At 69.2% G+C, this 112,198-nt stretch carries 94 protein-coding genes and 1 riboswitch (2 of these 95 only partly in view); of the genes, 73 read left to right on the top strand and 21 right to left on the bottom strand.

Annotated features, from left to right (window positions below; genetic code table 11):
* Positions 1-146: 146 nt before the first annotated feature.
* The 4 genes from AC1RLW_RS25665 to AC1RLW_RS25650 all read right to left on the bottom strand — a co-directional run bounded on the left by AC1RLW_RS25665 (position 147) and on the right by AC1RLW_RS25650 (position 4,022).
* A complete protein-coding gene (locus AC1RLW_RS25665; RefSeq protein ID WP_493195584.1) occupies positions 147-347 on the bottom strand; it encodes a hypothetical protein in 201 nt (66 codons plus the stop codon).
* Positions 348-543: 196 nt separating this feature from the next.
* Positions 544-2,397: a phosphoenolpyruvate carboxykinase (GTP) gene (locus AC1RLW_RS25660; RefSeq protein WP_159273427.1), complete on the bottom strand. Its 1,854-nt coding sequence runs from the start codon at positions 2,395-2,397 to the stop codon at positions 544-546.
* 151 nt (positions 2,398-2,548) lie between these two features.
* Entirely contained in the window at positions 2,549-2,701 is a 153-nt protein-coding gene (locus tag AC1RLW_RS25655) for a hypothetical protein (protein WP_169805104.1), read from the bottom strand.
* A 121-nt stretch (positions 2,702-2,822) separates the two neighbouring features.
* Positions 2,823-4,022, bottom strand: a complete 1,200-nt coding sequence (locus tag AC1RLW_RS25650) for a threonine ammonia-lyase (RefSeq protein WP_493195583.1) — start codon at positions 4,020-4,022, stop codon at positions 2,823-2,825.
* 116 nt (positions 4,023-4,138) lie between these two features.
* Between AC1RLW_RS25650 and AC1RLW_RS25645 the strand changes: the two genes are divergently transcribed.
* The 4 genes from AC1RLW_RS25645 (at position 4,139) to xylB (ending at position 11,094) form a co-directional block, all read left to right on the top strand.
* Positions 4,139-6,463, top strand: coding sequence for an ATP-binding protein (locus AC1RLW_RS25645; protein WP_493195582.1), 2,325 nt, complete (start codon positions 4,139-4,141; stop codon positions 6,461-6,463).
* A gap of 79 nt (positions 6,464-6,542) precedes the next feature.
* The gene (locus AC1RLW_RS25640; RefSeq protein ID WP_493195581.1) at positions 6,543-8,180 is read left to right on the top strand and encodes a S41 family peptidase; all 1,638 of its coding nucleotides are present in this window, start codon (positions 6,543-6,545) and stop codon (positions 8,178-8,180) included.
* A gap of 189 nt (positions 8,181-8,369) precedes the next feature.
* Complete coding sequence (locus AC1RLW_RS25635; protein WP_493195580.1) at positions 8,370-9,551, top strand: nucleoside hydrolase; 1,182 nt, start codon at positions 8,370-8,372, stop codon at positions 9,549-9,551.
* Positions 9,552-9,621: 70 nt separating this feature from the next.
* Positions 9,622-11,094, top strand: coding sequence for a xylulokinase (xylB, locus tag AC1RLW_RS25630; RefSeq protein WP_493195579.1), 1,473 nt, complete (start codon positions 9,622-9,624; stop codon positions 11,092-11,094).
* Between the two features lie 16 nt (positions 11,095-11,110).
* On the opposite strand, the gene AC1RLW_RS25625 is transcribed toward xylB, so the two are convergent.
* Positions 11,111-12,061 carry a tripartite tricarboxylate transporter substrate binding protein BugE gene (locus tag AC1RLW_RS25625; protein WP_493195595.1) on the bottom strand — a complete coding sequence of 317 codons (951 nt, stop codon included), beginning with the start codon at positions 12,059-12,061 and terminating at the stop codon, positions 11,111-11,113.
* Between the two features lie 71 nt (positions 12,062-12,132).
* Positions 12,133-13,365 (bottom strand): alpha-hydroxy acid oxidase, encoded by a 1,233-nt coding sequence (locus AC1RLW_RS25620; protein ID WP_493195578.1) that lies wholly within the window; start codon positions 13,363-13,365, stop codon positions 12,133-12,135.
* A gap of 120 nt (positions 13,366-13,485) precedes the next feature.
* On the opposite strand from AC1RLW_RS25620, the gene AC1RLW_RS25615 reads away from it, so the two are divergent.
* Entirely contained in the window at positions 13,486-14,388 is a 903-nt protein-coding gene (locus AC1RLW_RS25615; RefSeq protein ID WP_062481283.1) for a LysR family transcriptional regulator, read from the top strand.
* Between the two features lie 10 nt (positions 14,389-14,398).
* Here the strand turns inward: AC1RLW_RS25615 and recQ are convergent, their stop codons facing one another.
* Complete coding sequence (gene recQ / locus AC1RLW_RS25610; protein WP_493195577.1) at positions 14,399-16,309, bottom strand: DNA helicase RecQ; 1,911 nt, start codon at positions 16,307-16,309, stop codon at positions 14,399-14,401.
* Positions 16,310-16,615: 306 nt separating this feature from the next.
* Here recQ and AC1RLW_RS25605 point away from each other — a divergent pair, with 306 nt between their 5' ends.
* From AC1RLW_RS25605 to AC1RLW_RS25525, 17 genes are all read left to right on the top strand, one after another.
* Positions 16,616-17,584 carry an ABC transporter substrate-binding protein gene (locus AC1RLW_RS25605; RefSeq protein WP_062481284.1) on the top strand — a complete coding sequence of 323 codons (969 nt, stop codon included), beginning with the start codon at positions 16,616-16,618 and terminating at the stop codon, positions 17,582-17,584.
* Positions 17,585-17,597: 13 nt separating this feature from the next.
* Positions 17,598-18,443, top strand: a complete 846-nt coding sequence (locus AC1RLW_RS25600) for an ABC transporter permease (protein ID WP_370681937.1) — start codon at positions 17,598-17,600, stop codon at positions 18,441-18,443.
* Entirely contained in the window at positions 18,428-19,222 is a 795-nt protein-coding gene (locus AC1RLW_RS25595; RefSeq protein ID WP_062481286.1) for an ABC transporter ATP-binding protein, read from the top strand. The genes AC1RLW_RS25600 and AC1RLW_RS25595 overlap by 16 nt, the downstream gene beginning before the upstream one ends.
* A gap of 7 nt (positions 19,223-19,229) precedes the next feature.
* Positions 19,230-19,967 (top strand): histidine utilization transcriptional repressor HutC, encoded by a 738-nt coding sequence (gene hutC, locus AC1RLW_RS25590; protein WP_062481289.1) that lies wholly within the window; start codon positions 19,230-19,232, stop codon positions 19,965-19,967.
* 70 nt (positions 19,968-20,037) lie between these two features.
* Complete coding sequence (hutH, locus tag AC1RLW_RS25585; protein ID WP_307638574.1) at positions 20,038-21,600, top strand: histidine ammonia-lyase; 1,563 nt, start codon at positions 20,038-20,040, stop codon at positions 21,598-21,600.
* Positions 21,601-21,637: 37 nt separating this feature from the next.
* Positions 21,638-23,365, top strand: a complete 1,728-nt coding sequence (gene hutU, locus AC1RLW_RS25580) for a urocanate hydratase (protein WP_493195576.1) — start codon at positions 21,638-21,640, stop codon at positions 23,363-23,365.
* A 71-nt stretch (positions 23,366-23,436) separates the two neighbouring features.
* On the top strand, positions 23,437-24,276 hold the full coding sequence (locus tag AC1RLW_RS25575) for a phytanoyl-CoA dioxygenase family protein (RefSeq protein WP_493195575.1): 840 nt from the start codon (positions 23,437-23,439) through the stop codon (positions 24,274-24,276).
* 133 nt (positions 24,277-24,409) lie between these two features.
* On the top strand, positions 24,410-25,144 hold the full coding sequence (locus AC1RLW_RS25570; protein ID WP_095951039.1) for an IclR family transcriptional regulator: 735 nt from the start codon (positions 24,410-24,412) through the stop codon (positions 25,142-25,144).
* Positions 25,145-25,196: 52 nt separating this feature from the next.
* A complete protein-coding gene (locus tag AC1RLW_RS25565; protein ID WP_062482279.1) occupies positions 25,197-25,949 on the top strand; it encodes a transporter substrate-binding domain-containing protein in 753 nt (250 codons plus the stop codon).
* Positions 25,950-25,956: 7 nt separating this feature from the next.
* The gene (locus tag AC1RLW_RS25560) at positions 25,957-26,625 is read left to right on the top strand and encodes an amino acid ABC transporter permease (protein ID WP_062482282.1); all 669 of its coding nucleotides are present in this window, start codon (positions 25,957-25,959) and stop codon (positions 26,623-26,625) included.
* Complete coding sequence (locus tag AC1RLW_RS25555; protein WP_493195574.1) at positions 26,622-27,194, top strand: HutD/Ves family protein; 573 nt, start codon at positions 26,622-26,624, stop codon at positions 27,192-27,194. Before AC1RLW_RS25560 ends, AC1RLW_RS25555 begins: the two co-directional genes overlap by 4 nt.
* Positions 27,195-27,223: 29 nt before the next feature.
* Entirely contained in the window at positions 27,224-28,474 is a 1,251-nt protein-coding gene (gene hutI, locus AC1RLW_RS25550; RefSeq protein WP_493195573.1) for an imidazolonepropionase, read from the top strand.
* Positions 28,471-29,853 carry a formimidoylglutamate deiminase gene (locus tag AC1RLW_RS25545; protein ID WP_493195572.1) on the top strand — a complete coding sequence of 461 codons (1,383 nt, stop codon included), beginning with the start codon at positions 28,471-28,473 and terminating at the stop codon, positions 29,851-29,853. Before hutI ends, AC1RLW_RS25545 begins: the two co-directional genes overlap by 4 nt.
* Before the next feature lie 6 nt (positions 29,854-29,859).
* Positions 29,860-30,681, top strand: a complete 822-nt coding sequence (gene hutG / locus AC1RLW_RS25540) for an N-formylglutamate deformylase (RefSeq protein WP_493195571.1) — start codon at positions 29,860-29,862, stop codon at positions 30,679-30,681.
* On the top strand, positions 30,678-31,835 hold the full coding sequence (locus AC1RLW_RS25535; protein ID WP_493195570.1) for a histidinol-phosphate transaminase: 1,158 nt from the start codon (positions 30,678-30,680) through the stop codon (positions 31,833-31,835). The genes hutG and AC1RLW_RS25535 overlap by 4 nt, the downstream gene beginning before the upstream one ends.
* A gap of 67 nt (positions 31,836-31,902) precedes the next feature.
* Complete coding sequence (locus tag AC1RLW_RS25530; RefSeq protein WP_062482298.1) at positions 31,903-32,952, top strand: homocysteine S-methyltransferase family protein; 1,050 nt, start codon at positions 31,903-31,905, stop codon at positions 32,950-32,952.
* Between the two features lie 78 nt (positions 32,953-33,030).
* Entirely contained in the window at positions 33,031-33,795 is a 765-nt protein-coding gene (locus AC1RLW_RS25525; protein ID WP_159278916.1) for an SH3 domain-containing protein, read from the top strand.
* A gap of 6 nt (positions 33,796-33,801) precedes the next feature.
* On the opposite strand, the gene AC1RLW_RS25520 is transcribed toward AC1RLW_RS25525, so the two are convergent.
* Positions 33,802-34,722 carry a LysR family transcriptional regulator gene (locus AC1RLW_RS25520; RefSeq protein WP_062474000.1) on the bottom strand — a complete coding sequence of 307 codons (921 nt, stop codon included), beginning with the start codon at positions 34,720-34,722 and terminating at the stop codon, positions 33,802-33,804.
* A 102-nt stretch (positions 34,723-34,824) separates the two neighbouring features.
* Between AC1RLW_RS25520 and AC1RLW_RS25515 the strand changes: the two genes are divergently transcribed.
* A complete protein-coding gene (locus tag AC1RLW_RS25515; RefSeq protein WP_062473998.1) occupies positions 34,825-35,262 on the top strand; it encodes a PACE efflux transporter in 438 nt (145 codons plus the stop codon).
* A 12-nt stretch (positions 35,263-35,274) separates the two neighbouring features.
* Here AC1RLW_RS25515 and AC1RLW_RS25510 read toward each other — a convergent pair whose 3' ends face one another.
* Together AC1RLW_RS25510 and AC1RLW_RS25505 are read right to left on the bottom strand one after the other, a co-directional pair.
* The gene (locus AC1RLW_RS25510; protein ID WP_493195569.1) at positions 35,275-36,195 is read right to left on the bottom strand and encodes a lipase secretion chaperone; all 921 of its coding nucleotides are present in this window, start codon (positions 36,193-36,195) and stop codon (positions 35,275-35,277) included.
* 11 nt (positions 36,196-36,206) lie between these two features.
* Positions 36,207-37,217, bottom strand: coding sequence for an esterase/lipase family protein (locus tag AC1RLW_RS25505; RefSeq protein WP_082818091.1), 1,011 nt, complete (start codon positions 37,215-37,217; stop codon positions 36,207-36,209).
* 177 nt (positions 37,218-37,394) lie between these two features.
* Positions 37,395-37,470: riboswitch (S-adenosyl-L-homocysteine riboswitch) on the top strand.
* A gap of 22 nt (positions 37,471-37,492) precedes the next feature.
* On the opposite strand from AC1RLW_RS25505, the gene metH reads away from it, so the two are divergent.
* The 4 genes from metH (at position 37,493) to AC1RLW_RS25485 (ending at position 43,520) form a co-directional block, all read left to right on the top strand.
* Positions 37,493-40,255: a methionine synthase gene (gene metH, locus AC1RLW_RS25500; protein WP_493195568.1), complete on the top strand. Its 2,763-nt coding sequence runs from the start codon at positions 37,493-37,495 to the stop codon at positions 40,253-40,255.
* A gap of 100 nt (positions 40,256-40,355) precedes the next feature.
* Positions 40,356-42,113, top strand: a complete 1,758-nt coding sequence (locus AC1RLW_RS25495; RefSeq protein ID WP_493195567.1) for an ArnT family glycosyltransferase — start codon at positions 40,356-40,358, stop codon at positions 42,111-42,113.
* Positions 42,110-43,096: a glycosyltransferase family 2 protein gene (locus tag AC1RLW_RS25490; RefSeq protein WP_493195566.1), complete on the top strand. Its 987-nt coding sequence runs from the start codon at positions 42,110-42,112 to the stop codon at positions 43,094-43,096. The genes AC1RLW_RS25495 and AC1RLW_RS25490 overlap by 4 nt, the downstream gene beginning before the upstream one ends.
* Before the next feature lie 10 nt (positions 43,097-43,106).
* Positions 43,107-43,520: a GtrA family protein gene (locus AC1RLW_RS25485; protein WP_159273447.1), complete on the top strand. Its 414-nt coding sequence runs from the start codon at positions 43,107-43,109 to the stop codon at positions 43,518-43,520.
* Positions 43,521-43,545: 25 nt separating this feature from the next.
* Here AC1RLW_RS25485 and AC1RLW_RS25480 read toward each other — a convergent pair whose 3' ends face one another.
* Genes AC1RLW_RS25480 through AC1RLW_RS25470 form a run of 3 tightly spaced genes read right to left on the bottom strand, consistent with a single transcriptional unit; the run spans position 43,546 to position 46,269 of the window.
* A complete protein-coding gene (locus AC1RLW_RS25480) occupies positions 43,546-44,745 on the bottom strand; it encodes an amidohydrolase family protein (protein ID WP_159278913.1) in 1,200 nt (399 codons plus the stop codon).
* Complete coding sequence (locus tag AC1RLW_RS25475; RefSeq protein ID WP_095743155.1) at positions 44,700-45,467, bottom strand: TetR/AcrR family transcriptional regulator; 768 nt, start codon at positions 45,465-45,467, stop codon at positions 44,700-44,702. Before AC1RLW_RS25475 ends, AC1RLW_RS25480 begins: the two co-directional genes overlap by 46 nt.
* Positions 45,468-45,495: 28 nt before the next feature.
* On the bottom strand, positions 45,496-46,269 hold the full coding sequence (locus AC1RLW_RS25470) for a ferredoxin--NADP reductase (RefSeq protein ID WP_062473986.1): 774 nt from the start codon (positions 46,267-46,269) through the stop codon (positions 45,496-45,498).
* A 319-nt stretch (positions 46,270-46,588) separates the two neighbouring features.
* Here AC1RLW_RS25470 and AC1RLW_RS25465 point away from each other — a divergent pair, with 319 nt between their 5' ends.
* From AC1RLW_RS25465 to AC1RLW_RS25330, 28 genes are all read left to right on the top strand, one after another.
* Positions 46,589-48,208, top strand: a complete 1,620-nt coding sequence (locus AC1RLW_RS25465) for a 6-hydroxynicotinate reductase (protein WP_493195565.1) — start codon at positions 46,589-46,591, stop codon at positions 48,206-48,208.
* 4 nt (positions 48,209-48,212) lie between these two features.
* Positions 48,213-49,115 carry a UPF0280 family protein gene (locus tag AC1RLW_RS25460; RefSeq protein WP_493195564.1) on the top strand — a complete coding sequence of 301 codons (903 nt, stop codon included), beginning with the start codon at positions 48,213-48,215 and terminating at the stop codon, positions 49,113-49,115.
* Between the two features lie 21 nt (positions 49,116-49,136).
* Positions 49,137-49,778 (top strand): amino acid synthesis family protein, encoded by a 642-nt coding sequence (locus AC1RLW_RS25455; protein WP_095743158.1) that lies wholly within the window; start codon positions 49,137-49,139, stop codon positions 49,776-49,778.
* A 38-nt stretch (positions 49,779-49,816) separates the two neighbouring features.
* Positions 49,817-50,401, top strand: a complete 585-nt coding sequence (locus tag AC1RLW_RS25450) for an amino acid synthesis family protein (protein ID WP_159273450.1) — start codon at positions 49,817-49,819, stop codon at positions 50,399-50,401.
* A 59-nt stretch (positions 50,402-50,460) separates the two neighbouring features.
* Entirely contained in the window at positions 50,461-51,666 is a 1,206-nt protein-coding gene (locus AC1RLW_RS25445; protein WP_062473975.1) for an ABC transporter substrate-binding protein, read from the top strand.
* Between the two features lie 81 nt (positions 51,667-51,747).
* Positions 51,748-53,673, top strand: a complete 1,926-nt coding sequence (locus tag AC1RLW_RS25440) for an ABC transporter permease (RefSeq protein ID WP_493195563.1) — start codon at positions 51,748-51,750, stop codon at positions 53,671-53,673.
* Positions 53,670-54,461 (top strand): ABC transporter ATP-binding protein, encoded by a 792-nt coding sequence (locus tag AC1RLW_RS25435; RefSeq protein ID WP_095949850.1) that lies wholly within the window; start codon positions 53,670-53,672, stop codon positions 54,459-54,461. Before AC1RLW_RS25440 ends, AC1RLW_RS25435 begins: the two co-directional genes overlap by 4 nt.
* On the top strand, positions 54,458-55,192 hold the full coding sequence (locus AC1RLW_RS25430) for an ABC transporter ATP-binding protein (RefSeq protein WP_139703387.1): 735 nt from the start codon (positions 54,458-54,460) through the stop codon (positions 55,190-55,192). Before AC1RLW_RS25435 ends, AC1RLW_RS25430 begins: the two co-directional genes overlap by 4 nt.
* A gap of 34 nt (positions 55,193-55,226) precedes the next feature.
* A complete protein-coding gene (gene pncA / locus AC1RLW_RS25425) occupies positions 55,227-55,952 on the top strand; it encodes a bifunctional nicotinamidase/pyrazinamidase (protein ID WP_139703389.1) in 726 nt (241 codons plus the stop codon).
* A 70-nt stretch (positions 55,953-56,022) separates the two neighbouring features.
* Positions 56,023-57,183, top strand: a complete 1,161-nt coding sequence (locus AC1RLW_RS25420) for an ABC transporter substrate-binding protein (protein ID WP_493195562.1) — start codon at positions 56,023-56,025, stop codon at positions 57,181-57,183.
* Positions 57,161-57,673: a (2Fe-2S)-binding protein gene (locus tag AC1RLW_RS25415; protein WP_493195561.1), complete on the top strand. Its 513-nt coding sequence runs from the start codon at positions 57,161-57,163 to the stop codon at positions 57,671-57,673. The genes AC1RLW_RS25420 and AC1RLW_RS25415 overlap by 23 nt, the downstream gene beginning before the upstream one ends.
* Positions 57,670-61,407: a molybdopterin cofactor-binding domain-containing protein gene (locus AC1RLW_RS25410; protein ID WP_493195560.1), complete on the top strand. Its 3,738-nt coding sequence runs from the start codon at positions 57,670-57,672 to the stop codon at positions 61,405-61,407. Before AC1RLW_RS25415 ends, AC1RLW_RS25410 begins: the two co-directional genes overlap by 4 nt.
* A 71-nt stretch (positions 61,408-61,478) precedes the next feature.
* Positions 61,479-62,666, top strand: coding sequence for a fumarylacetoacetate hydrolase family protein (locus tag AC1RLW_RS25405; RefSeq protein WP_493195559.1), 1,188 nt, complete (start codon positions 61,479-61,481; stop codon positions 62,664-62,666).
* A gap of 140 nt (positions 62,667-62,806) precedes the next feature.
* Positions 62,807-63,892 carry a type VI secretion system protein TssA gene (gene tssA, locus AC1RLW_RS25400; protein ID WP_493195558.1) on the top strand — a complete coding sequence of 362 codons (1,086 nt, stop codon included), beginning with the start codon at positions 62,807-62,809 and terminating at the stop codon, positions 63,890-63,892.
* A gap of 85 nt (positions 63,893-63,977) precedes the next feature.
* Positions 63,978-64,547, top strand: a complete 570-nt coding sequence (tssB, locus tag AC1RLW_RS25395) for a type VI secretion system contractile sheath small subunit (RefSeq protein ID WP_062473966.1) — start codon at positions 63,978-63,980, stop codon at positions 64,545-64,547.
* Positions 64,544-66,052 carry a type VI secretion system contractile sheath large subunit gene (gene tssC / locus AC1RLW_RS25390; protein ID WP_056583649.1) on the top strand — a complete coding sequence of 503 codons (1,509 nt, stop codon included), beginning with the start codon at positions 64,544-64,546 and terminating at the stop codon, positions 66,050-66,052. Before tssB ends, tssC begins: the two co-directional genes overlap by 4 nt.
* 51 nt (positions 66,053-66,103) lie before the next feature.
* Complete coding sequence (locus tag AC1RLW_RS25385; protein ID WP_062473964.1) at positions 66,104-66,586, top strand: Hcp family type VI secretion system effector; 483 nt, start codon at positions 66,104-66,106, stop codon at positions 66,584-66,586.
* A gap of 140 nt (positions 66,587-66,726) precedes the next feature.
* Positions 66,727-67,599, top strand: a complete 873-nt coding sequence (locus AC1RLW_RS25380) for a type VI secretion system accessory protein TagJ (RefSeq protein ID WP_493195557.1) — start codon at positions 66,727-66,729, stop codon at positions 67,597-67,599.
* Complete coding sequence (gene tssE, locus AC1RLW_RS25375; protein ID WP_062473960.1) at positions 67,596-68,141, top strand: type VI secretion system baseplate subunit TssE; 546 nt, start codon at positions 67,596-67,598, stop codon at positions 68,139-68,141. The genes AC1RLW_RS25380 and tssE overlap by 4 nt, the downstream gene beginning before the upstream one ends.
* Positions 68,141-70,012, top strand: coding sequence for a type VI secretion system baseplate subunit TssF (gene tssF / locus AC1RLW_RS25370; RefSeq protein WP_493195556.1), 1,872 nt, complete (start codon positions 68,141-68,143; stop codon positions 70,010-70,012). The genes tssE and tssF overlap by 1 nt, the downstream gene beginning before the upstream one ends.
* Complete coding sequence (gene tssG / locus AC1RLW_RS25365) at positions 70,009-71,169, top strand: type VI secretion system baseplate subunit TssG (RefSeq protein ID WP_493195555.1); 1,161 nt, start codon at positions 70,009-70,011, stop codon at positions 71,167-71,169. The genes tssF and tssG overlap by 4 nt, the downstream gene beginning before the upstream one ends.
* Positions 71,166-73,871, top strand: a complete 2,706-nt coding sequence (gene tssH, locus AC1RLW_RS25360; RefSeq protein ID WP_493195554.1) for a type VI secretion system ATPase TssH — start codon at positions 71,166-71,168, stop codon at positions 73,869-73,871. The genes tssG and tssH overlap by 4 nt, the downstream gene beginning before the upstream one ends.
* Before the next feature lie 17 nt (positions 73,872-73,888).
* On the top strand, positions 73,889-76,282 hold the full coding sequence (locus AC1RLW_RS25355) for a type VI secretion system Vgr family protein (protein WP_493195553.1): 2,394 nt from the start codon (positions 73,889-73,891) through the stop codon (positions 76,280-76,282).
* Positions 76,282-76,749, top strand: a complete 468-nt coding sequence (locus AC1RLW_RS25350; protein ID WP_095743171.1) for a hypothetical protein — start codon at positions 76,282-76,284, stop codon at positions 76,747-76,749. Before AC1RLW_RS25355 ends, AC1RLW_RS25350 begins: the two co-directional genes overlap by 1 nt.
* 5 nt (positions 76,750-76,754) lie before the next feature.
* Positions 76,755-79,292, top strand: a complete 2,538-nt coding sequence (locus AC1RLW_RS25345) for a DUF2169 family type VI secretion system accessory protein (protein WP_493195594.1) — start codon at positions 76,755-76,757, stop codon at positions 79,290-79,292.
* Positions 79,289-80,338, top strand: a complete 1,050-nt coding sequence (locus AC1RLW_RS25340) for a pentapeptide repeat-containing protein (protein WP_493195552.1) — start codon at positions 79,289-79,291, stop codon at positions 80,336-80,338. The genes AC1RLW_RS25345 and AC1RLW_RS25340 overlap by 4 nt, the downstream gene beginning before the upstream one ends.
* Before the next feature lie 62 nt (positions 80,339-80,400).
* Positions 80,401-81,063, top strand: coding sequence for a DUF3540 domain-containing protein (locus tag AC1RLW_RS25335; protein ID WP_493195551.1), 663 nt, complete (start codon positions 80,401-80,403; stop codon positions 81,061-81,063).
* A gap of 44 nt (positions 81,064-81,107) precedes the next feature.
* On the top strand, positions 81,108-81,491 hold the full coding sequence (locus AC1RLW_RS25330; RefSeq protein WP_354345219.1) for a DUF4150 domain-containing protein: 384 nt from the start codon (positions 81,108-81,110) through the stop codon (positions 81,489-81,491).
* Positions 81,492-81,519: 28 nt separating this feature from the next.
* Here AC1RLW_RS25330 and AC1RLW_RS25325 read toward each other — a convergent pair whose 3' ends face one another.
* The 3 genes from AC1RLW_RS25325 to AC1RLW_RS25315 form a co-directional block, all read right to left on the bottom strand.
* Positions 81,520-82,317: a PP2C family protein-serine/threonine phosphatase gene (locus AC1RLW_RS25325; protein ID WP_095949836.1), complete on the bottom strand. Its 798-nt coding sequence runs from the start codon at positions 82,315-82,317 to the stop codon at positions 81,520-81,522.
* Positions 82,310-84,196, bottom strand: coding sequence for a type VI secretion system-associated FHA domain protein TagH (gene tagH / locus AC1RLW_RS25320; RefSeq protein ID WP_493195550.1), 1,887 nt, complete (start codon positions 84,194-84,196; stop codon positions 82,310-82,312). The genes AC1RLW_RS25325 and tagH overlap by 8 nt, the downstream gene beginning before the upstream one ends.
* Positions 84,197-84,260: 64 nt before the next feature.
* Positions 84,261-84,635, bottom strand: a complete 375-nt coding sequence (locus tag AC1RLW_RS25315; protein ID WP_223301458.1) for a TssQ family T6SS-associated lipoprotein — start codon at positions 84,633-84,635, stop codon at positions 84,261-84,263.
* A 171-nt stretch (positions 84,636-84,806) separates the two neighbouring features.
* Between AC1RLW_RS25315 and tssJ the strand changes: the two genes are divergently transcribed.
* The 6 genes from tssJ (at position 84,807) to AC1RLW_RS25285 (ending at position 94,627) form a co-directional block, all read left to right on the top strand.
* A complete protein-coding gene (gene tssJ, locus AC1RLW_RS25310; RefSeq protein WP_493195549.1) occupies positions 84,807-85,331 on the top strand; it encodes a type VI secretion system lipoprotein TssJ in 525 nt (174 codons plus the stop codon).
* Positions 85,332-85,574: 243 nt separating this feature from the next.
* A complete protein-coding gene (gene tssK, locus AC1RLW_RS25305) occupies positions 85,575-86,870 on the top strand; it encodes a type VI secretion system baseplate subunit TssK (protein WP_235926916.1) in 1,296 nt (431 codons plus the stop codon).
* An 8-nt stretch (positions 86,871-86,878) separates the two neighbouring features.
* On the top strand, positions 86,879-88,261 hold the full coding sequence (locus AC1RLW_RS25300; RefSeq protein ID WP_493195548.1) for a DotU family type VI secretion system protein: 1,383 nt from the start codon (positions 86,879-86,881) through the stop codon (positions 88,259-88,261).
* Positions 88,261-91,896, top strand: coding sequence for a type VI secretion system membrane subunit TssM (gene tssM, locus AC1RLW_RS25295; protein ID WP_159273468.1), 3,636 nt, complete (start codon positions 88,261-88,263; stop codon positions 91,894-91,896). Before AC1RLW_RS25300 ends, tssM begins: the two co-directional genes overlap by 1 nt.
* A 1-nt stretch (position 91,897) precedes the next feature.
* Positions 91,898-92,623, top strand: coding sequence for a type VI secretion system-associated protein TagF (gene tagF / locus AC1RLW_RS25290; protein WP_062473933.1), 726 nt, complete (start codon positions 91,898-91,900; stop codon positions 92,621-92,623).
* 36 nt (positions 92,624-92,659) lie between these two features.
* The gene (locus AC1RLW_RS25285; RefSeq protein ID WP_493195547.1) at positions 92,660-94,627 is read left to right on the top strand and encodes a serine/threonine-protein kinase; all 1,968 of its coding nucleotides are present in this window, start codon (positions 92,660-92,662) and stop codon (positions 94,625-94,627) included.
* A 12-nt stretch (positions 94,628-94,639) separates the two neighbouring features.
* Here the strand turns inward: AC1RLW_RS25285 and AC1RLW_RS25280 are convergent, their stop codons facing one another.
* Positions 94,640-96,178: a YifB family Mg chelatase-like AAA ATPase gene (locus AC1RLW_RS25280; protein WP_493195546.1), complete on the bottom strand. Its 1,539-nt coding sequence runs from the start codon at positions 96,176-96,178 to the stop codon at positions 94,640-94,642.
* 217 nt (positions 96,179-96,395) lie between these two features.
* Here AC1RLW_RS25280 and AC1RLW_RS25275 point away from each other — a divergent pair, with 217 nt between their 5' ends.
* The 10 genes from AC1RLW_RS25275 (at position 96,396) to AC1RLW_RS25230 (ending at position 107,387) form a co-directional block, all read left to right on the top strand.
* The gene (locus tag AC1RLW_RS25275) at positions 96,396-97,262 is read left to right on the top strand and encodes a TorF family putative porin (RefSeq protein WP_062482029.1); all 867 of its coding nucleotides are present in this window, start codon (positions 96,396-96,398) and stop codon (positions 97,260-97,262) included.
* A gap of 70 nt (positions 97,263-97,332) precedes the next feature.
* Complete coding sequence (gene glnK, locus AC1RLW_RS25270) at positions 97,333-97,671, top strand: P-II family nitrogen regulator (RefSeq protein WP_056583732.1); 339 nt, start codon at positions 97,333-97,335, stop codon at positions 97,669-97,671.
* 29 nt (positions 97,672-97,700) lie between these two features.
* Positions 97,701-99,125 carry an ammonium transporter gene (locus tag AC1RLW_RS25265; protein ID WP_095743182.1) on the top strand — a complete coding sequence of 475 codons (1,425 nt, stop codon included), beginning with the start codon at positions 97,701-97,703 and terminating at the stop codon, positions 99,123-99,125.
* Between the two features lie 205 nt (positions 99,126-99,330).
* The gene (locus AC1RLW_RS25260) at positions 99,331-100,260 is read left to right on the top strand and encodes an SMP-30/gluconolactonase/LRE family protein (RefSeq protein WP_307589546.1); all 930 of its coding nucleotides are present in this window, start codon (positions 99,331-99,333) and stop codon (positions 100,258-100,260) included.
* 18 nt (positions 100,261-100,278) lie between these two features.
* Entirely contained in the window at positions 100,279-101,166 is an 888-nt protein-coding gene (locus AC1RLW_RS25255; RefSeq protein WP_062482020.1) for a LysR substrate-binding domain-containing protein, read from the top strand.
* A 115-nt stretch (positions 101,167-101,281) separates the two neighbouring features.
* The gene (locus tag AC1RLW_RS25250; RefSeq protein ID WP_493195545.1) at positions 101,282-102,943 is read left to right on the top strand and encodes an L-lactate permease; all 1,662 of its coding nucleotides are present in this window, start codon (positions 101,282-101,284) and stop codon (positions 102,941-102,943) included.
* 14 nt (positions 102,944-102,957) lie between these two features.
* The gene (locus AC1RLW_RS25245; RefSeq protein ID WP_070063526.1) at positions 102,958-104,460 is read left to right on the top strand and encodes an FAD-linked oxidase C-terminal domain-containing protein; all 1,503 of its coding nucleotides are present in this window, start codon (positions 102,958-102,960) and stop codon (positions 104,458-104,460) included.
* 13 nt (positions 104,461-104,473) lie between these two features.
* Complete coding sequence (gene glcE / locus AC1RLW_RS25240) at positions 104,474-105,592, top strand: glycolate oxidase subunit GlcE (RefSeq protein ID WP_493195593.1); 1,119 nt, start codon at positions 104,474-104,476, stop codon at positions 105,590-105,592.
* Positions 105,593-105,616: 24 nt separating this feature from the next.
* Entirely contained in the window at positions 105,617-106,855 is a 1,239-nt protein-coding gene (gene glcF, locus AC1RLW_RS25235; RefSeq protein WP_493195544.1) for a glycolate oxidase subunit GlcF, read from the top strand.
* Between the two features lie 97 nt (positions 106,856-106,952).
* Positions 106,953-107,387: a carboxypeptidase regulatory-like domain-containing protein gene (locus AC1RLW_RS25230; protein WP_493195543.1), complete on the top strand. Its 435-nt coding sequence runs from the start codon at positions 106,953-106,955 to the stop codon at positions 107,385-107,387.
* A gap of 2 nt (positions 107,388-107,389) precedes the next feature.
* Here the strand turns inward: AC1RLW_RS25230 and AC1RLW_RS25225 are convergent, their stop codons facing one another.
* From AC1RLW_RS25225 to lplT, 3 genes are all read right to left on the bottom strand, one after another.
* The gene (locus AC1RLW_RS25225) at positions 107,390-107,878 is read right to left on the bottom strand and encodes a glutathione peroxidase (protein ID WP_070063522.1); all 489 of its coding nucleotides are present in this window, start codon (positions 107,876-107,878) and stop codon (positions 107,390-107,392) included.
* Positions 107,879-107,890: 12 nt separating this feature from the next.
* Entirely contained in the window at positions 107,891-108,781 is an 891-nt protein-coding gene (locus AC1RLW_RS25220) for a DMT family transporter (RefSeq protein ID WP_062476897.1), read from the bottom strand.
* A gap of 113 nt (positions 108,782-108,894) precedes the next feature.
* Entirely contained in the window at positions 108,895-110,199 is a 1,305-nt protein-coding gene (gene lplT, locus AC1RLW_RS25215) for a lysophospholipid transporter LplT (RefSeq protein ID WP_062476894.1), read from the bottom strand.
* A 171-nt stretch (positions 110,200-110,370) separates the two neighbouring features.
* Between lplT and alr the strand changes: the two genes are divergently transcribed.
* Positions 110,371-111,468, top strand: a complete 1,098-nt coding sequence (gene alr, locus AC1RLW_RS25210) for an alanine racemase (RefSeq protein WP_070063521.1) — start codon at positions 110,371-110,373, stop codon at positions 111,466-111,468.
* A gap of 1 nt (position 111,469) precedes the next feature.
* Positions 111,470-112,198, top strand: the 5' portion of a protein-coding gene (locus AC1RLW_RS25205; RefSeq protein WP_493195542.1) for a hypothetical protein. 9 nt of this gene lie beyond the right edge of the window; the window shows 729 of its 738 coding nt (coding positions 1-729); the start codon lies at positions 111,470-111,472; its stop codon lies off the right edge, out of view.
* On the bottom strand, positions 112,185-112,198 hold the 3' end of the coding sequence (locus tag AC1RLW_RS25200) for a LysR family transcriptional regulator (RefSeq protein ID WP_493195592.1). 868 nt of this gene lie beyond the right edge of the window; 14 of the gene's 882 nt are visible here — the last part of the coding sequence; its start codon lies beyond the right edge, outside the window; it ends in the stop codon at positions 112,185-112,187. The two genes, AC1RLW_RS25205 and AC1RLW_RS25200, sit on opposite strands and share 23 nt — an antisense overlap.

Genomic DNA, 112,198 nt, shown 5'->3' with positions numbered 1-112,198 from the left:
AAACCCCAGTCAGCAATGACTGGGGTTTTTTGCTTTGCGCACAGCAAACGCCAAACGCATAAAAAGCGCTGACTCGAAAGAATCAGCGCTTTTTTATTGCAGCAGACAACCACCAATCAGGCGTTGCGGACTCCCAAAGCATCGGATCAGGCGTTGCGGACTCCCAAAGCATCGGATTGCGCTGCGCCAACTGCAATCAGCTCTGCAAGCAGCTCTCCCGTCAGAGCCGCCAGCGTCTCATCGGCAAAGAATCGAGCCCGGATCCGCTCGAAATAGGGCGTTCCAGCAAGCCATCTATCCCACTCAGCGCGCGACACCGCATGCAGCTCCAGAAGCTTGAACTTCATCAACACCTTCATCGCATGGCGCGCGTGCTTCACAGGATCGCGCTCCAAGCCAGACCGCCACCGGCGCGCCGTATGTAAGGCTTGGACGACACCCTCGCAAACAAAAAAAGCCCGATGAGATGAACTCATCGGGCTTTCTATTGGGCCTTCAAAACCCGCACTTCGCAGGCTCCATGAGCCCGCGAGAAGAGCTTACTTAAGCCGCCAGCCGCTGCTCAATCGCAGCCTTCGTCTCCGGCAGTTCCTTCGGCAGATGGTGCGCCAACTGCTGGAACAGCTCCGTGTGCAGCTTCAGCTCAGCCTGCCAAGCCGCCTTGTCGATGCTCGTGACCGTCGCGAACTGCTCGGCGCTGAAATCCAGCCCAGTCCAGTTCAGGTCTTCATAACGCGGGCTCACGCCGGTGATGTGCTCGACGCCTTCCGTCGCCTTGCCTTCCACGCGGTCGATCATCCACTTCAGCACGCGCATGTTCTCGCCGTAGCCTGGCCAGACGAACTTGCCGTCCGCGCCCTTGCGGAACCAGTTGGTCGTGTAGATCTTCGGCAGCTGAGCGCCGGAGGCTTGCAGCTTCTTGCCCAGGTCGAGCCAGTGCTGGAAGTAGTCGCTCATGTTGTAGCCCATGAACGGCAGCATGGCGAACGGATCGCGGCGCACCACGCCTTGCTGGCCGGCGGCCGCAGCGGTGGTTTCCGAGCCCATCGTGGCGGCCATGTAGACGCCTTCGACCCAGTTGCGGGCTTCGGTGACCAGCGGCACGGTCGTCGAACGGCGGCCGCCGAAGATGAAGGCGTCGATCTTCACGCCCTTCGGGTCGTCCCAAGCTTCGTCGAGTGCCGGGTTGTTGGTGGCGGCGACGGTGAAGCGCGCGTTCGGGTGGGCGGCCTTGGCGCCGGTTTCCTTGGCGATCTGCGGCGTCCACTCCTTGCCTTGCCAGTCGATGCAATGCGCGGGCGCGTCGCCCATGCCTTCCCACCAGACGTCGCCGTCGTCGGTCAGCGCCACGTTCGTGAAGATCACGTCACGGTGCAGGCTGGCCATGCAGTTCGGGTTGGTCAGGTCGTTGGTGCCCGGGGCCACGCCGAAGTAGCCTGCTTCCGGATTGATGGCGCGCAGCGTGCCGTCGGCTTGCGGCTTGATCCAGGCGATGTCGTCGCCGATCGTCGTGACCTTCCAGCCGTCGAAGCCCGCCGGCGGGATCAGCATGGCGAAGTTGGTCTTGCCGCAGGCGCTCGGGAAGGCGGCGGCCACGTGGTGCTTCTTGCCCTCGGGGCTGGTCACGCCGAGGATCAGCATGTGCTCGGCCAGCCAGCCTTCGTCGCGGCCCATGTTCGAGGCGATGCGCAGCGCGAAGCACTTCTTGCCCAGCAGCGCGTTGCCGCCGTAGCCCGAACCGTAGCTCCAGATCTCGCGCGTCTCGGGGTAGTGAACGATGTACTTGGTCTTGTTGCAGGGCCAGGTCACGTCCTTCTGGCCGGCCTCGAGCGGTGCGCCCACGGTGTGGACGCACGGCACGAACTCGCCATCGGTGCCCAGCACTTCGTACACGGCCTTGCCCATGCGGGTCATGATGCGCATGTTGACGGCGACGTAGGGGCTGTCGGACAGCTCGATGCCGATGTGCGCAATGGGCGAGCCCAGCGGACCCATGCTGAAGGGCACCACGTACATGGTGCGGCCCTTCATGCAGCCGTCGAACAGGGGCTGCAGCGTCGCGCGCATTTCGGCCGGGGCCATCCAGTTGTTGGTGGGGCCGGCGTTTTCCTTCTGCGCGGAGCAGATGAAGGTGCGGTCTTCGACGCGTGCCACGTCGCTCGGATCGGACATCGCGAGAAACGAGCCCGGGCGCTTGGCGGGGTTCAGCTTCTTGAAGGTACCGGCGTCGACCAGTTGCTGGCAGAGGCGGTCGTATTCTTCCTTGCTGCCGTCGCACCAGTGGATGGCGTCGGGTTTGCACAGCGCGGCCATCTCGGCCACCCAGGCGATCAGCTTGGCGTTCTTGACGTATGAGGGCGCCTGAATGGGAAGGCCCTTCATCGTGGGTGCGTTCATCGGAAATCTCCTAAGTTGAAAAATCGTCTTTCCGAACGGGGCGCCGCGCCTGACCAGGCACGGAGGTCCGTTTGAGAAAACGTTTCGCTTCGGGAGATTGCGTCAACGCGGGCCGCACAGCCCGCGGACAAAGGCGCGAAAGCCTGTCAGTTCAGGCGAGAAAAACGGCGATCGACGCCAGCAGCAGCATCAGCACGCCGCCAGCCAGCGGGAGCACGAGCGGCATCAGGTGAACGACCGATTCGACGGCGTCATGTTCGGCGGCGGCAGCGTGGCCGTGCTCGGCGGGGGTGGGATGGGACATCGGGAAATACCTCGAATACGCAAATGACAACGCATCAAATGCAGTCAACCGCAAATGACAAAACTCCCGCCATTTTACCGGCGAGGCGCCGTCGGCGGGTCTAGGGGGTTGCGAGGAGCCCTCAGTGCTGCTCCACCGCTTCGAAACCGGCGTCTTTCAGGGCGCTCAACACGCTCGCCAGGTGGGCCCGACCGCGCGTTTGCAGCACCAGCTCGACGTCGACATTCTGCGCCGCCAGCATGGTAAAGGCGCGCTGGTGGTGCACCTCGTCGACGTTAGCGCCCGCTTCGGCCACAGTGGCCGTGATCTGGGCCAGCGAACCCGGCACGTCGCGCGCGCTGACGCGCACCCGGGCGAGCCGCCCGGCGCGCACCATGCCGCGTTCGATGATGGCCGCGAGCAGCAGCGGATCGATGTTGCCGCCCGACAGCACCAGGCCCACGCGCTTGCCGCGAAAGCGTTCCGGGTGCCGGATCAGTGCCGCCAGGCCGGCCGCGCCTGCGCCTTCGACCAGGGTCTTTTCGATCTCGAGCAGCATCAGCACGCCCTGTTCGATGTCGCCTTCGTCCACCAGCAGCAGGTCGTCGACCTTGGCGGCGATGATCTCCCGCGTCAGCACGCCGGGCGTGCCGACCGCGATGCCTTCGGCGATCGTGCTCGTGCCCTGCGCGTGGTGCGTGCCCTTGACGGCATTCACCATCGCCGGAAAGCGCTGCGTCTGCACGCCGACGACCTCCATGCCGGGCTTGATCTCGCGCGCCGCGACGGCCATGCCGGCGATGAGCCCGCCGCCGCCGACCGCCACCACCAGCGTGTCGAGGTCGGGCACGGCGTCGAGCATCTCCAGCGCGATCGTGCCCTGGCCGGCAATGATGGCTTCGTCGTCGTAGGGGTGCACGAAGGTCAGACCTTCGCGCTCGGCCAGCGCCAGCGCGTGGGCGCGCGCTGCGTCGAGCGTGTCGCCGTGCAGCACCACTTCGGCGCCGAAGCCGCGCGTGCGCTCGATCTTCACGCCGGGCGTGAAGCGCGGCATCACGATGAGCGCGCGCAGGCCCAGCCGCTGCGCGTGATAAGCCACACCCTGCGCATGGTTGCCGGCCGACATGGCGATCACGCCGCGCGTGCCGCCTTCAGAAAGATCGACCAGCTTGTTGCACGCCCCGCGTTCCTTGAACGAGGACGTGAACTGCAGGTTCTCGAACTTGAGGAACACCTGCGCACCCACGATTTCAGAGAGCGTGCGCGACTCCACGCAGGGTGTGTTGAGCACCTGTCCCTGCAGGCGCGCCGCGGCGCGACGGATAGCTTCGATTCCGACCATGGCGCGCATTGTGGCTGGAATCCAGCGGATCAGGGTTTTTACTCTTTCGGCGTCTTCCCGAAGCCAAAAGTCTGCGTTATGGTCGCTCCAAGTATTTCCTCGCAGGAGGTTGCCTGATGGTCAAGCGTGCGGGTGTCGATGTGGTGGCTGCTGCGGTGCGCGGGCAGGCCTTGCCTTCGCCCGGCCTCAAGGAAGCACCGGTGCTCGAGCTCATGTGCTCGCACTTCGTGCTCACGCTCGCCGCCAAGCAGGGGCCGCGCTTCAATGTGCGGCGCGATATCAACGGATTGCTCTCGCTCACCGGCCGCCACCTCGTGTGGCCCGCCGCGGTGTTGCAGCGATTGCGCGAGTTCCTAGGCCGCCGCTGTGCGGGCAACGAAGCGTGGAAGGGCGTCGAAGATTTCGACGGCCGCACGCTGCTCGAACGCCACGGCGTGTGGCGCGGCCCGTATGAAGAAGGCACGCTGTTCTTCTACCTCGACGAGTACGCGAAAGACCAGCCGAAAGACCTGCTCTCGGTGCTGGCCGTCACGCGCGACTGGCTCACGCACGCGCTGCGCAAGCAGTCCACGCTGGTCGAGAAGAACATCGATGCGCTCGCTGGCCTTTTGCAGCTCAACAAGGCCGAGCGCGCGCTGCTTCTGTACGGCACGCTCGCGCGCTATCAGCGCGACCTGCGCTCGCTGTTGGTCGAGTTCAAGGTCAACAACGCGCCCGAGGCCTATGCTGCCATCGCCGACATCGCAGGCGTCAACGCGAGCGAAGTGGGCGAAGCGCTGCGCGCGGGCTCGCGGCTGGAGCGCATCGGCCTCGTCGAGAACCTCATCTCCGAGCACAACATCACCGACCTCGCCGACCTCATGAAGGTCAGCGAGAAGCTGCCGCCCGTGCTGATGCGCGAGTACCGCGACCACAACGAGCTGATGGCCGTGTTCACGCGGCCCTCGGCCAAGAGCGCGCTCACGCCGCACGATTTTTCCTTCGTTCAGGAAGACGCGCAGATGCTCGTCACGCTGCTGCGCGCTGCGGTTGCGCGCAAAGAGCCCGGCGTCAACGTGCTGCTCTACGGCCCGCCCGGCACCGGCAAGACGGAGCTGGCCAAGGTGGTCGCGCAGGCGGCGGGCCTCGAACTCTTCGAGGTCGAGTACGCCGACCGCGACGGCAACTCGCTCAGCGGCCGCGACCGCTACCGCTCGCTGCAGATCGCGCAGGTCTTCCTCAAGGGCAGCGCGCAGGCCGCGCTGCTGTTCGACGAGGTCGAGGACGTGTTCCCGCCCATCAGCACCGAGGCCGCGCAGTTCATGGCGCGCGCCGAGCAGATCCCCGCGCCCGCCAGCGGCAGCGTGAGCGGCAAGGCCTGGGTCAACCAGATCCTCGAGGCCAACCCCGTGCCCACCCTGTGGGTCACCAACCGCATCGAGCAGATCGACCCGGCCTTCCGCCGCCGCTTCGCTTACCACCTGGAGCTCAAGTCGCCGCCGCCCGGCGCGCGCGAGCAGCTCGTCAAGAAGACGCTCGAAGGCGTGATCGTGTCCGAGGCCTTCACCGCCAAGCTGGCCGAGCGCAAGGGCCTCACGCCCGCGCAGATCCGCACCGCCGTGCGCTTTGCCGGTCTTGCGAAGACCGACGAAGCCTCGGTCGAGGCCCTCATCGAGCGCCAGCTGCGCAACGCCGACCTCGCACTGGGCACGCTCGACAAGAGCCCTGCCGAGCGCCGCAGCGTCACCACCTACGACCTGGACATGCTCCACGTCGAAACGCGCTTCGAGATCCCGCGCATCGTCGAGGCGCTGAAGGCACGCGGCCACGGCACGCTGTGCTTCTACGGCGCGCCCGGCACCGGCAAGACCGCGCTGGCCGAGCACATCGCCAAGGCCGTGGGGCGCCCGCTCATCGTCAAGCAGGCCAGCGACCTCATGAGCAAGTACGTCGGCGAGACCGAGCAGAACATGGCCGCCATGTTCAAGGAGGCCGAGTCCGAGAAGGCCGTGCTGCTGCTCGACGAGGCCGATTCGTTCCTGCAGGACCGGCGCGGCGCGCAGCGCACCTACGAGGTCACCGAGGTCAACGAAATGCTGCAGGGCATGGAGCGCTTTCGCGGCGTGTTCGTGTGCACCACCAACCTGCTCGACCGGCTCGACCAGGCGGCGTTGCGGCGCTTCACCTTCAAGATCAAGTTCATGCCGCTCACCGCGGCCCAGCGTGAGCGCATGTTCGTCACCGAGGCGCTCGCGGGCGACGCGGCCCTGCTCACCGGCGAGGTGCGCGCGCGCCTGGCGCTGCTGTCGCAGCTGTGCCCGGGCGACTTCGCGGCCGTGAAGCGGCAGACCGACATCCTCGCTGCCGAGTTCTCGGCGGCGGAGTTTCTCGAACAGCTCGAAGCCGAGCATCGCATCAAGCCCGAAGTGCGCGAATCGCGCGGCATGGGCTTCATCCAGTAGCGGGCGCGCGTCCCGCCCCCGCGCCCCGAACAAAAACCAGTCAGCACTGTCCGCCGCCGCGGACGCCAGGAGGACCCCGATGGCCTTTCGCAATGCACACGCGTCGCGGCGCTCGCGGGCCCTGGCCGCCACCACCGGCGCGATGGCGCTCGCCCTGGCCGGCCTGCTGGCGGGGTGCGGTGGAGGCGGCGGGGGAGGAGGTGGGGGAGGAGGTGGCGGCGGTGGCTTCCCGATCGGCGTGCTGCCGACGCCCGCGCCGGGAGGCGGGGGCAACGGTGGCGAGGGCGGCATCGTCGCGTCCGCGACCGTCGCCGGCCAGTGCGTCGCGCCGCGCCGGGGCACCAATCCGGCAACGGGCCGCGCCTATCCCGACACCGCCGGCACCGTCGACAACGAGAAGAGCTGGGTGCGCGGCTGGATCGACGAAACCTACCTTTGGTACAACGAGGTGCCCACCACGCTCAAGGCCTCGGACTACGCCACGCCGTTGACCTGGTTCAGCGTGCTCAAGACGCAGGCCACCACGCCCTCGGGCCAGCTCAAGGACCGTTTCCACTTCTACCTCGACACCGAGGCGTACCGCCTGGAGTCGGAGGGCGGCGTGTCGGTCGGCTACGGCATGGACACGGCGGCGGTGCGCAGTTCGCCGCCGCGCAACATCCGCCTTGCCTTCGTCGAGCCGGGCTCGCCGGCGGCGGCGGCCGGCCTGGCGCGCGGGGCCAAGCTGGTCGCGGTCGACGGCGTCGACGTGGTGGCCAGCACCGGGCAGGCCAATGTCGACATCATCAACCGCGCGATCTCGCCGCAGAACCTCGGCGAGAAGCACACCTTCACCTTCGAGGTGAGCGGCACGCGCGGCAGTCCGATCGAGCTCACGGCCCAGCGCATCACGAGCAGCCCGGTGCTGTACACCCGCACCATCGGGCCGGCCGGCAACCGCGTGGGCTACCTGCTGTTCAACGACCACATCTCGACCGCCGAGGCGCAGCTCGTCACGGCCATGAACGCGCTCAAGCAGGACGGCGGCGTCCAGGACCTCGTGATCGACATGCGCTACAACGGCGGCGGCCAACTGCGCATCGCGAGCCAGCTGGCCTACATGGTGGCCGGGCCGGGCCCGACGAACGGCAAGACCTTCGAGTTGCTGACCTTCAACGACAAGAATCCGTACCGCACCACGCTCGCGGACAACCTCACGCCCTTCTTCACGACCACCCGCGCCGGCCAGCCCCTGCCCACGCTGGGCCTGTCGCGCGTCACGCTGCTGACGGGCCGCAGCACCTGCTCGGCCAGCGAATCGGTCATCAACAGCCTGCGCGGCGTGGGCGTCACGGTCAACCTCGTGGGCGCCACCACCTGCGGCAAGCCCTACGGGTTCGTCCCGCAGGACAACTGCGGCACCACCTACTTCGCGGTCAACTTCAAGGGCGTCAACCAGGCCGGTTTCGGCGACTACGGCGACGGCTTTGCACCCAATGCCAGCTGCGCCGTGGCCGACGACTTCGACCACCCCCTGGGCGACGCCGCTGAAGGCCGGCTGGCCGCGGCGCTGCGGCTGCGCGACACCGGTTCGTGCGCGGCGGCATCCGCCAAGGCCGCGGACACCCCGGGCCTGGAGAAGGCCGCTGCGCCGGCGGAAGAAGACGAACCCTTCCTGCGCCCCCGCTCGCCGCTGCGCGAGAACCGGCTGATCGACCCCCTGCCCAACCCGGGTTGATGACGGCCTGACCCCGCGCGCGAGGCCGGCCCCGGCCTCGCGGAAAACCCCTAGCCGCACCCCATTGCCACGCCTGCGGCCTGCCACTTAGAGTTTGGCAAACGTTTGCGCAAAGGTTTGCGCAAACGTTTTCACTCCCTGGCGTCCCTCTGGAAACCGGGCTGGAAACCAAACACTTAGGAGAAGCAGATGCGCAAATGGACAGTGACGACCTTCTGGCTCGTCGTCGTGGCCGTGCTCACGGCATGCGGCGGCGGCGGGGGCGGCAATGACGGCATCGGCCTGGCGCCCGGGTTCGCCGCGCCGCCGGTGGCGCAGAAAGTCATCATCGACAGCGACTACAACACCATGAGCGACGACGGCCAGCTCGGCGTCATGGCCGCGCAGCTGCAGGCCGAGGGCAAGGTGCAGGTGATGGGCATCAGCGTGGTGTCGGGCAACCAGTGGCTCAAGCAGGGCGTGGCCGACGCGCTGATGTCGGTCGAGCGCCTGGGCGTGGGCCAGCGCATCGGCGTCTACGTGGGCGAGAACTACGCCATCAACCACGACTACGCGACCATCGAGGCCGAGATGAAGGCCGGCGCGGGCGGCGACGGCTACCTGGGCGCCTGGAGCGGCCCCGAGCCCAAGACCGACGCCGACCTCAAGCCCTCGCCCGACGGCTTCGCCACGCGCACCGTGGTGCAGCGCAAGAGCGCGGTCGACTTCATCATCGACACCGTCAAGGCCAACCCCAACGAAATCACCATCCTGGCCATCGGCCCGCTCACCAACATCGCGCTGGCCGTGAAGAAGAGCCCCGAGATCGTGCCGCTGATCAAGAAGATCATCTACATGGGCGGCGCCGTCGACGTGGCGGGCAACACCACCCATTTCGCCGAGTTCAACTGGTGGTTCGACCCCGAGGCCGCGCAGTTCGTGGTGCGCCTGCCGATCCCGCAGGTGGTGGTGCCGCTGGACGTGACCGACACCGTGTTCCTCACCAAGCCCGTCTACGACCGCATCGCGCACCCGGCCAAGCCCACGGCCGTGACCGAGGTGTTCCGCAAGCTCAACGGCTACGGCTTCAGCGGCACCAACGGCTTCGAGAACAACCCGAACTACACGCAGAACATCTGGGACACGCTGGTGCTGGCCTACCTCATCGATCCGCGCTACGCCACGCAGACCGTCGAGCGCTATGTCGACGTGGTCGCCAAGCCCGGCGCCGCCGACAACGGCCGCTCCATCGGCTACACCACGCCGCCCGCGGGCGTGCCGCTGCAGAAGATGACGGTGGTGAAGAAGTTCGACAACGCGCGCTTCTTCGAGCTCTACATCGACCTGCACACGCGACCGGTGCCGATCACGCTGCCGGCGAGCGGCTCGTAAACCACCTGCCGTCAGCCGGCGCGCGGGGCCGGAGCGCCGATACTTCGGCCCTCGAACAGGGAACACACGCATGCTGATCGGCATCGATATCGGAACCTCCGCGGTCAAGATCGTCCTGACCGACCTGCAACTGCTGCAGGTCGTGGCCACGGTCGATCGGCCGCTCACTTCGCAGTACCCGCAGCCGCTGTGGTGCGAGCACGACCCCGACCAGTGGTGGGCCGCTGTGGCCGACGGCCTCGACGAACTGGCGCGCACGCACCCGACAGCGATGGCCGGCGTGCAAGGCATCGGCCTGTCGGGCCAGATGCACTCGCTGGTGCTGCTCGACGCGGCCGACCGCCCCGTGCGCCCCGCGATCCTCTGGAACGACGGCCGCGCCGCCGCCGAGGCGGCCGAGCTCATGCAGACCGACCTCGAACTGCGCCGCGCCGTCGGCGTGCAGCCGATGGCGGGCTTCACCGGCCCCAAGCTGCGCTGGCTGCGCACCCATGAGCCCGAGGCCGTGGCGCGCGCCCGCTCGCTGCTGCTGACCAAGGACTACGTGCGCCTGCAGCTGTCGGGCGAGAAGGTGACCGACGTCACCGACGCGGCCGGCACCTGGCTGTTCGACCAGGCGCAGCGCCGCTGGTCGCCGCAGGCGCTCGCCGCCTGCGGGGTCGATCCCGCCTGGCTGCCGCGCGTGGTCGAGTCGTGCGAGCCCTGCGCCACCGTGCGCGACGCGCTGGCCGCGCGCTGGGGCTTGCCGCGCGGCGTGCCGATTGCGGGCGGCGCGGGCGATGCCGCGGCAGGCGGCGTCGGCATCGGCGTGGTCGGGCCGGGCGACGGCTTCGTGTCGCTCGGCACCTCGGCGCAGATCCTGGTGGCCGACACCGCGCACCGCCCCGACCCCGAGCGGCTGGTGCACGCCTTCTGCCACGCGCTGCCGCAGCGCTGGTACCGCATGGCGGCGCTGCTCAACGGCGCGAGCCCGCTCGCGGCGCTGGCGTCGTGCACCGGCGGTGCCTCGGTGGGTGAGCTGCTGGCCGAGGTCGAGGCCGCGTACGCCGGGCCGTCGCGCCTGCTCGCGCTGCCTTATCTGTTCGGCGAACGCACGCCGCACAACAATCCCTTCGCACGCGGCGCGATCGTCGGCCTGTCGGGCGCCACCACGCGCGCCGACCTGATGCAGGCGGTCTGCGAAGGCATCGCCTTCTCGCTCGCCGATGGCCTGGAAGCGCTGAGCGCGCAGACGGCGCGGCCCGAGCGCCTGGCGCTGATCGGCGGCGGCGCGCGCTCCGCCTTTCTGGCGCAGCTGATCGCGTCGGTGCTCGATGTGCCGCTGGTGCTGTACGAATCCGCCGACCGTGGCCCGGCCTTCGGCGCGGCGCGGCTCGCGCGGCTGGCGGTCACAGGGGAAGATCCGGCGGGGGTGGTGGTGGCGCCGGCGGTGCGCCAGGTGCTGGCGCCCGACGCCGCCTTGCATGCGGCCTACCAGCCCCGGCTGGAGGCCTTCCGCGCGCTCTACCGCGCGATGGCGCCCGTGTGGGCATCGGTGGCCTGACGAGGCGTTCGCCGGCTCAGTCCGGCGTGAGCCCGGCGGAGTCCACCACCTTCTTGTACACGTCGAACTCGGCGGCGATCTGCTGCGTGAATTCCTGCGGCGTGTTGCCGACGACGAAGGAGCCGGTGTCCTGGATGCGCTTGCGCACGGCAGGCTCTTCGAGCGACTTGCGCGCCGCCGCGTGCACCTTGTCCACCACGTCCTTGGGCAGGCCCTTGGGGCCCACGATGCCGTAGTACGCCATGCGGTTCACCGGCGCGAGGCCGACCTCCTTGAAGGTCGGCACGTCGGGCAGGTCCTTCAGGCGCTCGGACGCCGCCACGACGATCGGGATCAGCCGGCGGTCCTTGATGAACGGCAGGGCGGAAGGCAGGTTGTCGAAGATCATCGCGACCTGGCCCGCGACGGTGTCGTTGAGCGCCGGGCCCGATCCGCGGTAGGGAATGTGCGTGACGGACGCGCCGGCCATGCCCTTGTACAGCTCCATCTGCAGGTGCCCGATGCTGCCCGTGCCTGCGGTGGCGTAGGCGTACTTGCCCGGGTTCTTCTTCAGCACCTCGATGAAGCCCTTGTAGTCCCGGGCCGGAAAGCTGGGATGGACCGCAATGACATTGGGCGTGGCCGCCAGGTTGATGATCGGCGTGAAGTCGGCCTTCGGGTTGTACGGCACCTTGGGGTTGATGGCCGGATTCGCCGCCGTCGTCGACACGGTGCCGATGCCCAGCGCGTATCCGTCGGGCGTGGCGCGCGCGGTCTCGGCGGCCCCGATCGCGCCGCCCGCGCCCGACTTGTTCTCGACGATGACGCTCTGCCCCAGGTGCCTGCCCAGGGGCTCGGAGATGACGCGCGCAATGATGTCCGTCGTGCCGCCCGGCGCGAACGGCACCTGCAGCTTGACGGGCTTGTCGGGGTAGCCCTGCGCGTGGGCGGGCACGGCCGCTGCCAGCAGGCAGGCGAGGGCGAACAGGGTGGGGTTTTTCGGCAAGGTGTCTTCCTCCTCTTGGATTGATGGAATGGGTGGGATGAGTGGGGGGCGGGTCAGGGGCTCCGCGGGATCAGGCAGCTCGCGTCGAGTTCGCCCGGGTCGTTGACGCCGAGCATCGCCATGTTCCGGTCGACCTCGTCCCGCAGCAGCCGGATCGCGTGCGTGACGCCCGCGTGGCCGCCCACGGCGGCGGCGTACATGAACGGGCGGCCGGCGAACACGGCCTTGGCGCCCAGCGCCAGCGCCTTCAGCACGTCGCTGCCGCGACGCACGCCGCCGTCGACCATCACGGGCAGCTCGCCCGCGGCGTCCAGCACCTGCGGCAGGGCGCGCAGGGCCGGGGCCGCGCCGTCGAGCTGCCGGCCGCCGTGGTTGGAGACGATGAGGCCGTCGGCGCCGAGTTGGCGCGCGCGCCGCGCATCGGCCGGATGAAGAATGCCCTTCAGGATCAGCGGCCCGCGCCACTGCTGCCGGATGCGGGCGATGTGGTCCCAGTGGATGTGGTCGCGGCCGGTCGTGTCGCGGATCGCGGTGCTGGAGAAAAGAGGCGCGCCGCGCGTGGCGAACGAGTTCTCGAAATGCGGCATGCCGTGCGTCACGAAGGTCCGCGCGAGCGTGCCGAGCAGCCAGCGCGGCCGCACGAGGCCGTCCCATGCAAGCCGCAGGCTGGGCCGCAGCGGCGTCGTGAAGCCGGCACGCACGTTGTTTTCGCGGTTCGCCCAGACGGGAATGTCGACCGTGACGACCAGATGGCGAAAGCCCGCGCCCGCGATGCGCGCCACCAGGCCGTCGATGCGCGCCGCATCGCCCGGCAGGTAGGCCTGGAACCACGTGCCGGGCGCGGCCTGGGCCACTTCCTCCATCGGAATGAGCGAGGTGCCGCTCATGACCGCGGGAATGCCGGCCGCCTGCGCCGCCTGCGCGAGCACCAGGTCGCCGCGGTAGGCCGACAGCGCGCTGATGCCGACCGGCGCGATCCCGAAGGGCGACGCGTAGCGCTGGCCGAACAGCGTGACCTCCTGCGAGCGCTGGGAGACATCGACCAGCACCCGGGGCAGGAAGTCGTGCGCGTCGAACGCGGCGCGGTTGGCGTCCAGCGAGCGGTTGTCTTCCGCCGCGCCGGCGATGTAGCCGAACAGCGGGCGCGGCAGCCGGCGCCGGGCCGCGTGCTCGAAGTCCTGCAGCGACAGGATGCCGGCCAGGCGCCGCGGCGTCGCGGTGGCAGCAGCAGGGGCTTGCGCCGGCGCGGTGCGCGGGGCATCGAAGGCACGCGAGAAAACAGTCATGTCCGCCATCCAGTCAGTCGTTCGGTCCGCGCTGACTGTAGGCGTGCAGAAGGTTTTGAAAAAGCGAATTTATGGTAATTTATCATTTCGCTTTTTTCGAAATGACAGAGGGGACGGCGCATGACGCTGAAGCAACTGGAGGCCTTCTACTGGGCCGCGACCTGCGCCAGCTTTGCGCTCGCGGCGCAGCGGCTGCACCTGTCGACCTCGTCGCTGTCCAAGCGCCTGGCCGAACTGGAGGTGTCGCTCGGCGCGCCGCTGTTCGACCGCGCCGGGCAGCGGGCCACGCTCACGGACGCGGGCGAGCGTTTCCTGCCGCGCGCCGCCGCGCTGCTGCTGGCGGCCGACGAAACGAAGCGGTCGATCGGCGCGCCCGCCAGCCTCGGAGGTCGCTGCACCTTCGGCATCGGCGAACTGAGTGCGCTGACCTGGCTGCCCCAGCTCGTCGCGCACGTCGGTCGGCACCTGCCGGACCTGCGCCTGGAGCCGCACGTCAACTTCGGCTCGGCGCTGGACGAACGCCTTCGCAACGGCGAGCTCGACTGCGCGGTGATCGCCGGGCGCTCACCGCACCACGGGCTGATCTCGTCGCACACCGTGGGCCAGGCGCATTTCGTGTGGGTGGCCGCGCCTGCGCTGGCGGGCAAGACCACGACCCTCGGCGCGCCGCTGCTCGCGCAACATCCCATCGTGACGCTGCCGACCGGCGCGGGCACCAGCCGCCTGCTCGACGAATGGCTCATGGCCGAGAACCTCGAGGCGCCGCACCGCCTCAGCTGCAACAGCTGGGGCGCCGTCGCCGGCCTGCTGATCGAGGGGATCGGTGTCGGGTTCCTGCCGGAAGGCTGGGCGCGCCTGCTGTCGCGCCGCGGCGACCTGCGCATCCTGAAGACCCGCCAGGCCTTGCCCGCGCTGACCTACACCTTCCAGAAGCGCAGCAACGACGAGCGCCATCTGCTGACGGCCATGCGCGCCGCGGTGCTCGCGTCCATCGATTTCTCGAAGGCCGCGCGCCTGCTCTAGGTGGAGGGCGTTAGAAGGCTTCGCACACGCGAAGCACCTCGGCGCCGTAGGCCTCGAGCTTCTTCGTGCCGATCCCGCTGATGCCCTGCAGGTCTTCGAGCGTCGCGGGCGCGCGCTCGGCAATGGCGGCCAGCGTGGCGTCGTGGAAGATCACGTAGGCCGGCAGGTTGTGTTCCTTCGCCACCTCGGCGCGCCAGGCCTTGAGCGCCTCGAAGCGCTTCTTGCCGGTGTCGTCCAGCGAGGCCGCCGCCGGCGACGGTGCGCCCTTGGCCACCTTCTCGCGCCGGGGCTTGCGCTCGGCCGGTGACGACACCGACTCGCGCAGCGACACCGAGGTCTCGCCCTTGAGCACCGCGCGCGAGCCCTCGGTGAGCTTCAGCGTGTTGAAGGCCTCGGCGTCCACCGCCAGCGCGCCCGTGGCGATCAGCTGGCGCAGCACGCCGCGCAGCGCCACCTCGCTGAACTCCGCGCCGATGCCGAAGGTGCTGATGCGCTCGTGCCCGAACTGCTTGACCTTCTCGGTCGCCTTGCCGCGCAGGATGTCCATGATGTGGCCCGCGCCGAAGCTGATGCCGCTGAGCTGCTGCACGCGGTAGATCGTGCTCAGCAGCTTGCGCGCGGCATCGGTGCCGTCCCACACCTGCGGCGGGTTCAGGCAGTTGTCGCAGTTGCCGCAGGGCGTGCTCTTCTCGCCGAAGTAGCCCAGGAGGCGCACGCGGCGGCAGTCGCTGGCCTCGGCCAGCGACAGCAGCGCGTCGAGCTTGCCGCGCATCACCTGCTTGAACTCTTCGCCGGCCGGGCTTTCGTCGATCATGCGGCGCTGGTTCACCACGTCGTTCAGGCCGTAGGCCATCCAGGCGTCGGCGGGGGCGCCGTCGCGGCCCGCGCGGCCGGTTTCCTGGTAGTAGCCCTCGATGTTCTTGGGCATGTCGACGTGGCCGACGAAGCGCACGTCGGGCTTGTCGATGCCCATGCCGAAGGCGATGGTCGCGACCATCACGATGCCTTCTTCGCGCAGGAAGCGGTCCTGGTGCTTCTGGCGCACCGCCGCATCGAGGCCCGCGTGGTACGGCAGCGCGTTGATGCCGGCGCCCTGCAGCGTCGTCGCGAGGTCTTCCACGCGCTTGCGCGACTGGCAATAGACCACGCCCGCATCGCCCTCGTGCTCGCGCTCGATGAAGCGCAGCAGCTGCGTGGTCGCGTCCTTCTTCTCGACGATGGTGTAGCGGATGTTCGGACGGTCGAAGCTGGAGACGAACTGGCGCGCTTCTTCCAGCTGCAGCCGCTCGACGATGTCGGCGCGCGTGAGGTCGTCGGCCGTGGCCGTGAGCGCGATGCGCGGCACGCCCGGGTAGCGCTCGTGCAGCACGGTGAGCGCGCGGTACTCGGGGCGGAAGTCGTGGCCCCACTGGCTCACGCAATGCGCCTCGTCGATGGCGAACAGCGAGAGCTTGCCGCGCTCGTTCAGCGAATCGAGCTGCGAGAGAAAGCGCGGCGTGTTCACGCGCTCGGGCGCCGCGTACAGCAGCGTGATCTCGCCGCGCAGCATGCGGCGCTCGACGTCCTGCGTCTGTTCCCAGTCGAGCGTCGAGTTCAGGAAGGCCGCATTCACGCCCGCCTCGTGCAGCGCGCCGACCTGGTCGTGCATCAGCGCGATCAGCGGCGACACCACCACCGCCACGCCGCGCCCCGCGCGCTGCCGCGCAATGGCCGGGATCTGATAGCAGAGCGACTTGCCGCCGCCGGTGGGCATCAGCACCAGCGCGTCGCCGCCGCCCACCACGTGCTCCACGATGTCCTGCTGGGCCCCGCGAAAGCGCGCGTAGCCGAACACGTCATGAAGGATGTCGGCGGGGGCCGCGCTGCCGGGGCTGCTGCCGTCGCTGGAAGCGTCGAAGGGGCGGGGAGCGAGGGAAGACACAGGCGGGGGTGCGAAGGGCGGGGAGGGGGGAGAAAAGGGCCGGAGCCGGGGCGGACGCCGATTGTCCCCCAGCGGCTCCGATATGACTGTGGCACGGCGTTTGCAATGGTGAACCCCGTCCCGGCACCCCTCTTGTCTAGACAGCAAACTGGGGCATTTCTCTCGGAGATGCACCAAAACAGGACTTTCGGGTTATCCTGTATATACAAGTTGGGGCGCCTGGCAACAATGCGAGGCGTGCTGCCCATATCCCCCGGGCATGTATCGCCGAGTCACCTCTCTCAAAAAATGGAACCAGGAGTCCCCATGGTCAAGACGGTAGTTGTGAAAGTCGCTTCGCTGCTGGCAGCAGGTGCATGTGCAGCGGGCATGGCCGGAACGGCCGCCGCCCAGGACACGAAGATTTCGCTCGGCATGTCCGGCTGGACCGGCTTTGCGCCGCTGTCGCTGGCCGACAAGGCCGGCATCTTCAAGAAGAACGGGCTGGACGTCGAACTCAAGATGATCCCGCAGAAGGACCGCCACCTGGCGCTGGCCTCCGGCGCGATCCAGTGCGCGGCCACCACGGTGGAGACGCACGTGGCCTGGAACGCCAACGGCGTGCCGATCGTGCAGATCTTCCAGATGGACAAGTCCTACGGCGCCGACGGCCTGGCCGTGCGCAACGACGTGAAGAGCTTTTCCGACCTCAAGGGCAAGAGCATCGGCGTGAGCGCCCCGGGCACCGCGCCGTACTTCGGCCTGGCCTGGATGCTCAGCAAGAACGGCATGAGCCTGAAGGACGTGAAGGTGGTCTCGCTCGAGCCGCAGCCCGCTGCGCAAGCTTTCGTGGCCGGCCAGAACGACGCCGCCATGACCTACGAGCCCTACCTCTCGACCGTGCGCGCCAACCCGGCCGCCGGCAAGATCCTGGCCACCACGCTCGACTACCCGATGGTGATGGACACCGTGGGCTGCGCCCCCACCTGGCTCAAGGCCAACGCCAAGGCCGCCGCCGCGCTCACCAAGTCGTACTTCGACGCGCTGGACATGATCAAGGCCGACCCGGCCAAGGCCAACGAGCTCATGGGCTCGGCCGTCAAGCAAAGCGGCGAGCAGTTCGCCAAGTCGTCGGCGTACCTGCGCTGGCAGGACAAGGCCGCCAACCAGAAGTTCTTCGCGGGCGAGCTCACCAGCTTCATGAAGGAAGCCGCGGCCATCCTGCTGGAGGCCGGCGTGATCCGCAAGGCGCCGGAAGACTATGCCGCCACCTTCGACGCCAGCTATGTCAAGTAAGGCCTTGCCGCAGATGCAACCGATGACCGCCGCCCCGGCGCGCGCCGTGACGCCGCCGCCCGCGCCTCCCGTGCGGCGCCGCGTGTTCGCGCCGCTCGAACCCATCAGCGCGTCCGCGCGCACGATGCTGGGGCTGGGCTTCTTCGTGCTCTTCGTGGTGGTGTGGGGCATCGCCACGCTGGGCGGCTTCGTGTCGCCCACCTTCCTGGCGAGCCCGATCACGATGGTCAAGGAGGGCTGGCTGCTCTTCACCGAGTACGGCTTCATCGGCGACATCGGCATGACCGTGTGGCGCGTGTTCGGCGGCTTCCTGCTGGCGGCCGTCATCGCGGTGCCGCTGGGCGTGGCCATGGGCACCTGGAAGACCGTCGAGGCCTTCTTCGAGCCCTTCGTGTCGTTCTGCCGCTACCTGCCGGCCTCGGCTTTCATCCCGCTGCTCATCCTGTGGGCGGGCCTGGGCGAAATGCAGAAGCTGCTGGTGATCTTCATCGGCTCGTTCTTCCAGATCGTGCTGATGGTGGCCGTCACCGTGGGCGGCGCGCGGCGCGACCTCGTCGAGGCCGCCTACACGCTGGGCGCCAACAGCCGCGGCATCGTGGCGCGCGTGCTCATTCCGGGCGCCGCGCCGGGCATCGCCGAAACGCTGCGCCTCGTGCTGGGCTGGGCCTGGACCTACGTGATCGTGGCGGAACTGATCGGCTCCTCGTCGGGCATCGGCCACATGATCACCGACAGCCAGGCGCTGTTGAACACCGGCCAGATCATCTTCGGGATCATCGTGATCGGCGTCATCGGCCTGTTGTCCGACTTCGCTTTCAAGGCGATGAATCGCCGTCTGTTTGCATGGGCTGCACTGTGAAGAACCAACTTTCCATCCAGGGCGTCTCGCGCGTCTTCACCGGCACCAAGGGCCAGCGCACGCAGGCGCTGCAGCCGATCGACTTCGAGGTGAAGGAGAACGACTTCGTCACCATCCTCGGCCCCTCGGGCTGCGGCAAGTCGACGCTGCTGCGCATCGTGGCGGGGCTCGACTTCCCGACCACCGGCCAGGTGATGCTCGACGGCGAGCGCATCGAAGGCCCCGGCGCCGACCGCGGCGTGGTGTTCCAGAGCTACACGCTGTTCCCGTGGCTCACGGTGGCGCAGAACATCCGCTTCGGCCTGCGCGAGCGCGGCATGAGCGAGGCCGACCAGAAGGAGCGCAGCGAGTTCTTCATCGCCAAGGTCGGCCTGCGCGGTTTCGAGCACCACTTTCCCAAGCAGCTCTCGGGCGGCATGCAGCAGCGCACCGCCATTGCGCGCGCGCTGGCCAACGACCCCAAGATGCTGCTGCTCGACGAGCCCTTCGGCGCGCTCGACAACCAGACCCGTGTGCTCATGCAGGAGCTGCTGCTGGGCATCTGGGAGTCGGCGCAGAAGACGGTGCTGTTCGTCACGCACGACATCGACGAGGCGATCTTCATGGCCAACCGCGTGGCGGTGTTCAGCGCGCGACCGGGCCGCATCAAGACCGAGATCGCGGTCGACTTTCCGCACCCGCGCAGCTACACCATCAAGACCTCGCCCGAGTTCATGGACATCAAGGCGCGCCTGACCGAAGAAATCCGCGCCGAGTCGATGGCCGCCGCGGAACACTGAAAGCACGATGAAACGCGACCTGCCGTCCCTCGCGCTCTATGCGCAAGTCAAGGATCACATCTCCCGCAAGATCCAGGACGGCACGTGGCCGCCCGGCCACCGCCTGCCTTCCGAGAACGAGCTGGTCGCGCAGTTCGGCATGGCGCGCATGACCGTGAACCGCGCCCTGCGCGAGCTCATGGAGCAGGGGCGCATCGTGCGCGTGGCCGGCGTCGGCAGCTTCGTGGCCGAGAACAAGCCGCAGTCCACGCTGCTGCAGATCGCCAACATCGCCAGCGAAATCCGCCAGCGCGGCCACGACTACCGCTGCGAGATGCTCGCGGTCGAGCGCCTCGCGGCCTCGCCCGACGTGGCGGCCTGGCTCGACCTGCGCGCGGGCGACTCGGTGTTTCACAGCGCCTGCCTGCACCTGGACAACGACACGCCCGTGCAGCTCGAGGAGCGCTACGTCAACCCGCAGGTCGTGCCCGACTTTCTCGAGCAGGACTTCACGGCCGTGCCGCCCAGCGAGTACCTGGTGCGCAACGTGCCCTTCGACCAGATCGAACACGTCGTCGATGCCGTGCTGCCCAGCGCCGAACAGGCCGAGCGGCTCGCGATGGCGCCCACCGACCCCTGCCTGCTGCTGACGCGCCGCACCTGGATCCGCAACACGCCCGTGACCTGGGTGCGCTGCCTGCATCCCGCGTCCCGCTACAGCCTGGGCAGCCGCTTTAAATCCGACGGCAACCCGACCTTCGGCTAGACAGACCGTTTTTTTTCGACCCTCAGAGGCTTACGTTTTCTCTCGCAACCACTTGTATAGACAGGTTCACATGCCAAGCAATCACACCGCCACCCCCAACGCCACATTGACCCTCACGCCCGGCAAGGTCGACCTCGCGATGCTGCGACGCATCCAGGCCGGCGGCGTGCACCTTGCGCTCGACCCGTCGGTGCAGGACGGCATGGCCAAGGCCGAGGCCGCGGTGCGCCACATCGTCGAGAACGACGAGGTGGTCTACGGCATCAACACCGGTTTCGGCAAGCTCGCCAGCACGCGCATCGGCAACGACCACCTGGCCGAGCTGCAGCGCAACCTCGTGCTCTCGCACAGCGTGGGCACGGGCGAGCCGCTGGCCGCGCCGGTGGTGCGCATGATCCTCGCGACCAAGGCCGTGAGCCTGGCGCGCGGCCACTCGGGCGTGCGGCCCGCGCTGGTCGATGCGCTGCTGGCGCTGTTCAACGCGGGCGTCACGCCCAGCATCCCGTGCAAGGGCTCGGTCGGCGCCTCGGGCGACCTGGCGCCGCTTGCGCACATGGCCTGCGTGCTCATCGGCGAAGGCGAAGCCACGCTGGCCGACGGCCAGAAGGTGAGCGGCGCCGAAGCCATGCGCAGCATCGGCCTCGAACCCTTCGTGCTCGGCCCCAAGGAAGGCCTGGCGCTGCTCAACGGCACGCAGGTGTCGACCGCGCTGGCGCTGGCCGGCCTGTTCGGCGCCGAAGACGTGTTTGCCGCCGCGCTGATGTCGGGCGCGCTGTCGCTCGAAGCCATCCAGGGTTCGATCAAGCCCTTCGACGCGCGCATCCACGCCGCGCGCGGCCAGCCCGGCCAGATCGCCGTGGCCGGCGCCGTGCGCACGCTGCTCGACGGCAGCGAGATCGTGCCGTCGCACGCCGACTGCGGCCGCGTGCAGGACCCGTACTCGGTGCGCTGCATCCCGCAGGTGATGGGCGCCTGCCTCGACAACCTGGCCCACGCCTCGCGCGTGCTGGTCATCGAAGCCAATGCCGCATCGGACAACCCGCTCGTGTTCTGCGACACCGGCGAGGTGATCTCGGGCGGCAACTTCCACGCCGAGCCGGTCGCCTTCGCGGCCGACATCATTGCGCTGGCCGTGAGCGAAGTCGGCGCCATCGCCGAGCGCCGCCTCGCGCTGCTGCTCGACAGCGGCCTGTCGGGCCTGCCGCCCTTCCTGGTGCGCGACGGCGGCCTGAACTCCGGCTTCATGATTGCGCAGGTCACGGCCGCCGCGCTCGCGTCGGAAAACAAGTCGCACGCGCACCCGGCCAGCGTCGACAGCCTGCCGACCTCGGCCAACCAGGAAGACCACGTGTCGATGGCCACCTTCGCGGCGCGCCGCCTGGGCGACATGGTCAACAACACCGCCGTGGTGGTGGGCATCGAAGCGATGGCCGCCGCCCAGGGCATCGAACTCAAGCGCAAGCTGAAGAGTTCGCCGCTGGTCGAAGCGGAATTCGCCCGCATCCGCCAGAAGGTCGCGTTCCTCGAGACCGACCGCTACCTCGCACCCGACATCGAAGCCATGCGCCTGTGGGCGCTCGCGGCCGACCTGCCGGCCGCGCTGCTCGACATCCTGCCCAGCCACTCGAAGTGATCCGTACCGACCGCCACCCGACAAGGAGAACCACGCCATGAACGCACCCGACAAATTCGCCCTGAACACCACCACCGGCGCCGATCCGCGCCATGACCCGACCCGCGTGATCCGCGCCCCGCGCGGCACCGAGCTCAACTGCAAGAGCTGGCTCACCGAAGCGCCGTACCGCATGCTGCAGAACAACCTCGACGCCGAGGTGGCCGAGCGCCCGCAAGACCTCGTGGTGTACGGCGGCATCGGCCGCGCTGCGCGCGACTGGGCCTGCTACGACCAGATCCTCGCGTCGCTGAAGGAACTGGAAGACGACGAGACCTTGCTCATTCAATCGGGCAAGCCCGTGGGCGTGTTCAAGACGCATGCCGACGCACCGCGCGTGCTGCTCGCCAATTCGAACCTCGTGCCGAAGTGGGCCAACTGGGAGCACTTCAACGAGCTCGACCGCCAGGGCCTCTTCATGTACGGCCAGATGACGGCGGGCAGCTGGATCTACATCGGCAGCCAGGGCATCGTGCAAGGCACCTTCGAGACCTTCGTCGAAGCCGGCCGCCAGCACTACAACAACAGCCTCGCGGGCAAGTGGATCCTCACGGCTGGCCTGGGCGGCATGGGCGGCGCACAGCCGCTCGCGGCCACGCTGGCCGGCGCCGTGTCGCTGAACATCGAGTGCCAGCAGTCGAGCATCGACTTCCGCCTGCGCACGCGCTACGTCGACAAGCAGGCGCGCGACATCGACCACGCCTTCGAACTCATCAAGCAGCATTGCGATGCCAAGGAAGCCGTGTCGATCGCGCTGCTGGGCAACGCGGCCGACATCCTGCCCGAGCTGGTCAAGCGCGCGAAGGCCGGCGGCCTCAAGCCCGACCTCGTGACCGACCAGACCTCCGCGCACGACCTGATCAACGGCTACCTGCCCTCGGGCTGGACCGTGCCGCAGTGGCAGGCCGCCATGAAGGACGCGTCGCAACACGACGCCCTGAAGAAGGCCGCCGCCAAGTCATGCGCCGTGCACGTGCAGGCCATGCTCGACTTCCAGGCCATGGGCATCCCCACGGTCGACTACGGCAACAACATCCGCCAGGTCGCGTTCGACGAAGGCGTGAAGAACGCCTTCGACTTCCCGGGCTTCGTGCCGGCCTACATCCGTCCGCTGTTCTGCGAAGGCAAGGGCCCGTTCCGCTGGGTGGCGCTCTCGGGCGACCCGGAAGACATCTACAAGACCGACGCCAAGATCAAGGAGCTGTTCCCCGACAACACCCACACGCACCGCTGGCTCGACATGGCGCGCGAGCGCATCGCCTTCCAGGGCCTGCCCGCGCGCATCTGCTGGCTCGGCCTGGGCGAGCGCCACATCGCCGGCCTGGCCTTCAACGAGATGGTGAAGAACGGCGAGCTCAAGGGCCCGATCGTCATCGGCCGCGACCACCTGGACACCGGCTCGGTCGCCAGCCCGAACCGCGAGACCGAAGCCATGAAGGACGGCACCGATGCCGTCTCCGACTGGCCGCTGCTCAACGCCCTGCTCAACACGGCCGGCGGCGCGACCTGGGTCAGCCTGCACCACGGCGGCGGCGTGGGCATGGGCTACTCGCAGCACTCGGGTGTGGTGATCGTGTGCGACGGCACCGACGCGGCGGCCAAGCGCATCGGGCGCGTGCTCTTCAACGACCCGGCCACCGGCGTCATGCGCCATGCCGACGCGGGCTACGACATCGCCGTGGCCACGGCGAAGAAGCAGGGCCTGAAGCTGCCGATGATCAAGTAAGGCCGGCAGGCGCCGCAGGTGAAGTAAAAAAGCGGGTCACCCGACACCCGACACACGAAGGAGACCCGACGATGACCCTCGATGCTTGCGACCTGCAGCGCCGCGTGCGCGAACGCGTGGACGACGCGCTGGTGGCGCAGTTCCAGCGCGACGGCGCGGTCTGCATCCGCCAGCTGCTCACGACCGACGAACTCGCGCTGCTGCGTGACGGCATCGAGGCGAACCTGGCGGCGCCCAGCCCGCGCGCCAAGGTCGCGAGCCGGCCCGACGATCCGGGCCGCTTCTTCGAGGACTTCTGCAACTGGCAGGAGATCGACGCCTTCGGCCGCTTCATCCGGCAGGCGCCGCTGGCGCCACTCGCGCAGCGGCTCATGGGCTCCGACACCGTGCGCCTGTACCACGACCACCTGCTCGTGAAGGAGCCCGGCACGCGCCAGCGCACGCCGTGGCACCAGGACCAGCCCTACTACAACATCGAGGGCATGCAGAACGTCAGCATGTGGATTCCGGTCGATCCGGTGTCGCGTGCCGCCACGCTCGAGTTCGTGGCCGGCTCCCACAAGGGGCCGTGGCTGATGCCGCGCACCTTCATGGACAACCACGCCAAGTGGTTCCCCGAAGGCAGCCTCGACGACCTGCCCGACATCGAGGGCGCGCGCGAGCGCTTTCCCATCGTCGGCTGGGACATCGAGCCCGGCGACTTCGTCTGCTTCCACATGCTCACGCTGCATGCGGCGGCCGGCGTGGAGGGGCCGAACCGGCGCCGGGTGTTCTCGGTGCGTTTCCTGGGCGACGACATCCGCCACGCCCCGCGCAGCTGGAAGACCTCGCCCGATTTCCCGGGCCTGGCCGAGCGCCTGCCGGCCGGCGCGCCGATGGACGATCCGCTCTTTCCGCTGCTGGTGCGCTGAGCCTCGGTAAGACGAAGGTAGAAAGAAAAAACGCGCTCATTCCCATCGCGTGGGAATTCGGGCTTGGTCGTGAGAACGGCGAGCAAGATACTGCACGCCGCATCCACTTTCGACCGCCCAGCGATTGCCCCCGATGACGACCCCCCTTGACGCTCCCGCCCACAACGACCGCGCGCTGTTCGTGCTGTCGGTGCTGGCGCAAAGCAAGGCGGCGATGACGGCGGCCGAGCTGGTGCAGGCCACCGGCCTGTCGCAGAGCACGCTGTACCGCCAGGTCGCCACCTTGCGCCGCTGGGGCTTCGTGATGGAGTCCGAGGGCCGCTACTCGCCGGGGCCCGTCAGCGTGCAGCTGGCCAGCGGCTTCGACGGCAACTCCGACCTCGTGATGGCCGCGCGCGCCGACATGCGCGTGCTGGCGCAGCAAAGCCACGAGAGCGTGGCGCTCGTCACCCTGGTGAACGAGCGCGTCGTGTGCCTGGAGATGATCGACAGCGAACAGTCGCTGCGCTGCTCCTTCGATCGCGGCCGCAGCGTGCCCGCGCGCGACGGCGCCAGCGCCAAGTGCCTGCTGGCCCACGCACCCGACGACGCGCGCGACCTGCTGCTCGACGGGCTCGACGAAGGCCCCGAACGCCGCGCCGAGCGCGCCGCCGAACTCGACGCCATCCGCGCCGCCGGCCATGCCGTGACGCACGGCGAGGTCGATGCCGGCGTCTGGGGCGCGAGCGCGCCGGTGCTGGCCGCGGGCCGGCGCCTGCGCGGGGCGATCACGCTCATGGCGCCGCTCACGCGCGTCGAAGGCATGGAAGCTGCATTGGTCCACATGACCGTCGTCACGGCGGCCCGCATCTCGCGCGCACTGCAGTAGTCGCCGCTTTTCTTTTTCTTTCTCCCTCCCTCACCTCCACGAAAGCCCTCCCATGAACACCCGTCGCACCCTCGTCGCCGCCGCCCTGTCCGGCCTCGCCTTCTTCGGTTTCGCTGGCGCCGCGCAAGCCCAGGGCGAGCCGCTGCGCGTGGCCACCGACGCCACCTTCCCGCCGATGGAGTTCGTGGAAAACGGCAAGCGCACCGGCTTCGACGTGGAGCTGGTCGAGGCCATCGGCAAGACGCTGGGCCGCAAGATCGAGTGGATCGACATCGACTTCAAGGGCCTCGTGCCGGGCCTCATCTCCAAGCGCTTCGACATGGCCGTGTCGGGCATCTACATCACCGACGAGCGCAAGAAGGTCGTCGACTTCACCGTGCCGTACTACGCCGGCGGCCTCGTGGTCATGGTGAAGGACAACAACACGACCATCAAGAAGCCGGCCGACATCAACGGCAAGAAGGTCAGCGTGCAGGTGGGCACCAAGTCCGTGTCGTACACGAAGGAGAAATTCCCGCAGGTGCAGCTGATGGAAGTCGAGAAGAACCAGGAGATGTTCAACCTCGTGGACATCGGCCGCGCCGACGCTGCCGTCACCGGCAAGCCCGCCGCCTTCCAGTACGTGCGCACGCGCGGCGGCCTGAAGGTGCTCGACGAGCAGATCACCACCGAGGAATACGGCATGGCCATCCGCAAGGACACGCCCGAGCTCACCAAGGCCGTGAACGGCGCGATCGAGAAGCTCAAGGCCGACGGTACCTACGCGGCCATCGTGAAGAAGTGGTTCAGCGCCACCGCCAAGTAAGCGCGCCATGGATTTCGATTTCTCGCCCGTCTGGCAGGGCTGGCCCGACCTGCTGCGCGGCGCGCTGGTCACGGTGGAGATCACCGCCTGCGCGCTGGCCCTGGGGTGCGTGCTGGGCCTCCTGGTCGGCATCGGCCGGCTGAACCCGAAGCGGCGCTGGATCTACGGCGTGTGCACCGCCTACGTGGCGGCGATTCGCGGCACGCCGCTGCTGGTGCAGCTGTTCATTTTGTTCTTCGGCCTGCCGCACTTCGGCATCCTGCTGCCGGCCTTTGTGTGCGGCGTGCTGGGGCTCGGCGTGTACTCGGGCGCCTACGTGTCCGAGATCGTGCGCGGCGCGATCCAGTCGATCGACAAGGGCCAGACCATGGCCGCGCAGTCGCTGGGCATGACGCCCGGCGTGGCGATGCGCCAGATCGTGCTGCCGCAGGCCGTGGTGCGCATGATCCCGCCGCTGGGCAACGAGTTCATCGCGCTCATCAAGAACTCGGCGCTGGTGTCGCTCTTGACCATTCATGACGTGATGCACGAAGGCCAGAAGATCATCAGCGTGTCGTACCGCTCGCTCGAGGTGTACCTGGCCATCGCGCTCGTGTACTTCATGCTCACGGGCACCATGACCCTGATCCTGCGGCATTTCGAGCAGAAGCTGCGCCAGGGCGGGTTGATGCGATGAGCGTGCAGCGTTTTTCGCGCGCGACCCTGCGCGCCACGCCCTGGAAGAACGGCGGCGGCACCACGCAGGAAATCGCCAGCTGGCCGCCAGGCGCGGGGCTCGACAGCTTTGGCTGGCGCGTGAGCATCGCCACCATCGCGTCGCCCGGCCCGTTCTCGGTGTTCCCGGGCATCGAGCGCCAGATCATGCTGCTCGAAGGCGACGGCGTGCGCCTCTTCACGCACGACGGCCGCGTGTCGCACCGGCTCGACGTGCCGCACCAGCCCTTCGCTTTTTCGGGCGACGACCCGATCGATTGCACGCTGCTCGGCGGCGCCTCGAACGACTTCAACGTGATGGCGCGCGGCGGCCAGTGGCGCGCCGAGGTGCAGGTGCTGGAACGCGCCGCCGACGTCGCCCCTGCGCCGCACGGCGTGCTGCTGGCGTTGCGCGGCGAGTGGCGCTTGAATGACGGCGAAGCCCTGGGTGACGGCGACGGCCTGTGCTGGACCGACGCCGCGCAGGCATGGCAGGCCGCACCGGCGAGCGACGGCGCACGGCTGGTGGCCGTGCGCTTCGTGCCGGCCTGAGCGGCCCAAGCAAAGAACAGGAGATGACGATGACACCCCCCAGCGAATTCCCCTCGGCCGACGGCCTGTGGACCGGCCTGCGCCTGGCGCCCGGTGCGGCGCCCGGCGTCACCTTGGCGCCCGACGCCGAAGCCGCCCTCGTGGTCGCGCAGGGCACGGTCCGCTGGGTCGGTGCGCGCGCCGACCTGCCCGGCGAGTTCGCGGGGCTCGCGCCGCACGACGGCGGCGGTGCGCTCGTCACGCCCGGCCTCGTCGATTGCCACACGCACCTGGTCTACGGCGGCCAGCGCGCCAACGAGTTCGCGATGCGGCTCGCGGGCGCGACGTACGAAGAAGTGGCGAAGGCCGGTGGCGGCATCGTCTCGTCGGTGCGCGCCACGCGCGAGGCCGACGAGGACACGCTGTTCGCCCAGGCCGCCGCGCGCCTCGAGCAGCTGCTGGCCGACGGCGTCTGCGCCATCGAGATCAAGTCGGGCTACGGCCTGGCGCTCGAACACGAGCGCAAGCAGCTGCGCGTGGCGCGGCGACTTGGCGAGGCTTACGGCGTCACCGTGCGCACCACCTTCCTCGGCGCGCACGCGCTGCCGCCCGAGTACGCCGGCCGCAGCGGCGACTACATCGACCTTGTCTGCAAAGAGATGCTGCCCGCGCTCGCCGCCGAAGGGCTGGTCGATGCGGTCGACGTGTTCTGCGAACGCATCGCCTTCTCGCTCGCGGAGACCGAGCAGGTCTTCCAGGCCGCCAAGGCGCTGGGCCTGCCCGTGAAGCTGCATGCCGAGCAGCTCTCGGACATGGGCGGCGCGGCGCTGGCCGCGCGCTACGGCGCGCTGTCGTGCGACCACATCGAGCACCTGTCGGCCGACGGCATCGCGGCCATGCGCCAGTCGGGCACCGTGGCCGTGCTGCTGCCCGGCGCCTACTACACGCTGCGCGACACGCACCTGCCGCCCATCGATGCGCTGCGCGCCGCGGGCGTGCCGATGGCCGTCTCGACCGACCACAACCCCGGCACCTCGCCGACGCTGAGCCTGCTGCTTATGGTCAACATGGCCTGCACGCTGTTCCGCCTCACCGTGCCCGAGGCGCTGGCTGGCGTCACCGTGCACGCCGCGCGCGCGCTCGGCCTGCAGGACACGCACGGCGCCATCGCGCCCGGCATGCCCGCCAACTTCGTGCTCTGGAACCTGCACGACGCCGCCGAGCTGGCCTACTGGTTCGGCCAGCAGCCGGTGCGCGCCGTGGTGCGCCAGGGACGCATCGCCATCGGAGCCACCGAATGACACACACGCTTTTCGCAGCCGATGCGCTGCTGCCCGCGGGCTGGACGAAGAACGTCCTGCTGTCGTGGAACGACGCCGGCCGGCTCACGCAGGTGCAGGCCGGCGCGCAACCGCCAGCGGGCGCGCAGGTGGCGACCGGCCCGGTGATCCCCGGCATGCCCAACCTGCATTCGCACGCCTTCCAGCGCGCCTTCGCGGGGCTCACCGAGCACCGCGCCGAACAGCAGGACAGCTTCTGGAGCTGGCGCACGCTGATGTACCGCTTTGCCGCGCGCCTCGGTCCGCAGCACATGGAGGCCATCGCGACCTGGCTCTACGCCGAGATGCTCGAGGCGGGCTACACCAGCGTGTGCGAGTTCCAGTACGTGCACCACGACACCGACGGGCGTCCCTACGCCGACGACGCGGCGCTGAGCCGTGCGCTGCTGCGCGCCGCGCAGAACACCGGCATCGGCTTCACGCTGCTGCCCGTGCTCTACCAGACCAGCGGTTTCGGCGACCAGCCGCCCACCGACGGGCAGCGCCGCTTCATCCGCTCGACCGAATCGATGCTGCGCCTGCTCGACACGCTCAAGCCCGACTGCGACGCGCAGGGCGCGCGCCTGGGCCTGGCGCCGCACTCGCTGCGCGCCGTGCCGCCCGAGGCGCTGCGCGAGGCGCTCGCCGGCCTGGACGCCATCGACCGCACCGCGCCGGTCCACATCCACATCGCCGAGCAGACGAAGGAAGTGGACGACTGCGTGGAGTGGAGCGGCCTGCGCCCGGTCGAATGGCTGCTCGACCACGCGAGCGTCGATGCGCGCTGGTGCCTCGTGCACGCCACGCACATGAACGACGCCGAGTACGAATACGCGGCACAGAGCGGTGCGGTCGCGGGCCTGTGCCCGACCACCGAGGCGAACCTGGGCGACGGCATCTTCGACTTCGCGCGCTGGCGCAGCCACGGCGGCGCCTGGGGCGTGGGCTCCGACAGCCATGCCAGCGTCAACGCGGCCGAGGAGCTGCTGATGCTCGAGTACAGCCAGCGCCTGGGCCGGCGCCAGCGCAACGTCGGCGCCAGCGCGGCGCAGCCGCACGTGGCCACCGCGCTCACGCTCGAAGCCGTGCAGGGCGGGGCGCAAGCTTCGGGCCGCGCGGTCGGCGGGCTGGCCGTGGGGCAGCAGGCCGACTTCGTCGTGCTCGACGCGCATCACCTCGCGCTGCAGGGCCTGTCGGCGCCTGACATGCTCTCGGCCCATGTGTTCGCGAGCCACCGCACCTCGGCCGTCGACGCGGTCTGGGTGGCGGGCCGCCCACGCGTCACGGCCGGGCGCCACGCGCTGCATGGCGATGCCGCAGCCGCCTTCGTTGCCGCGCGCACCCAACTCCTCAAGGACTGAATTCCCATGGCCTTCACCACCACCGAACCGGCGTTCCGTTTCCGCCAGGGCACGCGCCCGCTGCTGATCTCGATGCCGCACGTCGGCACGCACGTGCCGCCCGCGCTGGCCGCGCGTTTCACCGACGAGGCGCGCCACGTGCCCGACACCGACTGGCACCTCGAGCAGCTCTACGACTTCGCCGACGCACTCGGCGCCTCGGTGCTCGTGGCCACGCACTCGCGCTACGTGGTCGACCTGAACCGTCCGCCGGACGGCGCCAGCCTGTACCCGGGCCAGAGCGTGACGGGCCTGTGCCCGGTCGACACCTTCGATGACACGCCGGTCTACGCGAAGCCCGAAGACCACCCGTCCGACGAAGAAATTGCCGCGCGCCGCGATGCCGTGTGGCGCCCCTATCACCAGCAGCTGCAGGCCGAGCTCGACCGCCTGCAGGCCGCGCACGGCACCGTCGCGCTGTGGGACGCGCACTCGATCCGCTCCGTGCTGCCGCGCTTCTTCGAAGGCAAGCTGCCCGACCTGAACCTGGGCACCGCCGACGGCAAGAGCTGCGACCCCGCGCTGGCCGCCACGCTGCGCGGCATCGCCGAATCGGCGCCGGGCTACACCGGCGTGCTCAACGGCCGCTTCAAGGGCGGCCACATCACGCGCCAGTACGGCAACCCGGCCGGCGGCGTGCACGCGGTGCAGCTGGAGATGACCCAGTCGAGCTACATGCAGGAAGCGCTGCCCTTCGACTACCTGCCCGACGTGGCCGCGGGCGTGAAGCCGCACGTGCGCCGCATGTTGGAAGCGGTGCTGGCCTTCGTCGAAGGCGGCGCCCGGTGAGCGCCGCCATCCACGCGTTCGCGCGCCCCGAGGTGCCACCGCTGCCGCCCTACAACGCGGGGCTGTCCTCGGACGCGGTGCGCGCGCGCTACGGCGTCAGCGAGATCGCGCGGCTGGCGAGCAACGAGAACCCGTACGGCCCCAGCCCCGCGGTGGCGCGGGCGCTGGTCGACTTGGCGGCGCGCGCGGGCACCTACCCCGACGCCAATTCCACGGCGCTGCGTGCCGCCATCGCACAGCGCACCGGTGCGCTGCCCGGCGAGGTGGTGATCGGCAACGGCTCCGAGGACATCCTGCAGATGCTGTGCCAGGCGCTGCTGTCGCCGGGCGACCGGGTGCTCACGCAGCGCCCGGCCTTCGGCCTGCACGAGATCTACCCGCGCATGATGGGCGCGCAGGTCGAGCTGCTGACGCTCACGCCGGAACTCGGCTTCGACGTCGATGCCTGGTGCGCGGCGCTCGCGCGCGGACCCAAGGTGGTGATGCTGGCCAACCCCTCGAACCCGGTCGGCTGCATGTTCGATGCAGCCGACTTCGCGCGCCTGCTCGCGGCGGTGCCCGCGGGCACGCTGCTGGTGGTGGACGAGGCCTACTACGAATATGCGCGGCTGGCGCCCGGCTACCCCGACGTGCTCGCCCTGCTGCGCGCATGGCAGGCGGCCGGCGAAGGCCGCTCCCCCTGGATCGTGCTGCGCACCTTCTCCAAGGCCTGGGGCCTGGCCGGCCTGCGCGTGGGCTACGGCATTGCGTCCGACGCGGCGCTGGTGCAGTTGCTCGACCGCGTGCGCACGCCCTTCAACGTGAACCTGGCGGCGCAGGCCGCGGCGCTGGCGGCCTGGGGCGACGAGGCCTTCATGGCGCAGGCGGTGGCGCGCACCGTGCAACAGCGCGAGGCGCTGGCGGCGCAGCTGCGCGCCCTGGCCGGATCGGTCTGGCCGGGCCTGCGCATCGCGCCGTCGGCGGCCAACTTCCTGTTCGTCGACCTCGGGCGGCCCAACGCGCCGGTCAACGAGGCCCTGCTGGCGCGCGGGATCATCGTCAAGCCCTGGAAGGAGCCGGGCTTCGAGACCTTCATCCGCGTGTCGGTGGGCACCGACGCGGACAACGCGCGCTTCGTGCAGGCGCTGGCGGAGATCGCGGGCGGGCAAGGCTGACACTGGGGCCGGGTCGCCAAGACCCGCCTGCGCGCCGGGCCAGACCGGGGTTTTTACAATCGCGGACATGACCAAGCCCCTCATCTATACCCGCGGCCAGGCGCTGCCGGGCATCCTGGCCAACCGCATTGCCATCCTCGACGGCGCGATGGGCACGATGATCCAGCGCTTCAAGCTCACCGAAGCGCAGTACCGCGGCGAGCGCTTCAAGGACTTCGAGCGCGACGTGAAGGGCAACAACGAGCTGCTGTCGCTCACGCGCCCCGACGTCATCACCGACATCCACGAGGCCTACCTCGCGGCCGGCGCCGACCTCATCGAGACCAACACCTTCGGCGCCACCACCATCGCGCAGGAGGACTACAAGATGGCCCACCTGGCGCGCGAGATGAACCTCGAATCGGCCAAGCTGGCGCGCGCGGCCTGCGACAAGTACAGCACGCCCGACAAGCCGCGCTTCGTGGCCGGCGCCCTCGGCCCGACCCCCAAGACGGCGAGCATCAGCCCCGACGTGAACGACCCGGGCGCGCGCAATGTCGATTTCGAATCGCTGCGCGCGGCGTACTACGAGCAGACCGAGGCGCTGGTCGAAGGCGGCGCCGACGTGATCCTGGTCGAGACCATCTTCGACACGCTCAACGCCAAGGCCGCACTGTTCGCGGTGGACGAATATTTCGACAACAGCGGCCAGCGCCTGCCGCTGATCATCAGCGGCACGGTCACCGATGCCTCGGGCCGCATCCTCAGCGGCCAGACCGTCACCGCCTTCTGGCACAGCGTGCGCCATGCGCAGCCGCTGGCCATCGGCCTGAACTGCGCGCTGGGCGCGACGCTCATGCGCCCCTACATCCAGGAGCTGGCGCGCGTGGCGGGCGACACCTACATCAGCTGCTACCCGAACGCCGGCCTGCCCAACCCGATGAGCGACACCGGCTTCGACGAGACGCCCGACGTCACCTCGCGCCTGCTGCACGAGTTCGCGGCCGAGGGGCTGGTGAACATCGTGGGCGGCTGCTGCGGCACCACGCCGGACCACATCGCGGCGATCGGTGCGGCGGTGGCGCCTGCGAAGGGCCGTCTCCTGAACAGCAACGGCTTCTACAAAGAAGCCGCCTGAAGCCGGGCGCCGCGCGCGCCCTCGGCTGATTGACGGCTCCCCGCCCCACGCCTACGCTGGGGCGCACAGGAGCCTCCCATGAACGCCACATCCTTCTTGCGCCGCGCTGCCTTGGGCGCGCTCGTCCTGCTGCTGCCGCTCGCCGCGGCGGCGCAGCAGGCCTTCACGCGCGGCGCGGTCAACCTGCGCGCCGGGCCTTCGGGCGACTACCCGCTTGTGGCACGGCTCGGGCCGGGGCAGCCGGTCGACGTGGTCGGCTGCACCAGCGGCTACGGCTGGTGCGACGTGGTGCTGCCCGACGGCGGGCGCGGCTGGGTCTGGGCCAGGAACCTCGACTACGCCTACCAGCAGCAGCGCGTGCCGCTGGCCACCTACGGCGCGGTCATCGGCGTGCCGATCGTGAGCTTCGTGATCGGCAGCTACTGGGCCGACTACTACCGCGACCGCCCCTGGTACGGCGACCGGCGCTGGTGGGGCCACCGGCCCCCGCCGCCGCCGATCGCGGGCTGGCGCCCGCCGCCGCCCGTGCACCCGGGCTGGCAGCCGCGGCCCTGGCCGGGGCCTGGCGTGCGTCCGCCCCACGGACCCGGGGTCCGTCCGCCTCATGGGCCTGGGGTTCGTCCCCCGCACGGGCCGGGCATCCGGCCGCCCGTCGACCCCGGGTTCCGTCCGCCGCGCCCGCAGCCGGGCTTCCGGCCCGGGCCGCCGCCGGGCGTGTCGCATCCGCATCCGGGCGGCGGCCGGCCCGGTGGGGGCGGCGGGGGTGGAGGAGGGCGTCCGCACGGCGGGGGCGGTGGGCACGGCGGTGGAGGCGGGCACGGCCACGGCCACGGAAAGAATTGACCCGGCTCACACGGCCGGCGTCCCGATGCCGGCCGCCGCCTGACGGTCGCGTGCGATCAGCGCCACGAAGCGCTGCGCGCCCAGGCCCAGCGGCCGTTCGCGCGACCACACCACGTCCACCCACAGGTCGAGTCCGTTGCTGAGGTTCTCGAACGGGATCTCGACCAGCGCGCCCGCCGCCACGTGCGGCCGCGCGAAGTTGCGCGGCAGCCAGCCCCAGCCCAGCCCGGCGGTGATCAGGCTCAGCGCGGCCAGCGCGTTGTCGGTGCGCCAGACATGCCGCGCGAACACGAAGCGCGGGTCGCTGGTGGCCAGGTCGCGCCCCGCGACCACGATCTGGCGCGTGTTCGTCAGGTGCTCCTCGCGCAGGCGCCCGCCGGCCGCCGCGCGCAGCACGGGGTGCTCGGGCGCCATCACGGCCACCATGGTGTCGCTGCCCACCTCCTGGAAGCCCTCGCGGCCGTCGAGGCTGGGGCGCTCGAACACCAGCGCCAGCTGCGCCCGGCCGCTGTGCAGCAGCGCCAGCGCGTCGGCCTGCGGCGCAGCCAGCACCTCGACCTGCAGCAGCGGGTAGTCGTCGGCCAGCGCGGCCAGCGGCCCGCTCCAGGGCGCGGCCAGCAGCTCGGGCGCGATGGCCAGCGTGAGCCGGTCTTCCAACCCCTGCGTGAGCGCCAGCGCCTGCACCTGCAACTGCCGCAGCTGGGCCGCGAGCAGCCGCGCCTGCGGTTCGAGCGAGCGCGCGGCCGACGTGGGCTGGGGCTCGCGGCCGCTGCGGTCGAACAACGGCAGCGCCAGCTCGGCCTCGAGGTTGGCGATGGCCATGCTCACGGCCGACGGCACTTTGCGCAGCGCCCGCGCGGCGGCCGAGAACGAGCCGTGGTCGATCACGGCCAGGAAGACCTCGACGTTGTCGCTGGAGAAAGCCATGGCGCCCCGATCTATCAATAAAACTGAAATAAGTTAACTTTTTATATCAACTAAAAGCAAATAAAGTCCCTCCATCGCAGTCAAACACACAGAGAAACAGTCATGCAGGGCCTTCAGCGTCGGATCGTTTACATCTCCCTCTACGAGGGCATCGCCATCGTGGCGGCCAGCGCCGGCCTGGCCCTGATGTCGGACGCGGGGCTCGGCCACTCGGGCCTGCTGGCCGTGGGCGCCTCGGTGATCGCGGTGATCTGGAACCTGACCTTCAACGCCCTGTTCGAGCGCTGGGAGTCGCGCCAGGCGGTGCGCGGGCGCAGCCTGAAGCGCCGCATCGCCCACGCCATCGGCTTCGAGGGCGGCCTGATCGCCTTCCTGGTGCCGATGCTGGCCTGGGGCCTGGGCGTGTCGCTCTGGCAGGCGCTGGTGATGGACCTGGGCCTGGTGGTGTTCTTCCTGGTCTACACCTTCGTCTTCAACTGGGCCTTCGACCGCGTGTTCGGCCTGCCGGCCTCGGCCATGGGCGAAGCGCAGCCTGCGTAAGCCTGCGCTTACTTAGCGGATTTGTCGCGCCGGCTTGGGCGCGGCGGCCGAGCGCATCGCCAGGGCACCGCTCAGGCGCAGGCGCTCGTTCTCGTTGAAGAGCGTCTCGCGCAGCTGGGCCCGCTCGGCCTCGGGCGCGCTGGCGTAGCGGTCGAGCCGGGCGTTCCATTCCTGGGTTTCCTGGTCGAGCGTGGCCAAGCCGCGTGCCACCTCGTAGCCGTAGGTCTCGCTGCGCGCGGCAAAGCGCTCCTGGGGGCTGGCGCCGCGCGCCTGCAGGGCCTCGGTCTGGCGCATCACGTCCAGATGCGCCACCGCCTCCTTGCGCACCTCGCGCTGCGCGGGCGACAGCCAGGCCTGCTCGCTTTGGGCCAGCGCCGCGGCGCGCTGCTCGGGCGTGAGGTCGGGGTTGGACAGCAGCTCCATCTTCTCGGCCATGAACCGGTCCTGCCGGATCTGGTCGCCGAACAGGCCTTCGATTTCCTCGGGCGCGAAGAACTGACGGCGCACCGCCTCGCGTGCCTCCAGGCTGCGCCGCAAAAAGGCCGGGTCGCCGGGCGCGGGCGGCTGCAAGGTGCGCAGGGCTTCCTGCATGTCGACGTAGCGCTCCAGCAGGCCCAGCGCGCGCACGCGCCAGTCCTCGCGCAGGCGCTGGGCGAGCAGGGCGGGTGCGCGGGCCATCAGCGTGGCCTTGCTGTCGGCCTGCGCTTCGGCGAGCACCTGGTCGAAGAGGGTGATGAGGTCGCTGGTGAGCAGGGCGTCGGGGGCCGCTGCGGTGGACTGCGCCGGACGAGGCGCGGTGGGCACCGCGACCGCCGCCGTGGCGCGGGGCGCGGCGGCCTGCGGCGCATCGACCGCCCCGGGGCCGAGTGCCAGCCAGCCGGTCCCCGCGGCCACCAGCGCGACGGCGCCGATGGTCAAGGCCACACCGCGCATGCGCAGCGTCCTCAGAGCCCCGCGCTCTTGAGTCGCGCGGCCTGTTCCCTGAACAGCTCCGGCGGCTTCTTCTCGTAGTACGGGAACTGGCTGCCGTAGGTGTTGCCGAAGGCCTGGTTCACCTCGTCCAGGTGGTTCTGGCGGTAGTCGCCCAGGTGGGTGCCCAGGCGCGTGGTGCAGACCGCGAGCAGGCCGTCGTTGGCCTCGCCGAAGAAGAACAGGCTGCCCAGCGTCGACAGCGCCGTGTCACTCGGGTCGAACAGGTTGAAGCTGGTCGACACGCCCGACCACGAGTAGTAGCGCACGCCGTTGGCCACGGCCGCACCGCTCTTCACGTCGCACGACGAGCCCGGCGCGGGGCGCCCTTGCGGGAACTTGGCGTCGAAGGCCGCACCGCCCGCCGTGGTCAGCGAGGCCAGCGCGTTCAACGGCACCTCGGGCAGCTGGCTCGGGTCCTTGCCCGAGAGAAAGCCGATCAGCCCCGTCAGCAGGCCGACGGCCTTCACCACCAGGGTCTGGCCGATGCCGCCTTCGGGCAGCTTGGCCAGCAGGTCGGCCACCTTCGAGCCGCCGTTGGCGCCGCCCACCGACGTGACCGAGGCCACCATGTCCGGCGCCACCGCCGCCACGTAGCGCACCGTGGGCGAGCCCTGCGAATGGCCGATGAGGTTGAACTTGAGCGTGGGGTTCTGCTCCAGCGCGCGGATGGTCTTGAGCTCCTGCAGCAGCTGCTCGCCGCGGATCTCGGAGGTGTTGGTGCCCGACACCTGCGCCACGTACACCTTGGCGCCCGCGGCGGCCAGCCTGCCGGGGATGTCGTAGAAGTAGTCGACGCCCAGCAGGTTGTCGAAGCCCAGCAGGCCGTGGACCAGCACGATCGGGTACTTGGTCTTCGCCGTGTCGGAGGTGACGCGGGCCTCGACGCGGGTGGCGCTGTCGCCGGCGGCGGCACGCGCTGGTGGCGCGTGAACCGCGAGGGCCGCGGCGGCCAGGAGGCCGCAGCTCAGGGCCACGGCGCGCATTGGGGTGGCTGCATGCTGCAACCGGACATTCCACTTCCTGGCCATCGGCGAACTCCCTTACGTTTGGTTAAAAACACGAACGTTCGTTCAGAAACGGTGGGCGCATTCTGTTGACACGTGCAGGAATGAAAACTGGGGTTTTCCCAGGGCGCAATCGAATCGACCTAAAATGCGCGACTTCCCAAGGAGCGTTGCAGCGGTTCGCCACAGAGGCGAATCGTCAGGCTTGGGGCGACAACGACGCTCGCCTGTCCGACTCTTCCGCAGGTGAGGCCATGTCCCAGATTCCCGCATCCGTTTCCGCTCCCGTTGCTCCCCCTCCCATGAAGCTGTCCGGCCTCGAGCCGGTCGCCATCGGCGAGGGCACGCTGTTCGTCAACATCGGCGAGCGCACCAACGTCACCGGCTCCAAGGCCTTCGCGCGCATGATCCTCAACGGCCAGTTCGAGGACGCCCTGGCCGTCGCGCGCCAGCAGGTGGAGAACGGCGCGCAGGTGATCGACATCAACATGGACGAGGCCATGCTCGACAGCAAGGCCGCCATGGTGCGTTTCCTGAACCTCATTGCCAGCGAGCCCGATATCGCGCGCGTGCCGGTGATGGTCGACAGCTCCAAGTGGGACGTCATCGAGGCCGGGCTGCGCTGCATCCAGGGCAAGGGCATCGTCAACTCCATCTCCATGAAGGAGGGCGTGGACAAGTTCAAGCACGAGGCCAAGCTGGTCAAGCGCTACGGCGCTGCCGCCGTGGTCATGGCTTTCGACGAGAAGGGCCAGGCCGACACCTACGCGCGCAAGATCGAGATCTGCGAGCGCGCCTACCGCGTGCTGGTCGACGAGGTGGGCTTTCCGCCCGAAGACATCATCTTCGACCCGAACATCTTCGCCATCGCCACCGGCATCGAGGAGCACGACAACTACGCGGTCGACTTCATCAACGCCGTGCGCTGGATCAAGCAGAACCTGCCCGGCGCCAAGGTGTCGGGCGGCGTGAGCAACGTGAGCTTCAGCTTCCGCGGCAACGACCCGGTGCGCGAGGCCATCCACACCGTGTTCCTGTACCACGCGATCCAGGCGGGCATGGACATGGGCATCGTCAACGCCGGCATGGTCGGCGTGTACGACGACCTCGAGCCCACGCTGCGCGAGCGCGTGGAAGACGTGGTGCTCAACCGCCGCCCCGATGCCGGCGAGCGCCTCGTCGAAGTGGCCGAGACCGCCAAGAGCGGCGCCAAGGACGACAGCAAGAAGCTCGAATGGCGCGGCACGCCCGAGCACCCGGTGCACGTCAACCAGCGCCTGTCGCACGCGATGGTGCACGGCATCACCGACTTCATCGTCGAAGACACCGAAGAGGCCTACCAGCAGATCCTCGCCAAGGGCGGGCGTCCGCTGCACGTGATCGAAGGCCCGCTCATGGACGGCATGAACATCGTGGGCGACCTGTTCGGCCAGGGCAAGATGTTCCTGCCGCAGGTGGTGAAATCGGCGCGCGTGATGAAGTCGGCCGTGGCCCACCTCATCCCGTACATCGAGGAAGAAAAGCGCCAGGACGAGGCCGCGGGCCGCGACGTGCGCACCAAGGGCAAGATCATCATCGCCACCGTGAAGGGCGACGTGCACGACATCGGCAAGAACATCGTCACCGTCGTGCTCCAGTGCAACAACTTCGAAGTGGTGAACATGGGCGTGATGGTCCCGTGCCACGAAATTCTGGCGAAGGCCAAGGTCGAGGGCGCGGACATCGTGGGCCTGTCGGGCCTCATCACGCCCAGCCTCGAAGAGATGCAGTACGTGGCCGGCGAGATGCAGAAGGACGACCACTTCCGCATCAAGAAGATCCCGCTGCTCATCGGTGGCGCCACCACCAGCCGCGTGCACACGGCCGTGAAGATCGCGCCGCACTACGAAGGCCCCGTGGTCTACGTGCCCGATGCCTCGCGCAGCGTGAGCGTGGCGCAGTCGCTGCTCTCGGACCAGGCCACCGCGTACATCGACGAGATCAACGCCGACTACGAGAAGGTGCGCACGCAGCACGCCAACAAGAAGCAGGTGCCGATGTGGCCGCTGGCCAAGGCGCGCGCCAACAAGACGCCCGTCGATTTCGCCAACTTCGTGCCCACCGTGCCCAAGTTCATCGGCCGGCGCGTGTTCAAGAACTTCGACCTCACCGAGCTGGCCAAGTACATCGACTGGGGCCCGTTCTTCCAGACCTGGGACCTGGCCGGCCCGTTCCCCGCCATCCTGAAGGACGAGATCGTCGGCACCGAGGCCGTGCGCGTGTACGCCGACGGCCAGCGCATGCTCAAGCGCCTCATCGAAGGGCGCTGGCTCAGCGCCAGCGGCGTGGTCGGCTTCTGGCCCGCCAACACCGTGAACGACGACGACATTGAGCTGTACACCGACGAGACGCGCAGCGAAGTCGCGCTCACCTGGTACGGCATGCGCCAGCAGACCGAGAAGCAGATGATCGACGGCGTGATGCGCCCCAGCCGCTGCCTGGCCGACTTCGTCGCGCCCAAGGACAGCGGCGTGAAGGACTACGTCGGCGTGTTCGCCGTCACGGCCGGCCTGGGTGTCGAGAAGAAAGAGAAGTTCTTCATGGACGACCTCGACGACTACTCGGCCATCATGCTCAAGGCCCTGGCCGACCGGCTGGCCGAGGCCTTTGCCGAAGCCATGCACCACCGCGTGCGCACCGACCTGTGGGGCTACGCGCCCCACGAGGGCCTGAGCAACGACGACATGATTGCCGAGAAGTACCGCGGCATCCGCCCCGCGCCCGGCTACCCGGCCTGCCCCGACCACAGCGTGAAGGGCCCGATGTTCGACCTTCTGAACTGCGCGGACATTGGCATGACCCTGACGGAGAGCCTCGCTATGATGCCCGCCGCCAGCGTGAGCGGCTTCTACCTCGGGCACCCCGATGCGACGTACTTCAACGTCGGCAAGATCGGGCACGACCAGTTGCAGGACCAGGCCGCGCGGCGCCGCACGAGCGAAGCGGAGCTCGAGCGCCTGCTGGCGCCGAACCTTTGAACCTGCCGGCCGGTCGGCGCGACCGGAGTGACCGGCCACGGGAGTTGATATTCAGAAGCTGATCTTTGCCGCCGCGCACTACGCCCAGTTCGCGATCTTCGTGATTGCCTGCTGGGGTGCCGGCCGCGCGGTGCTCGCGCGCCTGCGTCCGCCCTCGCGCCGCGACGCCTGGCTCGAAGCGGCCATGTCGGCCGCGCTCGGTGTCGGCCTTTACATCTGTGCCTTCCAGGCGCTGGCGATCTTCGGGCTCTTTCGCCGCGAGGCCACGCTGGGGCTGGTCGGCGCGGGCGTCGTGGCCGCCGCATGGCAGTGGCGCGGTTGGCGCGCCGAGGTGCGTGCGCTGCGCGCGGCCGCGCCCGCCACCCCGCCGTGGACCCGCTTCGAACGCATCGCCGCCATCGCGCTGGCGCTGGTCGCGCTGCCCGCGCTGGTGGCGCCGCTCGCGCCGCCGGCCGCCTTCGACGAGCTGATGTACCACCTGCCGTATGCGCGCCTGGTGGCGCAGCAGGGCACGCTGGGCATCCACGACTGGCTGCGCTACCCCTGGTTCCCCTACAACTACAACCTGCTGTACGCCGCCGCGCTGCAGGTGGGCGACGACGTGCTGCCGCACTTCCTCAACGCCCTGGCGGGCGCGCTGTCGGTGCTGATGATCTTCCGCCTGGGCATCCTGCATGCCAACCGGCTCACCGCCTGCATCGGCGCGGCCATCTGGCTGGGCATGGGCGACTACGCCAACGCGCTGATCGACATGGGCGTGGCGCTGTTCGTGCTGTCGGCCTTCGTGGCGCTGTGGTGGTGGCGCGAGTCCGAACCGCTGCGCGACGGCACGCGCTGGCTCTGCCTGGCGGCGTTCTGCCTCGGCGTGGCGGCGGGCTCCAAGTACCAGGCGCTGATCTTCCTGCCGCTGGTGGCGCTGTTCGTGGTGCGCCACGAGCGCCGCCTGTTGCAAGCCTGGGCGCCGGCGCTGCTGTGCTTCCTGATCCCGTGCATCTACTGGTATGCGCGCAACGCGATCATGACGGGCGACCCCTTCAACCCGATCGGCGCGCGCGTGTTCGGCTTCACCGAATGGGTGCCGGCCGACTACGTGCAGCAGGTGGCCGACGTGCGCGACCACGCCGAGATGCCCAACGCGCTGATCTGGTCCGTGTTCCTCGCGCCCTTCAGCGTGTGGTGGAAGCGCTCCGCCGCGGTGCGCGCGGCGGGCTGGTTCTGCCTGTACTCGGTGGCCGTGTGGGTCGTGACCTCGCGCTACCCGCGCTACCTCATGGCCTCGTTCCCGCTGCTCGCGATGACGGCCGCCGTGGGCTGGCAGGTGCTGTTCGGCTGGATCGCGGCGGGCGTGCGCCGCCTGCGCGGTGCGCCCGCTGCGGTCGCAGCCGACGGCCCGCGCAGCGGTGCCGGCGTCGGCGACTGGATCGTGGTGCTGCTGCTGGCCGTGCTGGCCGCCGTGTCGGTGGGCCAGACGGCCACCAAGGTGTCGATGATCTCGCTCACGCCCGAGGCGCGCGAGGCCTTCCTGCGCAAGCACGTGCCCGGCTACGGCGTGATGGACTACGTGCGCCGCAACGTGACCGGCCGCGTCTACCAGATTGCGCTGAACGAGGCGATCTACTACGGCCCCAATCCGATCTGGGGCGACACGCTGGGGCGCTGGCGCTACCGCGACTACCTGCTGATGTCGCCCGGCGACACGGCGCGCAAGCTGGCGGCCGAGGGCTTCACCACCGTCGTCATGTCGCCCGAGATGGTGAAAGTGCTCAGCGTGCGGCCCGGCTTCGACCAGTACTATGGCCTGCTGCACGAACAAGACGGCAGCCGGGCCTACCGACTCCTTCCGACGACCGCTCGATGACCGACCACCGACCTGCTCCCGTGTCCGCCATGCCACGCATTGCCGCCGTCATTCCCTGCTTCAACGAAGCCCTGGCCATCACCCAGGTGATCGAGGGCTTCCGCGCGGCCCTGCCGGGCGCCGAGATCCACGTCTTCGACAACAACTCCACCGACGACACCGCCGCCGTGGCCCGCGCGGCCGGCGCGATCGTCACGCACGTGGCCGCGCGCGGCAAGGGCAACGTGGTGCGGCGCATGTTCGCCGACGTCGAGGCCGACATCTACGTGATGGTCGACGGCGACGCCACCTACGACACCACCGCCGCGCCGCGCCTCATCGCGCGGCTGGTCGAGGGCAACCTCGACATGGTGGTCGGCAGCCGCGTGGACGACGGCCAGGACGCGCTCACCTACCGCGCCGGCCACCGCTTCGGCAACTGGCTGCTCACGGGCACCGTGGCGCAGCTCTTCGGCGGCGGCCTCACCGACATGCTCTCGGGTTACCGCGTGTTCTCGCGCCGCTATGCCAAGTCGTTCCCCGCGCTGTCGCAGGGCTTCGAGATCGAGACCGAGCTGACCGTGCACGCGCTCGAACTGCGCATGCCCTACGCCGAGGAAGCCACCGCCTACAGCACGCGCCCCGAAGGCTCGCACAGCAAGCTCTCGACCTACCGCGACGGCTGGCGCATCCTGAAGACCATCGGCAAGCTGTTCGTGAGCGAGCGGCCGCTGCAGTTCTTCTCGATCGTCGCGGCCGTGCTCGCGATCGCTGCGCTCGCGCTGGCCGTGCCGCTGTTCATGACCTACGCCCACACCGGCCTGGTGCCGCGGCTGCCCACGGCGGTGCTCGCCACCGGCGCGATGCTGGCGGCGCTGCTGTCCTTCGTCTGCGGCGTGGTGATGCACACCGTCACGCTCGGCCGGCAGGAGGCCAAGCGGCTGCGCTACCTGGCGCAGCCTTGCGTGCGCGAGAGCTTGCGCAAGAGCCTGCGCGCGCACTGACGGCGGCGCGATGAAGATCGGGCGCGAGTTCCTCTCGTTCGCCGTGGCCGGCGTGATCGGCTTCGTGGTGGACGTGACGGTGCTCTACCTGCTGGCACCGCTCTTGGGGTGGTACGGCGCGCGCGTCGTGTCGTTCCTGGCCGCCGCCACCACCACCTGGCTCTACAACCGCCGCTACACCTTCGCGGCGAGCGCGGCCGGCGCCGCCACGGGGCGTTCGGTCTGGCGCGAATACCTGGGCTACCTCACGACCATGCTGGCCGGCGCGGTGCTGAACTACGGCACCTACGTGCTCACGCTGCACTGGGTGGAAGGCCGCTGGGCCGCCGCGCTCGGCGTGGCGCTGGGCAGCATCGCGGGCATGGGCGCCAACTTTCTCTCGGCGCGCTATCTGGTTTTCCGCTCGCACCGCAGCGGCGGCTGAGGCCGCCGGGCGCGTGCACTCAGGTTCAGTGCCCGCCCGACACCACCACCGGGATCTCGGTGGCCGGCGGCGTGTTGCGGCTGCGGCCGCAGCGCACGAGGCCGTCGATCATCACCATGCCCACGCCCGGGATGTCGCCCAGCTGCACGCTTTCGAGCAGGCCCGGCGCGGGCGAATGCTGGGCACGGTCCATGAACACGAAGTCGGCCGCGCGGCCCACTTCGATCAAGCCGCAGTTGAGCTTGCGGATCTTCGCCGTGTTGCCCGTGGCGAAGCAGAACACCAGCTCGGCCGGGATGTTCGCGATGGACGACAGCATCGCCACCATGCGCAGGATGCCCAGCGGCTGCACGCCCGAGCCCGCGGGCCCGTCGGTGCCCAGGATCACGCGGTGCGGGCACTTCAGTTCGAGCGCCGCCCGGGCCGCCGCGATGGCGACCTTCTCGTTGCCGTTGTGCACGATCTCGATGGCGCGCGTGCTCTTCTCGCACAGCTCGCACACGTGCGCCTCGGGCAGCGAGGTGTGGCCGCCGTTGATGTGGCCGATGATGTCGGCGTCGGCTTCGAGCACCACGTCCTTGTCGATCAGCCCCGAGCCCGGGATCGACGGGCCGCCCGTGTGGATCGTGCTCTGGATGCCGTACTTGCGCGCCCAGGCCACCATCTCTTTCGCCTCGTAGCCGGCCTTCACCGAGCCCAGGCCCACTTCGCCCAGCAGGCCCACGCCGGCTTCGGCGAGTTCCTTGAAGTCGCTCTCGACCATGCCCTTCTCGATGACTGGGGCGCCGGCCAGCACCTTCACGCCACCGGGGCGGAAGTTGTCGAAGGCGCGCTGCGCGGTGATGGCCAGCGCCTTCAGGCCGACGATGTCCTTCGGGCGGCCGGGCAGGTGCACCTCGCCGGCGGAAATCATGGTGGTCACGCCGCCGTGCATGGTGGAGTCGATCCAGCCGATCTGGCCCTGGCGCGGCGTCCAGTCGCCGAACACCGGGTGCACGTGGCTGTCGATGAGGCCGGGCGCGACGCAGGTCTTGCGCGCATCGATGACGGTCTGTGCGCCTTCGAGGTCGCAGTCTTTCTCCTTGCCGACCGCCACGATCAGGCCGTCGTTCACCACCAGGGTGTCGGCGTCGAGGATGGGCTTGTCGATGTCGCCCGAGAGCAGCAGCCCGATGTTCTTTATGACGACCTTGCCCGACTTTGCGCCGGCTGCGATTTCTGCCATTTCGTGGTGTCCTCGTCGTGGGGTGGGGAGTTGTTGTCTTGTTCCTGGATGTCGTCCGCGCGCACGGTGCGCAGCAGGGTCTCGATGACGAAGTCTTCCCAGTGCGCGACGGCTTCCGGCGACTCCAGCGGCTCGCCGAGGAAGGCCGTGAGCGTGTGCCGGTTCGAGGTGTAGAAATAGCCGGTGGACGCGATCAGCAGGTAGATGTCGCGCGCCACGAGGTCGGTGCGGAACAGGCCCTGGGCCGCGCCGCTGGCAAGGATTTCCGAAATGATGGCCACCGCCCGCGACGAGTACTCGCGCGCCCGCAGCGACTTCGAGATGTGCCGGCCCTTGTGCAGGTTCTCGGTATTCAGCAGGGTGACGAACTCGGGGTTCTTGCGGTAGTAGCCGAGCACGAAGCGGATGACTTCGGTGAGCGCTTCCACGGGCCGCGAGGCATCGAGCGCAATGGCGGCCTCGGCGTCGTCCATGCGCTGGTAGATGCCTTCGAGCACCGCGATGAACAGGCCCTCTTTGCTGCCGAAGTAGTAGTAGATCATCCGGTCGTACGACTTGGCGGCCTTGGAGATCTTCTCCACGCTGCCGCCGTCGTAGCCGTACTTGGCGAACACCTTGGTCGCCGCCTTGAGGATGCTGTCGCGCGTGGCCTGGGCCGCGGCCTCGCGCACGCCGGTGCGGCGCTGGGGCTTGGGCTTGCTGACGGAGCGGGAGTCGGCCATCGTGCGCGCAGCGCCTGTGTGTCGGGTCTTACTTCTCGGCGAAGGCGCGTTCGACCACGAAGTCGCCCGGCGTCGAGGTGTTGCCTTCCTTGAAGCCGCGCTTTTCCAGGATGTGCTTCAGGTCGACCAGCAGGCCGGGGCTGCCGCACAGCATCACGCGGTCTTCCTCGACGTTCAGCGGGGGCAGGCCCAGGTCGTCGGTGAGCTTGTTGCTCTCGATCAGGTCGGTGACGCGGCCCTGGTTGCGGAACTCCTCGCGCGTGACCGTGGGGTAGTACAGCAGCTGCTTGGCGATCATCTCGCCCAGGATCTCGTGCTTGGGCAGGTGGTCGGTCACGAGGTCGTGGTAGGCCAGCTCATCGACCTGGCGCACGCCGTGCACCAGGATGACCTGCTCGAACTTCTCGTACGTGTCGGGGTCGCGGATGATGCTCATGAACGGCGCCAGGCCGGTGCCCGTGCCGAACAGGTACAGGCGCTTGGCCGGCAGCGTGTAGTCGATGAGCAGCGTGCCGGTGGGCTTGCGGCCCACGATCACGGTGTCGCCCACCTGGATGTGCTGCAGCTTCGAGGTGAGCGGGCCGTCTTCCACCTTGATGCTCAGGAACTCCAGGTGCTCCTCGTAGTTCGGGCTCACGATGCTGTAGGCGCGCAGCAGGGGCTTGTTGTTGACCTTCAGGCCGATCATCGTGAAATGACCGTTCGAGAAGCGCAGCGCCGGGTCGCGCGTGGTGGTGAAGGTGAACAGGCGGTCGGTCCAGTGGTGGACGCTCAGGACGCGTTCTTCGCTGAATGCACTCATACAGAACTCAAGTGTTGGTTGAAGACAGAAAAGGGTGGCTGAGCCGAAATGCACGCCTTTGGGGCGTCCGCCATCGGCCGGCTAGCAACCCTCCATTGTCGTTGGTCGGAAAAACCCCGATGAACACCGCGAGAAAACACCATTGCAAGCATCGGGCCTGTTTGCTACATTGACCTTTGATGTAGTGAACGCAACATGAAAGTGTAGGGGATGCTACACAAACGAAAGCCGCCGCACAAGCACCTGCACGGCACGTTTGTTGCAAACCTCCGGGGCCTGAAGACCCGCTCCGACAGCACCACACCACGAGATCGCCCCGATGACTGAACACACCAAGACAGACGGACTGCCCGGCATCGACATGCCCCTGGTCGCGCAGGCCGGCGGCGCCGCCTTCGGCAAGGCGCCGCCGCGCAACGAGAAGATGAGCACCGCCAAGGTCGAGTGCAACGCCTGCCCGGTGCTGTGCCAGATCTCCGACGGCCGCACCGGCGCCTGCGACCGCTACGCTAACCGCCAGGGCGTGCTGGTGCGCGTCGATCCGGTGGTGCTGCTGCGCCGCACGCTCGCCAGCGAACAGCCGGCGCTCGTGCCCTTCGACCGGCCCGGCGCCGAGGCGGCCGAGGCCGATGCCGCACCCGACTGGAACGGCGACCTGCTGCACGCCGACGAGGTCTTCGTCACCGGCGTGGGCTCGTCCACCACGTATCCCGACTACAAGCCCGCGCCCTTCATCGTGGCTTCCAAAGCCCAGGGCGTCGACATGGTCACCGTCGTCACCGAAGGCATCTTCAGCTACTGCAGCTTCAAGGTGAAGATCGACACCGACCGCTTCCTGGGCGCCGAGCAGGCCAACGTGCGCTACAAGGGCGAGGTCGTGGGCCACGTCACCACGGCCGAGTACGGTTCGCAGATGCTGTCGCTGGGCGGCGTGCACCACCTCACGGGCGGCAGCAAGAAAGAGGGGCGCATGACGGCCGAGCTCATGCAGCTCTTGGGCAACAAGCAGGCGGTCGAATGCACCATCGACGGCGGCGCCAGCCTCGTCATCCAGGCCGGCAAGGCGCCCATCGTCAACGGCGTGGAAGAGCAGCGCATGCGCGTGGGCTGCGGCTCGGCGGCCGTGGGCATCTTCGCGCGCCAGTTCGCCGGCGTGGCCGACGAGGTGGTGGTGGTCGACGACCACATCACCGGCGTGCTCACCGAGCACCAGGCCGGCCGCTGCCTCGACATGACGCCCTCGGGCATCCAGATGCTGGGGCGCAAGTCGACACCCGGGCGCTACTTCCAGGTCGCGAACCCGGGCAACGGCTGGGGCGGCACCGACATCGCCGACCCGCTGGCGATCATCGAAGGCTGGGAAGAGGGCGTGGCCCGCCCCGGCCTGCGGCTGCTCATGACCTCCACCACCGGCGAGCACGCGCAGTGGTACGTGCTCGACGAGGCGCTGAAGCCCATCGAGCAGCCCATGCCGCCCGAGGTGCGCCGCATCGTCGATCGCATCGGCGAAAACTGCGAGCCCTCGCTGTGCACCGTGCTGTTCCTCGGCGGCGCCGGCGGCAGCCTGCGCGCGGGCGTCACCGAGAACCCGGTGCTGCTCACGCGCGCCATCAAGCGCGCGCTGGTCAACGTCACCTGCGGCGGCGCGCCGGCCTATGTGTGGCCCGGCGGCGGCATCACGGTGATGGCCGACGTCATGCGCATGCCCGACAACAGCTTCGGCACCGTGCCCACGCCGGCCATCGTCGCGCCCATCGAGTTCAGCATGCGGCGCGCCGACTACGAGGCGCTCGGTGGGCACGTCGAACACATCTTTCCGCTCGAACAGGCGCTCGCACGCGGTGCGTGGCAGGAAGACGGCGCACCGCTGGCGCGCCAATGGCTCGTCATCGACGATGCCAACCCGTGGCCGCTCGGCCACGCCCCCATGCTGGGCTGAAACCATGTCCGCCCAACGCACGGCGCTCGACGCGGGCCGCTGGCATTTCAACCACGGCCCGATCGACATCGTGGCCGAAGCGCACGGCGACCCGTACGCCGTCGCCGCCGCGCACGACGCGGCCTGGGCGCGCTTCGGCCATGTGCTCGACGAACTCGTGCGCGAGCTGCCGCAGCTGCGCCTGCCCGTGGCCGCACGCCAGCGCCCGCGCGGCGTGGTCGCGCGCCGCATGTGGGACGCCTGCGATGCGTTTTCGCCGCTGTTCCTCACGCCGATGGCGGCCGTGGCCGGCAGCGTGGCGCAGGAACTCATCGCTTTCTACGACCGGCCGGGCATCGAGCGCGCCTGGGTCAACAACGGCGGCGACATCGCGCTGCACCTCGCGCCCGGCCACACGGCGCGCGTGGGCCTGTTCGCCGACCTCGCGCGCTTCGACTGGCGCGACAGCGGCATGCTGACCACCGACGGCCAGTTCGAGCTGCACGCCGACCAACCCGTGCGCGGCGTCGCCACCAGCGGCTGGCGCGGGCGCAGTTTCTCGCTGGGCATCGCCGACAGCGTGACGGTGTTGGCCGCCACCGCGGCGCAGGCTGATGCGGCCGCCACCGTGATCGCCAACGCCGTCGACGTGGCCGACGCCCTCATCCAGCGCCTGCCCGCCAGCGACTGCAAGGACGACAGCGACCTCGGCGACACCCTCGTCACCGTCGACGTGCCGCCGCTGGCGCCCGTGCAGGTGCACCATGCACTCGATGCGGGCGCGGCGTGCGCCCGCGTGCTGCAGAAAAGGGGGCTCGTGTGGGCCGTTCTGCTCGTTTGCCAGGGGCAGTGGCGGCGGGTGGAACCCTTATGCTCGAAGTCGCTGGACATCGCGCTGCCCGAAGCAGTTGGTTCAGTATTTGCTTAACGAAAAGCAAGGTTCTTTTTCATGATCGAAATCCGTCGCGTCTTCACCCATGTCGAGCACATCCACCACGAGTTCGGACCGCGTGCCGAAACCCCGCTGGTGCGCGGTGCCATCGGCGCGGTGCTGACCAATCCTTTCGCGGGCCGCTACGAGCCCGACATCCTGCCGATGATGGCGCTGCTCGACCCCGTGGGCGTCGACATGGCGCACCAGCTGCACGCTGCCATGGACGTGCCGCTCGAACAGATCGCCACCTACGGCAAGGGTGCCATCGTCGGTGCCGACGGCGAGCTGGAGCACGGCGCGCTGTGGCACGTGCCCGGCGGCTACGCCATGCGCGAGCTGCTCGGCTGGAAGGGCAGCCGCGCGGCCTACACCGCGGGCAAGGCCGAGGAGAAAACCGGCCAGCCCGGCAACGCGCTGTCGATCGTGCCTTCGACCAAGAAGGTCGGCCCGCCCGGCGCCGCGCTCGACGTGCCGCTCACCAACATCAACGCCAGCTACGTGCGCGGCCAGTTCGACGCCATCGAGGTGCGCGTGCCCGGCGCGCCGATGGCCGACGAGATCGTCTTCATCCTCGCGATGAGCACCGGCTACCGCGTGCATGCGCGCGTCGGCGGCCTGCTCGCCAAGGACATCAGCAAGTGGGACGGCCTGCGCTGACCGCACAAGACAAGAGACAAGACAAGGAACACACAGACATGACCGCCAACATCCGCAAGCTCGTCATTCAGGTCGATGAAACCCGCAAGGAAATGGGCCAGGACGTGACGCCGCCCACGCGTCGCGCCGTCGCCATCGCCGTGATCGAGAACCCCTACGCCGGCCGCTACAGCGAGAACCTCGACGAACTCATCGCCATCGGCGAAGAGCTCGGCGCGCTGCTCGGCCAGAAGGCCGTGAAGGCGCTGGGCATCGAGCCTGGCCAGGCGCAGAGCTACGGCAAGGCCGCCATCGTCGGCGAGCGCGGCGAGCTGGAGCATGCCGCCGCCATCCTGCATCCCAAGCTGGGCGCGCCGCTGCGCGTGGCGGTCGAGAAGGGCGCCGCGCTCGTGCCTTCGGCCAAGAAGCAGGGCACGCTGGGCACCGCCATCGACGTGCCGCTGGGCCACAAGGACGCCGCATTCGTGCGCAGCCACTTCGACGCCGTCGAGGCCCGCGTGGCCGACGCGCCGCGTGCCAACGAGATCGTCGTGGCCGTGGCCGTCACCGACAGCGGCCGTCCGCTGCCGCGCGTCGGCGGCCTGCAGGTCAGTGAAATCAAGGGCGAAGACGGTCTTCGCTGACCTGTCATTGCATCGTCACCCGCATCGTGTTTTCTGTTCGAACTTCTAGGAGCTTCCCGATGAATCCATTGCGCCTTGCCTTCTGCGCCGCTTCCGTCGTCACGCTGGCCACCGCCCTCGTCCCCGCGCATGCGCAGGGCGTGATCAAGATCGGCGAAATCAACAGCTACAAGGCGCAGCCCGCCTTCCTCGAGCCCTACAAGAAGGGCATGGAACTGGCGGTCGACGAGATCAACGCCAAGGGCGGCGTCAACGGCAAGAAGCTGGAGCTCATCAGCCGCGACGACAACGCCAACCCCGGCGACGCCGTGCGCGTGGCCGAAGAACTCATCTCGCGCGAGAAGGTCGACGTGCTGGCCGGCGCCTTCCTGTCGAACACCGGCCTGGCGCTGACCGACTTCGCCAAGCAGAAGAAGTTCTTCTATCTGGCCGCCGAGCCGCTCACCGACAAGATCGTCTGGAGCAACGGCAACAAGTACACCTACCGCCTGCGCCCCTCGACCTACATGCAGGTCGCGATGCTGGTGCCCGAGGCCGCCAAGCTCAAGAAGAAGCGCTGGGCCATCGTGTACCCCAACTACGAATACGGCCAGTCGTCGGTCGCCACCTTCAAGACGCTGCTCAAGGCGATCCAGCCCGACGTCGAGTTCGTCGCCGAGCAGGCGCCGCCGCTGGGCAAGGTCGATGCGGGCAGCGTGGTGCAGGCCCTGGCCGATGCCAAGCCCGACGCCATCTTCAACGTGCTGTTCGGCGCCGACCTGTCCAAGTTCGTGCGCGAAGGCAACACGCGCGGCCTGTTCAAGGACCGCGAGGTCGTGAGCGTGCTGACCGGCGAGCCCGAGTACCTCGACCCGCTGAAGGACGAGGCGCCCAACGGCTGGGTCGTCACCGGCTACCCCTGGTACGGCGTGAAGACCGCCGAGCACAAGGCCTTCAACGACGCCTACCAGGCCAAGTTCAAGGACTACCCGCGCCTGGGCTCGGTGGTGGGCTACAGCGCCATCTACTCGATTGCCGCCGGCGTGAAGAAGGCCGGCAGCACCGACACCGAGAAGCTCGTGGCCGCCTTCAAGGGCCTGCAGGTCGACACGCCCTTCGGCAAGATCAGCTACCGCGCACAGGACAACCAGTCCACCATGGGCGCGTACGTCGGCAAGACCAAGAACGATGGCGGCAAGGGCGTGATGGTCGACTACGTGTACCTCGACGGTGCCAAGTTCCAGCCCACCGACGACGAAGTGAAGAAGATGCGCCCTGCGGACTGACCGCACGGCTCCTGCAACGCGTCCGCCGCCGCTTCTTGAGCGCGGCGGGGCGCGGTGTCTCCAGTTTCCTCAGGGTCCCTCATGAGCTTTTCAGGCTTCGTTGTTCAGTTGCTCAACGGGTTGGCCGGCGCGTCTTCGCTGTTCTTGGTGGCGGCCGGCCTCTCGTTGATCTTCGGCGTGACGCGCATCGTCAACTTCGCCCATGGATCTTTTTTCATGGTGGGCATCTACGTCGCGTACACGCTGGTCGAGAAGCTCGGCCCGAGCGTGGGCTTCTGGCCGGCGCTGTTGATCGCCGCGCTCGCGGTGGGCGTGCTGGGTGCGCTCATCGAGGTGCTGCTGCTGCGCCGCATCTACAAGGCGCCCGAGCTGTTCCAGCTGCTCGCCACCTTCGCGCTGGTGCTGGTCATCAAGGACGCGGTGCTGTGGCTCTGGGGGCCTGACGAACTGCTCGGCCCGCGCGCGCCGGGCCTGAAGGGCTCGGTCGAAATCCTCGGGCGCCAGTTTCCTTCCTACGACCTGTTCCTGATCGTCGTCGGCCCGCTGGTGCTCGGCCTCGTGTGGCTGCTGCTCACGCGCACGCGCTTCGGCACGCTGGTGCGCGCCGCCACGCAAGACCGCGAGATGGTCAGCGCGCTGGGCGTCAACCAGGCCTGGCTCTTCACCGCCGTGTTCGCGCTCGGCGCGCTGCTCGCGGGCCTGGGCGGCGCACTGCAACTGCCGCGCGAACCCGCCACGCTCGAGATGGACCTGAACACCATCGGCGCCGCCTTCGTCGTCGTCGTGGTCGGCGGCATGGGCTCGCTGCCCGGCGCCTACGTGGCCGCGCTGCTCATCGCCGAGATCAAGGCCGTGTGCATCTGGCTGGGCGTGGTGCAGGTCTTCGGCATCGACGTGTCGTTCTCCAAGCTCACGCTGATGGTCGACTTCCTCGTGATGGCCATCGTGCTGGTGTGGCGCCCCTGGGGCCTGTTCGGCCGGCCGCAGGCGCCGAGCCGCTACGTCGGCATGCAGGAAGAGCCGCTGCGCCGCCCCAGCACCGCCTACATCGTGGCCGCCGCCGGGCTGGCGCTGGTGCTGGCCGCGCTGCCGCTGCTGACGGCCGGCTCGCCCTACACCACGGTGCTGATGATCGACCTGCTGATCGCCGCGCTGTTCGCCACCAGCCTGCACTTCATCATGGGGCCGGCCGGCATGCACTCCTTCGGCCACGCCGCCTACTTCGGCCTCGGGGCCTACGGCGCGGCGCTGCTGGTGCGCGCGCTGCACCTGCCGATGGAGCTGGCACTCGTGGTCGCGCCGCTGGTGGCCGCACTCGGCGCCTTCGTCTACGGCTGGTTCGCCGTGCGGCTGTCGGGCGTGTACCTGGCGATGCTCACGCTGGCCTTCGCGCAGATCACCTGGGCCGTCACCTACCAGTGGGACAGCTTCACGGGCGGCAGCAACGGCCTGACCGGCGTGTGGCCCTCGGAGTGGCTGTCGAACAAGCAGGTGTACTACTGGCTCACGCTGGTGCTCGTGGGCGCGGGCGTGTGGTGGCTGCGCCGCGTGCTGTTCTCGCCCTTCGGCTATGCGCTGCGCGCGGGCCGCGACTCGGTGCTGCGCGCCGACGCCATCGGCATCGACGTCAAGCGCATGCAGTGGGCGGCCTTCGTCATCGCCGGCACCGTGGCCGGCCTGGCCGGCGCGCTCTATGCGTTCTCCAAGGGCAGCATCTCGCCCGAGAGCCTGTCGGTCGGCAAGTCGGTCGACGGCCTCGTGATGGTGCTGCTGGGCGGCATCCAGACGCTGGCGGGGCCCGTGGTCGGCGCCGTCACCTTCACCTGGCTGCACGACACCGTGGCACGCAACACCGACTACTGGCGCGCGATGCTCGGCGCCATCATCCTGATCCTGGTGCTCTTGTTCCCGCAGGGCATTGCCGGGTCGATCAAACAGCTCGTCGATCGCTGGCGTGCACCGAAGCATGATGAAGCAGACGCCAAGCTCAAGGAGGTGAAGGCATGAGCCTCCTCAAAGTCACCAACCTCGGCAAATCGTTCGGCGGCGTGAAGGCCGTGGACGGCATCAGCTTCGAGCTGCCGCCCGGCGAACTGCTCGCGCTCATCGGCCCCAACGGCGCCGGCAAATCGACCACCTTCAACATGGTGAACGGCCAGCTCAAGGCCGACCAGGGCTCGATCACGCTCGACGGCCACGAGCTCGTGGGCCGCAAGCCGCGCGAGATCTGGCGCAAGGGCGTGGGCCGCACCTTCCAGATCGCCGAAACTTTTGCCTCGCTCACCGTGGTCGAGAACGTGCAGATGGCGCTGCTCTCGCACGACCACAAGCTGTTCTCGATGTGGCGCCGCGCGGCCGACCACAAGCGCGACGAAGCGCTGGCGCTGCTCGACCAGGTCGGCATGAAGGCGCAGGCCGACCGGCCCTGCAGCGTGCTGGCCTACGGCGACGTGAAGCGCGTCGAACTCGCCATCGCCATGGCCAATTCGCCCAAGCTGCTGCTCATGGACGAGCCCACCGCCGGCATGGCGCCCCAGGAGCGCAACTCGCTCATGGCGCTCACCAAGGACCTCGTCATCCAGCGCGGCATGGCCGTGCTCTTCACCGAGCACAGCATGGACGTGGTGTTCGCGTACGCCGACCGCATGATCGTGCTGGCGCGCGGGCGCCTCATCGCGCAGGGCAAGCCGCTCGAAATCCGCGACCACCCGAAGGTGCAGGAGGTGTACTTCGGCAGCGGCAAGACCTTCGAGAAGATTGCAGAGAAAGCCGCAGCGCTTGGAGTCACCGCATGAGCACGCACGAACCTCTTCTGGAAGCCAAGGCGCTGTGCGCCTGGTACGGCGCCGCGCAGATCCTCTACGACGTCGACCTCGAAGTGCGGCGCGGCGAAGTCGTCGCGCTCATGGGCCGCAACGGCGCGGGCAAGTCGACCACGCTCAAGACGCTCATCGGCATGCTCACCAAGCGCCGCGGCGCCGTGCGCTTCCTGGGCCACGACATTTCGAAGAGCGAGCCGCACCACGCGGCGCGCCTGGGCCTGGGCTTCGTGCCCGAAGACCGTCGCGTGTTCACCGACCTCACGGTGATGGAGAACCTCGAGGTCGGCAAGCAGCCCGCGCGCCAGTGGGCCGACGGCACCGCCGCGCCGCTGTGGACGCCCGAGCGCCTGTTCCAGCTGTTCCCCAACCTCGGCGAAATGCCCAACCGCCCCGGTGGCCGCATGAGCGGCGGCGAGCAGCAGATGCTCACCGTGGCGCGCACGCTGATGGGCAACCCGTATCTCGTGCTGCTCGACGAGCCCTCCGAGGGCGTGGCCCCGGTCATCGTCGAGCAGATGGCCAACATGATCCTCGAGCTCAAGGCGCAGGGCGTGAGCATCCTGCTGTCGGAGCAGAACATGCACTTCGCCGAGCTGGTCTCCGACCGGGCCTATGTGCTCGAGAAGGGGCAGATCCGCTACCACGCCACGATGGCCGAGTTGGCGGCCAACGAAGAAGTGCGCAGGGCCTACCTCAGCGTCTGACCGTTTCCTTTCCTCAACCACCGGAGTCCACACCATGCATCGCAGAACCGTCCTGAAGTCCGCCGCTGCCCTGGGGCTCGCCGGCAGCCTCGGCAGTTTCGGCCTCTCCGCTTTCGCGGCCGGCAAGATCAAGCCCGGTGGCAAGGCCGCGCTGATCGTGGTCGATGTGCAGAACTGCTTCCTCGATGGCGGCACGCTCGCGGTGAAGGGCGGCAACGAGGTGATCCCGGTCATCAACGCGCTGGCGCCCGCGTTCCAGAACATCGTCGTCACGCAGGACTGGCACACGGCGGGCCACGCCTCTTTCGCGAGCACCTACTCGGGCAAGAAGCCCTTCGAGACCACGAAGCTCAACTACGGGACACAGGTGCTGTGGCCCGACCACTGCGTGCAGGGCACCGACGATGCCGCGCTCGGCAAGGAGCTCAAGGTGCCGACCGCGCAGCTCATCATCCGCAAGGGCTTCCACAAGGACATGGACAGCTACTCCGCCTTCGAGGAGGCCGATCACAAGACGGCCACCGGCCTGGCCGGCTACCTGAAGGCGCGCGGCATCAAGACCGTGTTCGTCACCGGCCTAGCCACCGACTTCTGCGTGGCCTGGACCGCGATGGACGCGCGCAAGGCCGGCTTCGAGGCCTACGTGATCGAAGACGCCACGCGCGGCATCGACCTCAACGGCTCGCTGGCCGCCGCCTGGAAACAGATGACGGCCAAGGGCGTCAAGCGCATCCAGTCCGGCGACATCCAGGCCGGCTGACGACCCCGAAGTCCGCGGCGCCGCCGCGGCAACACCCCTCCGACGACAACAACAAAGAGACAGACGACGCATGAAGCTTTCGATTTCAAGGCGCACCCTGGTGGCGGGCGGCGCGGCCCTGGCCTTCGGTCCCGGTCTGCTGCGGCCGGCGCGCGCGGACAACGGCGTGACCGACAGCACCATCCGCATCGGCCAGTCGGCCGTGTTCAGCGGCCCGGCGAAAGACTTCGGCGTCGACTACCGCGCGGGCATCCAGCTGTACTTCGACCGCGTCAACAAGTCGGGCGGCATCCACGGGCGCAAGATCGAACTCGTCATCTACGACGACGCCTACGAGCCCGCGAAGACGGCTGCCAACACGGCCAAACTGATCGACGAGGACAAGGTCTTCGCGCTCACCGGCTACGTCGCCACGGGCAACCTCGCGGCCGCCATGCCGCTGGCCGAGAAGGCCGGCGTGCCGATGTTCGCGCCGCTGGTGGGCACCACGTCCTTCCGCACAAAAACCAACCGCTACCTTTTCCACGTGCGCGCGGGCTACGACCTGGAGCTGCGCAAGATCATCAGCCACCTTTCGACGCTGGGTATCCAGTCGATCGCCGTGGTCTACCAGGACAGCGCCTTCGGCAAGTCGAACCTCGCCACCTGCGAGCAGCTGGCCGCCGAGTACAAGGTGAAGGTGGTGCAGACGCTGCCCATGGCCATCGCAGCCGAAGACGCCAAGCAGGTGATCGGCGGGCTCGCCGAAGGCCGCCCCGGCGCCGTCGTGATGATCATGGCCGGGCGCATGACCGAGGTCTTCATCCGCGACTACCGCGCGAGCGGCGCGGCCGCGCCGCTGTACACGCTGTCGGTCGGCATCACCGACGCGGCGGGTTCGGCCAAGCGGCTGGAAGGCAAGCTCGCCGGGCTGGTCACGGCCAGCATCGTGCCGCCGCCCGGTGCGCAGCGCGTGCCCATCGTGGCCGACTACCAGCGCGACCGCGCCGAGTTCGGCCAGAAGATCGACAGCTACACCGCGCTCGAGGGCTACATCGTCGCGCGCGTGATGGCCGAGGGCCTGCGCCGCGCGGGCAAGGCGCTCACGCGCGACAGCTTCATCGCCGGGCTCGAGAGCATCGGCAGCACGCGCTTCGGCGACTTCCCCGTCGACTACAGCGCGAAGAACCACAACGGCTCGACCTTCGTGGACCTGGAGATGTACACCCGTGACGGCCAGTTGCGGCGCTGAGCCGCTGCACCTGCAGGTCAACGGCCGGGCGCACACGCTCGCCGGCGTGCCGCGCGAAGCCTCGCTGCTGCACCTGCTGCGCAACGACCTGGGGCTCAACGGGCCCAAGTACGGCTGCGGGCTCGGGCAGTGCGGTGCGTGCACGGTGCATGTCGACGGCGTGGCCGCGCGGTCCTGCGTGATTCCCGCGCACGGCGTGGCAGGGCGCAGCATCACCACGCTCGAAGGCCTGGGCATGCGCGGGCGCTGGCACCCGGTGCAGGCCGCCTTCGAAGACGCGCAGGCCGCGCAGTGCGGCTACTGCCTCAACGGCATGGTGATGCAGGCCGCGGCGCTGCTGGCACGCGACCCCAATGCCAGCGAGGCGCGCATCCGCAGCGAGCTCTCGGGCAACCTGTGCCGCTGCGGCACGCACATCGAGATCCTCGACGCCGTGCAGCGCGCCGCCGTGCGCCTGCGTGCGGCCCCGCCGGACGCCCCCGCCGCATGACGCGCCGCGCCGACCTGCCGCAGACGCGCGCGGAATTCCTTGCCGCCGACGGCGTGCTGCTGGTGGTGCGCGAGGCACCGCCCCCGCCGCCGCCCGCCAAGGGCCAGCCCGCCTTCATCGCCAGCCACCCCAGCGAAGGCGACGAGGTGCTGCTCGCGCTGTGGGACGACGGCAGCGTCTCCGCGCTCAACGGCCACGTCGACCTGGGCACCGGCATCCAGACCGCGCTGGCGCAGATCGTGGCCGAGGAGCTCGACCTCGGCATGCCCTGCGTGCGCATGATGCTCGGCGACACCGCGCGCGCGCCCAACCAGGGCGCGACCATCGCGAGCGCGTCGATCCAGATCCACGCGCAGCCGCTGCGGCTGGCCGCCGCGCAGGCACGCGCCTGGCTGCTGGCGCGCGCGGCCGAGCGGCTGGGCGTGGCCGTCGATGCGCTGCAGGTGCGCAACGGCGTGGTGCGCGTGGTCGAGGCGCCGGAGCGCCACCTCAACTACGCGGACCTCGTGGCGCACCAGCGCACGGTGCTGCGGCTGGACCTCGATGCCACCCCCAAGAACCCGGCCGACTACCGCCTCGTCGGCACGCGCCAGGCGCGCGTCGACATCCCGGCCAAGCTCGCGGGCGACCTCGTGTTCGTGCACGACAGGCGCGTGCCCGGCATGCTGCACGGCCGCGTGGTGCGCCCGCCGTATGCGGGCGCGGACCACGGCGAGTTCATCGGCAACACGCTCGAATCGGTCGATGAATCGTCGATCGCGCACATCCCCGGCATCCGTGCCGTGGTCGTGGTGCGCGACTTCGTCGGCATCGTCGCCGAGCGCGAAGAGCACGCCGAGCAGGCGATGCGTGAGCTGCGCGTGACCTGGAAGCCCTGGCCCGGCATGCCCGACCTGCGCGACGTGGCGCAGGCCCTGCGCGACAACCCCTCGACGCAGCGCCTGCTGGTCGACGAGGGCGATGTCGATGGCGCGATGGCCACCGCCGCGCAGCCGATGCAGCGCACCTACGTGTGGCCGTACCAGATGCATGCGTCCATCGGCCCGTCGTGCGCGCTGGCCGAGTGGCAGCCCGCCGACGGCAGCGGCAGCGGCATGCAGCTGCGCTGCTGGGCCGGGTCGCAGAACCCGCACGTGCTGCGCGCCGATCTCGCCAAGCTCATGGGCGTGGACGACGTGCAGGTCGACGTGGTGCGCATGGAGGCCGCGGGCTGCTACGGCCGCAACGGCGCCGATGACGTGGCGGCCGATGCCGCGCTGCTCGCGCGCGCCGTGGGCGCACCGGTGCGCGTGCAGCTCTCGCGCGAGCAGGAGCATGCGTGGGAGCCCAAGGGCGCCGCGCAGCTCATGGAGATCGACGGCGGGCTCATGGCCGACGGCCGCGTCGCCGCCTACGACTTCGAGACCTCGTATCCGTCGAACGGTGCGCCCACGCTGGCGCTGCTGCTCACGCGCACGGTCGAGCCCGTGGCGCAGGCCTACGAGATGGGCGACCGCACCGCGCGCCCGCCTTACAGCTACGACAACCTGCGCGTGAAGGTCAACGACATGGCGCCGATCGTGCGCGCCTCGTGGCTGCGCGGCGTGTCGGCGCTGCCGAGTTCGTTCGCGCACGAGTCGTACATCGACGAGCTGGCCACGGCCGCGGGTGTCGACCCCGTGCAGTTCCGCCTGCGGCACCTGGACGACCCGCGCGCGATCGAGCTCGTGCAGGCCACCGCGCAGAAGGCCGGCTGGCGCATGCGCACCGGGCCGCAGGAGAACGCCGACGGCGGGCTCGGCGAAGGCGGCGACATCCTCTTTGGCCAGGGCTTTGCGTACGCGCGCTACATCCACAGCAAGTGGCCGGGCTTCGGCGCCGCGTGGGCTGCGTGGGTGGCCGATGTCGAGGTCAACCAGAAGACCGGCGAGGTGCATGTGCGCCGCGTGGTGGTGGGGCACGACGCGGGGCTGCTGGTCAACCCGGCGGGGGTCGAGCACCAGGTGCACGGCAACGTGATCCAGACCACGAGCCGTGCGCTCAAGGAGCAGGTGCAGTTCGCGCCGCAGCAGGGCGCCGCAACGGGTGGCGCGCAGTTGCCGGGCGTGCTGCCTTCGGGCGTGGTCGCGAGCCGCGAATGGGGCAGCTACCCGATCCTCAATTTCCGCGACGTGCCGGTGATCGAGGTCATGCACATGCCACGCCCCGGCGAGCCGTCGCTGGGCGCGGGCGAGTCGTCGTCGGTGCCGGGCACGGCGGCGATCGCGAATGCGATCTTCGATGCGACGGGCGTGCGCTTCCGCTCGCCGCCGTTCACGCCGGAGACGGTGCTGGCGGAATTGAACCGGGGGTCGCTGCCACCGCCGCCGGGGCAGGGCGAGGGACGCGCGAAGGGCGATGCCGCCGGACCCTCTCCCGCACCTGCCTCAGGCGCAGGTGTGCGGGACGCCCTGTGGCCGCGTCGCAAGGGCCTGTGGGCCACCGGCGCCGCGCTCTTCATCGGCGGCCTGGGCGTCATCGCCGGCCTGCTCGGCTGGCGCTCGGCCATCGCGCCGGTGTCGCTCAGCGCACCGGTCTACAGCGAGTCCACCATCGAGCGCGGCCGCGTGCTCGCCGCGCTCGGCGACTGCGCCGTGTGCCACACCGCGCCCGGCGGCGCGCCCAACGCCGGTGGCCGCGCGATGGACACGCCCTTCGGCACGCTCTACACCACCAACCTCACGCCCGATGCCGAGACGGGCCTGGGCCGCTGGTCCTTCAGCGCCTTCCAGCGCGCGATGCGCGAAGGCGTCTCGCGCGACGGCCACCACCTGTACCCCGCGTTCCCCTACACCGCCTTCGCGAAGACCAGCGACGACGACCTGCAGGCGCTCTATGCGTACTTCATGGCGATGCCGGCGGTGCGCGCGCCAACGCCCAAGTCCGAGCTCAAGTTCCCCTTCAACCTGCGCCCGCTGATGGCCGGCTGGAACGCGCTGTTCCACGACCCCGCACCGCTGCCGCCCGTGCCCACGCAGAGCGCCGAATGGAACCGCGGCGCCTACCTCGTCAACGGCCTGGGCCATTGCGGCGCCTGCCACACGCCGCGCAACGCGCTCGGCGCGGAGCAGGGCGGCAGCGCGTTCCTTTCGGGCGCGATGGTCGATGGCTGGGAAGCGCCCGCACTCACGCAGCTGTCGAAAGCCGCCGTGCCGTGGGACACCGACGCGCTGTACCGCTACCTGCGCAACGGCCACTCGCCACGCCACGGCATCGCGGGCGGCCCGATGGCCGAGGTGGTGCGCGAACTCGCGCAGGTGCCCGACGCCGACGTGCGCGCCATGGCCGTCTACCTCGGCTCGTTCAATCCCGAGCCGGTCGCGCAACCGCAGGCGCTCGCGCAACAGGCCATCGACAACGCGGCGCGCACGCAAGGCCAGCTGCTCGGCCCCGCGCAGCGCATGTTCGACAGCGCCTGTGCCTCATGCCACCACGACGGCGACGGCCCCACGCTGTTGGGCGTGAACACGCCGCTCGCACTCAACAGCAGCCTCACGAGCACACGGCCCGACAACCTGCTGCGCACCATCCTCGACGGCGTGCGCGCGCCCGCGCACCGCGACATCGGCTTCATGCCCGCATTCCGCGAGGCGCTCGACGACCGCCAGATCGCCGACCTCGCCGGCTACATGCGCGCACGTTTCGCGCCGCAGGAAGCGCCGTGGACGAACCTGCCCGCCGAGGTGGCGCGCGTGCGGGCCACGCCGGGCCACTGACCCGCGGCGGGCGTGGCCGCAGGCCCGCGGCTACGATGGCGCGCAGACCTTATTCACGGAGACACCCCACCATGCCTTTGGACCTTTCGACCGCTTCCAGCCTGCCCCGCGACGCCGAGCGCGCCACCCTTGTCGGCCGTCTCTGGCAACCCGGCGTGGGCCCGGTGCTGGTGGCCGTGCAGGGCGATGGCCTGCACGACCTGTCAAAGCTCGCGCCCACCATGAGCGACCTGCTCGAAGGCAAGGGCTCGCCGGCCGAAGCCGTGCGCGCTGCATTGCAGAGTGGCACCGCGCCACGTATCGCCGCACTCGATGCCGTGCTGGCCAACAGCGACGAAAGCACGCGCGACAGCCACCAGGCCTGGCTGCTCGCCCCCTGCGACCTGCAGGTCGTGAAGGCCAGCGGCGTGACCTTCGTCGCGAGCCTGCTCGAACGCGTGATCGAAGAGCAGGCACGCGGCGATGCCTCGCGCGCCGAAGCCACGCGCGCGGCCATCGGCGATGTGCTGGGCGACAACCTCGCCGACATCGTGCCGGGCTCGCCCGAAGCCATGAAGGTGAAGGACGTGCTCATCGCGCAAGGCATGTGGTCGCAGTACCTCGAGGTCGGCATCGGCCCCGACGCCGAGGTCTTCACCAAGGCCCCGGTGCTCGCGGCCGTGGGCACGGGCGCCGACGTGGGCATCCACGCGGACTCGGCCTGGAACAACCCCGAGCCCGAAGTCGTGCTCGCAGTGAACAGCCGCGGCGAGACGCTCGGCGCCGCGCTCGGCAACGACGTCAACCTGCGCGACTTCGAAGGCCGCAGTGCACTGCTGCTGGGCAAGGCCAAGGACAACAACGCCTCGTGCGCCATCGGGCCGTTCATCCGTCTGTTCGATGCGCACTTCGGCATCGCCGACGTGCGGCGCATCACGGTCGCGTTGAACGTGACCGGCCCCGAAGGCTTCACGCTCGAAGGTTCGAGCTCGCTCGCGAAGATCAGCCGCGATCCGCTCGACCTCGTGGCGCAGACACTCAACCGCCACCACGCCTACCCAGACGGTTTCATGTTGTTTCTGGGCACGATGTTCGCGCCGACACAAGACCGTCACGGACCGGGGCAAGGATTCACGCATGTCGTGGGCGACCATGTGCGCATCGCGGCCCCTGAATTGGGTGCGTTGAACAACCGCGTCGTGCATGCAGACCAGGCGCCGCGGTGGTCTTTCGGCCTCGGTGCGTTGATGCGCAACCTCGCGTCGCGTCGGCTGCTGTAGCCCGTACTTCTGCACTTTAAAAGCAGATGTACTCCTTTGGAATTCAGAGGCTGCACTTTGCATTCTGTTGCGGTTGACCATGCCTCTTCTTACCCTCAAGATGACTACCATCGCGAGTGGATAAATCAAGGGAGTCGTGGTTGCTGCCGAATGAGATCGATCTGTTGCAGACGCCCGTCGAGGGCCCGCTTCCCTGTGGTGAAGATCTGGAATACGACGCCGATTTCATGGCGCTCCAACAGGCGGCCACGGGCAAGCGCGAGCAGCAGTTCGGCGACACCATCATCCCCGCCGAGCCGCCCGACTGGGCGCGCGTAGACCGCATCGCACGACAGCTGTGCCTGCGCACGCGCGACCTGCGCGTGCTGGTGCCGCTCACGCTCGCATGGACCGAAAGCCGCGGCCTGCCGGGCTATGTCGACGGGCTGCGGCAGGTCGATGCGGTGCTGCAGACTTTCTGGAACGACGTGCATCCGCGCGTCGTCGATGGCACGAACGAAGACCCGCTGCCGCGCATGAATGCGCTGGCCGCACTGGCCGAAGCCGAAGGGCTCGGACGCAGCGTGCGCGATGCGCGGCTGCTCGAAGACGGCGGCACGGCGATGAGCCTGCGGCAGGTCGAGGCGCTGCTCGATTCGAGCAAGAGCGACCAGGTGGACTACCCCGGCGGCGTCGGCCGCCTGCGCGAGGCCGCACGCCGCGCACACGACAAGGCGGCAGCGCCGGTCGTGGCCTTGCGTGAGGCTTTGGCACTCCTGCAGCGCATCCGCGAGACCTGCGAGCGCGCGCTGGGCCAGAGCTGGGCGCCCGATTTTTCAAGGCTCGAGCGGTCGCTGCGCACCGTGGGCCAGTTGCTGCCGGAGCAGCCGCACAGCGAAGTGCCGCAGGCGTCGGCAACGGGCAGTGCAGAAGACACAAGCGGTGCGGCGCACGTGCACGCACCCGCAGCGCACGTTGCAGCGGCCATGCAGGCTGCAGTGCGCCCGCTGCGGATTCAAGAGATTGAAATATCGGCTCGTGAAGATGTGCAAGTGTTGTTGGAAAAAGCATGCGAGTTCCTGGAACGAACGGAACCGAGCCATCCGGCACCCATGCTGATCCGCAGGGCCCAGCGACTGATGGACCTCAACTTCTTCCAGATCATCGAAGAGCTCGTGCCCGAGGGATTGCAAAAGATAGAAAGCCTTGCCGGCCGCCCGTTGAACGGCGACGCCGCATTGCCCTAGCGGCCGTTGCTGCCGGCGAGCAGGAACAACGCGCCGGCACCGGTCGACCGGTACGACCCATGCATTCAGTTTCAAGAGGACGCTTATGGCAGACAACCGTGTCAGGAACAGTGGTCAGAAGTTCATCGCGCGCAACCGGGCGCCGCGCGTGCAGATCGAGTACGACGTCGAGATCTACGGCAGCGAACGCAAGATCCAGCTGCCCTTCGTGATGGGCGTCATCGCCGACCTCGCGGGCAAGCAGACCGACCCCATGCCCGATCTCGCGGAGCGCGAGTTCATGGCGGTGGACATCGACAACTTCGACGAGCGCATGAAGTCCATCAAGCCGCGCGTTGCGTTCCAGGTGCCCAACACGCTCACCGGCGAAGGCCAGATGAACGTGGACATCACCTTCGACAGCATGGACGACTTCTCGCCCGCGCGCATCGCGCGCCAGGTCGACGCGCTGCAGCAGCTGCTCGAGGCGCGCACCGAGCTGTCGAACCTGCTCTCGTACATGGACGGCAAGAACGGCGCCGAGCAACTCATCGCGCAGGCGCTGCAGAACCCGGCGCTGCTCAAGTCGCTGGCGTCCGCGCCCAACCCCGCGGTCGCGCAGGCGGCCGCCGATGCCGCAGCAGCCAAGCAAGCCGACGACAGGACCGCACCATGAGCACCGCATCCCAGCAAGGCGCACGCGCCCGCACCGCCACCGTCGAAGCGCTCGAGCCCAACGAGTTCTCCGACCTCCTGCAGCGCGAGTTCAAGCCCAAGACCGAGCAGGCGCGCGAGGCGGTGGAAAACGCCGTCAAGACGCTGGCCGTGCAGGCGCTCGAGAACACCGTCACCATCTCGAACGATGCCTACCGCAGCGTGCAGGCCATCATCACGGAGATCGACCGCAAGCTGTCGGAGCAGATCAACCAGATCCTGCACCACGAAGACTTCCAGCAGCTCGAAGGTGCATGGCGCGGCCTGCACTACCTCGTGAACAACACCGAGACCGACGAGCAGCTGAAGATCCGCGTCATGTGCGCCTCCAAGCGCGAAGTGGCGCGCTCGCTCAAGCGCCACAAGGGCATCGGCTGGGACCAGAGCCCGATGTTCAAGAAGATCTACGAAGCCGAGTACGGCCAGTTCGGCGGCGAGCCCTTCGGTGCGCTGATCGGCGACTTCCACTTCGACCACAGCCCGCCCGACGTCGAGATGCTCGGCGAGATGGCCAAGATCGCCGCCGCCGCGCACTGCCCCTTCATCGCCGGCGCCTCGCCCACCGTGATGCAGATGGACTCGTGGCAGGAGCTGTCGAACCCGCGCGACCTGACCAAGATCTTCCAGAACACCGAGCACACCGCGTGGCGCTCGCTGCGCGATTCGGAAGACGCGCGCTACATCGGCCTGGCCATGCCGCGCTTCCTGGCGCGCCTGCCCTACGGTGCGCGCACCAACCCGGTCGACGAGTTCGAGTTCGAGGAAGAAACCGACTCGGCGCTGCACACGCGCTACACCTGGGCCAACTCGGCCTACGCCATGGGCGTGAACATCAACCGCTCGTTCAAGCAGTTCGGCTGGTGCACCTCGATCCGCGGCGTGGAGTCGGGCGGCGCGGTCGAGAACCTGCCCACCCACACCTTCCCCACCGACGACGGCGGCGTGGACATGAAGTGCCCGACCGAGATCGCCATCAGCGACCGGCGCGAGGCCGAGCTGGCCAAGAACGGCTTCATGCCGCTGGTGCACCGCAAGAACTCCGACTTCGCGGCTTTCATCGGTGCGCAGTCGCTGCAGCAACCGGCCGAGTACTACGACGCCGACGCCACGGCCAACGCCAACCTGGCGGCGCGTCTGCCGTACCTGTTCGCGTGCTGCCGCTTCGCGCACTACCTGAAGTGCATCGTGCGCGACAAGATCGGTTCGTTCCGCGAGCGCGAGGACATGGAGCGCTGGCTCAACGACTGGATCATGAACTACGTCGACGGCAGCCCCGGCACCTCGTCGCAGGACACGAAGGCGATGAAGCCGCTGGCGGCGGCCGAAGTCCAGGTGGAAGCCATCGAGGACAACCCCGGCTACTACGCCGCCAAGTTTTTTCTCCGGCCGCACTACCAGCTCGAGGGGCTGACGGTGTCGTTGCGGCTGGTTTCGAAGCTGCCGTCCAACAAGAAGGACAGCAGCTAATTCCACTGTCCCGCTACCGGGCAATTCATCGATAACTTTTGGGGGTCAATCATGGCAGTAGACATGTTCATGCGCGTCGAGGGTGCAAACGGCGAGTCCAAGGACTCCAACCACAAGGACTGGACCGACATCAAGTCGTTTGCATGGGGAGCGACGCAGCCTGGCAACATGGTCAGCGGCGGTGGCGGCGGCGTGGGCAAGGCCAGCTTCAACGACCTGCAGGTGCTCGCGCGCATCGACAAGGCCGCGCCTTCCGTGCTGAAGAACTGCGCGAGCGGCAAGCACCTGAGCAAGGTCGAAGTGGCCGTGTGCAAGGCCGGCGGCTCGCAGATCGAATACACGCGCGTCACGCTCGAAGAGGTGCTCGTCACCTCGGTGCAGTACACGGCCGAGCAGGGCGGCGACGCGGTGCTCGTGCAGTACGCCTTCCAGGCCGCGAAGGTGAAACAGCAGTACTGGGAACAGACCGACAAGGGCGGCAAGGGCGCCGAGACGGTGCTGGGCTGGAACATCAAGGAAAACAAGGAAGCCTGATTTCCTTGTTGCGCGGCGGGGCCGTGGCCTTCAGGGCCATGCAGCCCCCGCCGGCGGTCCACAGCCGTTTGTCTGTCTCCTGCGGCGCCCCTTCGCGGCGCGCCGCCTTTCACCTTTCAGCCAGTCAACGGGGAAGTTTCATGGGCGATGGGTTTGCAGTGCTGGGCGAGCGCTCCGTGGCCGAGCACACCGAATGGGTACAGCGGCAGATCCGCGCCAGTCCCCAGAATGCCGGCCTGCGCCTTGCCCTGTGCCACTTCCTCGCGCTGCGCAGCGAATGGCAGCGGGCCGAAGACCAGCTCAAGCTCGCGACGAAGCTCGACCCCACGTTCACGCCGGCCAGCGTCACCTGCGCGATGGCACTGCGGGGCGAGCGCGAGCGCACCGACTTCTGGGCCGGCGGCGGACGCACGCCGGCCATCGTCTCGGGCAATGCCGACTGGGTCGAGCAACTGCTCGGCGCCGCCGTGTTGCCCGCCGAACGTGCCGACGAAGCTGCGGCGCTGCGCGAGGCCGCGCGCGATGCGGCGCCCGCGCTGCAGGGCACGCTGACCACCGTCGACCGCTCCGACGCGCGCGCCGTGCAGGCGCTCGATGGCGAGCCCGCGGCGCACAGCGACTTCGCCTGGCTGTGCGACGGGGACGCGCGCATCGGCGCCGTGCTCGAACTGTTCACGCCCTCGGGCTATGCGTGGCTGCCGCTGCCGGCGGTGCGCCGCATCAAGTTCTCGCGCCCGCAGCACCTGGTCGACCTGCTGTGGGCGCCGGCCGAGATCGAGCTGCACGACGGGCGCGGCCTCAACGGCCTCGTGCCGGTGCGCTACCCGGGCGCGCTCGCGGACCTGGACGACGAGACCGCGCTGGGCCGCCGCACCGACTGGCAGCCGCTCGCGGGCGACGACCAGTTCGCAGGCGTCGGCCAGCGCACGCTGATCAGCGAAGCCGGCGATCACTCGCTGCTCGACCTGCGGCGCATCGAGTTCGCCGCAGCGACGGAAGGCGTGGCTGCATGACCCCCGCCGTCACCACCGACATCGACGGCGACGCCCAGGAAAGCGTCGCGCGCGACCGCCTGCAACCGGTGCTGCTCGACCGCCTCACCGACAAGGCGCCGCAGAACGGCCAGGAGCGCGCGGGCGCCTTCCTCATGAGCGGCAAGCTGCTGCGCGACTCGGTGCTGCGCGACCTGCAGTGGCTGCTCAACACCACCAACTTCGGTGCCGACCACCGCATCAACGGCATGCCGCGCGCCCGCGGCTCGGTGGTGAACTACGGCGTGCGCGGCTGGGCCGGCGGGCGCATGTCGGAGGTCGACTTCGCCGACGTCGAAGCGGCCATCCGCGCGGCCATCATCGACTTCGAGCCGCGCATCATGAAGGACAGCATCGACGTGCGCTGCGTGACCGATGCGACCGACCTGGAGCACCACAACCTGCTCGCACTGGAGATCCGCGGCACGCTGTGGTCGGTGCCGTACCCGATCGAATTCATCCTGCGTTCGGAGCTGGACCTTGAAAGCGGGCACATGGTGCTGCGGCCGACAGGAGGGCTGTGATGGACGCCAAGCTCCTCGACTACTACAACCGCGAACTCACCTACATGCACGAGCTCGGGGCCGAGTTCGCGCAGCGCTACCCCAAGATCGCGGGCCGCCTGGGCATGCGCGGCATCGAGGTCAGCGACCCGTACGTGGAGCGCCTGCTCGAAGGCTTCAGCTTTCTCACGGCGCGCATCCAGCTCAAGATGGACGCGGAGTTTCCGCGCTTCTCTCAGCGTCTGCTTGAGGTGGTGTACCCCAACTTCCTCGCGCCGCTGCCCGCGATGGCCGTGGTGCAGATCGACGGCAACCTCAACGAAGGCTCGCTGAAGGCGGGCTACGAGCTGCCGCGCCACACGCTGCTGCGCGGCCGCATGATCAAGGGCGAGCAGACGGCCTGCGAGTTCCGCACGGGCCATGCCGTCACGCTGTGGCCCATCAAGATTGCCGAGGCCAGCCTGGGCCCGGTGCCGGCCGAGATCGCGCATGCGCTGCCGATGGCGGCGCGCCAGGCGAAGAGCGCGATCACCATCAAGCTCGAGGCGGTGGGCGGCGCGCGCTTTTCGGAGATGCCGCTCGATCGGCTCGAGTTCTTTCTCTCGGGTGCCGAGCTGCACGCGCTGCGCGTGCTCGAACTGGTGGCTCACCACAGCGTGGCGACCGTGTGCCGCGCCGGCCCCGGCAGCACGGCGCGCATCGTGCCGCTGGGCGACGAGGCGATCCGCCACGAGGGCTTCGACCCCGAGCAGTCGCTGCTGCCCTACGACGCGCGCTCGTTCCAGGGCTACCGCCTGCTGCACGAGTACTTCGCCTTTCCCGAGCGCTACCTGTTCTTCAGCGTGAAGCACCTGCGCGCGGCGGCCTTGGCCATCGGCGGCACCACGATGGAGATCGTGATCCTGCTCGACCGCGCCGACGCCGACCTGGAGCGGCTGGTCGATGCCAGGCACTTCTCGCTGTTCTGCACGCCCATCATCAACCTCGTGCCGCGCCGCAGCGACCGCATCCCGGTCGGGCCGGGCCAGCACGAGCACCATGCGGTGATCGACCGCACGCGCCCGCGCGACTTCGAGATCTTCACCGTCGAGCGCGTCACGGGCCACATGGCCAATGGCTCGGAAGAGCGCGAGTTCCGGCCCTTCCTCGGCTCGTTCGCTTCCGACGACGGCGACTTCGGCGCCTACTTCTCGCTGCGCCGCGAGCCGCGCCTGGTGTCCGACCGCGCGCGGGCGCAGGGCACGCGCACCAGCTACACCGGCAGCGAGGTGTACGTGTCGCTGGTCGACCAGCACGACGCGCCGTTCCCGCACAGCCTGCGCCACATCACCATCGACGCGCTGTGCACCAACCGCGACCTGCCGCTGCTGCTGCCCACCGGGCTCGAATCGGACTTCACGCTGCGCGTGTCGGCGCCGGTGCGCGGCGTGCGCATCCTGCGCGGGCCGTCGCGGCCGTACCCGGCGCTGGCCGAAGGCGCGCTCACCTGGCGCCTCATCAGCCACCTGGGCCTGAACTACCTGAGCCTGACCGACGTCGATGCCACGCAGGGCGCCGCCGCGCTGCGCGAGATGCTCGACCTGTACGGCAACCTCGCCGACCCGGCCGTGCGCCGGCAGATCCAGGGCGTGCGCTCGATGGCGCTGGCGCCCGTGTTCCGCCGCCTGCCCGAGCCGGGCCCGATCGTGTTCGGGCGCGGCGTGGAGATCGCGCTGCAGATCGACGAGGTCGCGTTCTCGGGCGCGAGCCCGTACCTGTTCGGCGCCGTGCTGGAGCAGTTCTTCAGCCGGCACGTGTCGCTCAACGCCTTCACCGAGTTCGCGCTGTCCAGCCTGCAGCGCGGCGAAATTGCGCGCTGGACCCCGCGCGTGGGACGCCGCCCCACCGTATGAGCACGACCGGCCTCACCGACGACGCCATGCTGCAGCTGCTGCCGGCAGAGGCCGAGGCGCGCGACGAAGCGGCCGTCGATGCGCGCAGCCCGGCGCAAGTCAAGGCGAAATCCCCGCCGCGCCGCGGCGTGCCCGAGGCCGACCCCGCGCTGTGGGCCCGGCTCGTCGAGCAGCCCTTCGAGCACGACCTGTTCATGCTGCTGCGCCGGCTCGACGCGCAGGGCGACCATCCGCTGCTGGGCCGCGCGCCGCGCCCGCGCGACGAGCCGCTGCGGCTGGGCCAGGAGCCCTCGATGGCCTTTGCGCCGTCGAACGTGTCGGGTGTCGAGGTGGACGAAGACGGCGCGCCGCGCATCTCGATCTACGGCTTCGGCCTGTTCGGTCCCAACGGCCCGCTGCCGCTGCACCTGACCGAGTACGCGCGCGAGCGCAAGCGTCACCACGCCGACAACACGCTCAGTGCGTTCGCCGACCTGTTCCATCACCGGCTGATCCTGCTGTTCTACCGCGCCTGGGCCGACGCGCAATCGGTCAACAGCCTGGACCGCCCCGACGGCCACCGTTTCGTCGACTACGTGGCCAGCCTCATGAACATGGGGCAGCCCGGCCTGAAGGCGCGCGACCGCATCGCCGACCATGCGCGCACGCACATGGCGGGGCACCTGGTGCGCCAGACGCGCAACCCCGAGGGGCTGATCCAGATTCTTCGCCTGTACTTCGACGTGCCCGTGCGCGTGGTCGAGTTCGTGAGCGACTGGGTGCACATCGACGAGCGCCAGGTCAGCCGCATCGGCCAGCTCGGGCGCAACCACCGGCTCGGCAGCGGCGCGACCATCGGCCTGGCGGTGCGCGATGCGCAGGGCAAGTTCCGCCTCGAACTCGGCCCGCTGTCGCAGCAGCAGTTCCGCGAGTTCCTGCCCGGCAGCCCACGGCTGCAGCAGGTGGTCGACTGGGTGCGCCAGTACGTCGGCATCGAATTCGCCTGGGAGCTGCGGCTGGTGCTCAAGAAGCCCGAGGCGCGCGGCATGCGGCTGAGCAGCGACCAGCGCCTGGGCTGGGGCAGCTGGCTCGGCACCCGCCTGTCCGACACCGACGCCGGCGACATGGTGTTCCAGCCCGAGGCGCTCTTTTCCCGCAACGCACCGGCTTCCTCATGACCGACATCCGCCGCGTCTCTCTTTTTTCGAAACTGAATCCGATGCTCTACAAGGCATTGGAGACCGCCACCGCCTTCGCCAAGCTGCGCGGCAATGCCTACGTGGAGCTCGTGCACTGGCTGCACCAGATCCTGCAGCTGCAGGACAGCGACCTGCTGCGCATCATCAAGCGCGCGGGGCTCAACCTCGACGCGGTCGAGCAGGACCTCGTGCGCGCGCTCGACCGGCTGCCGCACGGCGCCACGTCGATCAGCGACATCTCCGAGCACGTCGACCATGCGGTGGAGCGCGCGTGGGTCTATGCCAGCCTGCGCTTCGAGGCCACCTCGATCCGTGGTGCCTACCTGCTCGCCGGCATCGTGAAGACGCCGGGCCTGCGCCAGGTGCTCTCGGGCATCTCGCGCGAGTTCGACAAGCTCGTGCCCGACGTGCTGGTCGCGCAGCTCGCGGCGTGGACCGAAGGCTCGCCGGAAGACGACTACGACGCCGCGTCGGACGCGGGCGGTGGCGCACCTGTTGCGCAACATCAAGGCGATGCCCCCGCCGCCGGCGGCTCGGCCCTGGCCAAGTACGCGAGCGACCTCACGGCCAAGGCGCGCGCCGGCGAGCTCGACCCCGTGTACGGCCGCGACGACGAGATCCGCCAGATCGTCGACATCCTCATGCGCCGGCGCCAGAACAACCCGCTGCTCACCGGCGAGGCCGGCGTCGGCAAGACGGCCGTGGTCGAAGGCCTGGCCTCGCGCCTGGCCGCGGGCGATGTGCCGCCTTCGCTGAAGGACGTGTCGCTGTGGGTGCTCGACCCCACGCTGCTGCAGGCCGGCGCGGGCGTGAAGGGCGAGTTCGAACAGCGGCTGCGCCAGGTGATCGACGAGGTCGAGAAAAGCCCGAAGCCGATCGTGCTGTTCGTCGACGAGGTGCACACGCTGGTGGGCGCGGGCGGCACGGCCGGCACCGGCGACGCGGCCAACCTGCTGAAGCCTGCGCTCGCACGCGGGCGGTTGCGCACCATCGGCGCCACGACGTGGTCGGAGTACAAAAAGTACATCGAGAAAGACCCGGCGCTCACGCGGCGCTTCCAGACCATCCAGGTGCACGAGCCCACCGAGCCCAAGGCCGTGGTCATGCTGCGCGGCATCTCGGCCGAGCTGGAGAAGCACCACGGCGTGCTCATCCTCGACGCCGCGCTCGAAGCGGCCGTGAGCCTGTCGCACCGCTACATTCCCGCGCGCCAGCTGCCCGACAAGGCCGTGAGCCTGCTCGACACCGCGTGTGCGCGTGTGGCGCTGAGCCAGCATGCGCTGCCTGCGGCGCTCGAAGATTTGAAGCGGCGCATCGAGGTGCTGGGCATCGAGTCGGGCATCGCGGGGCGCGAGGCGGCGATCGGGGTCGGCGAGCACCAGCGCGTGGAAGACATCGCGGCGCAGGTGGCTGCCGCGCAGGCTGAACTCGAACTGCTGGAGCAGCGGCGCGTGGAAGAGGCCGCGCTGGTCGAGCGCATCGTTGCGCTGCGCAAGCTGCTGTCGCCTGCGGCGGTGCCGGTGCAATCTGAAGCGGAAGATGACCGCGAAGAGGAACGGCCCGCCGAGCCCGAGCGAACACCCGAAGCCATCCGCGCCGAACTCAACGAAGCGCAAGACCAGCTCGTGAAGCTGCAGGGCGAGACACCGCTCATCCTCGCGGCCGTCGATGCGCAGGCCGTCGCCACCGTGGTCGCCGACTGGACCGGCATCCCCATCGGCCGCATGGTGCGCGACGACGCGCAGTCGGTGCTGCGCCTGGGCGAGATTTTGTCGGCCCGCGTGGTCGCGCAGCCCGATGCGCTGGAGACCATCTCGCGGCGCATCCGCACCGCGCGTGCGCGCCTGGACAACCCCAACAAGCCCGTCGGCGTGTTCCTGCTGTGCGGCCCCTCGGGCGTGGGCAAGACCGAGACCGCGCTCGCGCTCTCGGAGGCGCTGTACGGCGGCGAGCAGAACCTCGTCACCATCAACATGAGCGAGTTCCAGGAGTCGCACACCGTCTCCACGCTCAAGGGCGCACCGCCCGGCTACGTGGGCTACGGCGAAGGCGGCGTGCTCACCGAAGCCGTGCGCCGCCGGCCCTACAGCGTGGTGCTGCTCGACGAGATCGAGAAGGCGCACCCCGACGTGCACGAGATCTTCTTCCAGGTCTTCGACAAGGGCTGGATGGAAGACGGCGAAGGCCGGCACATCGACTTTCGCAACACCGTGATCATCATGACGTCGAACGTCGGCACCGACCTCGTCATGCAGCTGTGCGAAGACCCGACGTTGCGCCCCGACCCCGAGCCGCTGGCGGCCGCGTTGCGCGAGCCGCTGCTGAAGGTGTTCGCGCCCGCGCTGCTCGGGCGCCTGGTGGTCGTGCCTTACTACCCGCTGCAGGCCGACGCGCTGCACCGGATCATTCGCCTGCAGCTGGACCGCATCGCGGCGCGGCTGCAGGCCAACCACGGCATTGCATTGGCTTACAACGACAGCGCCGTCGCGCTTGTCGCCCGCCGCTGCACGGCCATAGAGTCGGGTGGCCGGATGATCGACGCGATCCTCACGCACACCATCCTGCCCCGGCTGAGCGAAGAAGTCATCGGCGCCACCGTCAGTGCGCGCAAGCTCGCCGGCGTGCAGCTGGGCGCAGCGGGCGACGACTTCCAGTACGAGTTTTCAGAACGCCCCGCGTAGACCCAAGGGAGAGCCGCATGGACAGAGTCGTCAAAGCCCACACCCCGCTCGGAGAAGAACAGCTGCTGTTTCGCTCGATGCACGGCAGCGAAGGGCTGTCGCAGCTGTTCGAGTTCGAGGTCGACCTGCTGAGCCCGAACACCTCGGTCGACATGAAGGGCCTGCTCGGCAAGCCGCTCGCGCTCGAAATACAGACCCTGAGCGGCACGCCGCGCTACCTCAACGGCCAGATCACGCGCTTCACCATGATCGGGCGCGAGGGCGGCTCTTCGCGCTACACCGTGTACCGCGCCTCGGTGCGGCCCTGGCTGTGGTACCTCACGCGCACCAGCGACTGCAAGATCTTCCAGAACAAGTCGGTGGTCGAGATCCTCGAAGACGTGCTGGGCGAGTACGGCTTCGCCTTCGAGAAGAAGCTCAGTGCCTCATACCGCCAGTGGGAGTACTGCGTGCAGTACCAGGAGACCGACTTCGCCTTCGTGAGCCGGCTCATGGAGCACGAGGGCATCTACTACTACTTCAAGCACGACAGGAACCAGCACACGCTGGTGCTCGCCGACGACATGAGCGCCCACGAGACGCTGCCCGGCTATCCGAAGATCGGCTACCTCGCGAGCGACCGCGCCAGCGACCCCGGCCGCGAAGTGATCGACCAGTGGGAAGTGACCGAAGAGATCCGCCCCGGCACCTACGTGGTCGACGACTTCGACTTCAAGAAGCCCAGGGCCGACCTGCTCAACACGCGCAGCCAGCCGCGCGGCAACGACCACGGCCGCTACGAGATGTACGAGTGGATGGGCGGCTACAGCGATGCGGGGCAGGGCGAGCACTACGCGCGCATCCGCCTCGAGGAAGCGCAGGCCCAGGCCGAGGTCGACACCGGCCACACCAACGTGCGCGGCATGGCGCCCGGCTACCGCTTCACCATGCAGAACGCACCGCGCAACGAGGACAACCGCGAGTACCTCGTCGTCTCGGTGATGTACAGCCTGCGCGAAGGCGGCTACGCCAGCGGCGGCATGCCGGGCGAGTACAGCTTTCACTTCGGCGTGCAACCCACCTCGTTCCCCTTCCGCGCGCGCCGCATCACGCGCGTGCCGAGCACCCAGGGCCCGCAGACCGCCACCGTGGTCGGCCCGCCCGGCGAGGACATCTGGATCGACAAGTACGGCCGCGTGAAAGTGCAGTTCCGCTGGGACCGCTACGGCCAGCGCAACGAAGACAGCTCGTGCTGGGTGCGCGTGTCTAGCGCCTGGGCGGGCTCCAACTTCGGCGCGGTGAACCATCCGCGCGTGGGGCAGGAGGTGATCGTCGATTTCATCGCCGGCTGCCCCGACCGGCCGATCATCATCGGGCGCGTCTACAACGCCGACCAGATGCCGCCGCTGGAGCTTCCTGCCAAGGCGACGGTCAGCGGGTTCATCAGCCGCACGATCAAGGGCGACGGCGAGCTGGCCAACCACTTCATCATCGACGATGACCCGGGGTGCGAGTCGATCAAGATCCATGCGCAGAAGGATCTGACGATCGAGGTGGAGAACAACGAGACGCACACGGTGGAGGGCGAGCGCACCACCTTCATCGACGGGGCCGACAAGTACACGGGCGACACTTCGCTGGACGAGACCATCAACGGCCCGCACACCCTGACGGTGAATAAGGGCGGGCCGCAGAAGATCACCGTCAACGGGGGTGACCAGTTCATCAAGGTGGATGGCGGCAACCAGCAGGTCGATGTCATCGGCAACCAGACCATCCACGTGACCGGCAAGCGGCACGACACGGTGGACACGGGCGAAGACCGGTTCATCAAACCCCACCTGAACGAAACGGTCACCGGGACGAAGGACCTCACGGTCACCGAAACGCACACCGAGACCGTGGGCCGCAAGATTCTCAAGACCACCAAAGGCCGGTGGGAGGTGGACGTCGCCATGTTCGCGACCCTGAAGACGGGCGGCTTCTACAAGGCGAACATCAAGGGCAACTACACCGTGGAAACCGAAGGCGGGGACATCACCTTCAGGGCGCCGGGGAAGAACTGGCTGGTCGAAGCCGACAAGATCACCCACAGCTCCAACCAGAATGAGGTGAGGTACAAGAAAGGCGTGAACACGGAGGCTGGCGAATACGTCACGACCCACGCCAAGGACCTGATCAAGTCCTCGTCCGACACCAAGGTGCATTCGAAGGCGCCGGAGATTCGGACGGAAGCGACGACCGTGCTGGACATCACCGCGCCTTTCAACATCTCGTCGACCTATGTCCTCGCCTTCAATTACGCCACGGCGCTGGTGGACATCAAGGTCGCCAAGCTCAACATGTCGGGTGTCAACATCGCGCTCGACGTGCTTGCCTTCGGCGGGGCCGTCTGGCGCAACGAGACCTCCTCGCTGTACACGTACTGGTGATGACGGCCCGCCGGATCACGCTGCTGGTGTGCGTCGCGTCGATCGCGGTGCTGCTGCTGGTCGGCCTGATCTTTCCACGCATCGCCGGGACGTCCACGGCGGCGAATCTCACGCTCGGGGCCGTGGTCGGCGGCGGGATCGTGCTGACGATACTGCTGTGCGTGGGCGTGCACTTCTGGGTGTCCCGCAAGCCCGAACCCCATGACACGCGGCCGGCGCGCATCGTCGAAGCCAGCTCGGACAACACGATGGTGCTGAACCAGTACGTCATCCGGCTTGTCGTCGAGTTCGACGGGCCGGGTGGCGAGCGACGCCGCGCACAGGTGGAGCAGGCCGTCGACATGATCGACATGGCGGGCTACGCGCGCGGCCGCGAAGTGCTGCTGCACCGCGGCAGCCGTGGCGGCAAGGAAGTCGCCTGGGTGAGCCAATCCGATCCGCGCATCGACGAAGGAGCCGCCTCTTGAGGACCGTGAAGCCGATCCACCTGAGCATGCTCACGCATCCGTACCGCTGGCAGCGCAGCGACCACCTCGGGGTCGCGGTGATGGCCATGAGCACCCTGGGCGACAACCCGCATCTGGTGCTGGAGCAGGAGCTGTGGAAAAGCACGGCCGAACTCATCGGCCCCGGCGCAGTGCTGGACCTGGGCGTGCCCAAGCTGGTGCCCGAGGTGCTGGTCAGCGGCTACGCCTACACGAGCCACCAGCAGGACAAGACCAGTTGCGCGGTGAAGCTGCAGATCGCCGGGCTGCGGAAAACCCTCACGGTCCACGGTGACCGCTACTGGCTCGACCGCCGGGCCACGGCGCCGCAGCCTTTCGAGAAGATGCCGCTCGATTGGCGGCATGCCTACGGCGGCCCTGGCGTGCCGGAAAACCCGCTGGGCATGGGGACGGTCGAGGAGCTCGTCAACGGCGTGCGCGCCACGCGGCTCGCGCACATCGAGACGCCGGGCCGGCAGCCCACGTCGCCGAAGCAGGCCGTGCCGCCTGCCGGCTTCGGCGCGATCCCGCCCGACTGGCCGCAGCGCGCGTCGCTGATGGGCACGCAGTACGGCCAGGCATGGCTGGAGAACGACTACCCGGGTCTCGCCAAGGACGCCGACTGGCGCCACTTCAATGCGGCACCGGCCGATCAGCGCTGGGAAGGCCTGCAGGAGGTGCCCACCGGCGCGGCCTACGAACTCTGGAACATGCATCCGGACATTCCGGTGCTGCGCGGGCAGCTGCCGCGCTGGCAGGCCCGCTGCTTCGTGCAGCACACGCCCAGCGGCCCCGCACTGCGCGAGGTGCCGCTGCGCCTGAGCACGGTCTGGTTCTTTCCGCACCTTGAACGGATGGTGCTGATCTGGCACGGCGTGTTCCCGGTCACGCAGGACGACGCGGCCGACGTGCCGCTGGGCATGGCGGCGCTGGAGCGCATGGACGACACGCCGCGCACCCTGGCGCACTACGAGTCGGTGCTCAAGCTGCGCTCGGAACCCGAACGAGGCGGCCTGCACGCGATGCGCGACAAGGACCTGGCGCCCCCGGAGGTGCTGAGCGACTGGGCCGATACCTTTCCGGCATCGGTCAACGAACCGCTCGTGCGCAACTTGCGCGCGGGACAGCAGCGCGATCACGAGCGGCGGCGCGAAGAGCTGCGCGCACGCGGCCTGGACCCGGAAGTACACCTGCCCGCGCTGGCCCCGCCGGAACCTCCGCCGCACGTCGATGACCTGGTCGAGCACCTGGAGCGGATGGAGGCGCAGGGCCGCGACGCCAAGGCAAAGATGGAGGCGTTCGCCAGGCAGGCGGACGCCTCCGGTGTGTTCGCCCTCGATGCGCTGGGCGCAGGGCCGTCCCTGGCAGAGGAAGATGACGGCGACGGGAAGGACGATGCGCTGGTGCTGCCCGTGCCGCCGCCTTCCGACACCGCGTCGGCGTTGCGGCAGCAGGCCGGTCTTTATTCGGCCCACCTGTCGAGTCCCCGGCCACCGGCGCCCTCGTTCCGTTCCGCCAAGTGGCGCCGGCGGCTCGAAGCCGTGGACCCGGCGCAGCGCGACTTCTCGCGGCTCAACCTCACCGGCGTCGACCTGTCCGGCATGGACCTGCGCGGCGCACGCTTCGTGGAGGCCGTGCTGCAGGACACGAACCTGCGCGGCGCGCAGCTCGACGACTGCGATTTCTCGCAGGCCGTGCTGGTGCGGGCCGACCTGAGCCAGGCCTCGATGGCGCGCGCGAAGCTCGTCAAGACAAACCTGGGCAGTGCCCGCTGCGAGCAGACCGTCTTCGACGGGGCCGAGCTGCGGGAAGCCAGTTGCGACAAGACGCGCTTCGACGGTTGCCGCATGGTGGGCATGCGCTTCGAGCTGACGCAGTTGGGCGAAGCGACGCTGCAGCGCTGCGACCTCAGCCGCTCGCATTGGCAGCAGATGGTCGTGCTGCGCCTGAAGCTGGAAGACCTGCGCTTCGACGGTGCGAGCTTCGACCAGGTGACCTGGGTCGAATGCCGCCTGCAGAACGTGTCTTTCGTGGGCGCGCGCCTGGAGCGCTGCGGCTTCGTCACCGCCGACTGTTCGAACGGCGTCGATTTCTCGAACGCGCACCTCGAAGGCAGCGGCTTCGCGCACGGCTGCACGCTGGCGCAGGCCCGTTTCAACTCGGCCCTTCTCAAGGAGTGCGGCCTGCGGACCACGCCGATGCGGCAGGCCGACCTGAGCGATGCGCGCATTGACAACAGCGACCTGTCGGAATGCGACCTGAGCCATGCGCGGCTGGACCGCATGGTGGGTGGCGACAGCCTGTTCATCCGCACCAATTTTTCCGGTGCGTCGCTGCGCGAGGCCAACCTGATCGACGCGAACCTTGCCAAGGCCGACCTGCGCGGCGCCGACCTGACGCGCGCCAACCTGTTCCGCGCCGACGTGTCCCAGGTGCTGTTCGACCCCGCGACGCGCATGGATGGCACCTACACCAAGCATGCCAAGGTATGGCCGGCGCGTCGACCCGAGGCGCCGACCGCATGACCCGCGATGAACTGCTCGACTACATCCGCCATGGCGTCCAGGTCCGCACCGCCGACTGCCGGGGGTGGGACATGAGCGGGCTGGACCTGTCCGGCGCGATGCTCGACCACGTCGACTTCAGCGGTGCCCGCTTCACCGGTGCCAACCTGGAGGGCAGCGTGCTGACGCACTGCCGCCTGGACGGCGGGGACCTGTCGCGCAGCACGCTCGACAACGTGCAGTTCTTCAGCTGCCGGCTGCCGCAGGCGACGCTGGACGGTGCGCGGTGCGAAGGCACCCGTTTCTCAGAATCGACGCTGCCGCAGACGAGTTTCCTGGAAGCCCATGTCGATAACGCGCTGTTCTTTCGCTGCGAGCTGACGCAAAGCCGCCTGCGGTCGGACCACTTCAAGCAGGTTTCCTTCACGGAGTGCCGCCTGGAGGGGATCGACTTCTCGGGTTCCACGCTGCACTCGGTCACCTTCCATCGCCAGGACCTGACCACGGCGGTGTTCGCGGGCGCGAGCTTCGACACCACGCTGTTCATCGAGTGCGACCTGACGAAGCAGCGCTTTCCCGCGCAACGGTTCTTGCGCTGCGTGTTCACCGACAGCCGGATGGACCACGTCGATTTCGGCAACGCCGCCCTGGTGCAGTGCATCTTCAAGGGAGCCTCGCTGCGCCAGGCCAACTTCGCGCAGGCGGATGCGCCCAACGCGCTGTTTCCGGCCGCGGACCTGCGCGGCGCCACCCTGCAGCGCGGACGCTTCGATCGCGCCATCTGGGTGGAAGCCCTGCTCGAAGGCGCGGACCTCAGCGAGGCCCACATCCACGAGAGCGTGTTCCATCGGGCGCGCTGCAAGGGCGCCAGCTTCCGGGGGGCCAGCCTGCACGACGCCGATTTTTCCTACGCCGAGCTCGTCGATGCCGACCTGCGCGACGCGCAGTTCCTGCGAACGCGCGTGCATCGCACGGTGGAGGACGGTGCGCGGTTTTCGAGGCGCAAGGGCCTCATCGAGAGCGATCCCGAGCTGCACAAGGCGCAGACGTGGTCCAAGGTTCAGTGACGGCGAATGCAGCAATGCGCCGCATCGCAGGTCTTCCCGCAGATCAGACAAGGAGATTCACCATGACAGTCGTTCCACTGCGCATACCGGTCGAAGTGTCCGGGCCGGTCCAGCACCTGGGCCAGCTGGTGTCCGTCGATGCCGACGGGCTGTTCGAGGTGCACACCGAAGACGGCGCCACCTGGCACTGCCGCCGCGCCGCCAGCTGCCTGCTGCAGCCGCAGCCGGGCGACACCGTGCTGCTGTCGGGGCCGGACTCCCGGCGCGTCTACCTCCTGGCCGTCATCGAGCAGGCTGACGCGTCGGTGAGCCGCATCGAGGCGCCCGGCGATCTGCGCCTGGCGGCGCCCGCGGGGGCGATCTCGATCGAAAGCGCCGCGGACCTGCGCCTTCACAGCGCGGCGACGCTGCAGATGCAGGGCGCGCAATGGGCGCTCGACGCGCAACAGGCGCAGTGCGACGTGCGCGAGATGCGCTACACCGGGCAGGCGCTCGATGCCACGGTCGGCCGGCTGCGCCTGGTCGGCCAGGTGTTCGAGTCGGTGGCCGAGCGCGTGATGCAGATCGCGCGCAACGCACTGCGCTTCGTCGACGGCGTCGAGCAGGTGCGCGTCGGCCACCTCGACCTGCGCGCGCAGGAGACCGCCATCGTCCACGGCAAGCACGTGGTGATCACCGGCAAGGAACTGATGAAGGTCGACGCCGGGCAGATCCACATGGGCTGAAACAGACGCATCCCACCCCACAACAAACCCAAGGAGAAAACACGATGTTGGCGACACACCAATGGATGGGCGGTGCACTGGCGTTCCCGGACGTCTGCAAGATGCCGTTCCCGTTCCCGTTCTTCAACCTCGGCCTGCGGCCGATGACCATTCCGGCGTGCTGGCACATCCTGCTGTACGGCGGTCCGATGCACAACCTCTTCGCCAAGACGCCCATCACGCTGCTCGACCAGCCGGGGGTGCTGGGCGGCATCATCTCGCAGGTGTTCATGCAGGTGCAGCGGCACATCACAGGCTCATTCACCCTGCTGCTGCGCGGCGGGCCGGCCACGCGGCTGACCAGCCTGGCGATTCAGAACCGCATGAACATCATCGGCTTCGAGTGCATCCCCGGCCTGCACTTCAAGTTCTTCAACTTCAAGTTCTGAAGCGCTTCGGTCGCGGCCTGACGAGGGGTCAGGCCGCCGTCCCCGCCAGCGTCACCTGCTGCGGCGACCCCACCCACACCGCCAGCGCCGAGTAGTTGTCGCGCGACTTGTCGGCCTTGGCCTCGGCCGCGCGGCGCAGCAGCGCGAGCCACTCTTCCGCGCTGTCGGCCAGTTGCAGCGATCGTTCCATCACCTGCTGCGAGATGAGCTGCCAGAGCCCGTCGGTGCACAGCAGGAAGGCATCGCCATCGGCCAGCCGCTGCGGTGTCGACACCGAGGTCTCCGCCGTCGCACGCGCACCGAGCGCGCGGTACAGCAGGTTGCTCTTCACCAGGCGCTCGCCGCCGTTGGCGCCCTGGCCCGCGGCGGCTTCGCCCGAGCGTTCGGACAGGCTGTGGTCTTCGGTGCGCTGCATCAGCGCGCCGCGGCGGAACCAGTAGAGGCGGCTGTCGCCGACGTGGGCCCAGCAGGCCTCGCCGGTGGCGCGGTCGACGAACAGCGAGACGATGGTCGCGCTCATGCGGCTCTGGTCGGCCAGCTCGCGCTGCTTGGCGAGCACGGCGTCGTTGGCTTCCTTCACCGCGTGGCGGATGTCGTCGGCCGCGACGGAGGGGTGGTCGACAAAAGTGTTGAGCGCGGTGTCGACCACGATGCGCGAGGCCAGCTCGCCGCCCGCGTGGCCACCGACGCCGTCGCTCACGACGAAGCAGGCGTTGCGTTCGTCCAGGTGATAACCGATGGCGTCCTGGTTGCCGCTGCGTTCGCCCACGCACGAGAACTGCGAGGTCGAGATGGGCACCGCGAAGGCGTGGGTGGCTTCAAGCACGGCGCGCCTCCTTCAAGCGTTCCATCTCGCGGTCGTAGGCCTGCTGGAAGGCGCGGCCGAAGACGGCCTGGAAGTCGTCCTCGACGGCGGCGGTGGTGTGGGCGTGCAGCTGCTTCAGCTGGCGCCACAGCCGCGCCTCGCGACCGCCCGGCAACAGCTTCTCGCCGAGCCCACCGTCGTGCGGCGTGGCCTTGTCGAGGCCGCCCGGGTCGAAGCGATGCAAGAGCGTGAGCAGCGCGGCGCGCATGCCGGCGACCATGCCGAGCTGGTGCGACTGCAGGTCGCCCAGCGCATCGTGCACGGCGGCCTCGGGCGTGAGAAAGCCGGGCATGCGCGCGCCGAACATCTGCATCAGCACGGCGCGGCCGTTGGGCAAGATCTTGAAGGGGTTGTTCTCTTCGTCCACGATCATGGTGATCTCGGCGCGCACCTCGCGCTTGAGCATCGCGCGCGACGACAGCAGTTCGATGGTGCCGTCGGTGAAGGCGCGCATCAGCCGGCCGAGGTGGCGCATCGCCTCGGCATCGAGCGGCTGCTGGCCCGCGATCTCGGGCACGCCGGCGCCTTCGAGAAACGCCTTGAACAGGTCGTCGCCGGAGGAGGGCGCGCGTGGTGAGGTCGCCGCTGGTGCAGGGACTGCAGCGAGGGGCAAGGCTGGCGGTGCTTCTTCCTCAAGCACGGCGGGCTGCGCCACCGCGACCGGAATCTCCGGCGCTGCGACAACAACGGGCTCCTCTTCAACAGGCGCAGCCTCTTCCACTGGCTCCGGCATGGCGACCGAGGGCGTGATCGCCACCGGCTGCGGCGGATTGAACTGCGACGTCATCTCCCGCGCATGGTTCGCGAGGCTGTGCCCTGATGACACTGCCGGCGGCCGTGCGATCAGGTCCATGGCCGGGTGCACGTCGTCGAGCGGGTTGTCCTGCGTCAGCGCCGTAGGTCGCGGGTCGGACAGCGGCGAGGGCGCATCGCGGTCTTCGGCGAAGAAGGAGAGCGGGTCCATGCTGCGCTTGAGCGCGAGGTCCGAGAGGCCCTGCGTCGCCTGCGGGTCCAGCCCGGCGAGCGGATCGACGGGGTTGCGCTGCGCCTGCGAGGGCAGGGCGAAGGGCTCGTGCGCCAGCGGGTCGGGCATGGGCGTCGCCGCGGCATCGTCGGCACGGCGCGGTGCGTTCGCGAGGATGGCGTCCCAGTCGGCGGCCGACGGCATCTGCGCGGAGACCTGCGTGGCAGTAGCGGACGACAACGGCGGTGGCGGCGGTGCAGGCAAGGGCGCGGGGGCCGGTGCATTCACCGGCGCCGGCGCGAACGTCGGCATCGCGACCGTCGTCTCGGGTGGCGCATCGCCCAGGGGCAGCGCGCCTTCGCCGAACAGGTCCGCGAAGACATCGGAGGCCGGCGACGCGGTGGGCAGCAGCGCGCTGATCGACGGGGCCGATGCGAGGCTCGATGCCACAGGCGGAGCAGACACCAACTGCGACAGCGACGGCTCGGTGATCGGTGCGGCCGGTGGCTCGGTGAGCGGCTCGGTGATGGGCGCCTCGGCGATCGCCGGCGGTGGTGCCTGGCTTGCACTCGCGGCTTCGAGCACGTAGCTGCCGATGGTCACGCGGTCGCCGAGCGCGACGCGCGATTCTTCTTCGTGGCGCAGCGTGCGTCCGTTCACGCTGATCGGCAGCACCGCACTCATGTTGCGCACCACGGCGGCGCCGTCGTCGTCGAAGCGCACGGTGGCCTGCAGGCGCGAGATCTGCCGGTGTTCGTCGGGCAGCACGAGGTGGTTGTCGGGGCTGCGGCCGATGGTGCCGCCCGGGGCGGCGAGCAGCGCCGAAGGCCCCGAGGCCACGGGCATGCCGCCGTGTTCAATCACTGTCCAGCGCATGGCATCTCCATGTTCGTCGCGGTGGGCGCGAGCGTGCCCGGGCGCGGCCGTGGCCGGCCGCGTGTCATCCGCGCTTCATCTTCTTCGCGGCCTCGAACGCGGGGCCCCACACGGGGTGGGTGCGTTCCGCGACATTCAGGTCGAAGCTCGGGAACACATCGAGGAGCTTGCGGAATTGCGTGCGGCATTCCGCGATCTGGTTGTTCACGCAGTAGCTGAAGGCCTCGAGCTTGAGTGCGGCCAGCCGCGTCGCGGGCTCGGCCCCGTCGAACACCGACACGCCGCCGCTCTTCAAGGTGGAGATGGCCTTGGCGTAGTCGCCCGCATCGTAGGCCTGCTGCGCGCGTTCGAGCGTGGTGCGTGCCACTTGCTGGCTCAGGCGTTCGGGTTGCTGTGAGGCATCCGGGGTGCTCTGGCAGCCGCTCAACAGCGCAAGCATGAAGGCAAAAGACAGAACAGGCAGGCAAGACTTCAATCTTTTCTCCTACTTCGCGAGCGGCAATGCGTGAGAGAGGGCGTGCTGTTGCATCACGATGCAACAGCACGCAATGCACACCGTGCGCGTGCATGGTTTCGATAATATAGATCGCGAAGCTTTCAGGGAGATCTCATGCATCGACGGACCTTGATTCAAGGCGCATTGGCCACATCGCCGTTGCTCGCAGGCCTCGCAGGCCTCGCTGGTTGCGCATCGACAGCGAAGTCGATGCCCACGCCGTATGCCATCACCGTGCGCATCGACGACGGCGTGAATCCCGATGGTCGCGGCCAGGCCGCACCGATTCTCGTGAAGGTCTTCGAACTGAAATCTTCCGGCAACTTTGAAACGGCAGACTACTTCGCGCTGCAGGACCGCGACCGCGAGACGCTCATGACCGAGCTCGTGAACGCGGACCAGGCCATCTTGCGCAGCGGCGAGGAACGCGTGTTCAAGCGCGAGGCCGGACTCGACTCGCGCGCCATCGGCGTGATCGCCGGCTATCGCAAGCTGGAAGCGGCGCGGTGGCGCATCGTGTTGCCGTTGAAGGAGCCGAAACAAACGAATCTTTACAAGGTGTGGCAGTTTTCTCCGGGCGAGCAGAGCGTGCGCATCGCGGTGCGCAAGAGCGGCCTCGAACTGCTACCAAGTCGTTAAGTTTCAGCGCGCGCTAATACGAAAGTGCGGCGCATTCGCCCCTGAAAAGGCATGCAAAACGCAAGAGGCGCCGTGTAGCATCAGACGCGAAAGAAGATCGAGCGGGGAGCCGCTGTACAGCGCATTTCCCGCCTCCGTGTGAGCACTCCAGGAGGTTCTTTGGTGACAGTTCGCAACGCGGGCGCAGCCGGTCAGGGCGCCCAATCTCAGGCATTGGCGAATCGCGTGGTGTGGTCCGAAGGCATGTACCTGCGGCCCCAGCACTTCCAGCAGATGGAGCGCTATGTCGAGCAGTACGTCACTCGCCGCACCGCGGGCATGCAGGGTGCCTACTGGGGATGGCTGCACCTGGACATCGACCGCGATGCCTTCGCGCTCGGGCGCGTGTCGCTGCTCGGCGGCGCGGGCGTGCTGCCCGACGGCACGCCGTTCTCGTTCGGCCTCGAAGACGCACCGATGCCCTTCGATGTGCCCACCGACCTCACCGACGAACTCATCGTGCTCGCACTGCCACTGCGCAGGCCCGGCAGCGAAGAAGTGATCTTCTCGGAAGACGAAGGCTCGGCCGCGCGCTTCGGCGTGGTCGAGCGCGAAGTGGCCGACGGCAACGCGGTGGCGCTCGGCCCCGCGGTGCTGCAGCTGGCGAAGCCGCGCCTGCGGCTGGCGCGCGCGTCGTCGCTCACCGCCGAGTGGCAGGCCATCGGCGCGGTGCGCGTGATCGAGCGGCGCACCGACCACAAGCTGGTGGTCGATGCCAACTACATCCCGCCGGTGCTCGATGCCTCGGCGCACCCGATGCTGCGCAGCATGACGGCCGAGCTGCACGGTCTGCTCACGCAGCGCTCCGAGGCGCTGGCCTCGCGGCTGTCGCAGCCGGGGCGCGGCGGCGTGAGCGAGGTCTCCGACTTCCTGCTGCTGGAGCTGGTCAATCGCTACCTCGCACTCACCTGGCATGCGCAGCAGGCGGTGCAGGTGCACCCCGAGACGCTGTTCGTCGACTGGCTCAAGCTGGCCTGCGACCTGGCCACGCACACTTCGCCCACGCGCCGTCCGGTGGTGTGGCCGGTGTACGACCACGACAACCTCAACGAGAGCATCCGCCCGCTGATGGAAGAGCTGCGGCGTTCGCTGTCGGCGGTGCTCGAGCAGAGCGCCATCGCCATCGAACTCGAAGAGCGCAGCCACGGCGTGCGCGTGGGCCGCATGCCCGACCCGGTGCTGGTGCGCAACGCGGCCTTCGTGCTCGCGGTGCATGCCGACCTGCCGGCCGATGCCGTGCAGCAGCGCTTTCCGACGCAGGTCAAGATCGGCTCGGTCGAGCGCATCCGCGACCTCGTGCAGCTGCAGCTGCCCGGCGTGGTCGTGCGCTCGCTGCCGGTGGCGCCGCGCCAGATCCCGTACCACGCGGGCTACCACTACTTCGAACTCGACAAGGGCGGCGACATGTGGCGCCAGCTCGAGAAATCGGGCGGCGTCGCCATGCACCTGGCCGGCGACTTTCCGGGGCTCGCCATGGAGTTCTGGGCCATCCGTCCGTGAGGGACCCTATGAACGGTGCCAATGACATGGCCGTCGGCCCGGGTGGTTTCGTGCCGCCCAATCCGGGCGGCGGCGCGACCACGCACGGCGGCCCGGGGCCGCAACCCCAGCAGCAACCCCAGCCCGATGCCTTCACCGCGTGGCACGACGCGCGGCGCCCGCATGCGGGCGACACGGCGCTGGCGGGCAACAACCCGCTGGTGGCGGCGGCCAACCCGCTGCTCGACCTGATCCCGCAGATCCGCGCCACCGGCCACCACCCGTCGCCCGCGCAACTGCGCGAGCACCTGGTCGACGAAGTGCGGCGCTTCGAGACGCGCGCGCAGCAGGCCGGTATCGCGCCCGAAGTGATCATCGGCGCGCGCTACTGCCTGTGCACCGCGGTCGACGAGGCCGCGGCGCTCACGCCGTGGGGCGGCAGCATCTGGTCGTCGCAGAGCCTGCTCGTGATGTTCCACAACGAGACCTGGGGCGGCGAAAAATTCTTCCAGCTGCTGTCGCGGCTGGTGCAGAACCCGCAGCAGCACCTGCACCTCATCGAGCTCATCTACTTCTGCCTGGCCATGGGCTTCGAGGGGCGCTTTCGCGTCATCGACAACGGCCGCTCGCAACTCGAGACGCTCAAGCAGCGGCTGCTGCAGATCATCCGGCAGGCGCGCGGCGAAATCGCGGCGCCGCTGTCGCCGCACTGGCAGGACGCGAGCGCGCCCGTGCGCCGCACGCGCCACTGGCTGCCGGTGTGGGCCGTGGGCGCGGTGGCGGCGGTGCTGCTGGTGCTGGTGTTCGCGGTGCTCACCTTCAACCTCGCGGGCCATTCCGACGGCGCCTTCTCGGCCGTGAACGCGGTGCGCCTGCCGCAGACGCAGCGCGCGGTGGCGGTGCCCGCGGCGCAGCCGCGCCTGCAGCGCTTTCTCGAGCCCGAGATCCGCGACGGCCTGCTCACGGTGCGCGACGAGGCCGACCGCAGCGTGGTGGTGCTGCGCGGCGACGGCCTGTTCGCCTCGGGCTCCGACCGCGTGCTCGACCGCTACGCGCCGGTGCTCGCGCGCGTGGCCGACGCGCTCAACGCGGTGGAAGGCAACGTGCTGGTCAGCGGCTTCAGCGACGACCAGCCGATCCGCAGCGTGCGCTTCCCGTCCAACTGGCAGCTCTCGCAGGCGCGCGCCGATGCGGTGAAAGCCATGATCGCCACGCGCCTGAGCCGGCCCGAGCGCTTGCGCGCCGAAGGCCGCGGCGATGCCGACCCGCTGGTGCCCAACGACTCGGCGGCCAACCGCGCGCGCAACCGGCGCGTCGAGGTGACGCTGCTGGTGGCGCCGGTGGCGGGCGTGCCGATGCCGGGGTCTGCGCCGCAACCCCGGCAGCAACAACCACAAGGAGGAACCCGCTGATGCTGCGCGCGCTCTTCCGTTTTCTCGTCAGCCGCGACCTCTGGGTCTTCTTCGGGCTGGTCGCGCTCGCGTTCCTGATCTGGGTCATCGGCCCGGTGATCGCCGTGGGCCGCTACCGGCCGCTCGAAGGCGAGTTCGTGCGCATCGTCGTCATCGCGCTGATGTTCGGCGTGTGGCTGGTGCGCGTGGCCTACCGCAAGTGGCGCGAGCGCCGCCTCAACGCGCAGCTGCTGCACCAGCTGCGCACGCCGTCGCCCAAGGCGAAGGAGGCCAAGCCCGAAGAGGCGCCCGAGATCAAGGAGCTGCACAGCGGCTTCGCCGACGCCACCGCGGTGCTGAAGAACATGCGCTTCGGCCCGGGCCCCGGCGGCAAGGCGGCCGGGCGCTTCGCGCTGTTCGACCGGCAGTACCTCTACCAGCTGCCCTGGTACATCTTCATCGGCGCGCCGGGCTCGGGCAAGACCACGGCGCTGGTCAACTCCGACCTCGACTTTCCGCTCGCCGACCAGCTCGGCAAGGCCGCGGTGCGCGGCATCGGCGGCACGCGCAACTGCGACTGGTGGTTCACCAACGAGGCGGTGCTCATCGACACGGCCGGGCGCTACACCACGCACGAGAGCCACCGCGAGACCGACGAGGGCGAGTGGAAGGGCTTCATCGAGCTGCTCAAGAAGTTCCGGCCGCGCCAGCCGATCAACGGCGCGATCCTCACCATCAGCATCGCCGACCTGCCGCTGGCCGACGACGCGCAGCGCGCGCGCCATGCGATGGCGCTGCGCAAGCGGCTGCTTGAGCTGCGCAACGACCTGGGCATCAACTTCCCGGTGTACGTGCTGGTCACCAAGACCGACCTGCTGGCCGGCTTCAACGAGTACTTCGGCTCGCTGGGCCGCGCCGAGCGCCAGCAGGTGTGGGGCTTCACCTTCCCCATCGAGGGCAACCCCGCCGACCCGGCCAAGGCCGACCTGCGCGAGCGCTTCCACCAGGAATACAAGCTGCTGCACCAGCGCCTGGACGAGCGCCTGCCCGAGCTGATGGCCACCGAGCCCGACCCGATGCGGCGCGCGCAGGCCTACCTGCTGCCGCAGCAGTTCGCGAGCTTCGAGGACATCCTGGGCACCTTCCTGGCCGACGTGTTCAACCCGTCGAAGTTCGAGGTGGCGCCGCTGCTGCGCGGCGTGTACTTCACCAGCGGCACGCAGGAGGGCACGGCCTTCGACCGCGTGATGGGCGCCATCAAGCGCTACCTGCAGGTGAACGCGCCGCCCGCGCCGCCGCCGGGCCCGGGCAAGAGCTACTTCCTCAAAGAGCTGCTGCAGCAGGTGATCTTCCGCGACGCGGGCGTGGCCGGCACCAACCTGCGCTGGTACCGCCGGCGCCGCGCCATCGACCTGGCGGGCTACGCGCTGGTCGGCGTGCTCGCGGTGGTGCTGCTGGGCGCGTGGGCCAACAGCTGGCGCCACAACAAGGCCTACGTGGCCGAGGTCGACGGCAACGCCAAGGCCTTCAACAAGGCCGCCGCGCGCGGCGAGCTGCCGACGGTGGTCGATTCGAGCGGCGACATCGCGAGCTCGCTGCTCATCCTCGACCGGCTGCGCGACCTGCCCAAATCGGCCGAGTTCGACATCGGCGATCCGCCCGTGGGCTACCGCTTCGGGCTCTACCAGGGCGAGAAGCTGCAGGCCGCGACCGACGGCGTGTACCAGCGCGCATTGGAAACCGTGCTGCTGCCGCAGGCCGCGCAACGCGTCGAGCAGTCGCTGCGCGAGGCCGCGAAGGCCGACGCCGAATACAGCTACGAGGCGCTCAAGGCCTACCTCATGCTGTACGACCCCGAGCGCTACGACGCCGACTTCCTGCAGGCCTGGCTGCTGACCGACGTCGACCGCAAGATCGGCGCCTCGCTCACGCGCGAGCAGCGCACGAACCTCGAAGCGCACCTGAAGACGCTGTTCGCCGACCGCGTCGTGAGCTCGCCCTTCACCAAGGACGACAAGCTCATCGCGCAGACCCGCGAGCGCCTGGCCGGCGTGCCGCTGGCGCAGCGCTCGTACGCGCGGCTGCGCCGCATCCTCTTGCAGACCAGCGCGCCCAATGCCTTCACCATCGCCGAGGCGGGCGGTGCGGAGTCGGCGCTGGTGGTGCGGCGCGCCAGCGGCAAGCCGCTGACCGACGGCATTCCCACGCTGTTCACCTACCGGGGCTACTGGGACATCTTCGACAAGCGCATGGCCGAGACCACGCTGGCGCTGGAGCAGGAAGACCGCTGGGTGCTGCAGATCCGCGCGCCGGGCATCGCCGACATCACCTCGCGCGAGCTGCTGCTGCGCGAAGTGCGGCGCCTGTACCTCAGCGACTACATCCGCACCTGGGACGAGTACCTGGCCGACATCCGGCTGGCCGAGAGCAAGTCGCTGCTGCAGAGCATCCAGATGACGCGCGTGCTGTCGACCGGCGAGTCGCCGATGTCGCGCCTCATCCGCGGCGCAGCGCGCGAGACCGACCTGCTGCGCAACCACGACGAGGCCACGCGCAGCCTGCTCGACCAGGCGCAGAACCGCGTGACCAGCACGCGCGAGCGCATCGAGCAGCTCATCGGCCAGCCCGACGGCAGCCAGCGCCGCAACACCGCGCCCGACCGGCCCGAGTCGCTGGTCGACAACCACTTCGCGCCGCTGCGGCGCATGGTGACCGCGCCCAAGGCTGGCGGCCAGACGCCGCTGGACCAGACGGCCGCACTCATCAACGAGCTGTACACCTTCCTCACCGCCACCGACACCGCGCTGCGCAGCGGCAACATCCCGCCGCCCGGCGACGCCGTGACCAAGCTGCAGGCCGAAGCAGGGCGCCTGCCGGTGCCGTTCCAGGGCATGCTGAACGACCTGTCGGCCACCGCGTCGTCGAAGGCCGCGGCGGTGACGCGGCAGAACATCGGCCAGAACGCGGCCGCGACCATCGGGCAGTTCTGCAGCCAGGCGATCGCGGGGCGCTACCCGTTCGCGCGTGGTTCGAACCGCGACGTGGCGGCCGGCGACTTCGCGCAGCTGTTCGCGCCCGGCGGGATGATGGACGACTTCTTTCAAAAGAACCTCGCCTCGCAGGTCGACACCTCGGTCAACCCGTGGACCTTCAAGCGCGGCGTGGACGGCAGCGCGTCGGGGCGCTCGGCCTACCTCGATGCGTTCCAGAAGGCGCAGGCGATCCGCGACGTGTTCTTCACGGGCATGGCGGGCGGGCGCACGCCCTCGTTCACACTCGACATCCGGCCCGAGGACATGGACGCCACGCTCACGCAGTTCACGCTGGACATCGACGGCCAGACGGTGCGCTACGCCCACGGCCCGCAGGCGCCCAGCAGCATCAAGTGGCCCGGCCCGCGCAACAGCAACCAGGTGCGGTTGCAGGTCACGGTGGCCAACGGCACGCCGGCCGGCGGCATCGTGACCGAGGGGCCGTGGGCGCTGCACCGGCTGTTCGACAAGGCCTCGATCTCGTCGGGGCGCACGCCCGAGTCGTTCAACGCGACCTTCGACCTGCAAGGCAAGAAGGTGGTGCTCGCGGTGACGGCCAACAGCGTCTACAACCCGCTGCGGCTGTCGCAGATGAACAGCTTCTCCTGCCCCGGGAAATCCTAGGATGACGCCTCCCCCGCACGCCTGGTCGCCGCTCGACGAGCAGATCGGCTGGTACGGCAAGCTGCCGTCGGCCGGCGACTTTCTCTACCGCCGCATGCCGCGCGAACTGCAGGCCTGGTGGGACCGCTGGATGCAGAACGGCCTGGGCAGCTTCAAGCGCTGGCCCGACGCCATGACGCGCCACTACGCGGTGGCCCCGGTCTGGAACTTCGCCATCCCCGCGACGCACGGCGTGAACGCGGTGCAGCTGGGCTGCATCGCGCCCAGCTGCGACCGCGTGGGCCGCTACTACCCGGCCTGCGTGGCGCTGCAGGTGGACGCGGCGCGCTACCACCCCGCGCTGCTCGAAGGCTCGGCCGCCTGGTACTGGCAGTGCGGCAGCGCGCTGCTGCAGGCCATCCGCCACGGCGTGGCGCCCGACCTCTTCGACGGCCAGGTACTGGCCGCGGGCCGCACGGGCTTTCGCACCGCCAGCGGCGGCTCGGACGACATCCTCTCGATCCTCGGCGCGGCCGCCGGCCCTGCCAACGGTGCGCGCGGCGCGAGCGCGCAGCAGCGCCTGGGCTGGCCCGAGCTGCCGCTGTGCTTCGACCCCTTCGGCGGCACCAGCTACTGGTGGACCAACCAGGCCGACGGCTCGCCGCTGCGCACCGCGGCGCACGGCGGCGGGCTCAACACGCCGCTGTTTTCCCAGTTGTTTTCGCAAGGCCACGTGCCATGGGCATGACGCGCCCGACCCACCCGCAGGAAGAAGAGACACCCCATGACGACGCCCGCCAGCCCTAGCGCGACGCCCGACCCGCAGGAGGAGCGCCCCCATCCCCTCGGCACGGGCCACCGGCTCGACGAGTTCGAGCTGCTCGAAGTCATCGGCGAGGGCGGCTTCGGCATCGTCTACCGCGCCTACGATCACTCGCTGCAGCGCGAGGTGGCGGTCAAGGAATACATGCCTTCGATGCTCGCGCGCCGCGTGGGCGACAACAGCGTGCACGTGCGCTCCGAGCGCCTCACCGCCACCTTCGCGGCCGGCCTGCGCAGCTTCATCAACGAGGCGCGCACGCTGGCGCAGTTCAGCCACCCGGCGCTGGTGCGGGTGCATCGCTTCTGGGAGGCCAACTCCACCGCCTACATGGCGATCCAGCTGTACAAGGGCCGCACGCTGCGCCAGCTGGCCGAGAGCGAACCGGCCACGCTGACCGAACCCTGGCTGCTGGGCATGCTGGGGCCGCTCTTGGGCGCGCTCGACACGCTGCACCACAGCCAGTGCTTCCACCGCGACATCGCGCCCGACAACATTTTCATCCAGCAGCAGGACGACCGCCCGGTGCTGCTGGACTTCGGCGCCGCGCGCAAGTCGATCGCCGACCTGGTCGACGAGGTCGCGGTGATGGTGAAGTCGGGCTATTCGCCGATCGAGCAGTACGCCGACGACAACACGCTGCTGCAGGGCGCGTGGACCGACCTCTATGCACTGGGCGCCGTGCTGTACCGCGCGGTGACCGGCCACCCGCCGCCCTCGGCCGTGGTGCGCAGCGTGCAGGACGCCTACGTGCCGCTGTCGTCGATGGACCGCGACGACCTGAGCCCGGCCTTCTGCGCCGCGGTCGACCACACGCTGGCCGTGCACAGCAAGGACCGCACGCAGACGGTGGCGGCTTTCGCGGCGGAGCTGGGGCTGGTGAAGCTGGGCGATCTCTATGTGGTGGACCGGTCGGCGCCGGCGGTGGTGGCTGCTGCTGCCGTGCCCGTCGCGGCGCCCGTGCCGCAGGAGCCGCCTGCGCCGGAGCCGGTGGAGGAAGCGCCACCGCCCGCGCCCGAGGTGCAGCCCGTGCCCGTGGAAGCGGCGACCGCGCGCGTGCAGGCACCACCGCCGCCTGCGCCGCCATCGCCTGTCGCACGACCGAAGAAGGCATCGAAGCGCCCGCCGTGGTTCCTTGTCGGCGCGCTGGTGCTGGCGCTGTTCGCGGTCGGCGGCTGGATCGGCTGGCGGCTGACGGCCAAGGCACCGTCCGATCCGATGATTGCGGCCGCGCCACCGCCGGGCACGCCGATGTCCGATCCGGGCGCGCCCCCGGCCGCGATGCCGCCGGCCGGCGCGACCTCCGAGGCCCCGCCGGCGTCCGCGCCCGCCGCATCGGCCAGTGCCCCGCTGAGCCCGCTCGACAACGTGCCCATCGCCGCCGCGCCCACGCCGCCTGCTGCGCCGCCGGCCGAGCCCGAGGCACAGCCCGCACCGACCGCACAGCCGGCGCAACCCGAAGCGCCGCCGCCCCCCGACCCCGCCGTGGTCGCCGAGGTGGAAGACTGGAACCTGGCCCAGGCCGAGAACACCCGCGAAGGCTACGAGGCCTACCTGCGGCGCCACCGCCGCGGCCTGCATGCGCGCGAGGCGCGCAACGCCATCGCCCAGCTCAACCGGCAGTCACCGCCTCCGCCGGCCGCGGGCAGCACGAACCCCGTGCCGACCGTGATCGCGGGCGCACCGCCGGCCCCGCCACCGCCGCCGGCCGCGGCACCCGGCATGGGCCGCGTGCAGTTCAACATCCGGCCCTGGGGCCAGGTCTTCGTCGACGGCGCCGACCGCGGCGTGAGCCCGCCGCTCAAGTCGCTGCCGCTGCGTCCGGGCATCTACACGATCGAGGTGCGCAACGGCGACCTCACGGCCTACCGCCAGCGCGTGACGGTGCAGGACAGCAAGTCCGCACCGGTGGTGAGCCACGAGTTCAAGTAAGAGGGCCGCGGGTCAGGGCGTGCCGGTGCGCAATGCGCGGCGGTACTGCACCGCCTCCGCCACGTGCGCGGCCTGCACGGCGTCCTGTCCCGCGAGGTCGGCGATGGTGCGCGCCACCTTCAGCGCGCGGTGCGTGCTGCGCGCCGACCAGCCCAGCCGCGCGGCCGCCTGCTGCAGCAGCTGGCGCGCGGGGCCGTCGAGCACGGCGTGCGTGTCGATCGCACGCCCCTGCAACGCCTGGTTCGCGTGGCCCTGGCGTTGCAGCGCGCGGTCGCGTGCGCCCACCACGCGCGCGCGGATGCTGTCGGTCGATTCGCCCGCCGGCGCATCGAGCAGCTGCGGCGCCGACACGGCCGCCACCTCGATGTGCAGGTCGATGCGGTCCAGCAGCGGGCCGCTGAGCTTGCCCTGGTAGCGCGCGACGCGCTCGGGCGTGCAGCGGCAGGGCTTGAGCGTGGAGCCGAGGTAGCCGCAGGGGCAGGGGTTCATCGCGGCGATGAGCTGGAAGCGCGCCGGAAACTCTGCGCGACGGGCGGCGCGGGTGATCGTGATGGTGCCGGTCTCCAGCGGCTCGCGCAGGGCTTCGAGCGCGGCGCGCGTGAACTCGGGGAATTCATCCAAAAACAGAACGCCGTGGTGCGCGCGCGAGATCTCGCCCGGCCGGGGCGGCGAGCCGCCGCCCACCAGCGCCACCGCGCTCGCCGTGTGGTGCGGCGTGGCCGTCGGCCGGCTCATCCAGCGCTCGGGCGCCAGCCGGCCGTCGAGGCTGGCGATGGCCGCGCTCTCCAGCGCTTCGTCCACGTTCATCGGCGGCAGCAGGCCGGCGAAGCGGTGTGCCAGCATCGACTTGCCCGAGCCCGGCTCGCCCACCATGAGCAGGCTGTGGCCGCCGGCCGCGGCGATCTCGAGGGCGCGCTTGGCGCCGGTGTGGCCCTTGACGTCGGCCAGGTCGGCATAGCGCGGGGCGCCGTCGCCGGGCGCGGCGCGCACGTGGGTCCAGCCGTCGTCGCTCGCATCGACCGGACCGCCGCCGCTGGCGGCGAACTGGCGCACCACGTCGAGCAGGTGCCGGGCCCCGTACACCTGCGCACCGGGCACCAGCGCGGCCTCCTGGGCGCTGTCCAGGGGCAGCACCAGCCGCACGGCCGTGCCCTGGGTGTAGGTGGCCACGGCCATCGCGAGCGCGCCGCGCACGGGGCGCAGTTCGCCCGACAGCGACAGCTCGCCGGCGAACTCATGGCCGGCCAGCCGCGCGTTCTCGATCTGCCCACTGGCCGCGAGGATGCCCAGGGCAATGGGCAGGTCGAAGCGGCCCGAGTCCTTCGGCAGGTCGGCGGGCGCCAGATTGACCACGATCTTCTTGTTGGTCGGAAATTCGAGCCCGGCGTTCTGGATCGCCGAGCGCACGCGTTCGCGTGCTTCCTTGACCTCGGTCTCGGCCAGCCCGACCAGCGTGAAGCTCGGCAGGCCGTTCGCCAGATGCACCTCGACCGTGACGGCGGCGGCCTCCAGGCCGAGCAAGGCGCGGCTTTGCACCAAAGACAGACTCATTTTTCTCCCTCTCCCCAAGTTGGTGCGCCTGCGACGTGCAAGCCCAGGACCGTGCAGCGTGCAAGCGTGTGCAACTGCCGGAAACAGGGCTTGTAACGATTTGGCGCTCATCGCCGGACACCTGCGCCCTCTGGCCGGGGCGGTATTCGTGCAGTTTGGCACGCTCCCTGCTTTGAGGGTGCTCAGGTCCAACAACACACTTGCGAGGAGTTCCCTGATGACGCACCGTACCGCCGCCCAGGCGTTGATCGTTCTGGCCACTGCACTGACCGCCTCGGGCGCCGCCATGGCCCAGGCCGCCGACGCCGCCGCACCGGCGCCCGCGCCCCTGCTCACGGGCAATGTCTCGCTGACCACGAACTACAAGTTCCGCGGCCAGGACCAGGACATGATCGGCAAGAACGACTACGCCAAGACCAAGGGTTTCAAGCCCGCCATCCAGGGCGGCTTCGACTACGCCTTCGGCGACAGCGGCTTCTACATCGGCAACTGGAACTCCAGCGTCAACTGGCTCAAGGGCAACAGCATCGAGAGCGACCTGTACGGCGGCTACAAGTTCAAGGCCGGCCCGGTCGACATGGACGTGGGCGCGCTCACCTACATCTACCCGGGCAACTCGGTGGGCAACACCACCGAGCTGTACGTGGGCGCCACCTACGCCAACGACAGCTTCGGCTCGTTCACGGCCAAGTACTCGCACACGGTGTCCAAGGACTACTTCGGCTACGCCGGCGCCAAGACGGGCTCGGGCCTGAAGGGCCGCAACACCGGTTACCTGAACCTGGCCTACAGCAAGGAGATCGTGCCCAAGGTCACGCTCAAGGCCGCCGTCGGCTTCACCAACATGTCCAGCGACATCCGCAGCCTGGGCTACAAGAGCTACGTGGACTACAACATCGGCGCCACCTACGACTTCGGCAGCGGCCTGACGCTCACCGGCTCGGTGCAGGGCGCCAACAAGAAGTCCAACTACCAGGTCGTGGCCTACCCGGGCATCGAGATCCCCGACTTCGGCACCTTCGGCACCACCTACTACTCGCCCAACAAGGCACGCTTCATCCTCACGCTGACGAAGACGCTGTAATCGACACAACAACCAGGCGCGGCCCACGTTGCCGCGCCGCCTTTCATCCATCCAGAAGGAGCAACTCATCATGAAGCTGGTCACAGCCATCATCAAACCGTTCAAGCTCGACGAGGTGCGCGAAGCGCTCTCGGCCATCGGCGTGCAGGGCATCACCGTCACGGAAGTGAAGGGCTTCGGTCGCCAGAAGGGCCACACCGAGCTGTACCGCGGCGCCGAGTACGTGGTCGACTTCCTGCCCAAGGTGAAGATCGAGGCGGCCATCTCCGACGAGCTGGTCGACCGCGTGATCGAGGCCGTGGAAGGCGCCGCGCGCACCGGGAAGATCGGCGACGGCAAGATCTTTGTCTACAACCTCGAGCAGGTCGTGCGCATCCGCACCGGCGAAACGGGCCGCGAAGCCCTCTGATCGAGTCCTGGCCCGAAAGAACAACGACTATGAAAAAACTTCTTGTCTCTCTTGCGCTCGGCTTGAGCGTCTTCGTCGCCGGTACTTCGGCGCTGGCCCAGGCACCCGCCGCCACCCCTGAGGCACCGGCTGCATCGGCACCTGCCGCTGCTGCGCCCGCGCCTGCAGCAGCTGCAGCACCCGCGGCCGCCGAGGCCGCGCCCGCCGCACCGGCCGCCGCCCCCGCGCCCAAGGTCGACTCCGGCGACACCGCCTGGATGCTCACCTCGACCCTGCTCGTGATCCTGATGACCATCCCCGGCCTGGCGCTGTTCTACGGCGGCCTGGGCCGCTCCAAGAACATGCTGTCGGTGCTGATGCAGGTCTTCGTGATCTTCTCGCTCATCAGCCTGCTGTGGGCCATCTACGGCTACAGCCTGGCCTTCACGGGCGACGGCAACTTCTTCGGAAGCTTCGACAAGATCTTCATGAAGGGCATCACGCAGGAGACCTTCGGCGCGCTGACCACGATCCCCGAATACGTGTTCTTCGCCTTCCAGGGCACCTTCGCGGCCATCACCGTGGCGCTGATCGTCGGCGCCTTCGCGGAACGCGCCAAGTTCTCGGCCGTGCTGCTGTTCTCGGTGATCTGGTTCACCTTCAGCTACGTGCCCATGGCCCACATCGTGTGGGGCGGCGGCCTGCTGGGCAAGGACGGCGCGCTGGACTTCGCCGGCGGCACCGTGGTGCACATCAACGCCGGTATCGCCGGCCTGGTCGGTGCCTACATGGTCGGCAAGCGCGTGGGCTACGGCAAGGAAGCCTTCACGCCGCACTCGCTCACGCTCACCATGGTCGGCGCCTCGCTGCTGTGGGTCGGCTGGTTCGGCTTCAACGCCGGCTCGGCAGGTGCGGCCAACGCCGCCGCCGGCCTGGCTTTTGTGAACACGGTGCTCGCCACCGCCGCCGCGGCCCTCTCGTGGATCCTGGGTGAGAGCCTGCACAAGGGCAAGGCCTCGATGCTGGGCGCCGCATCCGGTGCTGTCGCCGGCCTCGTGGCCGTCACGCCCGCCGCAGGTTTCGTCGGCCCGATGGGCTCGATCGTGATGGGCCTGCTGGCCGGCCTGGTTTGCCTGTGGGGCGTGGGCGGTCTCAAGCGCATGCTCGGCGCGGACGACGCGTTCGACGTGTTCGGCGTGCACGGCGTGGGCGGCATCCTGGGTGCCATCCTGACCGGCGTGTTCGCTGCCAAGGGCCTGGGCGGCACCGGCGGCCTGACCCCCGACACCTTCTCGATGGGCGCGCAGGTCTGGATCCAGGTCAAGAGCGTGCTGTTCACCATCGTGTGGTCCGGCGTGGTTGCGTTCATCGCCTACAAGATCGCCGACCTGACCCTCGGCCTGCGTGTGTCGGAAGAGGAAGAGCGCGAAGGCCTCGACATCTCGTCCCACGGCGAAACGGCTTACAACCGCTGATTCGCACACAGACAGCGGGTGGTCCGGCACGGCGCCGGCCCCCGCGCTTCAAAGACCACCACCACCCTTTTCGATACAAAGAAGAACAACCACTCCCGGTTTTTTCAGGCGAGTCTCCTTTGGATGTTCAGCCCGCGAGCGCTTCGGCGTCAGCGGGCTTTTTTTTGCCCGCGGCCCGCGTGGGCGGGGGCACAATCGCCCCACCATGTGGACCTCCATCGAAGACAGCCTCTGCGAGCTGGGTGAATCGCCGTTCTGGCATCCGCACGAACGCGCGCTCTACTGGCTCGACATCCCGGGCCGCGCTGTGCTGCGCACGCGCGGCGAGATCGGTTCGCCCACGGCCACGGTCGAGCGATGGGCCTTGCCCACCGAACCCGGCTGCATGGCGCCGGCACGCAGCGGCGGCCTCGTGATCGCGCTGCGCGACGGCATCTACCGGGCCCGCGAGTGGGGCGGCAGCCTCGTCGCGATGGCGCGCGCGGAGCACGACGTGCGCACCATGCGCTTCAACGACGGCAAGTGCGACGCGCTCGGCCGCTTCTGGGCCGGCTCGCTCAACGAGGCCAAGGACCGCGCCAACGCCGCGCTCTACTGCTTCGACGCACGGCCGGGGGACGTCTCGCCCACCATCACGTCGATGCTGGAACACGTCACCACCGCCAACGGCCTGGCGTTCTCGCCCGACAACCGCACCCTGTACTGGGCCGACACCGCCGCGCACGTGGTGCGCGCCTGGGACTGGGACGCCGAGGCCAACACGCTCTCGCATGCGCGCGTGTTCCAGCAGTTCGACCCCAAGCCCGCGGGCTGGGTACCCAGCACGCCCACGCATTACGACGGCCGCCCCGACGGCGCCACCGTCGACGCCGCCGGCCACTACTGGGTCGCGATGTTCGAAGGCGCGCAGCTGCTGCGCTTTGCGCCCACGGGCGAGCGCGTGGCCGCCATCGCGGTGCCGGTGCAGTGCCCGACCATGCCCTGCTTCGGCGGCGACGACCTGCGCACCCTGTTCGTCACCAGCGGGCGCAAGGGCCGCCCGGCCGACGAGCTGGTGCAGCGCCCGGCCTCGGGCACCGTGCTCTCGATGCGCGTCGACACGCCGGGCCTGCCGGTGAATTTCTTCGAAGACTGAGTCGGGCCGCTGCCGAGGATGGCCCTGCACCACATCCCCCCGATCCAATGCCTGCTGACCTTCGAGGCCGTTGCGCGCCTGCGGCATGCGGGCCGCGCGGCCGACGAGCTGTGCGTGACGGCCAGCGCCGTGAGCCACCGCATCCGCCAGCTCGAGGCGCACGTGGGCTTCAAGCTCTTCGGGCGCAGCGACTTCAGCCTCACGGCCGACGGCGCGGCCTACCTGGCGAACGTGCGCGTCGGCCTGGCCGCGCTGCAGCAGGCCACGCCCGGCAGCCGTGACGCGGCGCTGCGCGCACCGCGCCTGAGCGTGGCGGTCACGCCCACCTTCAGCCGCCAGTTCTTGATGCCGCGGCTGGAGCTCTTTCGCAACATCTACCCCGACATCGAGCTGGCGCTGCATGTGTCGATCCCGCTGCTCGACGTCACGGCCGAGCAGACCGACCTGCAGGTGCGCTACGGCATCGGCGCGTACGCCGACTGCGAGCACCGCCTGCTCATCGCCGAGGACGTGGTGCCCGCCTGCAGCCCGAGCTACCTGAACGAGTTCGGGCCCTTCGACGGCTTTCGCACCGCGGCCGAGATCGCCAGCGCGCGGCTGATCCGCAGCCCGCTCGAGCCGTGGGGCACCTGGTTCGCGAGCTGCGGCATCGACCAGCCCGAGCCGCACCTGGGCGCGCAGTTCAACGATCTGGGCCTGGTCTACGACGCGGCCGCCAGCGGCTTCGGCGTGGCGCTGGTGCGACAGAAACTGGGCGCCGCATGGTTCGAATCGGGCCGGCTGGTGGCGCTGTCGGAGCGGCCCGTGCCCTCGCCGCACCGCCACTACATCTGCTGGCAGCCGGGCACGCTGGAGCGCTGGGAGTGCGCGGCCTTCGTCGACTGGATCGTTCAGACGCTGCATTGACCGACACGCCGGCCCGACAAATTTTTATCAAGGTCCGGGCAAAAAACCTTCAATCCGGACGGCGCGCTTCTCCCTAGAGTGCGGGGCACAACAACAGCCTCCCCGGAGACAACGCATGACCTGGCAGCAGATCTACGACCCGTTCGGCAACATGATCATTTCCACCGCGCTCGCCGCGATCCCGGTGGTGGTGATGCTTGCGTGCCTCGGCTTCTTCCACATCAAGGCCCACATCGCCGCCGGCCTGGGCCTGCTGGCGGCGCTGGCCGTCGCCGTGTTCGCCTACGGCATGCCGGCCGAGATGGCCGGGCGCGCCGCGCTCTTCGGCGGCTTCACGGGCCTGCTGCCGATCGGCTGGATCGTGCTGAACATCATCTTCCTGCAGCAGCTGGCCGAACAGAACGGCAGCTTCAAGGTGTTGCAGGACTCGCTCTCGGGCATCACCGAAGACCGGCGCATCCAGCTGCTGCTGATCGCCTTCTGCTTCGGCGCGTTCTTCGAGGGCGCGGCGGGCTTCGGCACGCCGGTGGCGGTCACGGCCGGCATCCTGATCGGGCTGGGCTTCTCGCCGCTGGCCGCCTCGGGCCTCTCGCTGATCGCCAACACGGCGCCGGTCGCCTTCGGCGCGCTCGGCACGCCGGTGATCACGCTGGCCAAGGTGCACGGCTACGACCTGATGGAAGTCACCGCGATGATCGGCCGGCAGCTGCCGTTCTTCTCGCTGCTGGTGCCGTTCTGGCTGGTGTGGGCCTTCGCCGGACGCAAGGCGATGATGGAAGTGTGGCCCGCCATCCTGGTCACGGGGGTGTCGTTCGCGGTGCCGCAGTACCTGGTGTCGAACTTCATCGGCCCCGAGCTGGTCGACATCATCGCGGCCATCGTGTCGATGGCCAGCCTGGTGCTGTTCCTGCGCGTGTGGCAGCCGAAGAACGTGTGGCGCTCGCCCTCGCTGCGCGGCAAGGACGTGAGCGCGCACGAGGCCAAACCGCCGGCCGCCATCGTCGTGCACAGCCGCGAAGCGCTGGTGCGCGCATGGATGCCCTGGGTGATCCTCTCGGTGTTCGTCTTCATCTGGGGCCTGCCGTCGGTGAAGACCGCGCTCAACGGCGTCTTCGCGCCCTCGTTCCTGATGGGCGGGCTGCACAACCTGATCGAGAAGATGCCGCCGGTGGTCATGGCGCCCACGAAGGAAGGCGCGGTGTACGTGCTGAACCTGCTGTCGGCCACGGGCACCGGCATCCTGCTGTCGGCGATCGTGAGCGCGCTGTTCATGAAGTACAACCCGGTCGAGATCGTGCGCACCTTCTTGCGCACGCTCTGGATGGTGCGCTACTCGCTCATGACCATCGTGCTGATGCTCGCGCTGGGCACGCTCACGCGCTACTCGGGCACCGACACCACGCTGGGCCTGGCCTTCGCCAACACCGGCGTGTTCTATCCCTTCTTCGGCACGCTCATGGGCTGGATCGGCGTGGCCATGACGGGCTCCGACACGGCCTCGAACGTGCTGTTCGGCGGCATGCAGAAGGTCGCGGCCGAGCAGCTGGGCCTGGCGCCCAACCTCATGGGCGCGGCCAACAGCTCGGGCGGCGTGATGGGTAAGATGATCGACGCCCAGTCGATCGTGGTGGCCTCCACCGCCACGCGGTGGTTCAATCACGAAGGCGACATCCTGCGCTACGTGTTCTTCCACTCGATCGCGCTGGCCTCGCTGGTCGGCCTGTACGTGACGCTGCAGGCCTATGTGTGGCCATTCACCCTGATGGTCGTCCGCTGAAAGTTGTTCCCGCCATGAATGCTCCCGTCACGACCGACCAGCACACGCAGCTGTCGAAGGCGGAGCGCCAGGCGCAGGTGGTGCGGGCGCTGCAGGCGCACCTGCCCGCGCATGCGCTCATCTGGCACGCCGAAGACACCACGCCCTACGAGTGCGACGGCCTCACGGCCTACCGCCAGCGCCCGCTGGTGGTGGCCCTGCCCGAGACCGAGGCGCAGGTGGCCGCCGTGCTGCGCGCCTGCCATGCGCTGGCCGTGCCCGTGGTGGCGCGCGGCGCCGGCACCGGGCTCTCGGGCGGCGCCATGCCGCACGCGCTGGGCGTGACGCTGTCGCTGGCCAAGTTCAACCGCATCCTGAAGGTCGACCCGGTGAGCCGCACGGCCGTCGTGCAGTGCGGCGTGCGCAACCTCGCGATCAGCGAGGCTGCGGCCCCTTTCAACCTCTACTACGCGCCCGACCCGTCGAGCCAGATCGCCTGCACCATCGGCGGCAACGTGGCCGAGAACTCGGGCGGCGTGCACTGCCTGAAGTACGGCCTCACGCTGCACAACGTGCTGCGCGTGCGCGGCTTCACGGCCGAGGGCGAACCCATCGAATTCGGCGGCGAGGCGCTCGATGCGCCGGGGCTCGACCTGCTCGCGCTGGCCATCGGCAGCGAAGGCATGCTGGCCGTGACCACCGAGGTCACGGTCAAGCTCGTGCCCAAGCCGCAGCTGGCGCGCTGCATCATGGCCAGCTTCGATGACGTGCGCAAAGCCGGCGACGCGGTCGCGGCGGTGATCGCGGCGGGCATCATCCCGGCCGGCCTGGAGATGATGGACAAGCCCATGACCGCCGCCGTCGAAGACTTCGTGCACGCGGGCTACGACCTTGATGCCGCCGCCATCCTGCTGTGCGAATCCGACGGCACGCCGGAAGAGGTCGAGGAAGAAATCGGCCGCATGACCGAGGTGCTGCGCGGCTGCGGCGCCACCGCCATCGCCGTGAGCACCAGCGAAGACGAGCGCATGAAGTTCTGGAGCGGCCGCAAGAATGCCTTTCCGGCGTCGGGCCGCATCAGCCCCGACTACATGTGCCTCGACTCCACCATCCCGCGTAAGCGGCTGGCCGACATCCTGCTGGCGATCCAGGAGATGGAGAAAAAATACAACCTGCGCTGCTGCAACGTGTTCCACGCGGGCGACGGCAACCTGCACCCGCTGGTGCTGTTCGATGCCAACGACCCCGACGAGCTGCACCGCTGCGAGCTGTTCGGCGCCGACATCCTCGAGACCAGCGTCGCCATGGGCGGCACCGTCTCGGGCGAGCATGGCGTGGGCGTGGAAAAGCTCAACAGCATGTGCGTGCAGTTCACCGCGGCCGAGAACGAGCAGATGTTCGGCATCAAGCGCGCCTTCGACCCCGCCGGGCTGCTCAACCCCGGCAAGGTGATTCCCACGCTGCAGCGCTGCGCCGAGTACGGCAAGGAAGTGGTGCGCGGCGGCCGGCTGGCGCATCCCGACCTGCCGAGATTCTGAGAACGTGATGAACATGGACACCGCCCTCCAGCAGGTCGTCGAGCGCGTGCGCGCCGCCGCGGCCGATGCCACGCCGCTGCGCCTGCGCGGCGGCGGCACCAAGAATTTCTACGGCCAGCCGCCGCGCGGCGAGCTGCTCGACCTGCGCGCGCTCGCCGGCATCACGAGCTACGAACCGAGCGAGCTGGTCGTCACCGTGCGCGCCGGCACGCCGCTGGCCGAACTCGAAGCCGCGCTCGCCGAACAAGGCCAGTGCCTGCCGTTCGAGCCGCCGTGCTTCGATGTCAGCGGAACAGTGGGCGGCATGGTCGCCGCCGGCCTCAGCGGCCCGTCGCGCGCCAGCGTGGGCGCGGTGCGCGACTACGTGCTCGGCACCACGCTCGTCAACGGCCGCGCCGAGGTGCTGAGCTTCGGCGGCCAGGTGATGAAGAACGTCGCCGGCTACGACGTCTCGCGCGTGCTGGCGGGCTCGCTCGGCACGCTGGGCGTGATCGCCGAAGTGAGCCTCAAGGTGCTGCCCGTGGCGCCCGCCGAGGCCACGCTCGCCTTCGCCTGCAGCCAGGCCGATGCGCTGCGCCTGCTCAACGAATGGGGCGGACGCCCGCTGCCGCTGAACGCGAGCAGCTGGTTCGAACATGCGCCCGGTGCGGGCGTGCTGCGCCTGCGGCTGCGCGGTGCCGTGGCGGCCGTCGAAGCCGCCTGCGCGCAGCTCGGCGGCGAACGCCAAGACCCGGTGCGCGCCGCCACCGGCTGGGCCGCGCTGCGCGACCAGCGCATGCCGTGGTTCGCGCTCGATGCCGACGGCTCGCTGGCGCTGTGGCGCCTGTCGGTGCCGCAGACCGCGCCGGTGATCGCCATCGAGGGCTGCGCCGCGCCGCTGGTCGAGTGGCACGGCGGGCAACGCTGGTACCTCGCGCCGCCCGCGCAGGCCGCGCGCCTGCGCGAGGCCGCGCGTGCCGCCGGTGGCCACGCGACGCTGTTCCGTGTGCCCGCGGCTCAATCAGCTGATTGCGACCTGCCGCGCTTCGACGCACTGAGCGCGCCGGTGGCGCGCATCCATCGCGCGCTGATGCAGGAGTTCGATCCGCACGGGGTCTTCGACCGTGGCCGGCTCTTCGCAGGCGACCAATAAAAAAAGAAACGACACCACCCCGCGATGCAAACCGAACTAGCCCCCGAATTCCGCGACACCGACGCGGGCCGCGAAGCTGAAGCCATCCTGCGCAAGTGCGTGCACTGCGGCTTCTGCACCGCCACCTGCCCGACCTACCAGCTGCTCGGCGACGAGCTCGACGGCCCGCGCGGGCGCATCTACCTCATCAAGCAGGTGCTCGAAGGCCACGCGCCCACGCGCAGCACGCAGCTGCACCTCGACCGCTGCCTGACCTGCCGCAACTGCGAGAGCACCTGCCCGAGCGGCGTGCAGTACGGGAACCTGGTCGACATCGGCCGCAAGATCGTCGACGAGAAAGTGCCGCGCCCGGCGATGGAGTCGGCCACGCGCTGGTTGCTCAAGGAAGCGCTGCCGTCGCCGCTGTTCGGCCCCGCGATGGCGCTGGGCCAGTCGGTGCGCGGGCTGCTGCCCGAAGCACTGAAGGCCAAGGTGCCTGCCAAGCAGGACGCCGGCCGCTGGCCCACCGCCACGCATGCGCGCAAGGCGCTGATGCTCGCGGGCTGCGTGCAGCCGTCGATGGCGCCGAACATCAACAGCGCCACCGCGCGCGTGCTCGACGCGGCCGGCATCCAGGCCGTGATGGCGCCCAAGGCAGGCTGCTGCGGCGCCGTGAAGTTCCACCTCAACGACCAGGAGGGCGGCAAGGCGCAGATGCGCGCCAACATCGACGCGTGGTGGCCCTTCGTCGAACGCAACGAGGTCGAAGCGATCGTGATGAACGCCTCGGGCTGCGGCGTCACCGTGCGCGAGTACGGCCACCTGCTGCAGCACGACGCGGCCTATGCCGCCAAGGCCGCGCGCATCAGCGCGCTCACGCGCGACCTGAGCGAGCTGCTGCCCGAGCTCGTGCCCGCGCTGCAGGGCCGCGTGCGCGCGCCCGAAGGCGTGGTCGCCTACCACCCGCCGTGCACGCTGCAGCACGGCCAGAAGCTGCGCGGCGGTGTCGAGACGCACCTGCGCGCGCTCGGCTTCGACGTGCGCGTGGCCATGAACGAATCGCACCTGTGCTGCGGCTCGGCCGGCACCTACTCGGTGCTGCAGCCCGAACTGGCCTACCCGCTGCGCGACCGCAAGCTCGGCCACCTGAAGCAGCTGCAGCCCACGACCATCGCCTCGGCCAACATCGGCTGCATCACGCACCTGCAAAGCGGCAGCGGCGACACGCCCGTGCGGCACTGGGTCGAGCTGCTCGACGCGGCGCTGCAGGCGCCCGCAGGGTAGGGCGCGCGCGCACGGCAGGGTACGTTGCCGTCCGACGTGCGCACCGCGCGTCGGGGCGCATCATGGCGGGCCGAAGACGCTGCAAGGAGTTCGTGCCATGTCTTTCGTTTCTGCTTTTTCGCTGCGCCGTGCGTTGCTGGCCGCTGCCTGCATCGCAGGCACCGTCGCCGCGCAGGCGCAGCAGCCGCCCTCGGCCCTGCCGCCTTGGCAGGGCATCGGCGCCACGCGCTATGTGTGCGGCGGCATCGGCTCCGACGAGTCGAACGCCATGCGCGCCGCCATGAAGAACCATCCGCTGTCGCTGCTGTTCGCGCGCGCCGACGGGGCCTATCTGGCCAATCTGAACGTCGCGATCAAGGGCGGCGACGCGAACTCGTCCGCCGCCATGGCCTTCACCGCCACCGGTCCGGTGTGCCTCATCGACCTGCCGGCGGGGCGCTATGTGATCGACGTGAGCACGTCGACGGGCGAGACCAAGAGCCAGACCGTGACGGTCGGCGGCGCGCCGAAGAGCGCCGACTTCCGCTTCTGAACTCAGCCGGCGGCCAGCGCCGCCTCGATGTCGCGCGTGAGCGAAGCCGGCGTGTCCAGCGGCGCATAGCGCTTGAGCACCGCGCCGTCGCGCCCGACCAGGAACTTGGTGAAGTTCCACTTGATGGCCGTGCTGCCCAGCAGGCCCGGCTTTTCCTTGGTGAGCCACTGGTACAGCGGCAGCGCGTTGCTGCCGTTGACGTCGATCTTCTCCATCATCGGGAAGCTCACGCCGTAGTTGGTCATGCAGAAGGCGCCGATTTCCTCGTTGGTGCCGGGGTCCTGGCCGCCGAACTGGTTGGAGGGAAAGCCCAGCACCGCGAGGCCCTGGCCGGCGTACTTTTCGTGCAGCGCTTCCAGGCCTTCGAACTGCGGCGTGAAGCCGCAATTGCTCGCCGTGTTGACGATCAGCAGCACCTTGCCGCGGAAGGTCGAGAGCTTCACCGGCTTGCCGTCGATGCGGGTAGCCTGGAAGTCGTAGACGCTGGTCATGGAGAGAGCTCCTCAGGTGGACGCGGAAACGCCATCATCGCGCGCGGGCGGGGTTCGCGCAAACGCCGACCACACCGCGCCCAGCACGATCAGCGCGCCGCCGACGAGGATGCGCGAGTTCATGGTGGACGCCCCCAGCGCCACCGACGAGACACTGGCGAACAGCACCTCCGACAGCATGATCACCGAGGTCGCGCTGGCCGCCAGCTTGGGCGCGCCGTACTGCAGGCACACGTTGGCGACGATGAAGCCCGTGCCCAGCAGCGCGGCCCAGCCCAGCCAGCCGGGCGAGGCGAGCAGGGGCGAATCGATGCCGCCGAACGCGGTGCCGCTCACCGCGCCGACGCCCGCCACCACCGTGCAGCCCCAGAACATGGCCAGCGCGCGCGACTCGCCCGGCGCATGGCGCAGGTGGCGCAGCACGATGTTGGTCACGGCAAAGCCGAAGCCTGCCGCCACGCCCAGCCAGTCGGGCAGGCTCGAGGGCACCGGCCAGTCGGTGCCCGGCGCCTTCAGCACCACCACCACGCCGGTGAGCGCCAGCGCCACGCGCATCAGCGCGCCGCCCGTGGGCCGCTCGCCCAGCAGCAGCCAGGCCAGCAGCACGCTCCACAGCGGCATCAGATAGAACAGCAGCACCACGCGCACCACGTCGCCCTGCGTCACGGCCCAGTTGAAACCCACGTTGGTGAAGCCCGCCGCCAGGCCCAGAGCCACCAGCATCGGGAACGCGGCAAAGGCCTTCCAGGCGTGCCGGCGCACGAGGCCCATCGCCGTCGCGATGACGAGGTAGATCAGGCAGGTGGTCCACAGCGGATGCAGGCCGTGGCTGGCGATCTGGCGGAAGGGAATCCACGAAACGCCCCACACGAAGGCGTTGAACATCAGGGCGAGGGCGGGCATGGGGCGAGGTCTTTTTCAAGGAACACCGCGGAACCGGCTTTGCCGGGCCGCTGGTGTTGCCCCCGGCGAGGGGGTTGGCGGAGCGACACGAAGTGCGCGCAGCCTGGGGGAGGTCAGTGATGCTTGTCGCTGCGGGCGATGGCAAGCAGGTGCTCGACTTCCTCAGGATACTTCTTGAGGTTGTTCTCGTGCCAGCGCTTGATGATCCACATGCAGCCCGCCACCACGAGGCCGAAGGCACTGATCGCACCGTAGGCCGACAGGCCCAGGCCCGTGCACACGCTGTAGAAGCCGCCCAGCAGAAGGATGCAGGCCTGCTCGTTGAAGTTCTGCACGGCGATGGAGCGGCCCGCGCCCATCAGGTTGTGGCCGCGGTGCTGCAGCAGCGCGTTCATCGGCACCACCAGGAAGCCGCCCAGGCCGCCCAGGATGATCAGGAACGGCACCGCCAGCCAGACGTTGCCGATGAAGTTCATGCAGATCACCATCAGGCCCATCGCGATGCCCATGGGGATCACGCGCGTGGCCATGTCCAGCCGCATGTACATCGAGGCCACGATGGCGCCCACCGCGGTGCCGATGGTGACCACGCCGGTCAGCGCCGAGGCCTGGGTGGTGTTGTATTCGAGCGCCACGGCGGCCCAGGCCAGCACGATGTACTTGAGGTTGCCGCCCGCGCCCCAGAACAGCGTCGTGGTCGCCAGCGAGATCTGGCCCAGCCGGTCGCGCCACAGGCGGGCGTTGCAATGCCAGAAGTCGGGCAGCAGGCCGGCCAGGTTGCGCACCATGCTCTGCTCGGGGTTGGAGCGCAGCGGGCGCATCTCGACGCCGGTGTGCGGGATGCGGGTGTTGAACCAGGCCGCGAGCACGTAGACGAAGATCAGCACCGCAATGGCGGCTTCGGCCGGCGAGTCGATGCCGGTGTCGATGAACGGCAGGTCGATGAGCAGCAGCTGGCTCGACACCGCATGGCCCACCAGCATGCCGCCGAGCACGATGCCCAGCAGGATCGAGGCGATGGTCAGCCCTTCGATCCAGCCGTTGGCCTTGACCAGCTGCGACGACGGCAGCAGCTCGGTGAGGATGCCGTACTTGGCCGGCGAGTAGGCTGCGGCGCCCAGGCCCACGATGGAATACGACAGCAGCGGGTGCGAGCCGAACAGCATCATCAGGCAGCCCACGACCTTGATCGCGTTGCTGATGAACATCACCTTGCCCTTGGGCAGCGCGTCGGCAAAGGCCCCCACCAGCGGGGCCAGCACCACATAGAAGACCGCGAAGATCGGCACCAGGGCGGCCCGCTGCCATTCGGGGGCGCCCGAACTTCGCATGAGATCGACGGCAACGACGAAAAGCGCTTGGTCGGCCAGCGACGAAAAGAACTGGGCCGACATGATCGTGTAAAAACCGCGCTTCATCGATGGGCTGGCTGGCCAGAGGGTCTGCTGGCGGTAGTGAAAAAGTGTCGCGTCAGGCGCGAATGGGCGGTTATAGCATGGGGGTACGACGCGAATTCAGGCATCCCCACTGGATTCGACCCCATTCCCGAAGATGCTAAAACGTGGTCTGAAACCACCCCAACACCCGCCATGCCGCGCCCCATTCTCGCCACCGTCCACACCGCCGCCCTGCGCCACAACCTCGACCGCGCCCGCCGCTCGGCCGTCGACGCCCGTGTCTGGGCCGTGGTCAAGGCCAACGCCTACGGGCACGGCATCGAGCGTGTCTTCGAGGGCCTGCGCGGCGCCGACGGCTTTGCGCTGCTCGACCTGGCCGAGGCCGAGCGCGTGCGCGCGCTGGGCTGGCGCGGCCCGGTGCTGCTGCTCGAAGGCGTGTTCGACGCGCGCGACCTGGAGCTGTGCTCGCGCCTGGACCTGTGGCATTCGGTGCACTGCGACGAGCAGATCGACATGCTCGCGGCCCACAAGACCCTCAAGCCGCAGCGCGTGTTCCTGAAGATGAACTCCGGCATGAACCGCCTGGGCTTCTCGCCCGAGCGCTTCGGCTCGGCCTGGACGCGCCTGAACGCGCTCCCGCAGGTCGACGAGATCTCGCTCATGACGCACTTCAGCGACGCCGACGGCCCGCGCGGCATCGAGCACCAGCTCGAGGTGTTCGAGCGCGCCACGCGCGACCTGCCCGGCGAGCGCTCCATCGCCAACAGCGCCGCCACGCTGCGCCATGCGCCGCGCACGCGCGGCGACTGGGTGCGCCCCGGCATCGTGCTGTACGGCAGCGCCCCCGACTTCCCCGAACACGACGCGGCGCACTGGCAGCTGCAGCCGACCATGACGCTGTCGACCCGGCTCATCTCGGTGCAGACGCTGAAGGCCGGCGACACCATCGGCTACGGCTCGCGCTTCGCGGCCGAGGGCCCGCTCACCATCGGCATCGCGGCGGTCGGCTATGCCGACGGCTACCCGCGCCACTGCGACACCGGCACCCCGGTGCTGGTGAACGGCGTGCGCACCCGCATGGTGGGCCGCGTGAGCATGGACATGATCACCGTCGACCTCACGCCCGTGCCCGATGCCGCCTTCGGCGCCGAGGTCACGCTGTGGGGCCGCTCGGCCCTGACCGGCGCGGTGCTGCCGATCGACGAGGTGGCCCAGGCCGCCGGCACCGTCGGCTACGAACTCATGTGCGCGGTCGCGCCGCGGGTGCCCTTCGCACCCGCCGACGAATGAAGTGAAGGTTCTTTCCAACTGGCGTTCCGTGCGCCTGTGGGAAACCCAGGTCGAACGCGACCTGCACCGCGATCACAGCCTGCGCACGCACGGCCTGCTGATCGGCACTTTCACGCTGCTGCTGATGTGGGGCGTGTCGGCGCTGCAGATGCACCTGCTGCATGTCGAGTCGCTGGCCGCGCGCTACCTCGTCACGCTCGGCGTGGGCTACGTCGGGTACCTGTGCGTGCTGCGCTGGTGGGCACAGCGGCTGGTGGAGCGGCGCACCGAGGTCGAGGCGCCCGAAGACCTGGGCATCACCAGGGACGGCGCTGACGATCCGGGGTGCGCGACCGACGCCGCCGACGGCGGCAGCGCACTCTCCGACGTGGCCAGCGGCGCGCTCGACGCCGCGGGCGGCGCCGACGAGGGCGCGATCATCGTCGTGCCGGTGCTCGCCATCTTCCTGCTGTGCGTGGCCGTCGTGCTCGGCGCGGGCTCGCTGGTGCTGCTGTACTTCAGCTGGGACGCGCTGCTGGCCGTGGCGATCGAGGTCGCCTTCTCCTATGCGTCGGCCCGCGCCGCCGTGCGCGTGGCGCGCGAAGGCTGGCTCATGGCGGCGGTGCGGCTCACCTGGAAGCCGCTGCTGGGCGCGGTGGTCTGCGCGGTGGCGTTGGGCGCGCTCATCGACCACTTCATGCCGCAGGTCCACTCGCTGCCCGAGGCCGTGCGCGTGCTCACGGGGAAGGCA

It is taken from the genome of Variovorax sp. GW822-FHT04A09, assembly GCF_058801005.1.
This window is presented reverse-complemented; position numbering and strand designations above follow the sequence as displayed.

Bases quoted from the DNA above. Each gene is read 5' to 3' on its own strand.
- AC1RLW_RS25665 (WP_493195584.1), bottom strand. From the start codon at position 347: ATGAAGTTCAAGCTTCTGGAGCTGCATGCGGTGTCGCGCGCTGAGTGG.
- AC1RLW_RS25660 (WP_159273427.1), bottom strand. From the start codon at position 2,397: ATGAACGCACCCACGATGAAGGGCCTTCCCATTCAGGCGCCCTCATAC.
- AC1RLW_RS25655 (WP_169805104.1), bottom strand. From the start codon at position 2,701: ATGTCCCATCCCACCCCCGCCGAGCACGGCCACGCTGCCGCCGCCGAA.
- AC1RLW_RS25650 (WP_493195583.1), bottom strand. From the start codon at position 4,022: ATGGTCGGAATCGAAGCTATCCGTCGCGCCGCGGCGCGCCTGCAGGGA.
- AC1RLW_RS25645 (WP_493195582.1), top strand. From the start codon at position 4,139: ATGGTCAAGCGTGCGGGTGTCGATGTGGTGGCTGCTGCGGTGCGCGGG.
- AC1RLW_RS25640 (WP_493195581.1), top strand. From the start codon at position 6,543: ATGGCCTTTCGCAATGCACACGCGTCGCGGCGCTCGCGGGCCCTGGCC.
- AC1RLW_RS25635 (WP_493195580.1), top strand. From the start codon at position 8,370: ATGCGCAAATGGACAGTGACGACCTTCTGGCTCGTCGTCGTGGCCGTG.
- xylB (WP_493195579.1), top strand. From the start codon at position 9,622: ATGCTGATCGGCATCGATATCGGAACCTCCGCGGTCAAGATCGTCCTG.
- AC1RLW_RS25620 (WP_493195578.1), bottom strand. From the start codon at position 13,365: ATGACTGTTTTCTCGCGTGCCTTCGATGCCCCGCGCACCGCGCCGGCG.
- AC1RLW_RS25615 (WP_062481283.1), top strand. From the start codon at position 13,486: ATGACGCTGAAGCAACTGGAGGCCTTCTACTGGGCCGCGACCTGCGCC.
- AC1RLW_RS25605 (WP_062481284.1), top strand. From the start codon at position 16,616: ATGGTCAAGACGGTAGTTGTGAAAGTCGCTTCGCTGCTGGCAGCAGGT.
- AC1RLW_RS25600 (WP_370681937.1), top strand. From the start codon at position 17,598: ATGCAACCGATGACCGCCGCCCCGGCGCGCGCCGTGACGCCGCCGCCC.
- AC1RLW_RS25595 (WP_062481286.1), top strand. From the start codon at position 18,428: ATGGGCTGCACTGTGAAGAACCAACTTTCCATCCAGGGCGTCTCGCGC.
- hutC (WP_062481289.1), top strand. From the start codon at position 19,230: ATGAAACGCGACCTGCCGTCCCTCGCGCTCTATGCGCAAGTCAAGGAT.
- hutH (WP_307638574.1), top strand. From the start codon at position 20,038: ATGCCAAGCAATCACACCGCCACCCCCAACGCCACATTGACCCTCACG.
- hutU (WP_493195576.1), top strand. From the start codon at position 21,638: ATGAACGCACCCGACAAATTCGCCCTGAACACCACCACCGGCGCCGAT.
- AC1RLW_RS25575 (WP_493195575.1), top strand. From the start codon at position 23,437: ATGACCCTCGATGCTTGCGACCTGCAGCGCCGCGTGCGCGAACGCGTG.
- AC1RLW_RS25570 (WP_095951039.1), top strand. From the start codon at position 24,410: ATGACGACCCCCCTTGACGCTCCCGCCCACAACGACCGCGCGCTGTTC.
- AC1RLW_RS25565 (WP_062482279.1), top strand. From the start codon at position 25,197: ATGAACACCCGTCGCACCCTCGTCGCCGCCGCCCTGTCCGGCCTCGCC.
- AC1RLW_RS25560 (WP_062482282.1), top strand. From the start codon at position 25,957: ATGGATTTCGATTTCTCGCCCGTCTGGCAGGGCTGGCCCGACCTGCTG.
- AC1RLW_RS25555 (WP_493195574.1), top strand. From the start codon at position 26,622: ATGAGCGTGCAGCGTTTTTCGCGCGCGACCCTGCGCGCCACGCCCTGG.
- hutI (WP_493195573.1), top strand. From the start codon at position 27,224: ATGACACCCCCCAGCGAATTCCCCTCGGCCGACGGCCTGTGGACCGGC.
- AC1RLW_RS25545 (WP_493195572.1), top strand. From the start codon at position 28,471: ATGACACACACGCTTTTCGCAGCCGATGCGCTGCTGCCCGCGGGCTGG.
- hutG (WP_493195571.1), top strand. From the start codon at position 29,860: ATGGCCTTCACCACCACCGAACCGGCGTTCCGTTTCCGCCAGGGCACG.
- AC1RLW_RS25530 (WP_062482298.1), top strand. From the start codon at position 31,903: ATGACCAAGCCCCTCATCTATACCCGCGGCCAGGCGCTGCCGGGCATC.
- AC1RLW_RS25525 (WP_159278916.1), top strand. From the start codon at position 33,031: ATGAACGCCACATCCTTCTTGCGCCGCGCTGCCTTGGGCGCGCTCGTC.
- AC1RLW_RS25520 (WP_062474000.1), bottom strand. From the start codon at position 34,722: ATGGCTTTCTCCAGCGACAACGTCGAGGTCTTCCTGGCCGTGATCGAC.
- AC1RLW_RS25515 (WP_062473998.1), top strand. From the start codon at position 34,825: ATGCAGGGCCTTCAGCGTCGGATCGTTTACATCTCCCTCTACGAGGGC.
- AC1RLW_RS25510 (WP_493195569.1), bottom strand. From the start codon at position 36,195: ATGCGCGGTGTGGCCTTGACCATCGGCGCCGTCGCGCTGGTGGCCGCG.
- AC1RLW_RS25505 (WP_082818091.1), bottom strand. From the start codon at position 37,217: ATGCGCGCCGTGGCCCTGAGCTGCGGCCTCCTGGCCGCCGCGGCCCTC.
- metH (WP_493195568.1), top strand. From the start codon at position 37,493: ATGTCCCAGATTCCCGCATCCGTTTCCGCTCCCGTTGCTCCCCCTCCC.
- AC1RLW_RS25490 (WP_493195566.1), top strand. From the start codon at position 42,110: ATGACCGACCACCGACCTGCTCCCGTGTCCGCCATGCCACGCATTGCC.
- AC1RLW_RS25485 (WP_159273447.1), top strand. From the start codon at position 43,107: ATGAAGATCGGGCGCGAGTTCCTCTCGTTCGCCGTGGCCGGCGTGATC.
- AC1RLW_RS25480 (WP_159278913.1), bottom strand. From the start codon at position 44,745: ATGGCAGAAATCGCAGCCGGCGCAAAGTCGGGCAAGGTCGTCATAAAG.
- AC1RLW_RS25475 (WP_095743155.1), bottom strand. From the start codon at position 45,467: ATGGCCGACTCCCGCTCCGTCAGCAAGCCCAAGCCCCAGCGCCGCACC.
- AC1RLW_RS25470 (WP_062473986.1), bottom strand. From the start codon at position 46,269: ATGAGTGCATTCAGCGAAGAACGCGTCCTGAGCGTCCACCACTGGACC.
- AC1RLW_RS25465 (WP_493195565.1), top strand. From the start codon at position 46,589: ATGACTGAACACACCAAGACAGACGGACTGCCCGGCATCGACATGCCC.
- AC1RLW_RS25460 (WP_493195564.1), top strand. From the start codon at position 48,213: ATGTCCGCCCAACGCACGGCGCTCGACGCGGGCCGCTGGCATTTCAAC.
- AC1RLW_RS25455 (WP_095743158.1), top strand. From the start codon at position 49,137: ATGATCGAAATCCGTCGCGTCTTCACCCATGTCGAGCACATCCACCAC.
- AC1RLW_RS25450 (WP_159273450.1), top strand. From the start codon at position 49,817: ATGACCGCCAACATCCGCAAGCTCGTCATTCAGGTCGATGAAACCCGC.
- AC1RLW_RS25445 (WP_062473975.1), top strand. From the start codon at position 50,461: ATGAATCCATTGCGCCTTGCCTTCTGCGCCGCTTCCGTCGTCACGCTG.
- AC1RLW_RS25440 (WP_493195563.1), top strand. From the start codon at position 51,748: ATGAGCTTTTCAGGCTTCGTTGTTCAGTTGCTCAACGGGTTGGCCGGC.
- AC1RLW_RS25435 (WP_095949850.1), top strand. From the start codon at position 53,670: ATGAGCCTCCTCAAAGTCACCAACCTCGGCAAATCGTTCGGCGGCGTG.
- AC1RLW_RS25430 (WP_139703387.1), top strand. From the start codon at position 54,458: ATGAGCACGCACGAACCTCTTCTGGAAGCCAAGGCGCTGTGCGCCTGG.
- pncA (WP_139703389.1), top strand. From the start codon at position 55,227: ATGCATCGCAGAACCGTCCTGAAGTCCGCCGCTGCCCTGGGGCTCGCC.
- AC1RLW_RS25420 (WP_493195562.1), top strand. From the start codon at position 56,023: ATGAAGCTTTCGATTTCAAGGCGCACCCTGGTGGCGGGCGGCGCGGCC.
- AC1RLW_RS25410 (WP_493195560.1), top strand. From the start codon at position 57,670: ATGACGCGCCGCGCCGACCTGCCGCAGACGCGCGCGGAATTCCTTGCC.
- AC1RLW_RS25405 (WP_493195559.1), top strand. From the start codon at position 61,479: ATGCCTTTGGACCTTTCGACCGCTTCCAGCCTGCCCCGCGACGCCGAG.
- tssB (WP_062473966.1), top strand. From the start codon at position 63,978: ATGGCAGACAACCGTGTCAGGAACAGTGGTCAGAAGTTCATCGCGCGC.
- tssC (WP_056583649.1), top strand. From the start codon at position 64,544: ATGAGCACCGCATCCCAGCAAGGCGCACGCGCCCGCACCGCCACCGTC.
- AC1RLW_RS25385 (WP_062473964.1), top strand. From the start codon at position 66,104: ATGGCAGTAGACATGTTCATGCGCGTCGAGGGTGCAAACGGCGAGTCC.
- AC1RLW_RS25380 (WP_493195557.1), top strand. From the start codon at position 66,727: ATGGGCGATGGGTTTGCAGTGCTGGGCGAGCGCTCCGTGGCCGAGCAC.
- tssE (WP_062473960.1), top strand. From the start codon at position 67,596: ATGACCCCCGCCGTCACCACCGACATCGACGGCGACGCCCAGGAAAGC.
- tssF (WP_493195556.1), top strand. From the start codon at position 68,141: ATGGACGCCAAGCTCCTCGACTACTACAACCGCGAACTCACCTACATG.
- tssG (WP_493195555.1), top strand. From the start codon at position 70,009: ATGAGCACGACCGGCCTCACCGACGACGCCATGCTGCAGCTGCTGCCG.
- tssH (WP_493195554.1), top strand. From the start codon at position 71,166: ATGACCGACATCCGCCGCGTCTCTCTTTTTTCGAAACTGAATCCGATG.
- AC1RLW_RS25355 (WP_493195553.1), top strand. From the start codon at position 73,889: ATGGACAGAGTCGTCAAAGCCCACACCCCGCTCGGAGAAGAACAGCTG.
- AC1RLW_RS25350 (WP_095743171.1), top strand. From the start codon at position 76,282: ATGACGGCCCGCCGGATCACGCTGCTGGTGTGCGTCGCGTCGATCGCG.
- AC1RLW_RS25340 (WP_493195552.1), top strand. From the start codon at position 79,289: ATGACCCGCGATGAACTGCTCGACTACATCCGCCATGGCGTCCAGGTC.
- AC1RLW_RS25335 (WP_493195551.1), top strand. From the start codon at position 80,401: ATGACAGTCGTTCCACTGCGCATACCGGTCGAAGTGTCCGGGCCGGTC.
- AC1RLW_RS25330 (WP_354345219.1), top strand. From the start codon at position 81,108: ATGTTGGCGACACACCAATGGATGGGCGGTGCACTGGCGTTCCCGGAC.
- tagH (WP_493195550.1), bottom strand. From the start codon at position 84,196: ATGCGCTGGACAGTGATTGAACACGGCGGCATGCCCGTGGCCTCGGGG.
- AC1RLW_RS25315 (WP_223301458.1), bottom strand. From the start codon at position 84,635: ATGCTTGCGCTGTTGAGCGGCTGCCAGAGCACCCCGGATGCCTCACAG.
- tssJ (WP_493195549.1), top strand. From the start codon at position 84,807: ATGCATCGACGGACCTTGATTCAAGGCGCATTGGCCACATCGCCGTTG.
- tssK (WP_235926916.1), top strand. From the start codon at position 85,575: ATGTACCTGCGGCCCCAGCACTTCCAGCAGATGGAGCGCTATGTCGAG.
- AC1RLW_RS25300 (WP_493195548.1), top strand. From the start codon at position 86,879: ATGAACGGTGCCAATGACATGGCCGTCGGCCCGGGTGGTTTCGTGCCG.
- tssM (WP_159273468.1), top strand. From the start codon at position 88,261: ATGCTGCGCGCGCTCTTCCGTTTTCTCGTCAGCCGCGACCTCTGGGTC.
- tagF (WP_062473933.1), top strand. From the start codon at position 91,898: ATGACGCCTCCCCCGCACGCCTGGTCGCCGCTCGACGAGCAGATCGGC.
- AC1RLW_RS25285 (WP_493195547.1), top strand. From the start codon at position 92,660: ATGACGACGCCCGCCAGCCCTAGCGCGACGCCCGACCCGCAGGAGGAG.
- AC1RLW_RS25280 (WP_493195546.1), bottom strand. From the start codon at position 96,178: ATGAGTCTGTCTTTGGTGCAAAGCCGCGCCTTGCTCGGCCTGGAGGCC.
- AC1RLW_RS25275 (WP_062482029.1), top strand. From the start codon at position 96,396: ATGACGCACCGTACCGCCGCCCAGGCGTTGATCGTTCTGGCCACTGCA.
- glnK (WP_056583732.1), top strand. From the start codon at position 97,333: ATGAAGCTGGTCACAGCCATCATCAAACCGTTCAAGCTCGACGAGGTG.
- AC1RLW_RS25265 (WP_095743182.1), top strand. From the start codon at position 97,701: ATGAAAAAACTTCTTGTCTCTCTTGCGCTCGGCTTGAGCGTCTTCGTC.
- AC1RLW_RS25260 (WP_307589546.1), top strand. From the start codon at position 99,331: ATGTGGACCTCCATCGAAGACAGCCTCTGCGAGCTGGGTGAATCGCCG.
- AC1RLW_RS25255 (WP_062482020.1), top strand. From the start codon at position 100,279: ATGGCCCTGCACCACATCCCCCCGATCCAATGCCTGCTGACCTTCGAG.
- AC1RLW_RS25250 (WP_493195545.1), top strand. From the start codon at position 101,282: ATGACCTGGCAGCAGATCTACGACCCGTTCGGCAACATGATCATTTCC.
- AC1RLW_RS25245 (WP_070063526.1), top strand. From the start codon at position 102,958: ATGAATGCTCCCGTCACGACCGACCAGCACACGCAGCTGTCGAAGGCG.
- glcE (WP_493195593.1), top strand. From the start codon at position 104,474: ATGGACACCGCCCTCCAGCAGGTCGTCGAGCGCGTGCGCGCCGCCGCG.
- glcF (WP_493195544.1), top strand. From the start codon at position 105,617: ATGCAAACCGAACTAGCCCCCGAATTCCGCGACACCGACGCGGGCCGC.
- AC1RLW_RS25230 (WP_493195543.1), top strand. From the start codon at position 106,953: ATGTCTTTCGTTTCTGCTTTTTCGCTGCGCCGTGCGTTGCTGGCCGCT.
- AC1RLW_RS25225 (WP_070063522.1), bottom strand. From the start codon at position 107,878: ATGACCAGCGTCTACGACTTCCAGGCTACCCGCATCGACGGCAAGCCG.
- AC1RLW_RS25220 (WP_062476897.1), bottom strand. From the start codon at position 108,781: ATGCCCGCCCTCGCCCTGATGTTCAACGCCTTCGTGTGGGGCGTTTCG.
- lplT (WP_062476894.1), bottom strand. From the start codon at position 110,199: ATGAAGCGCGGTTTTTACACGATCATGTCGGCCCAGTTCTTTTCGTCG.
- alr (WP_070063521.1), top strand. From the start codon at position 110,371: ATGCCGCGCCCCATTCTCGCCACCGTCCACACCGCCGCCCTGCGCCAC.